The 115,343-nt window shown below is 51.1% G+C and carries 117 protein-coding genes, 1 pseudogene and 1 riboswitch (1 of these 119 running past the window's edge); of the genes and pseudogenes, 112 read left to right on the top strand and 6 right to left on the bottom strand.

What is annotated here, in order from left to right:
* The 8 genes from Q7K71_02755 to Q7K71_02790 all read left to right on the top strand — a co-directional run.
* On the top strand, positions 1-1,482 hold a 1,482-nt coding region (locus tag Q7K71_02755), incomplete at its 5' end, for an alpha/beta fold hydrolase (GenBank protein MDO8675022.1).
* Between the two features lie 13 nt (positions 1,483-1,495).
* Positions 1,496-2,197: a DapH/DapD/GlmU-related protein gene (locus Q7K71_02760; GenBank protein ID MDO8675023.1), complete on the top strand. Its 702-nt coding sequence runs from the start codon at positions 1,496-1,498 to the stop codon at positions 2,195-2,197.
* Between the two features lie 18 nt (positions 2,198-2,215).
* On the top strand, positions 2,216-2,650 hold the full coding sequence (locus Q7K71_02765) for a low affinity iron permease family protein (GenBank protein ID MDO8675024.1): 435 nt from the start codon (positions 2,216-2,218) through the stop codon (positions 2,648-2,650).
* Positions 2,651-2,716: 66 nt separating this feature from the next.
* A complete protein-coding gene (locus Q7K71_02770; protein ID MDO8675025.1) occupies positions 2,717-2,857 on the top strand; it encodes an entericidin A/B family lipoprotein in 141 nt (46 codons plus the stop codon).
* Between the two features lie 12 nt (positions 2,858-2,869).
* Complete coding sequence (locus Q7K71_02775; GenBank protein MDO8675026.1) at positions 2,870-3,214, top strand: DUF883 domain-containing protein; 345 nt, start codon at positions 2,870-2,872, stop codon at positions 3,212-3,214.
* Positions 3,215-3,238: 24 nt separating this feature from the next.
* On the top strand, positions 3,239-3,646 hold the full coding sequence (locus Q7K71_02780; protein MDO8675027.1) for a hypothetical protein: 408 nt from the start codon (positions 3,239-3,241) through the stop codon (positions 3,644-3,646).
* An 83-nt stretch (positions 3,647-3,729) separates the two neighbouring features.
* Positions 3,730-3,993, top strand: coding sequence for a GlsB/YeaQ/YmgE family stress response membrane protein (locus Q7K71_02785; protein MDO8675028.1), 264 nt, complete (start codon positions 3,730-3,732; stop codon positions 3,991-3,993).
* A gap of 36 nt (positions 3,994-4,029) precedes the next feature.
* Positions 4,030-5,082 (top strand): bifunctional methionine sulfoxide reductase B/A protein, encoded by a 1,053-nt coding sequence (locus tag Q7K71_02790; protein MDO8675029.1) that lies wholly within the window; start codon positions 4,030-4,032, stop codon positions 5,080-5,082.
* On the opposite strand, the gene thiF is transcribed toward Q7K71_02790, so the two are convergent.
* The 4 genes from thiF to thiS are packed head-to-tail and all read right to left on the bottom strand — an operon-like array spanning position 5,079 to position 7,679.
* Positions 5,079-5,690, bottom strand: a complete 612-nt coding sequence (gene thiF / locus Q7K71_02795; GenBank protein ID MDO8675030.1) for a sulfur carrier protein ThiS adenylyltransferase ThiF — start codon at positions 5,688-5,690, stop codon at positions 5,079-5,081. The genes Q7K71_02790 and thiF overlap by 4 nt on opposite strands.
* Entirely contained in the window at positions 5,687-6,706 is a 1,020-nt protein-coding gene (gene thiH / locus Q7K71_02800; protein ID MDO8675031.1) for a 2-iminoacetate synthase ThiH, read from the bottom strand. Before thiH ends, thiF begins: the two co-directional genes overlap by 4 nt.
* The gene (locus tag Q7K71_02805) at positions 6,690-7,475 is read right to left on the bottom strand and encodes a thiazole synthase (GenBank protein MDO8675032.1); all 786 of its coding nucleotides are present in this window, start codon (positions 7,473-7,475) and stop codon (positions 6,690-6,692) included. The genes thiH and Q7K71_02805 overlap by 17 nt, the downstream gene beginning before the upstream one ends.
* 3 nt (positions 7,476-7,478) lie before the next feature.
* Positions 7,479-7,679, bottom strand: coding sequence for a sulfur carrier protein ThiS (thiS, locus tag Q7K71_02810; GenBank protein ID MDO8675033.1), 201 nt, complete (start codon positions 7,677-7,679; stop codon positions 7,479-7,481).
* Between the two features lie 286 nt (positions 7,680-7,965).
* On the opposite strand from thiS, the gene Q7K71_02815 reads away from it, so the two are divergent.
* From Q7K71_02815 to Q7K71_03125, 63 genes are all read left to right on the top strand, one after another.
* Complete coding sequence (locus tag Q7K71_02815; GenBank protein ID MDO8675034.1) at positions 7,966-8,397, top strand: S-adenosylmethionine decarboxylase; 432 nt, start codon at positions 7,966-7,968, stop codon at positions 8,395-8,397.
* Positions 8,398-10,872 (top strand): leucine--tRNA ligase, encoded by a 2,475-nt coding sequence (leuS, locus tag Q7K71_02820; protein MDO8675035.1) that lies wholly within the window; start codon positions 8,398-8,400, stop codon positions 10,870-10,872.
* Positions 10,872-12,158 (top strand): endonuclease Q family protein, encoded by a 1,287-nt coding sequence (locus tag Q7K71_02825; protein ID MDO8675036.1) that lies wholly within the window; start codon positions 10,872-10,874, stop codon positions 12,156-12,158. The genes leuS and Q7K71_02825 overlap by 1 nt, the downstream gene beginning before the upstream one ends.
* Before the next feature lie 31 nt (positions 12,159-12,189).
* Positions 12,190-13,716, top strand: a complete 1,527-nt coding sequence (locus tag Q7K71_02830) for an ATP-dependent helicase (protein ID MDO8675037.1) — start codon at positions 12,190-12,192, stop codon at positions 13,714-13,716.
* An 83-nt stretch (positions 13,717-13,799) separates the two neighbouring features.
* On the top strand, positions 13,800-14,135 hold the full coding sequence (locus tag Q7K71_02835) for a helix-hairpin-helix domain-containing protein (GenBank protein MDO8675038.1): 336 nt from the start codon (positions 13,800-13,802) through the stop codon (positions 14,133-14,135).
* Positions 14,132-15,541 carry a ComEC/Rec2 family competence protein gene (locus Q7K71_02840; protein MDO8675039.1) on the top strand — a complete coding sequence of 470 codons (1,410 nt, stop codon included), beginning with the start codon at positions 14,132-14,134 and terminating at the stop codon, positions 15,539-15,541. Before Q7K71_02835 ends, Q7K71_02840 begins: the two co-directional genes overlap by 4 nt.
* Before the next feature lie 57 nt (positions 15,542-15,598).
* A complete protein-coding gene (locus tag Q7K71_02845; protein MDO8675040.1) occupies positions 15,599-15,883 on the top strand; it encodes a BrnT family toxin in 285 nt (94 codons plus the stop codon).
* A complete protein-coding gene (locus tag Q7K71_02850) occupies positions 15,858-16,097 on the top strand; it encodes a CopG family transcriptional regulator (GenBank protein ID MDO8675041.1) in 240 nt (79 codons plus the stop codon). The genes Q7K71_02845 and Q7K71_02850 overlap by 26 nt, the downstream gene beginning before the upstream one ends.
* A gap of 59 nt (positions 16,098-16,156) precedes the next feature.
* Complete coding sequence (locus tag Q7K71_02855; protein MDO8675042.1) at positions 16,157-17,176, top strand: toxin-antitoxin system YwqK family antitoxin; 1,020 nt, start codon at positions 16,157-16,159, stop codon at positions 17,174-17,176.
* Between the two features lie 67 nt (positions 17,177-17,243).
* Positions 17,244-17,978: a hypothetical protein gene (locus tag Q7K71_02860; protein MDO8675043.1), complete on the top strand. Its 735-nt coding sequence runs from the start codon at positions 17,244-17,246 to the stop codon at positions 17,976-17,978.
* Positions 17,975-18,475 carry a nucleotide exchange factor GrpE gene (locus Q7K71_02865; GenBank protein ID MDO8675044.1) on the top strand — a complete coding sequence of 167 codons (501 nt, stop codon included), beginning with the start codon at positions 17,975-17,977 and terminating at the stop codon, positions 18,473-18,475. The genes Q7K71_02860 and Q7K71_02865 overlap by 4 nt, the downstream gene beginning before the upstream one ends.
* Before the next feature lie 46 nt (positions 18,476-18,521).
* Positions 18,522-20,426: a molecular chaperone DnaK gene (gene dnaK, locus Q7K71_02870; GenBank protein ID MDO8675045.1), complete on the top strand. Its 1,905-nt coding sequence runs from the start codon at positions 18,522-18,524 to the stop codon at positions 20,424-20,426.
* Complete coding sequence (dnaJ, locus tag Q7K71_02875; protein MDO8675046.1) at positions 20,426-21,550, top strand: molecular chaperone DnaJ; 1,125 nt, start codon at positions 20,426-20,428, stop codon at positions 21,548-21,550. Before dnaK ends, dnaJ begins: the two co-directional genes overlap by 1 nt.
* Position 21,551: 1 nt before the next feature.
* Positions 21,552-21,857 carry a zinc ribbon domain-containing protein gene (locus Q7K71_02880; protein ID MDO8675047.1) on the top strand — a complete coding sequence of 102 codons (306 nt, stop codon included), beginning with the start codon at positions 21,552-21,554 and terminating at the stop codon, positions 21,855-21,857.
* Positions 21,858-21,929: 72 nt separating this feature from the next.
* Positions 21,930-23,192 (top strand): DUF1015 domain-containing protein, encoded by a 1,263-nt coding sequence (locus Q7K71_02885; GenBank protein ID MDO8675048.1) that lies wholly within the window; start codon positions 21,930-21,932, stop codon positions 23,190-23,192.
* A gap of 6 nt (positions 23,193-23,198) precedes the next feature.
* On the top strand, positions 23,199-24,041 hold the full coding sequence (gene accD / locus Q7K71_02890; GenBank protein MDO8675049.1) for an acetyl-CoA carboxylase, carboxyltransferase subunit beta: 843 nt from the start codon (positions 23,199-23,201) through the stop codon (positions 24,039-24,041).
* A gap of 19 nt (positions 24,042-24,060) precedes the next feature.
* Positions 24,061-25,164 carry a sn-glycerol-3-phosphate ABC transporter ATP-binding protein UgpC gene (gene ugpC, locus Q7K71_02895; protein MDO8675050.1) on the top strand — a complete coding sequence of 368 codons (1,104 nt, stop codon included), beginning with the start codon at positions 24,061-24,063 and terminating at the stop codon, positions 25,162-25,164.
* Positions 25,133-26,428, top strand: coding sequence for a sensor domain-containing diguanylate cyclase (locus tag Q7K71_02900; GenBank protein MDO8675051.1), 1,296 nt, complete (start codon positions 25,133-25,135; stop codon positions 26,426-26,428). The genes ugpC and Q7K71_02900 overlap by 32 nt, the downstream gene beginning before the upstream one ends.
* A 3-nt stretch (positions 26,429-26,431) precedes the next feature.
* On the top strand, positions 26,432-27,469 hold the full coding sequence (locus Q7K71_02905; protein MDO8675052.1) for a GGDEF domain-containing protein: 1,038 nt from the start codon (positions 26,432-26,434) through the stop codon (positions 27,467-27,469).
* 118 nt (positions 27,470-27,587) lie between these two features.
* Positions 27,588-28,520, top strand: coding sequence for an ROK family protein (locus tag Q7K71_02910; GenBank protein ID MDO8675053.1), 933 nt, complete (start codon positions 27,588-27,590; stop codon positions 28,518-28,520).
* The gene (gene lptD, locus Q7K71_02915) at positions 28,513-30,708 is read left to right on the top strand and encodes an LPS assembly protein LptD (GenBank protein MDO8675054.1); all 2,196 of its coding nucleotides are present in this window, start codon (positions 28,513-28,515) and stop codon (positions 30,706-30,708) included. Before Q7K71_02910 ends, lptD begins: the two co-directional genes overlap by 8 nt.
* A gap of 10 nt (positions 30,709-30,718) precedes the next feature.
* Positions 30,719-32,041 carry a UDP-glucose/GDP-mannose dehydrogenase family protein gene (locus Q7K71_02920; GenBank protein ID MDO8675055.1) on the top strand — a complete coding sequence of 441 codons (1,323 nt, stop codon included), beginning with the start codon at positions 30,719-30,721 and terminating at the stop codon, positions 32,039-32,041.
* A complete protein-coding gene (locus Q7K71_02925) occupies positions 32,038-33,327 on the top strand; it encodes a nucleotide sugar dehydrogenase (protein MDO8675056.1) in 1,290 nt (429 codons plus the stop codon). Before Q7K71_02920 ends, Q7K71_02925 begins: the two co-directional genes overlap by 4 nt.
* 13 nt (positions 33,328-33,340) lie before the next feature.
* Complete coding sequence (locus Q7K71_02930; protein MDO8675057.1) at positions 33,341-34,285, top strand: SDR family oxidoreductase; 945 nt, start codon at positions 33,341-33,343, stop codon at positions 34,283-34,285.
* On the top strand, positions 34,275-34,886 hold the full coding sequence (locus Q7K71_02935; GenBank protein MDO8675058.1) for a thiamine pyrophosphate-dependent enzyme: 612 nt from the start codon (positions 34,275-34,277) through the stop codon (positions 34,884-34,886). Before Q7K71_02930 ends, Q7K71_02935 begins: the two co-directional genes overlap by 11 nt.
* 2 nt (positions 34,887-34,888) lie before the next feature.
* Entirely contained in the window at positions 34,889-35,473 is a 585-nt protein-coding gene (locus Q7K71_02940) for a hypothetical protein (protein ID MDO8675059.1), read from the top strand.
* Positions 35,473-36,405: a GDP-L-fucose synthase gene (locus tag Q7K71_02945; GenBank protein ID MDO8675060.1), complete on the top strand. Its 933-nt coding sequence runs from the start codon at positions 35,473-35,475 to the stop codon at positions 36,403-36,405. Before Q7K71_02940 ends, Q7K71_02945 begins: the two co-directional genes overlap by 1 nt.
* Positions 36,402-37,334 (top strand): NAD(P)-dependent oxidoreductase, encoded by a 933-nt coding sequence (locus Q7K71_02950; protein ID MDO8675061.1) that lies wholly within the window; start codon positions 36,402-36,404, stop codon positions 37,332-37,334. The genes Q7K71_02945 and Q7K71_02950 overlap by 4 nt, the downstream gene beginning before the upstream one ends.
* Positions 37,335-37,338: 4 nt before the next feature.
* Entirely contained in the window at positions 37,339-38,856 is a 1,518-nt protein-coding gene (locus Q7K71_02955; protein ID MDO8675062.1) for a cobalamin-dependent protein, read from the top strand.
* On the top strand, positions 38,853-39,851 hold the full coding sequence (locus Q7K71_02960; GenBank protein ID MDO8675063.1) for a kinase: 999 nt from the start codon (positions 38,853-38,855) through the stop codon (positions 39,849-39,851). Before Q7K71_02955 ends, Q7K71_02960 begins: the two co-directional genes overlap by 4 nt.
* Positions 39,852-40,565 carry a sugar phosphate nucleotidyltransferase gene (locus Q7K71_02965; protein ID MDO8675064.1) on the top strand — a complete coding sequence of 238 codons (714 nt, stop codon included), beginning with the start codon at positions 39,852-39,854 and terminating at the stop codon, positions 40,563-40,565.
* Positions 40,566-40,858: 293 nt separating this feature from the next.
* The gene (locus Q7K71_02970) at positions 40,859-41,236 is read left to right on the top strand and encodes a hypothetical protein (GenBank protein ID MDO8675065.1); all 378 of its coding nucleotides are present in this window, start codon (positions 40,859-40,861) and stop codon (positions 41,234-41,236) included.
* 13 nt (positions 41,237-41,249) lie between these two features.
* Positions 41,250-41,687 (top strand): hypothetical protein, encoded by a 438-nt coding sequence (locus Q7K71_02975; protein MDO8675066.1) that lies wholly within the window; start codon positions 41,250-41,252, stop codon positions 41,685-41,687.
* A gap of 116 nt (positions 41,688-41,803) precedes the next feature.
* On the top strand, positions 41,804-42,100 hold the full coding sequence (locus Q7K71_02980) for a toxin (protein ID MDO8675067.1): 297 nt from the start codon (positions 41,804-41,806) through the stop codon (positions 42,098-42,100).
* Positions 42,087-42,341, top strand: coding sequence for an antitoxin (locus tag Q7K71_02985; GenBank protein ID MDO8675068.1), 255 nt, complete (start codon positions 42,087-42,089; stop codon positions 42,339-42,341). Before Q7K71_02980 ends, Q7K71_02985 begins: the two co-directional genes overlap by 14 nt.
* A 185-nt stretch (positions 42,342-42,526) precedes the next feature.
* Entirely contained in the window at positions 42,527-42,823 is a 297-nt protein-coding gene (locus Q7K71_02990) for a hypothetical protein (protein MDO8675069.1), read from the top strand.
* A 13-nt stretch (positions 42,824-42,836) separates the two neighbouring features.
* On the top strand, positions 42,837-44,033 hold the full coding sequence (locus Q7K71_02995; protein MDO8675070.1) for a DegT/DnrJ/EryC1/StrS family aminotransferase: 1,197 nt from the start codon (positions 42,837-42,839) through the stop codon (positions 44,031-44,033).
* Positions 44,034-44,036: 3 nt separating this feature from the next.
* Positions 44,037-45,149 carry a glycosyltransferase family 1 protein gene (locus tag Q7K71_03000; protein ID MDO8675071.1) on the top strand — a complete coding sequence of 371 codons (1,113 nt, stop codon included), beginning with the start codon at positions 44,037-44,039 and terminating at the stop codon, positions 45,147-45,149.
* Complete coding sequence (locus Q7K71_03005; protein ID MDO8675072.1) at positions 45,139-45,741, top strand: hypothetical protein; 603 nt, start codon at positions 45,139-45,141, stop codon at positions 45,739-45,741. Before Q7K71_03000 ends, Q7K71_03005 begins: the two co-directional genes overlap by 11 nt.
* 11 nt (positions 45,742-45,752) lie before the next feature.
* On the top strand, positions 45,753-46,604 hold the full coding sequence (locus Q7K71_03010; protein MDO8675073.1) for a glycosyltransferase family 2 protein: 852 nt from the start codon (positions 45,753-45,755) through the stop codon (positions 46,602-46,604).
* Positions 46,597-48,249 carry a hypothetical protein gene (locus Q7K71_03015; protein MDO8675074.1) on the top strand — a complete coding sequence of 551 codons (1,653 nt, stop codon included), beginning with the start codon at positions 46,597-46,599 and terminating at the stop codon, positions 48,247-48,249. Before Q7K71_03010 ends, Q7K71_03015 begins: the two co-directional genes overlap by 8 nt.
* A complete protein-coding gene (waaF, locus tag Q7K71_03020) occupies positions 48,249-49,292 on the top strand; it encodes a lipopolysaccharide heptosyltransferase II (GenBank protein ID MDO8675075.1) in 1,044 nt (347 codons plus the stop codon). The genes Q7K71_03015 and waaF overlap by 1 nt, the downstream gene beginning before the upstream one ends.
* A 38-nt stretch (positions 49,293-49,330) precedes the next feature.
* Positions 49,331-50,431 carry a DegT/DnrJ/EryC1/StrS family aminotransferase gene (locus tag Q7K71_03025; GenBank protein ID MDO8675076.1) on the top strand — a complete coding sequence of 367 codons (1,101 nt, stop codon included), beginning with the start codon at positions 49,331-49,333 and terminating at the stop codon, positions 50,429-50,431.
* Positions 50,428-51,186 carry a glycosyltransferase family 2 protein gene (locus Q7K71_03030; GenBank protein ID MDO8675077.1) on the top strand — a complete coding sequence of 253 codons (759 nt, stop codon included), beginning with the start codon at positions 50,428-50,430 and terminating at the stop codon, positions 51,184-51,186. Before Q7K71_03025 ends, Q7K71_03030 begins: the two co-directional genes overlap by 4 nt.
* A 36-nt stretch (positions 51,187-51,222) precedes the next feature.
* On the top strand, positions 51,223-51,810 hold the full coding sequence (locus Q7K71_03035) for an HAD-IIIA family hydrolase (GenBank protein MDO8675078.1): 588 nt from the start codon (positions 51,223-51,225) through the stop codon (positions 51,808-51,810).
* Positions 51,764-52,849, top strand: coding sequence for a glycosyltransferase (locus Q7K71_03040; protein MDO8675079.1), 1,086 nt, complete (start codon positions 51,764-51,766; stop codon positions 52,847-52,849). Before Q7K71_03035 ends, Q7K71_03040 begins: the two co-directional genes overlap by 47 nt.
* Positions 52,850-52,918: 69 nt before the next feature.
* Positions 52,919-53,599, top strand: a complete 681-nt coding sequence (locus tag Q7K71_03045; GenBank protein ID MDO8675080.1) for a hypothetical protein — start codon at positions 52,919-52,921, stop codon at positions 53,597-53,599.
* The gene (locus Q7K71_03050) at positions 53,565-54,287 is read left to right on the top strand and encodes a nucleotidyl transferase AbiEii/AbiGii toxin family protein (GenBank protein ID MDO8675081.1); all 723 of its coding nucleotides are present in this window, start codon (positions 53,565-53,567) and stop codon (positions 54,285-54,287) included. Before Q7K71_03045 ends, Q7K71_03050 begins: the two co-directional genes overlap by 35 nt.
* 55 nt (positions 54,288-54,342) lie before the next feature.
* Complete coding sequence (locus Q7K71_03055; GenBank protein ID MDO8675082.1) at positions 54,343-54,567, top strand: metalloregulator ArsR/SmtB family transcription factor; 225 nt, start codon at positions 54,343-54,345, stop codon at positions 54,565-54,567.
* Positions 54,568-54,619: 52 nt separating this feature from the next.
* A complete protein-coding gene (locus Q7K71_03060) occupies positions 54,620-55,966 on the top strand; it encodes a hypothetical protein (protein MDO8675083.1) in 1,347 nt (448 codons plus the stop codon).
* Positions 55,967-55,985: 19 nt separating this feature from the next.
* Positions 55,986-57,176 (top strand): hypothetical protein, encoded by a 1,191-nt coding sequence (locus tag Q7K71_03065; protein MDO8675084.1) that lies wholly within the window; start codon positions 55,986-55,988, stop codon positions 57,174-57,176.
* 192 nt (positions 57,177-57,368) lie between these two features.
* Positions 57,369-57,794 (top strand): single-stranded DNA-binding protein, encoded by a 426-nt coding sequence (gene ssb, locus Q7K71_03070; GenBank protein MDO8675085.1) that lies wholly within the window; start codon positions 57,369-57,371, stop codon positions 57,792-57,794.
* Positions 57,795-57,899: 105 nt separating this feature from the next.
* Positions 57,900-59,702 carry a primosomal protein N' gene (gene priA, locus Q7K71_03075; protein ID MDO8675086.1) on the top strand — a complete coding sequence of 601 codons (1,803 nt, stop codon included), beginning with the start codon at positions 57,900-57,902 and terminating at the stop codon, positions 59,700-59,702.
* The gene (gene fmt, locus Q7K71_03080; GenBank protein ID MDO8675087.1) at positions 59,699-60,631 is read left to right on the top strand and encodes a methionyl-tRNA formyltransferase; all 933 of its coding nucleotides are present in this window, start codon (positions 59,699-59,701) and stop codon (positions 60,629-60,631) included. Before priA ends, fmt begins: the two co-directional genes overlap by 4 nt.
* 40 nt (positions 60,632-60,671) lie before the next feature.
* Positions 60,672-61,661: a galactose-1-phosphate uridylyltransferase gene (locus Q7K71_03085; protein MDO8675088.1), complete on the top strand. Its 990-nt coding sequence runs from the start codon at positions 60,672-60,674 to the stop codon at positions 61,659-61,661.
* Positions 61,661-62,662, top strand: coding sequence for a galactose-1-phosphate uridylyltransferase (gene galT, locus Q7K71_03090; GenBank protein MDO8675089.1), 1,002 nt, complete (start codon positions 61,661-61,663; stop codon positions 62,660-62,662). Before Q7K71_03085 ends, galT begins: the two co-directional genes overlap by 1 nt.
* Positions 62,663-62,843: 181 nt before the next feature.
* Positions 62,844-63,404 (top strand): ORF6N domain-containing protein, encoded by a 561-nt coding sequence (locus tag Q7K71_03095; protein MDO8675090.1) that lies wholly within the window; start codon positions 62,844-62,846, stop codon positions 63,402-63,404.
* 90 nt (positions 63,405-63,494) lie between these two features.
* On the top strand, positions 63,495-64,169 hold the full coding sequence (locus Q7K71_03100; protein MDO8675091.1) for a transposase: 675 nt from the start codon (positions 63,495-63,497) through the stop codon (positions 64,167-64,169).
* Positions 64,170-64,252: 83 nt separating this feature from the next.
* A complete protein-coding gene (gap, locus tag Q7K71_03105) occupies positions 64,253-65,320 on the top strand; it encodes a type I glyceraldehyde-3-phosphate dehydrogenase (GenBank protein ID MDO8675092.1) in 1,068 nt (355 codons plus the stop codon).
* Positions 65,317-67,620: a 5-methyltetrahydropteroyltriglutamate--homocysteine S-methyltransferase gene (gene metE, locus Q7K71_03110; protein MDO8675093.1), complete on the top strand. Its 2,304-nt coding sequence runs from the start codon at positions 65,317-65,319 to the stop codon at positions 67,618-67,620. The genes gap and metE overlap by 4 nt, the downstream gene beginning before the upstream one ends.
* Positions 67,617-67,988, top strand: a complete 372-nt coding sequence (locus tag Q7K71_03115) for a hypothetical protein (protein MDO8675094.1) — start codon at positions 67,617-67,619, stop codon at positions 67,986-67,988. Before metE ends, Q7K71_03115 begins: the two co-directional genes overlap by 4 nt.
* Before the next feature lie 23 nt (positions 67,989-68,011).
* Entirely contained in the window at positions 68,012-68,509 is a 498-nt protein-coding gene (locus tag Q7K71_03120) for a hypothetical protein (protein ID MDO8675095.1), read from the top strand.
* A riboswitch (cobalamin riboswitch) is annotated at positions 68,485-68,624 on the top strand. (Overlaps the previous gene by 25 nt.)
* A 146-nt stretch (positions 68,625-68,770) precedes the next feature.
* The gene (locus Q7K71_03125) at positions 68,771-70,735 is read left to right on the top strand and encodes a TonB-dependent receptor (GenBank protein MDO8675096.1); all 1,965 of its coding nucleotides are present in this window, start codon (positions 68,771-68,773) and stop codon (positions 70,733-70,735) included.
* Here Q7K71_03125 and metF read toward each other — a convergent pair.
* Positions 70,732-71,586: a methylenetetrahydrofolate reductase [NAD(P)H] gene (gene metF, locus Q7K71_03130; GenBank protein MDO8675097.1), complete on the bottom strand. Its 855-nt coding sequence runs from the start codon at positions 71,584-71,586 to the stop codon at positions 70,732-70,734. The genes Q7K71_03125 and metF overlap by 4 nt on opposite strands.
* Before the next feature lie 3 nt (positions 71,587-71,589).
* Positions 71,590-72,324 carry a glycosyltransferase family 2 protein gene (locus Q7K71_03135; GenBank protein ID MDO8675098.1) on the bottom strand — a complete coding sequence of 245 codons (735 nt, stop codon included), beginning with the start codon at positions 72,322-72,324 and terminating at the stop codon, positions 71,590-71,592.
* A 37-nt stretch (positions 72,325-72,361) separates the two neighbouring features.
* Between Q7K71_03135 and Q7K71_03140 the strand changes: the two genes are divergently transcribed.
* The 41 genes and pseudogenes from Q7K71_03140 to Q7K71_03340 form a co-directional block, all read left to right on the top strand.
* Entirely contained in the window at positions 72,362-73,384 is a 1,023-nt protein-coding gene (locus tag Q7K71_03140) for a thiamine pyrophosphate-dependent dehydrogenase E1 component subunit alpha (GenBank protein MDO8675099.1), read from the top strand.
* On the top strand, positions 73,381-74,406 hold the full coding sequence (locus tag Q7K71_03145; protein ID MDO8675100.1) for a transketolase C-terminal domain-containing protein: 1,026 nt from the start codon (positions 73,381-73,383) through the stop codon (positions 74,404-74,406). The genes Q7K71_03140 and Q7K71_03145 overlap by 4 nt, the downstream gene beginning before the upstream one ends.
* A 106-nt stretch (positions 74,407-74,512) precedes the next feature.
* Positions 74,513-75,946, top strand: a complete 1,434-nt coding sequence (locus Q7K71_03150; protein ID MDO8675101.1) for a vitamin B12 dependent-methionine synthase activation domain-containing protein — start codon at positions 74,513-74,515, stop codon at positions 75,944-75,946.
* A 6-nt stretch (positions 75,947-75,952) separates the two neighbouring features.
* A complete protein-coding gene (locus Q7K71_03155) occupies positions 75,953-76,861 on the top strand; it encodes a cobalamin-binding protein (protein MDO8675102.1) in 909 nt (302 codons plus the stop codon).
* 59 nt (positions 76,862-76,920) lie between these two features.
* Positions 76,921-77,889, top strand: coding sequence for a glycosyltransferase family 2 protein (locus tag Q7K71_03160; protein MDO8675103.1), 969 nt, complete (start codon positions 76,921-76,923; stop codon positions 77,887-77,889).
* On the top strand, positions 77,867-78,907 hold the full coding sequence (locus Q7K71_03165) for a radical SAM/SPASM domain-containing protein (protein MDO8675104.1): 1,041 nt from the start codon (positions 77,867-77,869) through the stop codon (positions 78,905-78,907). The genes Q7K71_03160 and Q7K71_03165 overlap by 23 nt, the downstream gene beginning before the upstream one ends.
* A 7-nt stretch (positions 78,908-78,914) precedes the next feature.
* On the top strand, positions 78,915-80,069 hold the full coding sequence (locus Q7K71_03170; protein ID MDO8675105.1) for a hypothetical protein: 1,155 nt from the start codon (positions 78,915-78,917) through the stop codon (positions 80,067-80,069).
* Between the two features lie 82 nt (positions 80,070-80,151).
* Positions 80,152-80,709, top strand: a complete 558-nt coding sequence (locus Q7K71_03175) for a hypothetical protein (GenBank protein MDO8675106.1) — start codon at positions 80,152-80,154, stop codon at positions 80,707-80,709.
* Between the two features lie 12 nt (positions 80,710-80,721).
* Positions 80,722-81,777 carry a UDP-N-acetylglucosamine 4,6-dehydratase (inverting) gene (gene pseB / locus Q7K71_03180; protein ID MDO8675107.1) on the top strand — a complete coding sequence of 352 codons (1,056 nt, stop codon included), beginning with the start codon at positions 80,722-80,724 and terminating at the stop codon, positions 81,775-81,777.
* 28 nt (positions 81,778-81,805) lie between these two features.
* Positions 81,806-82,657: pseudogene (locus Q7K71_03185) on the top strand (SDR family oxidoreductase).
* Positions 82,658-82,738: 81 nt separating this feature from the next.
* A complete protein-coding gene (pseC, locus tag Q7K71_03190; protein MDO8675108.1) occupies positions 82,739-83,950 on the top strand; it encodes a UDP-4-amino-4,6-dideoxy-N-acetyl-beta-L-altrosamine transaminase in 1,212 nt (403 codons plus the stop codon).
* Positions 83,947-84,843, top strand: coding sequence for an aldo/keto reductase (locus tag Q7K71_03195; protein ID MDO8675109.1), 897 nt, complete (start codon positions 83,947-83,949; stop codon positions 84,841-84,843). The genes pseC and Q7K71_03195 overlap by 4 nt, the downstream gene beginning before the upstream one ends.
* A gap of 11 nt (positions 84,844-84,854) precedes the next feature.
* The gene (locus Q7K71_03200; protein MDO8675110.1) at positions 84,855-86,183 is read left to right on the top strand and encodes an aminotransferase class III-fold pyridoxal phosphate-dependent enzyme; all 1,329 of its coding nucleotides are present in this window, start codon (positions 84,855-84,857) and stop codon (positions 86,181-86,183) included.
* Entirely contained in the window at positions 86,183-86,929 is a 747-nt protein-coding gene (locus Q7K71_03205; protein MDO8675111.1) for a glycosyltransferase family protein, read from the top strand. Before Q7K71_03200 ends, Q7K71_03205 begins: the two co-directional genes overlap by 1 nt.
* 1 nt (position 86,930) lies before the next feature.
* Positions 86,931-87,485 (top strand): GNAT family N-acetyltransferase, encoded by a 555-nt coding sequence (locus Q7K71_03210; GenBank protein MDO8675112.1) that lies wholly within the window; start codon positions 86,931-86,933, stop codon positions 87,483-87,485.
* Positions 87,486-87,494: 9 nt separating this feature from the next.
* Positions 87,495-89,570 (top strand): hypothetical protein, encoded by a 2,076-nt coding sequence (locus tag Q7K71_03215; GenBank protein MDO8675113.1) that lies wholly within the window; start codon positions 87,495-87,497, stop codon positions 89,568-89,570.
* A gap of 10 nt (positions 89,571-89,580) precedes the next feature.
* Entirely contained in the window at positions 89,581-90,360 is a 780-nt protein-coding gene (locus Q7K71_03220) for a TIM barrel protein (GenBank protein ID MDO8675114.1), read from the top strand.
* On the top strand, positions 90,357-91,391 hold the full coding sequence (pseI, locus tag Q7K71_03225) for a pseudaminic acid synthase (protein MDO8675115.1): 1,035 nt from the start codon (positions 90,357-90,359) through the stop codon (positions 91,389-91,391). Before Q7K71_03220 ends, pseI begins: the two co-directional genes overlap by 4 nt.
* On the top strand, positions 91,391-91,858 hold the full coding sequence (locus Q7K71_03230) for a GNAT family N-acetyltransferase (GenBank protein ID MDO8675116.1): 468 nt from the start codon (positions 91,391-91,393) through the stop codon (positions 91,856-91,858). Before pseI ends, Q7K71_03230 begins: the two co-directional genes overlap by 1 nt.
* A gap of 116 nt (positions 91,859-91,974) precedes the next feature.
* Positions 91,975-92,604: an SIS domain-containing protein gene (locus Q7K71_03235; GenBank protein MDO8675117.1), complete on the top strand. Its 630-nt coding sequence runs from the start codon at positions 91,975-91,977 to the stop codon at positions 92,602-92,604.
* Positions 92,604-93,599 (top strand): SDR family oxidoreductase, encoded by a 996-nt coding sequence (locus Q7K71_03240; GenBank protein ID MDO8675118.1) that lies wholly within the window; start codon positions 92,604-92,606, stop codon positions 93,597-93,599. The genes Q7K71_03235 and Q7K71_03240 overlap by 1 nt, the downstream gene beginning before the upstream one ends.
* Positions 93,600-93,601: 2 nt before the next feature.
* Complete coding sequence (locus Q7K71_03245) at positions 93,602-95,134, top strand: PfkB family carbohydrate kinase (GenBank protein MDO8675119.1); 1,533 nt, start codon at positions 93,602-93,604, stop codon at positions 95,132-95,134.
* 13 nt (positions 95,135-95,147) lie between these two features.
* Positions 95,148-96,173 carry an NAD-dependent epimerase/dehydratase family protein gene (locus tag Q7K71_03250; protein ID MDO8675120.1) on the top strand — a complete coding sequence of 342 codons (1,026 nt, stop codon included), beginning with the start codon at positions 95,148-95,150 and terminating at the stop codon, positions 96,171-96,173.
* Positions 96,173-97,276, top strand: coding sequence for a DegT/DnrJ/EryC1/StrS family aminotransferase (locus Q7K71_03255; GenBank protein ID MDO8675121.1), 1,104 nt, complete (start codon positions 96,173-96,175; stop codon positions 97,274-97,276). The genes Q7K71_03250 and Q7K71_03255 overlap by 1 nt, the downstream gene beginning before the upstream one ends.
* An 8-nt stretch (positions 97,277-97,284) precedes the next feature.
* Positions 97,285-98,433 (top strand): DegT/DnrJ/EryC1/StrS family aminotransferase, encoded by a 1,149-nt coding sequence (locus Q7K71_03260; protein MDO8675122.1) that lies wholly within the window; start codon positions 97,285-97,287, stop codon positions 98,431-98,433.
* Entirely contained in the window at positions 98,411-99,034 is a 624-nt protein-coding gene (locus Q7K71_03265) for a hypothetical protein (protein ID MDO8675123.1), read from the top strand. The genes Q7K71_03260 and Q7K71_03265 overlap by 23 nt, the downstream gene beginning before the upstream one ends.
* Entirely contained in the window at positions 99,006-100,076 is a 1,071-nt protein-coding gene (locus Q7K71_03270; protein MDO8675124.1) for a phosphotransferase, read from the top strand. The genes Q7K71_03265 and Q7K71_03270 overlap by 29 nt, the downstream gene beginning before the upstream one ends.
* 2 nt (positions 100,077-100,078) lie before the next feature.
* Positions 100,079-100,879: a transketolase gene (locus Q7K71_03275; GenBank protein ID MDO8675125.1), complete on the top strand. Its 801-nt coding sequence runs from the start codon at positions 100,079-100,081 to the stop codon at positions 100,877-100,879.
* Positions 100,879-101,850 (top strand): transketolase C-terminal domain-containing protein, encoded by a 972-nt coding sequence (locus tag Q7K71_03280; GenBank protein ID MDO8675126.1) that lies wholly within the window; start codon positions 100,879-100,881, stop codon positions 101,848-101,850. Before Q7K71_03275 ends, Q7K71_03280 begins: the two co-directional genes overlap by 1 nt.
* An 8-nt stretch (positions 101,851-101,858) precedes the next feature.
* Positions 101,859-102,524, top strand: a complete 666-nt coding sequence (locus tag Q7K71_03285) for a class I SAM-dependent methyltransferase (GenBank protein MDO8675127.1) — start codon at positions 101,859-101,861, stop codon at positions 102,522-102,524.
* Between the two features lie 25 nt (positions 102,525-102,549).
* Positions 102,550-103,635, top strand: a complete 1,086-nt coding sequence (locus tag Q7K71_03290; GenBank protein ID MDO8675128.1) for a zinc-binding dehydrogenase — start codon at positions 102,550-102,552, stop codon at positions 103,633-103,635.
* 18 nt (positions 103,636-103,653) lie between these two features.
* Positions 103,654-104,205 (top strand): WbuC family cupin fold metalloprotein, encoded by a 552-nt coding sequence (locus tag Q7K71_03295; protein MDO8675129.1) that lies wholly within the window; start codon positions 103,654-103,656, stop codon positions 104,203-104,205.
* A complete protein-coding gene (locus tag Q7K71_03300) occupies positions 104,202-105,452 on the top strand; it encodes a class I SAM-dependent methyltransferase (protein MDO8675130.1) in 1,251 nt (416 codons plus the stop codon). Before Q7K71_03295 ends, Q7K71_03300 begins: the two co-directional genes overlap by 4 nt.
* Positions 105,449-106,237, top strand: coding sequence for an SDR family oxidoreductase (locus tag Q7K71_03305; GenBank protein MDO8675131.1), 789 nt, complete (start codon positions 105,449-105,451; stop codon positions 106,235-106,237). The genes Q7K71_03300 and Q7K71_03305 overlap by 4 nt, the downstream gene beginning before the upstream one ends.
* Positions 106,238-106,247: 10 nt before the next feature.
* Positions 106,248-107,873 carry a carbamoyltransferase C-terminal domain-containing protein gene (locus Q7K71_03310; protein MDO8675132.1) on the top strand — a complete coding sequence of 542 codons (1,626 nt, stop codon included), beginning with the start codon at positions 106,248-106,250 and terminating at the stop codon, positions 107,871-107,873.
* A 7-nt stretch (positions 107,874-107,880) separates the two neighbouring features.
* Positions 107,881-109,098, top strand: a complete 1,218-nt coding sequence (locus tag Q7K71_03315) for a TIGR04372 family glycosyltransferase (protein MDO8675133.1) — start codon at positions 107,881-107,883, stop codon at positions 109,096-109,098.
* Positions 109,099-109,175: 77 nt separating this feature from the next.
* The gene (locus Q7K71_03320) at positions 109,176-110,912 is read left to right on the top strand and encodes a radical SAM protein (protein ID MDO8675134.1); all 1,737 of its coding nucleotides are present in this window, start codon (positions 109,176-109,178) and stop codon (positions 110,910-110,912) included.
* A gap of 214 nt (positions 110,913-111,126) precedes the next feature.
* The gene (locus tag Q7K71_03325; GenBank protein MDO8675135.1) at positions 111,127-112,296 is read left to right on the top strand and encodes a methyltransferase domain-containing protein; all 1,170 of its coding nucleotides are present in this window, start codon (positions 111,127-111,129) and stop codon (positions 112,294-112,296) included.
* A 2-nt stretch (positions 112,297-112,298) separates the two neighbouring features.
* Positions 112,299-113,198 carry a sugar nucleotide-binding protein gene (locus Q7K71_03330; protein ID MDO8675136.1) on the top strand — a complete coding sequence of 300 codons (900 nt, stop codon included), beginning with the start codon at positions 112,299-112,301 and terminating at the stop codon, positions 113,196-113,198.
* Positions 113,199-113,242: 44 nt separating this feature from the next.
* The gene (locus Q7K71_03335; protein ID MDO8675137.1) at positions 113,243-114,790 is read left to right on the top strand and encodes a TIGR04372 family glycosyltransferase; all 1,548 of its coding nucleotides are present in this window, start codon (positions 113,243-113,245) and stop codon (positions 114,788-114,790) included.
* A gap of 18 nt (positions 114,791-114,808) precedes the next feature.
* Positions 114,809-115,343, top strand: partial view of an ABC transporter ATP-binding protein gene (locus tag Q7K71_03340; GenBank protein ID MDO8675138.1) — the 5' portion only. The gene runs 1,262 nt beyond the window's last position; the window shows 535 of its 1,797 coding nt (coding positions 1-535); its start codon is at positions 114,809-114,811; the stop codon falls past the right edge of the window.

Consider the following 115,343-nt stretch of genomic DNA (forward strand, 5'->3'; position numbering starts at 1 on the left):
GCCTTAGTGATCGGACATGCGGGGCGGCTGGCGGCAGAGAAGAATTTGGATTTCCTGATAAATTGTATGGTCGAATTATTAAAGAAAGATGCAAGAGCCCATGCCCTGATCGTTGGCAAAGGCCAATCAGAAAAAATGATCAAGGGAGTTTTTAAGCAAGCTGGCCTTGAAAAAAGAGTACATTTAGTCGGGGTCTTACATTATCAGGATTTGGTTGATGCTTATTTTGCCATGGATGTTTTCGCATTTGCCTCATTGAGTGAAACCCAAGGGATCGTTCTTATTGAAGCCATGGCGGCAGGGGTTCCGGTGGTGGCGTTGGATGCGCCGGGAGCACGGGATATTGTCAAAGATTATTCCAACGGCCGATTGCTCAAAGAGATGGATCAAAAAAGTTTTGTTGACGCGCTGTCGTGGGTTATATGCCGTTCTGGCGAAGAATCACAAGTCCTAAAGCAGGCCGCGAGAACGACGGCACAGAAATATACCATTGAGATTTCCGCCAAACACATGTTAGAGATTTATGAAAATGTTAGATCAAAAAAATCTATTTCCGTAGGCAAGAAGAATAATTCGCAGTTTCTTTTTCTGTGGCGCATGAAAGCGGAGTGGGATATTTATAGCAATTATATTAAATCGGCGGTCACGGCAATATTTAAAGGAAATTTTAGCAGAACAGAACCCAAAAAGATCAACGACACGTCCGTCTGCCTCCTTAAGGAAGAGACGCCTCCCCCCGTGAAAGAGGGCGAACCGGATCAATACGTGATGACCGAGGATGGGAAACGCATCGCTTTTTCTCATGTTAAAGGAGGGTTTTCCAAAGTTGTTATTATCGCGCATGGCTTTTACAATAATAAGGATACAGTTTTGTTTAAAAAAATTTCGGACGCATTCAGTAAAGAGTACGATGTGATCGCGTTTGATTTTCGAGGGCATGGCAAGAGCAGCGACGTGTTCACGTGGACAGCGTTTGAACAAAAAGACTTACGGGCAATTGCCGCCTTCGCGAAAGAAAACAAGTATGAGAAAATCGGTGTGATCGGGTTTTCCCTTGGCGCGGCGATCGCGTTGATCGAAGCCAGTTTACATCAGAACATTGATAGCGTGATCGCTGTCAGCTCTCCGGCAGACTTAGGGAGTATCAATTTCCATTTTTGGGAAAAAGATATGTGGGAAGATCTAAAGCTCAATTTTGGGTTCAAGGGGTGGGGGAAGGGCGTCAGGTCGGGCAGTCCATCTTTACAAAAGGTCCGGCCAAGTGATATCGTTGATAAGATATCACCTACGCCGGTTCTTTTCCTTCATGGTGAGAAAGACTGGTTAGTCAAGACCAGGCATAGTCAGTTTTTATTTGCCAAGGCAAAAGGCCCCAAGGCCTTGACGATTATTAAAGATGGCGGCCATGCGGAAAGGATGTTTGATGCTGCGCCTGATCAATTTATGAAAATATGCTTAGACAGATTCAGGGAAACTTTATAAGGGGTCAATAACAATGAGCAAACATGCTAAATTTTATATTTTGCTGACATTAGTTACGGTCCTTTTTACTCTTTTTATGTACAGTATCGGTGTTGTGATCCTGGGCGCAGCCATTTTTCCAGGCGTATATTTTCTTTATCAGATCTGGGCGCATACGGATCAATTGAGCGCGATTTTAAGGATTTTGTATTTTTGTTTTGGATTTGTGGGGGCATATTTTTTATCCGGCGTCATGCTCATGTTGCTCGTCAGTCTTGTCAGGATCATTTTTCGGTTAAAATTAAAAGAAGGAGAATTCGCTGTCGGTTCACCCGAAATATTCAAATGGGTTTTTGTTAATGCATTTTTTATGGTTGTAAAAGTCGTTTTTTTGGATTTAATTTTGCTGACACCGTATTGTGCTTTATTTTATCGATTGATGGGAGCTAAAATTGGCAGTAATGTCCTGATCAATTCAAAAAATGTTGGGGACCTTTCATTGTTAGAGATCGGGGATAACTCGGCCATCGGCGGCAGCGCTACGATCATTGCCCATTCCTTTGAAAAAGGCGGGTTGAAGCTCCAAAAAGTCAAAATCGGAAAAAATGTTATTATTGGATTAAACTCTGTGATCTTTCCTGGAGTAGAGATCGGGGATAATGCTGTGGTCGCCGCAGGAGCGATCGTCCCTAAAAATACACATGTGGCCGCCAACACCACTTTTTTGGGAGCGTAGGGAAGAAAATAATAACATATGGAATATTTCTCGATAGTCGCAAAATGGGTCTCAGAAAAAGCCGCGCAATCATCCGTGAGCTTCGCGGCGTTCCTGATTGTTCTGGTTTGGGGAATAGCCGGACTGCCGCTTCATTTTAACGTGATATGGCATCTCATGATCAGCACGCTCGCCGCGGTGATCTCCATCATCATGCTTTTTATCATTCAAAACAGCCAAAACCGCCACACCATTGCGATCCAGCTGAAACTTGACGAGATCATCCGCGCCACCAAAGGCGCCCACAATGAAATGATGGACATTGAAAAGCTGACGGACGAGGATCTGGCGAGGATACAGAAGAAATATGGCTTACTGGCAGAGAAAACCAAAGAAGATCTGAAAGAAGGCAAGCTCGACACGCATACCCCCGACATCAGCACGCCGATCAAGGTTATACCCCGGTACAATTGATTTTATTTTGCCCTTCCCTAGAATACCATCATGAAGTTAAAAGGATCACATAAAGAGGAGGATTGTATGAAGAATAAATTCTTATTGATCATTGGGACTGTACTTTTAGCGATGTCGGTTTTAGGCTGTAACACGCTTAGCGGTGCCGGCAAAGATGTAGAGAGCGCAGGGAAAAGCATTCAAACAACAGTAGAACATAATAATTAAGGAGAAAGCGCTATGACAACAGAAACCCAAGTCCGAACAAGTAATACGAAGATCAGTGAAGCCCTCGAACTCTTGAATGAGGCGGCCAAAGAAAAAAGAGATGAGTTGAAAGGCCTAATGGCCAATAGGTACTCGCATATTCGGGAGGCGATGACGGCCGGGGTAGAGCACGGAAAAGAGGCCCTTAATCATACCAAAGACCTTGCTCAAGAGGCGATCATTAAAGGTGGAAAAAAAGCAAAAGAAATAGCGGGCGACGTCGATAAACGCGTGCATAAGGACCCGTGGGCCTACATCGCCGGGGCTACCGCAGCGTCTCTTTTATTGGGTTATTTGATGGGATCTAAACGTAAATAATTCTTAATTTATGATGGTGTGATCATGATCATCCGTCGATTGATCGGCCAATTATTTTCTTCTTTTCTTCTCCTGAGCATTGTCAGGAGATGTCAAAGCAGGTCTTCTTTGATGAAGATAAAAGCCGCTCAGGTGTATGTTCTTGCAGTAAAGAAAACACGGTCCTTCTTTTTAGGGGTTTTATTCGTGTCGGCTTGTTTTGTGTTCCTTATCAACGGCCTGTCTTTGATCCAAGCGGCATTTTTTACCTATTCAAGGTGGAGTAATGAAGTGAAATTCATCGTAGCTCTGTTATTAGGTGGTATAGAATTTTTGGGGGCTATAGGTATTTTGATCTATCTGTTTAGAGAAGAAACCTGGAGCAAGTTCTCTGGAATTCACAAGGTGGTCAGTTTAGTCATCGATGAAGAGAGCAGGAACAATAAAACATAAAGCCCCGAGCATTGATATCCTGGTGCATGGATAGCGAGAAGTTAACTTAGGGGCTGTGTCAATTCAATAAGGAGGGTAGAATTATGGAACATAATACTGTAGCATATTGGGCGTGGTTTCTTTTGATCGGCGGGGTGATCGGGTGGTTGGCGGGGCTTATCACCACAGGCCGGGGGTTCGGGATCATCGGAGACGTCGTGATCGGGGTTTTTGGGGCCATGCTTGGCGGATGGATGGCCAGAGCGATCGGACTATATACCGGTAGTGCGATCGGTGCGTTTTTGCTGGCAGTCGTCGGTGCGGTGGTTTTAGTGGGCCTGACGCGTTTCGTCGTAAGGCACGCATAGGCGGCAGATCGGGTTAAGAAAAGAGGGATTGGTCAAGTGCAAAAAAACAGCATAGCGCCGTTGGTATGCGCGGCTTTGTTGTTAACAGGAGGGAACGTCATGGCCCGTGAGACCGTCCGTATTTATGATGCCGCCAGCGGAACATATCAGCAGCTAGAGAAGGTGGAAAAGACGCCGCAGGAATGGAAGAAGATATTGACGCCCGAGCAATACCGCGTGACGCGCGAGCACGGCACCGAGGCCGCCTTTTGCGGATTGCCGACGAAAGACCACAAGAAAGGCATTTACAAATGTGTCGGCTGCGGCACGGACCTGTTCAGGGTGGACAATAAATTTGAGTCCGGCACCGGCTGGCCCAGTTTCTGGCAGCCCGTGGATGAGGCCAATGTCGCCTATGATGAGGATGACACTTTGGGCATGCGCCGCGTTGAAGTGCATTGCGCGCGCTGCAAGGCGCATTTGGGCCACGTGTTTGACGACGGCCCGTTGCCCACGCACAAACGCTATTGCATCAATTCCGCGGCCTTAAAGTTCGTGCCCGCCGACGATGCCCATCTGGAAACAGCGACCTTTGCCGGCGGATGTTTCTGGTGTATGGAGCCGTTTTTGGCGCATTTAAAGGGCGTTAAAAGCGTCACGGCCGGTTATACCGGAGGCCGGACGGAAAACCCGACGTATGAAGAGGTTTCCAGCGGCCGAACAGGGCATGCCGAAGCCGTGGAGGTTGTTTTTGATCCCAAGGTGGTGTCGTACGCGAAACTCCTGCACATTTACTGGCACAACATTGATCCGACAGCGGTCAACAGCCAGTTCGTTGACCACGGCACGCAATACCGCACCGGAATTTTTTATCATAGCGAGGAACAAAGGCGTGCCGCGGAGGGATCCAAGAAAGAATTGGCCGCGTCCAAGCGTTTTGACAAACCCATTGTGACAGAAATTGTCCCGGCATCCGCGTTCTATCCGGCGGAGGAATACCATCAGGACTATTACAAGAAGAACCCCGGACACTACAAAATGTATCACGACAATTCCGGCCGTGATGAGTTCCTTGAAAAGACGTGGGGTAAGGAAAAAGAGACCGATTAACGCTTGAGCCCGAGCGTGAGGTCTAAAACGACTTCAGCCATCATGGCGGCGCAGGCCGTGACGCGGGGGGCCATGGGAGGGTGCCCTTGCGCGGAATCCGTGAAGCGGTCACCGCAAATATACACATTGCCCATCTTTTTGACGGACATCGGTTTCTTTTCGGTCAATCCCGCCATGCCCACTCCGCTGACCACCACGGGACAGCGCGGGGAATAATACTGCACGAACCGGTATTTCCAGTCCGTCGCGTCAAAGGCCTCAACAATAAAATCAAACCCTTTGAAAAATTGTTCGGCGTTATTTTCGTTCCACTGGGTTTTGTGGACGATGATATGCGCGTCGGGATTGATGCCGAGCAGACGTTTTTTGCTCACATCAACCTTGGCCAGGCCGATCTCGTTGGTAAAGTACTGCTGGCGGTTGAGATTGGAGGCGTCAATGAGGTCCTGGTCCACGATCTCCAGATGCTTGAACCCCGAACGCACTAAAATCATCGCGCAATTGCTCCCCAAGCCGCCGGCGCCGCCGATGCCGACTTTTTTGGACTGGATCAGCGCCAATTGTTCCGGTTTCAAATACTTCAAAAGCCCTTGTTCAAAAATGTTCATGCCGCGTTCTCAATACGCCGCCAGTCGGTGAAGACGGGATCGAAGTTCCGTTTTTTGAGCAAGGCCACGACGTCAGCGACCGAGCGGTCGTCCTTGATGTCAAATTGGGGGTCTTGTTCGTCTTTGTCCAGCAGGGAATAGCCACCCACGGCCGTGTTGGACCCGGCAGACATGCGCGTGATGCCCAGTTCCAGCAGATTGTTTCGTAATTGCGGAGCCTCCCGCGTCGAAAGATTGATACCCACGCGTGGAAAAAGGATGCGCGTCAGGCAAATGATCTTGATAAATGCCGTGTCGTCCACGTCACAACGGACGAATTCTTTTTCCTTGATGGTGCGCAGACGCGGGAATGAGATCCCGTATTCCACGCCCGGATAAGATCTTTCCATATTCCGCAAATGTTCATACAGCGCCAGTAAGTCCGGCGCGGTTTCGCTTAAGCCCAGCAAGATGCCCATGGCGATCTGGCGCATGCCGCCCTCGGCCGCCCGCCGGGGCGTGTCGTATCTGAAATCATAATCCTTTTTATATCCCGACAAATGGACGTCGGCATAACGCCTGCGGTCATAGGTTTCCTGATACACGGTGATGCCGTCAACGCCGGCGGCGAACAGTTCTTTGTATTCCTGGGTCTGCATGGGATGGACTTCCAGCGCGATACCCTGGAAGAGATCGCCGGCAATGCGCGCGGCGTCTTTTAAATATTCAATGGGCGTGTGTTTATACGATTCACCGGTGAGCATGAGGATATTGCGTATGCCCTGGCCGTGGATAGGGGCCATTTCCCGGCGCATCTCGTCGGGGGTCAGTTTGATGCGTTTGATCTTGTTGAGCGCGTGGAAACCGCAATACGTGCAATGGCTGGAGCAGTAATTGGACAGGTACAGGGGGGCGTAGAGGCCGATGGTGCGGCCGAAATTTTGACGGGTGATACGGGCGGCTTCGCGGGCCAATTCTTCAACGTTTTCCCGGCGGGTATCGTTGAGGACCTCTTGGATCTTATTGAGCGTTATCATAAAGGAAGCCCGTCAGCGGTGACGAGGCATTGGCAACGGGTCTTTGCCGGGGAAGGCCGCTCAAATAGGCCATGCGTCCGGCTTCAACAGCCAGCGCAAAGGCCCTGGCAAGGACGGCAGGTTGTTCGGCGGTGGCCACCGCCGTGTTGGCCAAAACCGCGGCCGCGCCCATTTCCATGGCTTCGGCGGCCTGCGAGGGCGCGCCGATGCCGGCGTCCACGACAATAGGCAGGTCAATTTCATTGATGAGCACCGCAATAAGCTCCCTGGTCTTAAGCCCTTGATTGCTGCCGATGAAAGAACCAAGGGGCATGACGGTGGCGGCCCCGGCTTTGACCAGGGCGCGCGCGGTGTACAGGTCGGGCAAAATATAGGGAAGGACGACAAAGCCCTCGGCAGCGAGGATCTGTGTGGCTTTGATGGTTTCCTGATTGTCAGGCAAAAGGTATTTGCTGTCGTTGATGACTTCGATCTTCACCCAGTTGCCGCATCCCGAGGCCTTGGCCAGACGCGCGATGCGCACGGCTTCCTGCGCGTTGCGGGCACCCGAAGTGTTGGTCAAAAGCGTTACGTTCTTGGGGATGTGCTCAAGGATATTGTCTTCGTGGCGTTCCAGGTCCACACGGCGCAGGGCGACGGTGACAATTTCCGTGCCCGAAGAAACGATGCTCTCGGTGAGGTCGCTTTTATTCTTGAATTTTCCGGTGCCTAAGAGGAAACGGCTGGTAAATGTTTTGCCGGCGATGACGAGCGGTATGTCATTGAACACGGATCAACCTCCGCCGACGAAGGCGACGAGTTCCAGCCGGTCGCCGTCCCTGACCTTGGTGGCAGATCTTTCGGGGCCGCTGATGATGGTGCCGTTGAGTTCCGCGATGACATGCGCGGGATTTTTGCACAGATCGCGGACAATGTCCTCTAAATGGACACCGTCATTGAGGTGTTTGGGAGAGCCGTTGAGGGTGATATTCATAGGGGTTCATTCTAAACCAAGACGTCTGAAAATGCAAATTTTGCAGAGGGACCAAATATTTTTAATTTTTTCATTGCAGGGCCGTGATTGTTATAAGATATAAACTATTAAGACCCATTAAGACCCCTCGCTTTGCTCGGGGTTAATTCCGGCAAATGACTTACGTTCACTGTGTTCCGTAAGTCATGCCGTCATTAAAAAAACCTTTGAATAAGAAGGTCATTTATAGTATAAATGTCCGTTTGTGGTTAACTTCTAAAAGACCTTAAAAAGGACGGCACAACCGATGAGCAAACTGCAAGACGTGTTTGGTTACGAATTACTTTTGGACCTTTATGGATGCAGGCCCGGCGTCTGCGAAGACCTGACGCTTTGTTATAGTTTCCTCGACGATATCGTCGGTTTTCTGGGGATGGAGAAACAGGGGCCTCCGAGCATTTTCCGCAGTGACGGCGTGCGTTTCCCGGACAAGGCGGGGCTCTCGGGTTGGGTGCCTCTGATCGAAAGCTCCATCGTCATCCACACCCTGACACCCAAGGACTACATCTCCGTGGACATTTATTGTTGCCGCGCCTTTGACCGCAAGAAAGCCGAGGAATTCTGCAAACGCTTTTTCGGCCCCAAAAAGATCGAAACGCAGTTCGTTGAGCGCGGCCTGTCCTATTACCCCGCCTATGGCGGGGCAGGCGCTGAGGCCAAGGTCCTGGCCCACAAGTAATTGCCTTACACCACCAACGACATCAAGCACATTGAAGACAAGTGGCAGAGGTTTTGGGATTCCCATAAAACCTTTCACGCCCAGAGTGACCCATCCAAGCCCAAATATTACGTCCTGGAAATGTTCCCCTATCCATCGGGCAAGATCCACATGGGCCACGTGCGCAATTACACCATCGGCGACGTCATCGCCCGTTACAAGCGCATGCGCGGCTTTAACGTCCTGCACCCCATCGGTTATGACGCTTTCGGTCAGCCCGCCGAGAACGCCGCCATCAAGAACAAAACCGACCCTGCCGAGTGGACCTACCAATGCATCAGCCAGATGCACGATGAATTAAAGAAAATGGGTTTTTCTTACGATTGGGACCGCGAAATTTCCACCTGTGACGCGTCCTATTACCGCTGGAACCAGTGGATATTCCTGAAAATGTTTGAACGCGGCCTCGCGTATAAAAAGGCCTCGCCGGTCAATTGGTGCCCGAGCTGTACCACGACGCTGGCCAATGAAGAGGTGATCGAGAACAAATGCTGGCGGTGCCAGTCCGAGGTCGTGCAAAAAGACCTGGAACAGTGGTATCTGAAGATCACCCATTTTGCCGAAGCTTTGCTGGAGGACTTAAAGAAATTGGATTATTGGCCGTCGAGGGTCGTGGCCATGCAGGACAACTGGATCGGCAAGAGTTTCGGCGTTGAGATCGATTTCAAGGTCAAGGCCCTCAACGAGACCATCGCTGTTTTCACCACCCGTCCCGATACCATTTTCGGCGCCACCTATATCGTGCTGGCCCCTGAACATCCACTGGTGGAAAAATTGATCCAGGGCGCGCCCGAGGAGCGGGCGATCAGGGCATTGATCGGTCAGGTGGCCAAGAAGAGCAAGTCCTTGCGCATGTCTGGCGACGACCGTAAGGAAGGCCTGTTCACGGGCCGTTATGCCGTCAATCCCGTCAACGGCAAGGCCGTTCCTGTCTGGGTGGGGGATTATGTTTTAATGGAATACGGGACCGGCGCCATCATGGCCGTGCCCACGCATGACCAGCGCGATTTTGAATTCGCCCGCCGGCACAAATTGCCCATGACGATCGTGATCCAGGACCCGCAAAACCCGTCGGCAACTCCCGGTGCCATGACAAAAGCGTATGAGGACCAGGGGGTTTTGGTCAATTCGGGGGAATTCAACGGTTTGGGCAATGAGGCGGCCCAACAAAAGATCGCGGAGTGGATGGCATCCAAACGCATGGGCAAGGTCAGCGTGCATTGGCGTTTGCGCGACTGGCTCATTTCACGCCAGCGTTATTGGGGCACGCCCATCCCCATCATTTATTGTGATGCCTGCGGGACTGTCCCTGTCCCCGAAGATCAACTGCCTGTGGAATTGCCGGCCAAGGTCGCGATCACCGGTGAGGGCGGAAGCCCGTTGGGCAAGGTGCAGGAATTCGTCCAGGTGTTCTGCCCCCGGTGTAAAAAAGAGGCCCGCCGGGAAACCGATACCATGGCCACGTTCTTTGATTCCTCGTGGTATTTCCTGCGTTATGTTTCCGCCCGCGATGACCGGCAGGTGTTTGACAAGGCGGAGGCGAAATACTGGATGCCGGTGGACCAGTATGTCGGCGGCATCGAGCACGCCATTCTGCATTTATTGTATTCACGGTTTTTTACAAAATTTTTTAAAGACCTGAACCTCATTGATCTTGACGAGCCATTTGTGCGCCTGTTGACCCAGGGCATGGTGCTCAAAGACGGGGAGGTCATGTCCAAGTCGCGCGGCAACGCCGTTGACCCCGACGAGGTTTTATCCAAATACGGGGCGGACACCTTGCGTTTGTTCATCCTGTTCGCAGCACCCCCCGAAGACCAGCTGGAATACAACAGCGACGGCCTGGAAGGCGCCTGGCGGTTCCTTAACCGCGTGTATCAGATGGTCGAGAAACGTTATCAGAGAACGGACGCTGCCTATGCGTTCAAAGACCTGCCGGATGCACAGCGCGATCTGGAACGTGAGCGCCATCGGACCATCAAGAAAGTGGGGCAGGCGTTGGAGGAGGACTTTAAGTTCAATACCGCCTTAAGCCAGATGATGATCCTGGCCAATGCCATTGACAAACATAAAAGCGCTGCCCTCCAATCCGGCGCCGTGGTGGACCAAAGCATTGAGACCCTGGTGCTTTTATTGGCGCCCATCGCTCCGCACGTGTGCGAAGAGATGTGGCAGATGATGGGAAAGCCGGATGCCACCATCGCCCATGTTCCCTGGCCTTCTTATGATGAGCAAGCCATGGTCCAGAGCGTTGTCACCATGGCCGTCCAGGTCAACGGCAAGGTGCGCGGCCAGTTCACGGTCCACGCCGACGCGTCCGAGGCGGACATCAAGGCCATTGTGCTGGCCGACGCCAACGTGCAAAAATACGTCCAAAACCTGGCCATCAAGAAATTCATTGTCGTTCCCCACAAATTGGTTAGTATAGTGGTGTGATGAGATTTTACGCCGACCTGCACATCCATTCCCATTTTTCCCGCGCCACCAGTAAAAATTTAGACCTTGAACATTTGTACCTCTGGGCCCAACTCAAAGGCATCCACGTTGTCGGCACCGGCGATTGCGTGCATCCGGGCTGGATGAAAGAACTGGAAGAAAAGCTCGAGCCCGCTGAAGAAGGGTTTTTCAAACTTAAGACCAAATTCGCCAAGCCCATGGACGCGCAAGTGCCGCCGGCCTGCCGCGCGGACGTGCGCTTCGCGCTCACCGTCGAGATCTCCAATATTTATAAACGTCTTGATAAGGTCCGTAAAGTCCACAATCTGATCTGGTTTCCCTCGTTTGAGGCCGCCAAAAATGTGCAGGCCAAATTAGGCGCCATCGGGAATATCAAAAGCGACGGCCGGCCTATCTTGGGGCTGGATTCGCGCGACCTTCTGGAGATCGCCCTTGAGGCGGACAAGGACAATATTTTTGTGCCGGCCCACATATGGACGCCGTGGTTCTCGGCCTTGGGTTCCATGGGAGGATTTGACCGGATGGAAGATTGCTTCGCAGACCTGACGGACCACATTTTTGCCGTTGAGACCGGGCTTTCGTCCGACCCCCTGATGAACTGGCGTTTGAAACAACTTGACCCATTCATTCTAGTATCCAACTCCGACGCGCACTCGCCCCCCAAACTCGGGCGCGAAGCCAACATCTTTGATACCGAATTCAGTTATCGCGGCATTCTCAACGCGCTCAAGGACCCAAAGGACAAAGGGCTCGTGGGCACCTTGGAATTCTTTCCGGAAGAAGGCAAATACCATTATGACGGCCATCGCGTTTGTCAGGCGCGTTTGCATCCCAAGGAGACCATTGCCCATAAGGGTTTGTGTCCTGTGTGCAGAAAGCCAGTCACCGTCGGGGTCATGGCGCGTGTGGAAGAATTGGCCGACCGTCCTGAAGGAGAAAAGTCCCCGCGCTGGCGGCCGTATACCAGCTTGATCCCTTTGCCGGAACTCATTGCCGAAGCCAAGGACGTGGGGCCTTCCAGCAAACAGGTGCAGGAAATTTTCATGAACATGCTGGCGAAGTTGGGAAGTGAATTTCATATCCTGATGGATGCTCCCATTGATGTGATCAAAAAGAGCACCGGAGAGATTGTTGCCGAAGGGATTTCCCGCATGCGCCAGGGCAAGGTTAAGATCGCGGCCGGTTATGACGGCGAATTCGGCACGATCAATATCTTTTCCGACAAGGAACGCCAACGCATTGACCGCCAATTAGCCCTCTTTTGATGGTTCGACGCGCTTCGCTTGCTCACCATAAATGAAAAAACCGCAGGACCTCAATAATGCCCAATGGCAGGCTGTCACGCATGACAGCGGGCATCTGCTCATCGTCGCCGGGCCAGGCACCGGCAAAACCCACACCTTGACTTATCGGATCGCCCGTTTGACCGAGCACCTCACCAATGACCAGCGCGTTTTGGCGGTGACCTTCACCAATAAGGCCGCGGATCAGATGCAAGAGCGTCTCAAACAAAAAGGCGCGGACGCCGGAAAATTCTGGGCGGGAACATTTCATCGTTTTTGCGTTCAGCTGTTGCGTCAACACGCCCAGGATACGGATCTGCCCAACAATTTTCAAATTGCCTTGCCCCGGCAGATCGCGGCCCTGACCAAGGACATATGGCCGGGCAAAACCATGGCCCAGCGCCAGGCGGTCTTGGAAAATATTTCATGGATCAAATCCACACGGCTTGTCCTTGATCCCAACGAGGATTTCAAAGCGTATCACCGTTTCTTGCGGGGAAAGGGACTGATTGATTTTGACGATATCTTGCGCGAAGCGTTGATCCTATTGGAAAATAACGACGAGGCCGCCGATGCAACGCGGCGGCAATACCCGTTCGTCTGTGTGGATGAATACCAGGACATCAACATCGTTCAAAACGCTTTACTTAAAATTTTAAGCCGTGACGGCACACTGTTAACCGCTATCGGCGACCCGGACCAAAGCATTTACGGTTTTCGCGGCAGCGAAGTAAAATTGTTCCATCGTTTTGCGGATGATTTTCCCAATGGGACGCGTTTATACTTGAATGAGAATTACCGTTCGGCGCCCAATCTTTTGCAGGCCAGCGGTCAGGTTATTGGACAAGACGGGAAACAGGAAGATTTTCAGCTGGTGGCCAAAATTCACAGCGAGGGCCGTTTGGTCGTGCATGAGGCGGCCACGGACCGGGCCGAGGCCGAATATATCGCCCATGAAATTGAAAAAATGGTCGGCGGTTTGAGTTTATTGTCCGCCTTTGTCCGACGGCACGGGCATGTCCCACGCACGTTCGGGGACATCGCGGTCCTTTACCGGTTAAACGCGCAAAAAATTTGTCTCATTCAGGCGCTGGAACATTTGGGTATCCCATACCAAGCATCCGATGCAGCCAAGCCGCAAGCAGGAGGGGATGACGACGTCCTTTTGCGCGCGGCGGAAGAGACGCTGGACTATAACGTGGAAAAGGTTTCGCTGTTGACCCTGCACGCGGCCAAGGGTTTGGAATTTCCCGTTGTTTTTATCGCCGGATGCGAAGAACATCTTTTGCCTTTGGTCGCGGCGGGTATGGCAGGGGACAGAGAAGAGGAGCGGCGGTTATTTTACGTAGGCATGACGCGCGCCAAGGAGTTTTTGTATCTGACCCGCGCCGAGCGCCGCCAATTGTTCGGCAAAGGGATGTTCAATGGTCCTTCGCCGTTTTTGGCAGACATCGAGGAGGACTTAAAGGCCTATGAGGCCGGCCGCAGGAAAAAGATCAAACCCGCCCTTGCGCCGGACCAGCAGATGAAATTGTTTTGACATAACCCATCGTATTTCTTATACTGCTTTTGTCGTTCCCCGCGGCGCAGTTTCTTCTTAATTCCCCTTTGTGAGCTTCATTCATGTTTGCTTTGACCCCGCAGGAGCGCTCGGTTCTGGCCTGGCTTTTGACCATTGGCCTCGTCGGAACCCTTGTGACCATCGGATTAAAGAAAGACGCGAAGATCATCCGTTGGGTCAACACCGCGCGCCTTGCCCATCACAACACCTCGGTTTCCATCAATACGGCCACGGCTGAAGAACTGGATAAAGTCCCAGGCATCGGCCCTAAGACCGCCGCCAACATCATCGCCGCCCGCGAGGCCGATGGCCCTTTTCGATCCCTTGACGATCTGCGCCGCGTTAAAGGCATCACCAAGAAGAATTTTTCCAGCATCATCGGACATTTGCGCTTATGAAAATGCATCGCCCATGCCTTTGGCTGTCCCTGGCCTTGGCCGCCGGTATCGTCGCGGGTGACCGGACATTTTTGCCTTTCGCGGGGTGGCTGTTCCTGTTCGGCCTGGCCTTAGCCGCATCGTTTATTTTTCAACGGACGGTTATTTTTTATATGGCCGTGTTTTGTTTGGGCGCGGTCCTGATCCAGAACGTTTATCTTTTGCCCGCGGATGATATGGCCCGGCTTTCAATGCGGGAGCGCGCAGATCTTAGATCCGTCGAGGGTGTCGTGGATTCGGATGTGCGCGTTATGATCGGACCGATGAGTTCTAAGCGGGTTTTTGATCTGCAAGTCGAACAGATCAAGGTTGGGGAGACCTGGGTTTCTAAGAAGGGAAAGATACAGGCGCAGGTCTATCAGGACGTCCCCGTGATGTATGGGCAGAGATTACGTTTAGGAGGAGGTTTGCATACGCCTTATTCCGGCAAGCCGGGGGAGAAGTTTTCTTATAGGGACCATTTGCGCCGCCAGGGTATTTTTTGGATCTTAAGCGTCAGCAAAAAGAGCGATGCCCAGATCATCGGCAACGGCTTTGGCAATCCATTTGTCGCTTTGTCGCTCAAGACACGCGGGCACACCAAATCCGTTTTAAATCAATACCTGGCACCCGACGAGGCGGGGGTGATCGCGGCCATGCTGGTCGGGGACCGCGGCCAAATGCCTCGGGACTTGAAGGATGTTTTCGTGCGCACCGGCACGGCCCATATTTTGGCCATCAGCGGCATGAACATGGCCATCATCGCGGGGGTCGTCTTTTTTATTTTGCGTTTATGCCCCATCCCGCGCGCGGCGCAATTGTTGACGACAATAGCACTTTTGTTCATCTACACGTTCGTGAGCGGATGGGCGCCGTCGGTCGTGCGGGCATGTTTGATGTCTTCCGTTTTTTTGGCGGGGTTTGTTTTTGAAGAAGAAGGGGAGCCGTTCAATTCTTTGGGGTTGGCGGCATTGCTTTTGTTGTTGATGGACCCGCGCAACCTCTTTGACATCGGGTTCCAATTGTCCTTTGCCGCGGTCGCGGCCATCTTCCTTTTATACGGGCCCTGCCAGAGCGTCCTGAAATTCTTGCCCGGATGCCTCGCCAAGCCGCTGGCTGTTTCTTTGGCCGCGTGGACCGGCACGGCAGGCCTGTTCTTATATCATTTCGGCACCATCGCCCCGGTCGGTATTCTGGCCAACCTTCCCATCGTTCCGCTGGCTGACATGGTCGTTATTCTGGCGCTGGGGCTTGCCTTTACGGGAACATGTTTGCCGGTTTTTGCCTACGCGTTCGCCGGTTCCCTTAAGGTCGTTTTCAATCTGATGGTCGTTGCGGCCATGGGATTCAGTCAGATCCCGTGGGGGTATTTCGTGTTCCCTGAATAGCCATACAATAGTATGGTATATAGTATTGACAATATGAAAACAGGAGGTATACTTTAAATGGAAAGTAACTTTATTTGGGATCTGGGCAAAGAGGCGGCAAATGTTCAAAAGCATAAAGTCGATTTTAAAACAGCGATGCGTGCTTTTTTGGACCCTCACAGAAAGATATTTTTTGATGAGAAACACAGTTGTCATGAAGACAGGTTCTTTTGCGTTGGTAAGATCATAGGCAGGGTATTGACCGTAAGGTTTATGTATAGAGCAAATAAAATTCGCATTATAGGAGCTGGTTTTTGGCGGAAAGGAGCTAAGTATTATGAAAAAGAAGAAAATAACAGATGAGAATATGCCTATTGGTAAGTTGATCCGGGTGCCTGATTTTTTGCCGCCGCCGGATCAGTTGGTTTTTCCGGATGGAACGATCAAGGTGACATTATCTTTGACCAGGGAAAGTGTTAATTTTTTTAAAAAGAAGGCCAAGCGTCATCACACGAAATACCAGAAGATGATCCGGGAAGTGGTGGACCGTTATGCCAGGCAATTCAATGGGTCCTGATAAGATCATTTTTCTGCTTCGTTATTGACTAAATTTTCTGGGGTGGTTAAATTAAAAACATGCGCATCGTCCTTTTGCTTTTTTTAGCGGTTGTTCAGACAGCCCTGCTTTGGGCGGCAGAGCCCGTCAAGGACGGTTTTTACGACGAGCGCGACGCCAAAGGCGTTCTGGTGCGCACCGTTGAATACCGCTACGGGGCGCCCAACGGCCGCTTCCGCACTTTTTATCCCGATGGCCGCATCGAGGGCGCGGGCGGATACCTCAACGGAAAGTTGAGCGGTATGGCCCAGGGCTATTGGCCCGACGGGACCATGAAGGTCAAATCCTTCTACCGTGACGGCAAACTCCACGGCATATCCACCCTGTATTACAAGAACGGCAGGGTCCAAGCCGAGATCACCTATTTCAACGGCCTGCAGGGAGACCTGACCCGCGAATTTGACGAGGAAGGCCGTCCCGAGTGGGAACGTCATTTCATTAACGGCAAGGAAGAGGGCACGACCAAACAATTCTATCCTGCCAGCGGCGCCCTTTTCAGGGAATACAAATACAAAAACGGGAAGCAGACGGGTTTTGTCCGCGAATATTTTGAGAACGGCCGTCACAAAGGGACGTATGAGACCGTTGATGGCGTGCGTTCGGGGCTGGGTACGGAATATTATGAGACCGGAGAACTTTTACGCAAAGGACCCATGGTCAACGGCCAATTCAACGGGCTGGTGACCATGTATTACCAAAACGGCCAGGTGCGCGGCAAGGCCGAATTCAAGGACGGGGCCATGGATGATCCCAATTGGCGGGAATTTTATGACACCGGCGAATTATGGAATCTGGTGGCGGTGGTCAACGGCAAGAAGCAGGGGCCGGCCAAAGAATTTTACCGCAGCGGCGTCCTGAAAAATGAGGGAACGTTCAAAGACGACTGGCGCAACGGCATATTTAAGGTTTACGGCGAGGACGGCGTGCTCAAGGCCATGGATTTCTACGAGTATGACCGCCTGCTGCGCCATCAGGAGTTCAACAAAGACGGGAAGCTCATTACCGAACAAATTTATTACACCCCCCTGTCCTCCCCTTGACAAAGAGTTTTTTTTTGCTATAATCTTAGCACACAAACATTGAGAGTGCTAATCGGGTAAATACGGTATGTCATCCAAAAAGACTGACTTTCAGGAACGCAAAGAGCGGGTTTTGGGCATCGTGGTCGATGAGTATATCAAGAGCACGACGCCCGTGGGCTCGCATTTTATTGTCCAGCAATACTCTTTGGACCTAAGCCCGGCCACGATCCGCAATATTCTGGCGGAACTGGAGGAAGAGGGGTATTTGTCCCATCCGCATACCTCGGCCGGCCGCGTCCCGACCCAGACAGGGTACCGCTATTACGTGGACCATTTGATGCATCAGATCCAGTTATTGGAGAAGGAAAAGGTCCGCCTGCATCAGGAATACGCGCAGGATTTGAACGAATTGGAAACGGCCCTGGATCATGCTTCACAGGCCATTTCCGAGATCACCCATTGCACCAGCATCATTGCCGTGGATGGGTGGGGACAGAAGATGATCTGCAAGGGGACCAGTTTTGTGGTCAATTACCCCGAAGAGCGGGACCTGGAATCGATCCGCGCCATTTTGAGGACCCTGGAGCAAAAAGAGCAGATATTGAAGCTCATCAACCGCGACTTGGAAAAGAAGGTCTCCATTTATATCGGTCATGAGATGGCGCTTAAGGAAATGGACGGCTGTTCTTTGGCGGTCGCGCGTTTCAGCAATCGCGGGGCCGAAGGCCGCATCGCCGTTTTGGGCCCCACCCGTATGGATTATGAGAGGGTCGTTTCCGCGCTGGATTACGTTTGCGGGCTGATCAACCGGGGCATATGAACGAAGACATTGAACAAGACCCGCAAGAGGTCGCGCCTGAACCTGTCAAGCCACAACCCGTCGACGACGGTTATAAGGACAAATATGTCCGGCTGTTGGCTGAATTTGAGAACGCGCGCAAACGCCAGGAACGCGAGCGTTCCCAGATCATCAAATACGCCCACGAAGAGATCGTGGTTGAACTTTTAGACGTCTTTGATGATCTGGAGCGGGCGCTGGCCGCGGCCAAGGCTAAAGAAGGCGGGGCAGGTGCCGGTGTCGTCAAGGGTTTGGAAATGGTCGCGATGAAATTGCAGGACGTGCTTAAGAAATACGGAGTGGCGCCCATTGAGGCGGTGGGCAAGCCCTTTGACCCGCACATGCACGAACCGCTGATGCATGAGGCGAGCGGCGTGCATCCCGACGGGCATGTGATGGAAGAATTCCAAAAAGGATACACCTTAAGCGGGCGCGTGGTGCGCACCGCCAAGGTCAAGGTAGCGAAAAACAATACGTAGGGGCGGGGACCCCGCCCGTACATGGATATAAAAACAGGAGGGAATTATGGCACGCGTGATCGGTATTGACTTGGGAACATCAAATTCGGCGGCGGCGGTCATGGAGGGCGGGCGTCCCGTCATCATTCCGTCGGCGGAAGGCGCCGGGGTTTCTTCCGGCAAGGCCTTCCCGTCGTTCGTGGCCTTCACCAAGGACGGGCAATTGCTCGTCGGTGAACCAGCCCGGCGTCAGGCGCCGATCAATTCGGAAGGCACCATTTACGCGTCCAAGCGTAAAATGGGCACGGATCATAAATTCAAGGTCTTCGGCAAGGAATACAGCCCCCAGCAGGTCGGGTCTTTTATCCTGCAGAAGATCAAGGCGGACGCCGAGAAATTCTTGGGCGACAAGATCGAGGACGTGGTCATCACGGTGCCCGCGTATTTCAATGACAATCAGCGCCAGGCCACCAAGGACGCGGGCGAGATCGCGGGTTTGAAGGTCCTGCGCATCATCAACGAGCCCACGGCCGCGTGTCTGGCTTATGGCCTGGACAAGGCCGGCAAAGAACAGAAGATCATGGTCTTTGACTTAGGCGGCGGTACGCTCGACGTGACCATCCTTGAAATGGGCTGGGACGAAGGCAACAAGGCCGCCACGTTTGAAGTCCTGGCCACCAGCGGGGACACTCAATTAGGCGGTACGGACATGGACAATGCCCTGATCGAATACATCACAGCGGAATTCAAGAGAGAAAGCGGCGTGGATCTGCGCAACGATAAAATGTCGTTCCAACGCTTGCGCGAGGCCGCGGAAAAAGCCAAGGTGGAACTCTCCAGCACCGTGTCAACGGAAGTCAATTTGCCGTATATCACGGCGGACGCCACCGGCCCCAAACACTTGACCATGAAGATCGAGCGCGCCAAACTGGAAAGCTTGGTGTCCGCGCTGGTGGACCGCTGCCGCGGCCCGGTGCGCCAGGCCATCAAGGACGCGTCGGCGAAGCTCGGCGCGGACGTGAAGGTTGACCGCGTGATCCTGGTCGGCGGCCCCACCCGCATGCCCATCATCCAGCAATTTTTGGAAAAGGAAGTGGGCCAGAAGATCGAGGGCGGCATTGACCCCATGGAATGCGTGGCGTTGGGCGCGGCCGTGCAGGGCGCCATCATCACCGGTGATGCCAAAGAGGTTTTGTTGCTGGATGTCACACCGCTTTCGCTGGGCATTGAAACCATGGGCGGGGTGTTCACCAAGCTTGTGGACCGCAATACGACGATTCCGACGAAAAAAAGCCAGATCTTTTCCACCGCCGAGGACAATCAGGGCGCGGTGACCATCCGCGTTTTGCAGGGCGAGCGGCAAATGGCCAATGACAACGTCGAGTTGGGGCGTTTTGATCTCGTCGGCATTCCGCCGGCGCCGCGCGGCATCCCGCAGATCGAGGTCACTTTTGACATTGATACCAACGGCATCGTGCACGTGACAGCCAAGGACAAGGCCACGGGCAAGGAACAGAAGATCCAGATCACGGCCAAAACCAAGTTGTCCGAAGCCGATATCCAGCGTATGGTCAAAGAGGCCGAAAAATTCGCGGAAGAGGATAGGAAGCGCCGCGAGGAAGCGGAACTGCTCAACCAGGCCAATACCCTGGTCTATGCGACGGAGAAAGCGCTTAAGGATTACGGCGATAAAGTCACTTCTGCCGACAAGGAGAGCGCTGAAAAAGCGCTCAATGCCCTTAAGGATGCTGTCAAGGACAAGAACCCTGACAGGATCAAGTCCGCGACGGAAGAATTGCAAAAAGCCAGCCATAAATTGGCGGAAGAGGCCTATAAAGCCACGGCCGCCCAGCAGGGCGGGGCGCAACCGTCGGGCGGGCCCCAAGGCGATTCCGGCGGCGAAGAGCCACGATCCGATAAGCCCAAGGACGACGTCATTGACGCGGATTTCAAGGCGTCTCCGGATAAATAATGAAGAAGGATTATTACGAGATCCTAGGCGTGCCCAAAAGCGCGCCTTTGGCTGATATCAAAAAGGCCTATCGTTCTTTGGCCCTCAAATATCATCCGGACCGTGTGCCCGAAGCGGAAAAAAAGCAGGCCGAGGAGAAATTCAAGGAAATTTCCGAGGCCTACGGCGTTTTGTCAGACCCGAAGAAGCGCCAGACCTACGACCAGTTCGGCCATTCGGGCATTGACCAGAATTACACGGCCGAAGACATTTTCCGCGGCGCGGATTTCAGCAGTATTTTTGAAGGCGCGGGCTTGGGCGATATTTTAGGCCGCATGTTCGGCGGGGATTTTGATGTCTCCGGAATGGGCGGCGGCCGCGCCTCACGCGGGCCCGATATTCAATACGAGGTTGAGATCACCCTGGCCGAGGCCTATACGGGCATCAAGAGGTCCATCCGCGTTCCCCGCCATGAATTCTGCAAGACCTGCGACGGTTCCGGCGCAAGATCCAAAAGCGCTTTAAAGGCCTGCCCGGCGTGCAAAGGCCGGGGGCAGGTGGTGATGTCCAGCGGATTTTTCCGCATGGCGCAGACCTGCGGCCAATGCCGGGGCACGGGCAAGATCATCACCGAAAAATGCCCGGAGTGTTCCGGCCACGGCCTCACGCGGGTGGTCCGCAATATTGAAGTCAGCATTCCCGCCGGAGTGGACAATGATTCCCAATTGCGGGTGCGCGGGGAAGGTGAGGCCGGCAGCGGCGGCGCGGGCGACCTTTATTTGTATATCCGCGTTTCAGACCATCCGGTTTTTCACCGCCGGGGACCGGAACTGTCCATGGACCTGGCCGTATCATTCGTGAAAGCGGCCCTGGGCGGGGAAGAAACGATCGACGGTTTGAGGGAAAAGGTGGTCATGAAAATTCCCGCCGGCACCCAAAGCGGCAAGGTGTTCCGTTTGAGGGGGCACGGCATGCCTGACGTGCATCATCACGATCACGGGGACCTCTATGTGCGGGTGATGCTCCAGGTGCCTGAAAATCTCAACAGCCGCCAGCGGGAACTTCTGGAAGAATTCGCCAAGATCAGCGGCGATGGCGTGAACAACGGCTCCTTTAAGGATAAATTTAAAAGAGCGTTCAAATAATATGCCCACCTATCAATACGAATGTGAACATTGCCAGCACAGCTTTGAAGCCCTGCAATCCATGGTCGAGCCCAGGTTGAAAAAATGCCCCCAATGCGGCAAGTCTAAACTGGTGCGTTTGATCGGAAGCGGCAGCGGCATGATCTTCAAAGGGTCGGGTTTTTACGCGACCGATCATAAGAAAAAGGCGCCCGCCGGATCGAAAACAGACAAACCCGCCCTTACCTCACCGAAAGACGCTTCTGCCAGCCCCAGTCCCGCCAAAGGCGGGGCCTGCGGCGGTTCCTGCGCCTGCCATCCCAATTAATGCGCAATTTTAAATTTTGGTTCCCCTTTTGGGGCCATTCTGTTATTATTCTCTGTATTTCTATCTCAAATTATGCCAGCCATTAAACCATTCACAGCGGTCTATTACAATCCCCAGAAGGTCGCGAACCTGTCTGACGTGGTTTGCCCGCCCTATGACGTCATTTCCCCCCAACAGCAGGACGACCTGTATGAACAAAGCCCCTACAATTTCATCCGGCTTGAGCTGACCAAGGAAAATCCCAAGGACGAGGAAAAGACCAAATACGGCCGCGCCAAGAAAACGTATGACGAATGGCTGCAAAAAGGCATCCTCATTGAGGACGGGCGGCCGGCGATCTATTTTTATAAGCAGGACTACAAATATCAGGGGCAGAAATACACCCGGATGGGTTTCATCGCGCTCATGCGCATCGCCGAGGATGCCGGCACGAAGATCCTGCCCCATGAGAATACCCATGCCGCGGCCAAGACCGACCGGTTCATGCTCTGGAGCGCGCTCAAGTCCAATTTGAGTTCCATTTTTGTTTGTTTCGCGGACAGGATGAACAGAGTGGAAAAGATCTTTATCAAGGACGTCGCGCCCACCAAACCCCTGATGGAGGCCGTGGATGCCGACAAGGTCAGGCATACCATATGGCGCTTGGACGATCCTGCCGGGGTCAGCCAGATCATGGACGTCCTGGAAGGACAGGACCTGTTCATCGCCGACGGGCATCACCGTTTTGAGGTGGCCAATCAGATCCGCGGCGAGGTCCTGCAGAAAAGGTCCAGCGCGGCGGCCAGGGAGCCCTACAATTACGCGATGACGTATTTTACAAATCTTGATTCCAAAGACCTTCAGATCTTTCCCATCCACCGCGTCATCCGTAAGTTCCCGGAGAACCAGGGGTCCCTGGAACAATATTTCCGCATTGACAAGATCAGGAGCATCAGCGATCTGACCGTGCTTTTGGCGCGCGCCGGACAGAATGAGCACGCCTTCGGCATGGTGGACAAGAACGGCATACGGCTGTTGCGTTTGAAGAACAAAATGCTCATCGACACCATGGTCAAGGAAGGGTCCAGGGATTACCGCAATCTGGACTCCGCCATCCTCAAGGCCTTTGTCCTTGACCCGGCAGGGGTGGCCGGCGAAGATATTGTCTATTCCAAAGACCAGCAGGAAGTCCTGGCCATGGTGGAGGGGGGGCAGGCCGAAGCAGGTTTTATTTTAAATTCTGTGCCCATCGGGCAATTGAAGGCCATCGCGCTCAACGGCGAGAAAATGCCGCCTAAAACGACCTATTTTTATCCCAAGGTTTTATCCGGTTTAACGGTATATAAAATAGAATAAATTTCCATGTCCTTATTCGGCAAATCCAATTACACGTTCATCAAGGTCAAGCGCAAGGACATTCCTTTGGGTGTCTGGACCAAATGCCCGGGGTGCGAGGCGCCGGCGTATTCCAAGGAACTCAAGAACAATTTGAACGTCTGTCCCAAATGCGGATATCATCTGGGGTTGACCGCGGATGAGCGCGTCGGGCATTTGACCGACGAGGGCTCATTTGCCGCGCATGACGAGGGGATGACCTCCGTCGATCCTCTGGATTTCAAAGGCCCCAAGACCTATAAAGAAAAATTGAAGGCGGACCAGGAAGCCACGGGAATGGCGGATGCCGTTATCACCGGCCATTGCCTGATCGAAGGCCGCAAGGCCATGCTGGCGGTTACGGACTCCCGGTTCATCATGGGGTCCATGGGGTCGGTGGTCGGCGAGAAGATCGCCCGCGCCGTCGAATACGCCACCGGCAACGGACTTCCCCTGATCATCGTTTCGGGTTCCGGAGGCGGGGCGCGCATGTACGAAGGGGCGTTGTCGCTCATGCAGATGGCCAAGACCTGTGCTACGCTGGAGCGCCACCGCCGGGCGGGGCTTTTGTATGTTTCCGTTCTGACCAACCCGACGATGGGCGGCATCATGGCCTCGTTCGCCGGGGTGGGCGACGTCATCATCGCCGAGCCCGAGGCGCTGATCGGTTTCGCGGGGCCGCGCGTCGTCGAGCAGACCATACGCCAGAAGCTCCCCGCCGGTTTCCAGCGTTCCGAATTTCTGCTGGCGCACGGGCTGATCGACATGATCGTTGAGCGTCAGGACCTGAAAGGTGTTTTGGCGCGCACCATTGATTATTGCCTGAATTAATAAAGGGGAAGCAAAAACCATGGCCCAAATCCGGCTGGTCAATTTGTGCAAGAATTATAAAAACGGTGTTGCGGCCGTCGATCATATCAGCCTGGAGATCGGGGACAAGGAATTTTTGGTCCTCGTCGGGCCTTCCGGCTGCGGCAAGTCCACCACCTTGCGCATGATCGCGGGGCTGGAGGACATCACCTCCGGCGAGATCTGGATCAATGACCGCATGGTCAATGACGTGCCGGCCAAAGACCGCAACATCGCGATGGTGTTCCAGAATTACGCGCTCTATCCGCACATGTCGGTTTTCGAGAACATGGCGTTCGGGTTGACGCTGCGCGGGTATCCCAAGGCGGAGATCGTCAAACGCGTGCACGAAGCCGCGGAGATCCTGGGGATAGGCCCCTACCTCGAGCGCCGGCCGCGGGAACTTTCCGGCGGCGAACGCCAGCGCGTGGCCCTGGGCAGGGCCATTGTGCGCAAACCCCTTGTGTTCCTGTTCGATGAGCCCTTGAGCAATCTGGACGCCAAGATGCGCGTGCAGATGCGCACCGAGATCCACAAACTGCGCATGCGCCTGCAGACCACCTTCATTTACGTCACCCATGACCAGACGGAAGCCATGACCATGGGGGACCGCATCGTCGTCATGAAACAAGGCCTTGTCCAGCAATGCGCGGATCCCATGAGCATTTACGACAAGCCCGCCAATAAGTTCGTGGCCTCGTTCATCGGCTCTCCGCCCATCAACATGCTGCAGGGCAAGATCGTCAAACGGGACAGGAAATTATTCTTTGATGAGGGCAAATGCCAGGTCAGGATCATGGATGAGATGGCCCCCAGGATGGGCGCGTACGAGGGCAAGGACGTGGTCCTGGGGATCCGCTCGGAAGATATTTACGATAAACTTTTCGCGTCGGAGGCCTCGCCGGAAAATACGGTGCGCGCCATCTGCGAGGTGGTCGAACCGCTGGGGTCGGAGGTCTACCTGTATCTGAATTCGGGCAAGCACAATTTTATTGCCCGCGTCGGCGCCCATGACCGGCCGCAGATCAACCGGGACATGGACCTCGTGTTCGACATGAGCAAGGTGCACTTTTTTGATCGCGAAACCGAAGAAACCATTATTTAATCTGTACGCGTTGGTTGCCGCCAGTTTTCTTTTGCCTCTGGTCGGCTTTTTTGTTTACGCCACGCGCAACCCCGCGGCGTTCTTGTTTTTGGCGCTTGCCCTCGCCGTCAATATTGTCCTTCTGGTCTCCTTCCACCGCCGCCTGCAAAAGAAACAATCGGTCATCGTCCTGCAGAAAGAGGAGTATTTTGAAAAAGCCAATCTGCTCAAAGGCGAACTGGAAAGGGAAGCGCAGACCATTGAATCTTTCCACCGCAAGATCGTCAGTTATTCCCAGCTCAAAGACCTGACCGAAAAACTAAGCCTGTGCCTTAACCTGGAAGAGGCCTCCGGCACCCTTTCGTTTGAGGTGAACAAACTTTTTGGGGACAAGGACGTTACGGTCATTTTGTACCTTTTTCATTCCTCGACGGGAGAATTGGGCATATCCTCCTCGCAAAAGGGGCAGATGCAGGTCAGCCTGAAAGCGAAAAAGGGCGACCTGTTCGACCAGTGGGTGGTCAAGACCCTGAACCCTTTGCTGGTTGAGGATGCCAGGAGCGATTTTCGTTTCGACATCGAAAAGATCATCGGCGAGGATGGCCGGCCCATCCGTTCTTTGATCAGCGCGCCGATGCTGGTGGGGGACAAGACGCTGGGGATATTGCGGGTGGACAGCACCCTGGCGCAGTATTTTACCACCGATGACCTGCGTTTCTTGAGGACCATCGCGGATCTGACCAGTGTGGCCATCGAGAACGCCCAACTGTACCAGAAGATCGAGGAGATGGCCATCCGCGACGGGCTGACCGGGCTCTACCTGCGCCGGCACATGATGGAGCGTTTGAACGAAGAGGTCAGCCGTGAATTGCGCCGGGGCAGGGAGTTGTGTTTTCTTATGATCGACCTCGACCGGTTCAAACAATATAACGACACCTTCGGGCACACCGCCGGCGACATCGTGCTTCGGAGTGTGGCCGGTATTTTGACCGGGCATTTCAGCCGGCCCGGGAACCTGGTGTGCCGTTACGGGGGTGAAGAATTTTGCGTGCTGCTGCCCGACTGTCCCAAGGCCAAGGCCGTTGAACTGGCCGATGAGATCCGGACAAAGATCCAGGAACGCGAGATCGTGCTGCGCCGCCAAAAAACCCATGTCACCGTGTCCGTCGGGGTGGCCTCATTCCCCAGGGACGCGAAAGCCAAGGAAGACCTTATTTATAAGGCCGACGAAGCGCTGTATAAGGCCAAGGAGGGCGGGCGCAACAAAGTTGTTCCCGCGTCGTAACCGATGGTTTATGTCCTGATCATTTTAACGGTCATTTTTGTCGCCGTGGTCTTTTTCTTAGTCAAGGTGATCGTGCTCCAGATGGAGCAGGCCTCTGACCAGGATGTTTTGCGTTCCAAAGAAACGTATCAGAAGATCATCGACCGGCAAGCCAGGGTCCTGGCTGAAAAGGCGCGTCTGGAGCGTGAGGCCGCCCAGATATTCACCCTTTATGAAATGACTAAGGAGATCAACCGACATTTTAACGAGCAGGAGGCCTTCAACATTTTCAAACGCCGGTTGCGGGAGAACATCACCATCGGGGACTGCCAGCTCGTCGACAATTTAGGCGAGGGGAGTGAAGCCCCGCAAGGGGCGCCCGGCGACCAGACGGTCTTTGTCCTTAAAAGCAGGGAGAAAAAACTCGGATTTTTGGTTGCTCAGGGTGTTGCCCCCAAGGACAAGGAGAAATTCGCCATCCTCGCCCACCAGTTCGCGCTGGCCTACCAGCGCATCAAACTCTACAAGGACATCGAGACCCTGGCCATCACCGACGGCCTGACCGCGGTCAGCACGCGCCGGTATTTCCTGGAACGCTTTGATGAGGAGATCAAGCGCGCGCAGGCGCGCAAGATCAAAATGTCCTTCCTCATGCTGGACGTGGACCATTTCAAGACGATCAATGACCGGCACGGCCATCTGACCGGCGATGCGGTGCTCAAGGAGATCGGCGTCATCATCAAGGAAAACATCCGCGAGATCGACATTGCCGGCCGTTACGGCGGGGAGGAATTCTGCGTTGTCCTGCCGGACACCGACCTGGAGGGGGCCAGGGTCGTGGCCGAACGTATCCGCAAGGCCGCTGAAACGCGGATCATCAAGGCCTATGACGCCGTCCTTAGCATCACCGTCAGCATCGGCGTTTCCACCTATCCCTCTGACGGAGATCTCCCTGAGGAACTCATCGACAAGGCCGACTGGTCGCTGTACCGCGCCAAATCCCAGGGCCGCAATTGTGTGGTGGCGTTCGGTATGTATCATCCTCCCGATCCCGCTTCTTGATATTTAGCGGTATTTGTTGAACCAACCTTTCTTTTCGGGTAAAATAATCCCGATTCCAGTCAGCTATTAGTATTATTATATTTTTATTCTTCTTTCCATCTCCTCAATGAAGGATGTCATGAAGAAGTATGTGGTCGGTGTGGATGTCGGCGGCACCAATATAAAGCTTGGTATTGTCCATCCCCGCGGGAAAGTCATTGCCCGAAACTGTTTTGCCACAAGGCCTTTTGCTTCAAGTAAGATCCGTCTGATCAATGCTTTGGCCGGCGCGGTCCTTGATATCATCGTTCGGGCCGGGTTAACAAAAAAAGACATTGCCGGCATCGGTGTCGGCTTGCCCGGCCTCATTGACCATGCCGCGGGTGTGGTGCGTTTTTTGCCCAATATCCCCGGCTGGCGCCATGTGCGTTTGCGCGCCATCCTCGCCCAAAAAACCGGCCTGCCTGTCGTTGTTGACAATGACGTGAAACTCATTACGCTGGCCGAATGGAAATTCGGCGCGGGCAAGGGCGCCGCCAATATGATGTGCATTACGCTCGGCACCGGTGTTGGGGCGGGGCTGATCCTGAACAATGCCCTTTATCGCGGGGAAGGCAATGCCGCCGGAGAGCTAGGCCATGTGCCGCTCAACGAACTTGGGCCTGACTGCAATTGCGGGGGATGGGGATGTTTCGAGACCTATGTCGGCAACCGCCGTCTGACGGCCCGCGCGAACCGGATCATGAACGCCAATGGTATGACCCTGGAGCGCATGTATGCTTTGGCCAAAGCAGGCAACCGCAAAGCCCTGCGGTTCTGGCATGAAACGGCCGAGCATCTGGGCAATGGTTTGACCGGCGCGGTCAACCTTTTGAATCCGCGGCTCATTGTCATCGGCGGTGGGGTTTCCAATAACCATCAATTCCTTTTTCCGACGATCAAGGCGGTGATCCGCCAACGGGCCATGGCGACACAGGCGGCCATGGCGCACATCACGCGGGCACAATTAGGGGACGATGCCGGCATCATCGGCGCGCAGGTTTTGGTCCTGGCCAATCATGAGCATGCGTAAACGACAAATACTGGGATCGCTGGGGACGATGATCGTACTGGGGGCCTTTTTTCCATGCCTGGTCCTGGCCGCAGATCCTTTTGCCGCCCCCGCGAGTGGCGGCACGTCCGGGGACGCAAAATCCGGGGATATGCTCAATTTTAAGCTCAATAAAACCAAATCCGTAGAACTGCAGGCCGACCAGGTGCAGTATTCCGTCGTTGACAGCAAGGCGCAGGCCCGCGGCAATGTCGTTGTCACCGCTGACCAGACCATCCTGACCTGTGATGAATTGGAACTGGACCGCATCCTCAATGTGGGCGTGGCTAAGGGGCATGTGTACATTGATTCGCCCCAGTCGCAGGTGGATGCCGACGAGGGAACGTTTAATTTTAATAACCAGAGCGGGTTTTTCAAGAATGCCCGTATCTACCAGTTCCCCTATCAGATCAAGGGCAAGGTCGTTGACAGGATGTCCCCGGAACATGTCGTCATGAGCAGGGGATATATCACCACCTCCGACCACGACGACCCGTTTTTCCGGATCGCTTCCAGGAAGATCGACGTGTATCCGGGGGACAAAGCCGTTGCCCGCGATGTGAAAGTGTATCTGGGCAAGGTGCCTGTCATGTATTGGCCCAAATATACGCAGGACCTGAAAGACAAGCCGTGGATCACGTTCATGCCGGGTAAGACCAAGGACTTCGGGTTTTTTGTCCTGACGACCATCCGCCAGCGCATCAATGACAATGCCAAATTGACCATTCACGTGGATTACAGGGAGAGAAGGGACCTGGCGTCCGGATTTGATTATCAATACCAGACGCCCCATCATGGCGGCGGTGTCATCAAGACGTATTACATGCTTGAACGTCCCATCACATCCAAACACCTGTGGAAACCGCGCCCTTCTCCGACTCCGGAACACGAGCGGTATAAGGTGGAGTGGCGTCACAAATGGAACCCGGATGACAAAACGGACATTTTAGTGCAATATTTCAGGGTCAGGGACGCCACGTTCCTGAAAGAATATTTTGAACGCCAGTACCGGCAGGATCCCAGCATTGACACGTATTTTTTGCTCACCCGTATCCTGCCCAAGGGGACGCTGACGTTTCGCATCGACGCCAGCCGCGTTAACCGTTTTGCCCGCGGCGTGGAGAGATTGCCTGAGATCAAATATGAGTTGAGCGACACGGAAATAGGAGACACCGGATTTTACGCGCGGACGGCCAACACGTTCTCTAATCTGACCAAGAAGGAAGCTGAACCGGAAAGCCATAAAAAGACCATACGATTTGATACCAACAATCAGATCTCTTATCCGATGAAAATATCTTTTGTTGAGCTCAGGCCTTACGTCGGCCAGCAGAATACTTATTACAGCCGCACGGCCAACCTGGCGCAGCGCAACATCATCCGCGGGCAGTTCCTGACCGGCACGGATGCCAGCACCAAATTCTATCGGACGTGGAACGTCAAAAAGAATGCGTGGGGCATTGAGATCAACGGCCTGCGCCACATCGTGACCCCGACGGCAGCGTATCTTTACAAGCACCGTCCGACATTTTCATCGTCGCATTTGAACGCTTTTGACGCCATTGATTCCCTGGCAAACGCGCATAAGATCGCCCTGGGCCTTGAGAACAAATTGCAGACCAAACGCCAAGGCGTCAGCGTGGATCTGCTGCGCACCCTGGTCAGCAGCGATTTTGCCCTGAAGGAAAATCCATCCAAAGGCGGGTTCGGCCCCGTCAATTCGGACGTTGAGTTCAAACCCGCCGACTGGCTGGAATTCAAGGGCGATGCCTCATATGACCATTACAATGACCGCGCCGACTCTGTGAACCTTGAAACTTATATCAATGGCAAGGACCAATGGAATTTCGGGATCGGCCGCCGGTGGAACCGCGGCGGGGACGACCAGATCACGACCGAATGGAATTACAAGATCAATCCCAAATGGAGATTTAAGGTCTACGACCGTTTTACGGTCAATCACGGGGGCTTAAGAGAAGAGGATTATATTCTGACCCGCGATCTGCACGACTGGGAAGTGAGCCTGGAATATCACCAGGAACACGGCGGCGGGACAGACATTTTACTCTCGTTCACTTTAAAAGCATTCCCGGACATGGGTTTGGACCTGTTCAGTACCGGCTTTAACAGGCGTAAGGCCGGCTCACAACATGAAGCAGAAAGACAATAGGAGCATTTAGATGAACATTGCGATCATCGGTTCGGGATACGTGGGTCTGGTCACGGGCGTGTGCCTGGCGCATATCGGCCATCACGTGATCTGCGTTGACAGTAATCCGGAAAAGATCAAGAAATTGAAAAAAGGCGGGATCCCCATTTACGAGCCGGGCCTTGATGCGATCATGCGCGATTGCGTCAGGAAAAAACGGTTGTCTTTTTCCGGGTCCATCAAGGACGCGGCCAGGAAGGCCACGGTCATCTTCATTGCCGTCGGCACTCCTTCCAAATCCACCGGCGACGCGGACCTGGTCTATGTTGAAAATGTGGCCCGCCAGATCGCCGAGAACATGGATTCTTACCGGCTGATCGTTGAGAAATCCACGGTCCCGGCGGAAACCGGCAACAAGATCCGCCGCACCATTGAGTTGAATTTGCCCAAGAAATTCCGCAAAGGCAGTCAGGTGCTTCTGGATTTTGACGTGGCATCCAATCCGGAGTTCCTCAAAGAGGGTTCGGCCGTGCATGATTTCATGAACCCCGACCGTCTGGTGTTCGGCGTTGAATCCAAAAAAGCCGAGAAGATCCTGCGGGAGATCTATCAACCGTTAAAAACAAAGGTCCTCGTCACCAATATCGCTTCCGCCGAGATGATCAAACACGCGTCCAATTCATTTCTGGCGATGAAGATCTCCTTCATCAACGCGGTCAGCCAGATCTGTACGCGGGTGGGAGCGGACGTCCTCAATGTCGCCGAAGGCATGGGTCTGGACAAGCGCATCGGCCGGGCGTTCCTGGATGCCGGTGTCGGCTACGGCGGCAGCTGCTTCCCTAAGGACGTGGACGCGTTCATTCACCTGGGCGAAAAAAGCGGATATGATTTCCGTCTCTTGAAGGAAGTGCGCCGGGTCAATGAAGAACAGCGCCAGGCCTTTGTCCATCTGGTGGAGGACAAATTGTGGAACTTGAAAGAGAAAACCATCGGCGTGTGGGGGCTGGCATTCAAGCCCAACACCGACGATATGCGCAATGCCGCTTCGGTTGAGATCATCCAGAAACTCCAGCATGAGGGCGCGAAGATCAAGGCCTATGATCCCAAGGCCATGGCCAATGCCGCGCACGTGCTGCGCGGTGTCGCGCTGTGCGCAAGCCCCTACGCGGCTGTGGAGGATTGCGACTGCCTGCTTTTGCTGACGGAGTGGGATGAGTTCAAGGATGTTGACCTTGAGGCCGTGCGGGACGCCATGCGCCAGCCCGTTATTTTTGACGGCCGCAATTTTCTTGACGGGAAGAAACTTAAAAGCTTGGGATTTGACTATTACGGCGTCGGCCGGGGGAAAGCATGATCAAGAAAATTTTGTCTAAGCAAGCCAGGATCGCCATCGTGGGTTTGGGCTATGTCGGTTTGCCTTTGGCCGTGGCTTTCGCGCAAAAAGGCTTCAGGGTCTTTGGCGTAGACACCAGCTCTGCGCGCGTTGAACGCATCCGGAATTTAAAAAGCTATATTGCCGACGTCAGCAATGCCGCGATCGCCGCGGTCATGCGCAAGGGAAAATTGGCCGTGTCCTGTGATTTCACGGTCTTGCGGGAAGCGGATGCTATTTTGATCTGTGTGCCCACGCCGTTAAAACGCAGATACACGCCGGACATTTCTTTCATCCAAAGCGCGGTCAGGGAGGTGGCGCGGTTCCTGAAAAAGGGCGCCCTGGTCGTTTTGGAAAGCACGACCTATCCCGGCACGACGGAAGAATTGATCAAACCTGCTTTGGAGAAAACTGGGTTGAAAGCAGGGAAGGATTTTTATCTGGCATTCTCGCCGGAGCGCGTTGATCCGGGCAATAAAGATTTTCAAGTCACTCAAATTCCCAAAGTTGTGGGCGGCCTGACGGAACAATGCACCCGATTGGCCAGGGCCTTGTATGGCCAGATCATCGCCCGGGTGCATGTGGTGTCTTCCCCCAAAGCCGCGGAGATGACCAAACTCCTGGAAAATTCTTTCCGTATTGTCAATATCAGCTGGATGAATGAAGTGGCACAGATGTGCCATAAATTAAGCATCGACGTGTGGGAAGTTATTGAAGCGGCCAAGACCAAGCCGTTCGGTTTCATGCCTTTTTATCCGGGGCTTGGCGTCGGGGGGCATTGCATTCCCGAAGACCCGTTATATTTGTACTGGAAAGCCCGCCGGTATGGGTTTAATTCCAAGTTCATCCGCCTGGCCGCGGACATCAACACGCACATGCCGGCCTATTGCCTGCACCGGCTGGAGGACTTGTTGAGGGCGCGCAAAAAGAAAATAGCGAACGCGAAAGTCCTGGTCATCGGCGTCACTTACAAAAAAGACGTCAAGGACCTGCGCAAGTCGCCGGCCTTAAAATTCATTGAACTTTTGCGCCACCATCATGTCCGCGCCGATTATCACGATCCTTTGGTGCCTTACGTGAAATTAGGAGGGCTTGATCTGGGGTCAGTATTGCTTGATGCCAAACATCTGAAGAACTATGATGCCGTGGTCATCGCGGTTGACCACAGCAAGGTCAATTATAAACTCATTCAAACTCATGCCCGTTTGATCTTTGATTTGAAGAATGTCTATGAGGGCATTGCGAATAAAAAAATCTTTAAATTGTAGGGGGGCGGGATTAATGGCAAAAAAAACCGTTTTGATCACCGGCGGGGCCGGGTTTCTGGGAAGCCATTTGTGCGATCGGTTCATCACCCGCGGTTTTAAGGTCATTGCCGTGGATAATTTGATCACCGGCGCTCAACGCAATATCGCTCATTTGTCCCGCAACAAAGATTTCAAATTCATCCGGCACGACATTTCCCGTCCCTTGAAAATTTCTGGCGGGGTGCACTATGTTCTGCATTTCGCTTCTCCGGCCTCGCCGGTGGATTACATGAACCATCCCATCGCCACTATGCAAGCCGGCGCCCAGGGCACGCAGAACGCTTTGGACATTGCCCGGGCCAAGAAGGCAACCTTCCTTCTGGCCTCAACTTCCGAAGTGTACGGCGACCCGCTGGTGCATCCGCAAAAAGAAAGTTATTGGGGTAATGTGAACCCCAACGGGCCTCGCAGCGTCTATGACGAGGCCAAGCGTTTTGCCGAGGCGCTGACCCTCGCGTATCACCGCGTCCATCGGGTGAACGTGAAGATCGTGCGGATCTTTAATACATACGGGCCCCGCATGCAGATCAAGGACGGCAGGGTGGTCCCCAACTTCATTGACCAGATCCTGCACCAACAGCCCCTGACCGTGTATGGCAACGGAAAACAAACGCGGTCTTTTTGTTATGTGGATGACCTGGTGGACGGTATCACGAAATTGCTTTTTTCCAAATTGCAGGGGCCGGTCAATATCGGCAGTCCGCGGGAATTCACCATTCTGAAATTCGCGCGGCTGGTGCAAAAGATCTATGACCCGGACGCCCGGATCGTGTTCATGCCTCTGCCTAAGGATGACCCTAAACAGCGCCGGCCTGATATCACGCTGGCCCGCCGGACGTTGGGATGGGAACCGAAGGTGCCCTTGGAAAAAGGGATCCAAATGACCATGGACTGGTTCGCCCGACACTATGATCACTAAAGAAGACATCATCGCCTTTGAGCAGGAGATCGCCGGCATTTTCGCCACCGGTGTCATCCGCGCCCCCGTGCATCTTAGGGCAGGGCGTGAGGACCAGCTGATCTCGATCTTCAAAGAGGAGGAGATCGGTGGTGATGACTATGTTTTTGGGTTTTGGGATTCCCATGAGCTCGCCCTCTTAAAAGGCGTGCCGCGCCAGGAGGTCAAAGACATGATCCTGCGGGGCCGCAGCATCGCGCTGTGTTTCCCGAAATACAAGGTGTTATGCTCAGGGATAGTCGGGTCCCTGATGGGCACAGCCGCGGGCGTGGCGTGGTCTTTAAAAAACCAGAACAGGAAGGGACGGGTGTTTTTGTTTTGCGGGGACATGTCCGCCGAGACCGGCATTTTCCATGAAGCGGTCAAATATGTGCACAATTTTGATCTGCCGGCTAAATTCATTGTTGGTGATAACGGGGTCTCGGTCATGACCGATACCCGCGCTGTTTGGGGCAATCCACAGCCGTGGTTTGCCGGAACCAAATACGAAAAACACATCATCTATTTTAAATATACCAACGGCTATCCGCATTCCGGCCTTGGCAAACTGATCAAATTCTGATTATGACAACCGCCGTCCCGTTAAAGTATTTTGACGAATTGAAACGCACCATGGAATGGCTGGCCCAACAGCCCAAGGTCATGTTCGTGGGCCAGACCGTGGCCGGACCCGGGACATTCATGTTCCAGACCCTGCGGGATTGCCCCAAGGACCGCACGCTGGAAATGCCTATCAATGAGAGCTTCCAAATGCAATTCACCATCGGCATGGCCCTGGCCGGTTATGTCCCGGTCTCTGTTTATCCGCGCCAGAATTTTTTGCTTTTAGCCACCGGGGACATGGCCAATATGCTTGATAAATTGCCCGATATCAGTGAAGGAAAGTGGCCTGTGAAGGTCATCATCCGTGTCGCCACGGGCCCGGATGCTCCGGTGCATCCCGGCCATCAGCACATCGGCAATTACGCGCAAGCCATGCGCAAGTTGTTTCGCTGGATCGAGGTGGTGGAATTGGACAAGGCCGACCAGATATTCCCGGCCTATCAACACGCGCTGGAACGCGCCGACGGAAAATCAACGCTGATCATTGAGCATGGCAATTATTATAACGAAGAATATTACGCCAAGGGGCAAAAGACCAGCCAATGATACAGCGCGTTTCCCGCATTTTCATCGTCGGCCACAATGACAGCGTTGAGAATTCCCTGCGCCGTCATTTTATGTCCCGCGGGTTTAGACATGTTTTTTCCAATACGAAGGACGGGGTGGATGTTTTAAACCAGGCAAAGGTCCAGCGGTTTTTTAAGGACGCCCGCCCGGAATACATATTTTTGGGCTCCGTCCGTTCCGGCGGTATCGCGGCCAATCTCAAATATCCGGCCGAGTTCATTGACGAAAATTGCGCGGCGCAGAACAATGTCATCCACGCGGCCTACGCGCACAAGGCCAAAAAACTTTTGTATTTTTCGGGTTCCTGCGCCTATCCCAAGGACGCCCGTCAGCCCATTAAAGAAAAGGCCTTATTGACCGGTCCTTTGGAGGAAACCAGCGAGCCGTATTCCGTCGCCAAGATCGCGGGGACCGTCATGTGCCGGGCTTACCGCGCCCAATACGGGTTTAACGCGATCGTGGCTGTGCCGGCCACCTTGTATGGCCCGGGCAGTGATACGGACATCGCCACGGCCCATGTCATGGGCGCTTTGATCGCCAAGTTCCATAAAGCCGCGGCCGATGGGGACAAACAGATTGTTGTGTGGGGCACGGGCAAGGTGCGGCGGGAATTCTTGCACGTGGATGATTTCGTGTCCGCGTGCCTGTTTTTGATGGACCGCTACAACGGAGAAGAGCTGATCAATATTGGATGCGGTCATGACGTGTCCATCAGGGAATTGGCGGGTTTATTGAAGAAAATTTCCGGGTTCAAGGGCAAGATCGTTTTTGATGCTTCCAAACCCGACGGCACCATACGCAAACTCATGGACAACCGCCGTATCACAAGATTGGGCTGGAAGTCGAAGGTGGGATTGGAAGAGGGGATCAGAAAAACGTATCAATGGTTTAATGGAAAGGAAACAGCATGAAGATTCTCATCACAGGCGCGGCCGGATATATCGGTTCGGTGTTGACCCCCACGCTGTTGACCCAGGGGCACGAGGTCATTGCCCTGGACAATTTTATGTACAACCAAAGCTCACTTTTGGATTGCTGTCATAACGAAAAGTTGACCATTGTCCGCGGGGACACGCGCGACAAGCCGCTCATGGCGCGGCTCATGAAAGGCGCGGACGCCATTTTTCCGCTGGCGTGTTTGACCGGAGCGCCCCTGTGCGCCAAAGACCCCGACGGGGCCAAGGCCGTTTTGCTGGATGCCATCCAGATGATCCTGGGGATGCGCGGCAAGGGCCAGCGCATTATTTTTCCGACCACCAACAGCGGTTACGGGGTCGGCGAAAAGGGCAAACACTGCACCGAGGAAACCCCTTTAAGGCCGGTGTCTTTGTACGGGAAATTGAAGGTGGATGCGGAAAACGCCATTCTGGACGCGGGCAATGCCATCACCCTGCGTTTGGCCACGGCCTTCGGCATATCCCCGCGCATGCGCCTGGACCTTTTGGTCAATGATTTCACGTACCGCGCGGTGTATGACCGTTTTGTGGTCCTGTTTGAGGCGCATTTTAACCGTAATTACATCCACGTGCGCGACATTTCCAGGGCTTTTGTCCACGGGCTCAATGGCTTTGACAAGATGAAGGACCAACCTTATAATGTGGGACTAAGCGACGCCAATCTGACCAAACTTCAGCTGTGTCAGGAGATCAAGAAATTCGTCCCGGACTTCTATTTTGTCGAGGCCACCATCGGTGAGGACCCGGACAAGCGCGACTATATCGTCAGCAACGCGAAAATAGAGAAGACCGGGTTTAAGCCCGAGGTCACTCTGCAAAAAGGCATTCAGGAACTCATCAAGGGTTATCAGGTCATCAAGCGCAATCAGTACGCCAATATATAGGAACATGATGAAACAACTTGACGTTCTTTTCATCCACCCCAACGCTGCGCATAAGATCTATCAGGACCTGGCCCGGGATTTTTCGGCCATTGAGCCGCCGATCTGGGCGGGGATGCTGGCCAATCATTGCCGCGTCAAAGGGTTTTCCGTCAATATCCTGGACGCCGAAGCCCTGCGTTTGAACGACCAGGAGGCGGCCAAGCGCATCGCGGCGTCCAAGGCGCGGGTGGTGTGTTTTGTGGTCTATGGCCAGCAACCGTCGGCCTCTTCGCAGAATATGGCCGGCGCCGTTGATCTGGCGGATCTGGTCAAGTCCACCGCGCCTGACAGCAAGATCGTTTTCGTCGGCGGGCATATCGCGGCTTTGTCGCGCGATGTCTTGGAAAAGCACCCCAGCATTGATTTTGTCTGCCAGAACGAAGGCGTTTACACGATCTCGGGCCTGCTGCAGACCAATTTGAAGGACGGTTTGGAAAAAGTGTTGGGATTGGGCTATCGCCGCGACGGCACGGTCTGTTTGAATCCGCCCTCGCCCATCGTGGCCAAAGCGGATCTGCCGCGCGATCTTCCGGGTGTGGCGTGGGACCTTCTGCCCATGGACAATTACCGCACCGCGTTATGGCATTCCTATTCCAATGGTTCCAAGCGCCAGCCCTTTGCCTCCATCTATACGTCGCTGGGCTGTCCGATGAAATGCTCCTTTTGCATGATCAATATCATCAACCGCCAGGAGAATGAATTCTCCGATGGGTCCGCGGTGTTCCGTTACTGGGAACCGGAGCATATCATCAAGGATTTTGACTATTTTGCCTCCAAGGGCATCACCAATATCAAGATCGCCGACGAGCTTTTTGTCCTCAACCAGAACCATTTCATGAAGCTCTGTCAGCTCATCATCGCGCGCGGATATAAGTTCAATATCTGGTGCTATTCGCGCGTGGACACGGTCAAGGACCAGTATCTGGAAACATTGAAGAAGGCCGGGGTCAATTGGCTGGCCCTGGGCATCGAAAGCGGCAATGCGCGCGTGCGCCACGATGTCACCAAGGGCCGTTTCGGGGACATTGACATCCGCAATATTGTGGGCAAGATCCGTGAGCACGGCATCAACGTCATCGGCAATTATATTTTCGGTTTGCCGGAAGATGACCTGGAAAGCATGCAGATGACCCTGGACCTGGCCATTGAAATGAACACGGAGGAGGCGAATTTTTATTCCGCCATGGCGTATCCGGGAAGTCCGTTATACGGCATTGCCCGCAAGGAAGGATGGCAATTGCCGCAAACCTATGACGGTTTTTCCCAACACTCCTATACCTGTCAGCCATTGCCGACCAAGCATTTGACCGCGGCCCAGGTTTTGGCGTTTCGGGACGAGGCCTGGATGAAATACCACACCAACCCGAAATTCCTGGAATTGCTCAAGACCAAATTCGGCCAGGTGGCCGTTGACGAGACATTAAGATCCACCCGGATCAAACTCAAACGCAAGATCCTGGAACAAGCCCCGGTTGCCCGATGATCATTTCCCGCACCCCATTTCGCGTTTCCTTTTTCGGCGGCGGCACCGACTATGACGGGTGGTTTCGGGAGAATAAAGGCGCGGTCCTCGCCACCACCATTGATAAATACTGCTACATCTCCTGCCGTTATTTGCCGCCGTTCTTTGACCATAAGTCCCGCATCATCTATTCCAAAATGGAACATGTGCACGGCATCAACGACATTGACCATCCATCGGTGCGGGAAGTCCTGCGTTTTTTAAAGATCACCGAAGGCGTTGAGATCCATCACGACGGCGACCTTCCCGCGCGCACGGGGCTGGGGTCCAGTTCGTCGTTCACCGTCGGACTTTTGAATGCTCTATACGCCCTCAAAGGCGTGATGGTCACCAAGGAACGGCTGGCCGAAGAGGCCATCCACGTTGAGCAGGACATGATCAAGGAGAACGTGGGCTGTCAGGACCAGGTCCTGGCCGCTTACGGCGGTTTTAATCACATTGAGTTCGGCGGCCCCAACCATCTTCTGGTGCGCCAGGTGACGATATCGCCGGAGAAATTGAACGTCCTGCAAAATCATCTGATGCTTTTTTTCACCGGGTTCGCGCGCACCGCTTCCCGCATCGCCCATCACCAGATCAAGAACATCCCCCGCAAGAAGCCGGAGTTGGCGCGCATGTATGAAATGGTCAACGAGGCCGTGGGGATCCTCAACGGCAAAAACCTTGTTCCGTTCGGTCAATTGCTTGATGAAAGCTGGAAACTCAAGCGCACACTATCCGGCAAGATCTCCACGTCGCACATTGACCATCTGTACGCCGCGGCCACGCGCGCCGGCGCTGTCGGCGGCAAACTGCTGGGCGCGGGCGGGGGCGGGTTCGTGCTTTTGTTCGTGGAGCCGCATAAAAAACCCAGGGTCCGCGCGGCGCTCAAAGGCCTGCTGGAAGTTCCCTTCAAATTTGAAGGCCTGGGAAGCCAGATCATTTTCTACCAGCCGGACACGGGAATTGTTAAATAAATGTTCAGCCAGACGGACATTGTCATTCTCGCCGGCGGCTTGGGCAAGCGCCTGCAGGCCCTCACGCAGGGCCGACAGAAAGTCCTCGTTCCGATCAACGGCACGCCGTTTCTTGCGCTATTAATTGATTTTATCGCGGCCCAGGGCGGGCAGCGTTTCATTGTATGCACGGGCCACGGTGCACAGGCCGTTGAGCAGGCGCTGGCCGGCATGTTCCCCAAATTGGACATTGTTTTTTCAAGGGAAGAGGAGCCGCTGGGCACAGGCGGCGCCATCAAGCAGGCGGCCGCTTTGGTACGTTCGCCCCGATTTTTGGCCATGAACGGGGATTGTTTTTGCGTCATTGATTACGGGCAATTGATCGCTCGTCATGTATCGTGCAAAGCCGCGGCCACCATTGCCGTGACGCGCCTTGACGATGCCCGCGAATACGGAACCATTGAGATAGGTCCCGACGGGCGCATTGAAGCGTTTAAAGAAAAACGGCCTGAGGCAGCGCCGGCGCTCATCAATACGGGAACGTATTGCCTGAATAAGGATGTGTTCAATTTGGCCGAGACCCCGCAGAAGTTTTCCATTGAATACGATTTCTTCCCGCGCTTAGTCGGCAAGGGGTTCTGGTCTTTTGAGGTGGCCAACAAGTTCGTTGACATCGGCACCCCCGAGCGCTACCAATGGGCGCAGGAACATTTAAAAGAATTCCGAATTAAGTAGCCACCCACCGTAACCTTAATTCGGCTTTGGAAAATTTTGAGTCGGCTCAGCTTTGTCAATAATCGTCTTTTCCTGACATGTCGGAAATACAACGTCCCGACAAAATCGTCGGGACTGTATTTCCGAATCGGTGCCGTAGACGATAGGGACAAAATGAGCCTTTCAAAATTCCCCAAAGCCTTATAGCGCAAATAAGGGACAGTTCAGGTAGGACCCGTGGGTGTAAAAGAGGTTATTCAGAAACGGTTTAAGAAATTTTACTAAGAGTTATTTCTTATCGAAAGGAAAATACTGTGAAAAGATCGTTTATTTTAATTGTTGTATTATTCTTTTTCTTAAATAGTTGTGCGAGCGTTCAGCCTATTCAAAAAGGTAATTTAACGGCAGGTATGGCAAAAACGAAGATTATAAAAGGCCAGACTATGCAATCGGAGATTTTAGAAGTTTTTGGTGCGCCTAATATTGTTACAAAGAATAAAAGCGGAAATGAAGTGTGGACTTATGATCAGGTATCTGTAGAATCGGCTGCCTCAGAAGTATATGGAACCATTATTATTGCAGGTGGCGTTGGAAATCGAACATCAACTTCTACACGTACATTTACCTTAATGATTGAATTTGGGGATGGTGACATCGTCAAAGATTATAGCTATCGGTCGTCTGCTTTTTAGAGGAAGGTATTATATGAAGAAGGCGGTTTTATTTATATTACTTTTCTTTGTAGTTGGCTGTGCCACAACTCAGCTTAGCAACTCACAGAGAAGAAGTATTGAGGCGAAAGAATTAGAGGGGAGTTTTGATAATGCTTTTAAAGCGACTTTACAGGTGTTACAAGACAAGGGATATGTTATTACTCATACAGACTATAAGGCTGGTGTAATTAAAGGAGAGACTGGTTGGAAGAGAACAAATATGTTTGTTACTGATAAAAAGCAAGAGGCGAGCGTGACTATTGAAGAATGGGTTGAAAATAGAGTGAAAGAAAGAATAACTTTTATGTTAAGAGAAAATGAAGGTCTCGGGCTGGAGAGATCGAGGATAATAGAAGACCAGAAATTTCTACAAGAAATATATGATGAGATTCAAAAAGAAATATTTGTCAGACAAAATTTAAATAAATAATGGCGGTAAGTAATTTGTTAGAGAATTAAATTCCGGGTACCCATCGTAACCCGAATTGATTTCTTTGAGATTGTTGACAAAAGGCACACAATGTATTATACTTGTCTTGAGGCGTTATGAAGGCATTTGATTGGGATGAGGCAAAGAACGAGGACCTGCTTCAGGAACGCAACATATCGTTTGAAGAGATCGTCTGGTGCATTGAGCAGAAGGAAGGCCTGTTAGACGTCATTGATCATCCCAATCAGACAAAGTTCGCGCACCAGAAGCTTTTTATCGTTGCATTGCGCGGGTATGTGTATATCGTGCCTTTTGTCGAGGATGGGCACAAGATCTTCTTAAAGACGATCTATCCAAGCAGGAAATTGACCAGGAAATATCTGGGGAAGGAAGGCGACCATGAAATTGACTAAAGAAGAGCAGGACCTGGTGGCATCGGTCGAGGCGGGTGAATGGAAGTCTGTTAAGAATTTGCTGGGTGAGAAGAGGCGTTATGCCATGATCGCGCGGCATACGCTGCGCAAAGACAAGCGTATCAATATCCGCATTTCCCAACGCGACCTGGAGGGCCTTCAAGTGAAGGCCGTCCGTGAGGGCATTCCTTATCAGACCTTGATCTCCAGCGTCCTTCACAAATATGTCGCCGGCCGTTGACGGCAAAAATACTCCCTGCCTGCCGGCAGGCAGGCGTGTCGCGGAGTAATGACGGTTAGCCAACAAGAAAATAAGGGGATCATGTGAAGACAGATTTTAATAAGACGACATTTGTTTCCGACGGACAAGAGGCGAAGAAGACCGGGTATCGTGTGCTGTGCGGCATGGTGTTCATATAAGGCAAGATGAGAACAATTGAAGCATATAACAAATTTCAGCAGGGAGAACGGGAGATTCGCCAGAAGAAAGGTATTGCCCATAAAGAAGCCAAGAAAAGATTGGGTAAATGGAAAATCTACTCTGTTGGCAAAGAAAAATTTAATTTACTAACCATTCCAGGATATAATCTGGCATCAAAAGTTCTTTCTATGGATGAATATCTAAAATTTGTTCAATTCAATTTGGAGCATGGTTTTGATATGAAGTTTTATAGGAAGCTGAAAAGAAAAATGGCTGTGAATGAGCGCTTTGTGATCAAATGAGAAAGGTGAACAAGTGAAAACATCAGATTTTAATAAAGCGACATTTGTTTCCGATGGTCAAGAGGCTAGGAAGGCGGGGTATAAGGTGCCGTTTGGGACGGTGTCTATTACACCCAAGGCCAAGAAGCTCATTGATGACGCGATTGACCGCCAGTGGTTGACCAAGGGCAAATACGTTAAAGAGTTTGAAGATAAGTTTGCTGCGCTGTTCGGTGTTAAATACGGCGTTGCGGTTTCCAGCGGCACGGATGCCGATGCTTTGGCTTGCGCCACTCTCTATGATTTTGGCGCCAAGCGCGGGGACGAGATCATTATCCCGGCTTTGACCTTTGTGGCCACGGGCAATGCGGTTTTGCAGGCGGGGTTGACGCCGGTCTTCGTTGACATCAAGCGCGAAACCTTGAACATTGACCCGGATAAGATCGAGGCCGCCATCACTAAGAAAACGCGCGCCATCATGCCCGTGCATTTGATGGGCAAGCCCGCGGACATGGACCGGATCATATCTATCGCCAAAAAACACAAATTGTATGTCATTGAGGACGCGGCCGAGGCCCACGGCGCCGAATATAAGGGTCAAAAGATCGGCGCCATCGGCGACATGGCGTGCTTCTCTTTATATGCCGCGCATATCATCACCACCATTGAAGGCGGCATGGTCATCACCAATAATGAAAAAATGGCGGAGGTCTTAAGGTCCTTGCGCAATCACGGCATTGACGGGAAGTTCCGGTTCAAGCGCATCGGGTTTTCTTCCAAGATGAATGAGATCGAGGCCGCGGTGGGATTGGGCAATATTGAGATCTTCCATGATATCCTTGAGAAACGCCGGCGCAATATTTTGTATCTTATCGACAAGTTCAAGAAATTTGATAAGTATTTCATTTACGTCAAGGAAGAGCCGGGCGAAAAACTGGGCCCCCATGCGTTTTCCATCATCGTCAAACCCGGGCAGAATTTCACCAAGGATGAGTTTGTCGCCTCTTTGGAGAAAGAAGGCGTAGATTCCCGCAATCTTTTTTATTCCATCCCGACGCAAACAGACAGTTACGCGTTCATGGGCCATAAGCTCGGCGACTTTCCGGAAGCCGAGTTTTGTTCCGACAACGGCACGCACATCGGCTGTCATCAGGACATTGAGGTTGACCAGCTTGATCACGTCGTTGAGGTTACGGCCAAATTTCTCAAATCAAAGGGACACAACGTTTAGAGCATGCGCATCGCCATCAACTGCCGTTCCATTCTCAAACCCCAAAGGACCGGCATCGGGCGCTACACCCATCATTTGATCAAGGCCCTGGCCCGGGCAGACCATGCCAACGATTATGTTCTTTACGCGCCGCGCGGCATTTTTAACTTCAAACGCGTCAACCCTTCTTCGCCCGCGCCCAATTTCAAAGTCCGGCGTGATTGTTTCTCCCTGGGGCCGGAAAAAGTTTGCGGTCCCGTGGACGTGTATCATTTGCCCAGCCCGGATTTTTTGGGCGCGCTGCGCTGTAAGGTCGTCGTGACCGTCCATGATCTCATTGACAAGGCCTATCCTCAAAGCCATACCCCGCAGACCATTGACTTAAGCGACCGCAAGATGAAGGACGTGGTCGGGCGGGCGGACAAGATCATTTGTTGTTCCCAAACCACCCGTGATGACCTGCACCGGTTCTTTAAGGTGGACGCGGCGCGCACATGCGTTATTTATCAGGGTGTTGACCGCACGGTCTTTTTTCCGTTGGCGCCGGATGAAGAGGAGTATGCCGAGGGCGTCCTTAAAGGTCTGGGGGTAACACAGCCGTTCATCCTTTTTGTCGGGACCATTGAACCGCGCAAGAATTTATCCAATTTGCTGGAGGCCTTTGCCGGGCTTAAGGCCAAAAAGAAATTTTCCGGAAAATTGGTTATCGTCGGGACGAAAGGGTGGATGATGGATCCCCTGGCCGACACGCTCAACCACAAGGGCTTAAGCAATGAAGTGGTTTTCTTGGGTTATGTTACGGACGAACAATTGCGTGTTTTGTATCATAAAACCGAGGTGTTCGTGTTCCCGTCATTGTATGAGGGCTTTGGATTTCCCATCGTTGAGGCCTTTGCCTGCGGGGCCGCGGTGGTGGCCAGCAACACTTCGTCCTGCGCCGAGGTGGCCGGGGATTCCGCCTTGACCGTAGCACCCCAACCGCAGGATATCGCGGCAGGCATTTTACGCGTGATCGAAGACCCCTCCCTGAAAGCGTCTTTGAAGGCCAAAGGCCTTCAACGGGCAGATCAATTTTCTTTTGATGCGACGGCCCGCCGGACGCTGGATGTTTATCAAGAGGTAAACCATGTCCGTTAAGCTCAATCTGGGATGCGGGACCAAAAAGAAGGACGGGTGGGTCAACATTGATTCCGCCGCAGAGTGCCATCCGGACATTCTCCACGACCTGTCCGAACCCCTGCCCTTTGAAGACCAGTCAGCCGAGGAGATATTCGCCGACGCTGTTCTGGAGCATTTTGACAAATACGCCCGGTATTTCATCGTTTATCATTGGACGAGGGTGCTCAAGGTGGGCGGTGTGGTGACGATCGGCGTCCCCAATTTCCAGAAGATCATCCACCGGTACCTGAAGTGGCGATTTGATGATTTCGTGGACACCATTTTCGGCGAGACCATGTGGGAATCGCGCTATTACCTCGGCCATTTCGGCAGTCATAAATGGGGCTATTCCGAAAAAAGTTTGAAGGCCTTCCTTGAGATCTTCGGGATCACCGGCATCACCGTTGAAAAGCAGGGTCTGGTCCTGATGGCCCGGGGACAAAAAACCCGGCATGTTCCTTATCAGGACCTGAAAGATCTTCAGATCTATTCTCCCAATAATGCCTGCGGCACGGGTAAACCGTATATGACCCTGGAAGAAGTGCGAAAGGCCGCGGGGTTTAAAATCTAAGAGGTCAACTGTTGAAAGTCAGCGGTTTCACCATTGTCCGCAACGCGGTCAAATTCCATTATCCGGTCGTTGCCTCCATCACGTCCATTTTGCCCATTTGTGATGAATTCATCGTCAATGTCGGCGATTCCGACGACGGGACATTGGACCTTGTCCGTTCCATCAAAGACCCCAAGATCAAGATCGTACAGACGGTTTGGGACATGACACAAGGGTCGGCCGTGCTCTCCGAGCAAACCAATATCGCTCTTTCGCATTGCGCGGGCGATTGGGCCTTTTATCTTCAGACCGACGAGGTGATCCATGAGGCGGACCTGCCGCGTCTGCGCTCCTGCATGCGCCGGTATTGGCATGACCCGTCCGTGGATACCTTGAGATTCAAATGGCTGCATTTTTACGGCAGTTTCTGGCGTTACCGCATTGATGCCGGCTGGTATCAAAAACAGGACCGCATCATCCGCAATAACGGCACAATAGAGTCCCACGGCGACGCGTTCAGTTTTCAGCGCAAAGACCGGACCCCGTTAAGGCGAAAAAATACAGAATGTCTGCTGTATCATTATGGCTGGGTGCATTCGGGGACGTTGATGGCACACCGCCTGTCCAATGCCGTCGGCATCGGTTATGCCGCCCCTGGCCCCGCCATAGGCGGGGCAGACAGCAGTATTTATGATTACGGCGACCTGGACCGTTTCCCCATTTATTTCGGCACCCATCCCGCGGTCATGCAAGAGGCCATTGAGGCGCATGCTTTAAGCTCTGCGGACTGGCAGACCATCAGGCGCCGCCATCGGTTCAATCCTTTTTTACTGGCCCGCCTGCGGTACAAGACATTCAAACGCGTGAGGCATAAAATTGAATAGATCGGCCGGAAAAGACATTTTTCTCCTGTCCTTTTTGATCATCCTGGCCACGCTCCATCCTTTTTTCTTAAGGACACAGATCAACCTTTTTGAACTGGGGCTTTATTTGCCCGGCATTGACGCCATCATGAAAGGCCTGGTGCCTTTTAAGGATTTCTTTTATTTGCGCGGGCCTTTTGAATTGTATCCGCCGGCTTTTTTGATGCAGGTGTTCGGCGCGCAGACCGCGGTGCTTGCAACATATTTTTACGCCACGACGGTATTATGTTTGATTTTGGGCGTTGTGATCGCCCGGCAGGTCCTGGCCGGCAGGGTTTTTTTATATTTGCTGGCGTCTGTATTAGTAGCGCGTACGTTTCCCCGCGTCGTATTCACCTATTGGGGCGGCATGCGTTATGCCTGGGGGCTGTTGGCTGTCCTTTGCGCTGTCAAATTCTTTAAAACGCGCCAATGGCCCTGGCTGGCCGCGGCCGGTGTCATGACCGCCGTCGGGGGATTGGCCAGCATTGAGATCGGCTTGAGCGCCGGCGCTGCGGTCGCGGCCGTTCTGATCCTCCGGGCCTGTTACGAAAAAGACCTGCCTGCCGGCAGGCAGGACCGCGCTTCGTTGGTCCGGTTCTTTGGGATCTTTTGCGCCGCTGTTTTGGCCGTGGTGCTTCCTTATTTTTGTTATCTTTATGTTCACGGTGGTTTATATCCTTATCTGGACGGCGTTTATCAGGTGGCCACCCGCATGGGGGCCACATTTTTGCAAACCGAGCCGGTGCCGCAAAATCCGCTTGAGGCGCTGGGGGCTTTGCTCAACCCCGTTAACAAAAATTTCCGGCAGATGACCCCGGTTTTTTGTTATCTGGCCGCGGCCGGATATGGGGGATATTTGTGGCAGCGGCGTAAAATAACGCCGGTGGATATGGGTGTGGCGGTCATTGCCGTCTACGCCCTGATGATCTACGTCACCGGGTTCCGCAATTTATGGGCTTCGGTTTTTGAAATGTCCCTGTTGCCGGAAAAGATCGTCCTATTTTTTCTTTTGGAACGGTTATTTTTTTATTTAAAGCAGACCGAAACACGCAAGGCGTTGGCTTGGGTCGTGCTGGGGGCGGTTGCGGTTTCTTCGCTGGGGTATGCGTTGAGCCATGTTAATAAAAGGTTTTATGCTTTCAAATGGCTGGCGCACACCGTATCCGGAAAAAACACATCCTCTGTTCTGCCGTTGGCAAACCAGCCGGTCAGGGCCGTTGCTGTTGAGCGTTTGCGCGGTTTTGTCGTGCCGCAACAGCAGGCCGTGGACGTGGAAGGGGTGGTGAATTTTTTGGTCGCTCATACCCGCAGGGATGAACCGGTCCTGATGTTCCCTGAACTGGGGGCATTGCATTTTTTTGCCGACAGGCCCTGGGCCGGACGTTTTTCCATGCCGACGCTGTCATGGATCAAGGAGGGCTGGCACCGCGAGTTCATGGCGGACCTGGAGAATTTTAAGCCGCGCTATGCCGTGGTCAATAAAAAAGCCCCGGACTATTTTCAGGCCTCGTATTTTTCCGTCGCGGACAACCGGCGGCGTTTTGATGAGGCGATGCAATATATTGAAACTCATTACCGCGATATTACCCAAACCCCGTCCTACAGGATCCTTGAGCGCAGATGATGAACAAGATCTTAATTGTTAATCCGTTCGGCATCGGCGACGTGCTTTTTACAACGCCTGTCATCGCCAATCTGCGCCTGGCCTCTCCCGTCGCGGCCATCGCCTATCTGGCCAATGCCCGCACCGCGCCCGTGCTTCGGGCCGATCCCCGCATCCAGGAGGTTTTTGTTTATGAACGCGACGCATTCAACGCAGCCAAATGGGTTGACTTATGGACGCGTGTGCGGCGCTCAGGATTTGACACCGTTTTTGATTTTTCCATGAATGAAGGCATCGGTTTTTTCCTGATGTCCTGCGGCATTCCCCGGCGCATTGGTTTCAATTACCGCAACCGCGGCCGTTTTTTAACGGACAAGACCCCTTTGGCCGGTTATGAAGACAAACATGTCGTTGACCATTATCTGGACCTTTTACAACGCCGGGGGATCCCCGTTGTTGAACGGACGATCACTTTTCCCATGACCGATGCTGACCGGGACTGGGCCGGCCAATGGCTTACTGCCAACGGTATCGGGCAGGGAAAGCAATGTATCGCGGTTGTGCCCGGGGGAGGGGCTAGCTGGGGGGAAGCGGCCAAATATAAACGCTGGCCCGCGGCAAAATACGCTGATTTAGTGGACAAAATCGTTGAAAAATCATCCTCGGAGATTATACTGATGGGTGATCCGAAAGAAAAAGATCTGTGCGCGGACATTGTCCGTTCCGGACGCCCTGCCCCGCCGGTAGGCGGGGGGCGAGTGCATAATGCCGCCGGGCAAACCACGCTGGGCCAAATGGCGGCTTTGTTGACGAATTGCCGTTTGGCCGTGGTCAATGACGGCGGGCCTTTGCATATCGCGGCCGCCTGCAGGGTCAGGACCGTTTCCATTTTTGGGCCGGTGGATCCGGTGGTGTATGGACCTTATCCCGCCGACGGGCATGTTGTCGTCCGTAAAGGTCTGGCATGCCAGCCCTGTTACCGGCGTTTCCGCATGGCCTCCTGCGGTCACATCAGCTGTTTGAATGATCTATCGGTTGAGGACGTGTTTCGGCATTTATCGTAGAGACGCAGCAATGCTGCGTCTGTACATAGAAAGGTGTTATGAGCGTTCCGTTCGTTGATTTCAAGGAACAAAACCGGATGATCCGCGGGGAAGTGGATGCCGGGTTCATGAAGGTTTTTGAAAAAGGCGATTTTATCCTTGGCGAAGAGGCCCAGACCTTTGAAAAAAGTTTCGCCAAATATTGCGACGCGGCCTACGGGGTCGGGGTCAATTCCGGTACCGACGCCCTTTATCTGGCCTTGTCCGCCCTGGATATCAGGGAAGGGGACGAGGTCATTGTCCCGACGCATACGTTCATTGCCACGGCCCTGTGCGTTTCTTTCGCGGGCGCCAAGGCAGTGTTCGCGGACATTGAACCGGACACGTACAATATTGACCCCAAGTCCTTTGAACGGGCCATCACCCCGCGCACCAAGGCGGTCATTCCCGTGCACATTTATGGCCAGCCGGCGGACATGGATGAGATCACCGCCATTGCCCGCAAACACGGCATCAAGATCGTTGAGGACGCGGCCCAGGCCCATGGTTCCCGTTATAAGGGAAAACGCGCCGGCTCCCTGGGGGACGTGGCGGGCTTCAGTTTTTATCCGACCAAAGGCCTCGGCGCCTGCGGGGACGCGGGCATGATCGTCACCAATGACCGGGCCATTTACGAAAAAGCCCTGATGCTGCGCGACTACGGCCGCAAGGGGCGCTACGAGCATAAGATCAAGGGGCATAATTCGCGGCTGGACACTATCCAGGCCGTGGTCCTTAATGCCAAATTAAAACATCTTGACGCGTGGAACGCCCTGCGTGCCAAAATCGCGGCCCGTTACGCCGAACTTTTAAAACCGCTCAAGGTTGTCACGCCCGTCACCAAAAGCGACCGCACGCACGTTTTTCAGACCTATGCCGTGCGCGTGCCCAACCGCGACAAAGTGGTGGAGCGTATGAATGCCAAAGGGGTGAGCGTGCTGATCCATTATCCCATTCCCCTGCATTTGCAGGAGGCCTACGCGGAACTGGGGCACGTCCAAGGGGATTTTCCCGTGGCTGAAAAGGTGTCTTCCGACATCATGTCCTTGCCCATGTTCCCGCATATGACCGGAGAACAGGTCGAGGCCGTGGTCGCGGCCCTCAAGGAGTCCATGGCGTGAAACTCCCCTTGTCCGTCGTGATCATCACCAAGAACGAAGAACGCAACATGCACGACTGTCTCAAAAGCGTTGTTGATTGGGCGGATGAGATCGTTGTTGTGGATGATGAGAGCACGGACAAGACCGTTGCGATCGCCGGGCAGTATGGGGCAAAAGTTTATCACCGCAAAATGGACAATGAAGGCATTCACCGCAACTGGGCCTATGCCCAGGCAAAGAATGAATGGGTTTTGAGTTTAGACGCCGACGAGATGGTCAGTCCCCAATTGCGCGACGAATTGATCGCGGTCTTGCCGTCCACCCAATTCCACGCCTTTGACATGCCTTTGCGCAATTATATCGGCAAATACTGGGTCAAACATTCCGGCTGGTATCCGGCGGGGAAGTTGCGTCTTTTTATGAAAAGCCGTTTCAAATATGAAGAGGTCGGCGTGCATCCGCGTGTTTTCCTGAAAGGGGACACCGGGCATTTGACCAAGGACATCATCCACAAGGGTTATCCGGACTTTGAGCATTTTTTGGCCTCGCTCAACCGCCAGACAACGCTGGAGGCGGAAAAATGGATAGAGACCGGCCGCAAAATGACATTGGGTGTCGCGGTCTGGCGCGCGGTGGACAGGTTTTTCCGTAGCTTCATCGGCAAGAAAGGGTATAAGGACGGGTTCGTGGGGTTTATGATCGCGTTTTTTGCCATGCTTTACCAGGTGATGAGTTACGCGAAATATTACGAGCGTATCAAGGGAATTAGATCGTAGGGGCCGGGCATGCCCGGCCCGTACAGGGAATATCATATGAAGGTAGTTTTTTTAGATAGAGACGGCGTCATCAATGAATTCCCCGGCAACGGCAGTTACGTGACCAAGGTGAAGGATTTTCATTTTATCCCCGGCGCCCTGGAAGCGATCCGCGGCCTGACGCAAAGCGGGTGCAAGATATTTGTCATTTCCAACCAGGCCGGCGTGGGCAAGGGCGTTTATTCCATGGACAAGCTCAAGCGCATTGACCGGCACATGGTCAAAAATGTGAACAAGGCCGGGGGGACGATCGCCAAAAGTTTTTACTGCACCCACCGTTCCGACGCGGGCTGCGATTGCCGCAAGCCCGGCATAGGCCTGCTGCGCAAGGCGCTTAAAGGCCTGAACAAGACCATTGCCCACGCGCAGGAGGCATTCTTCGTCGGGGACACCGAAGGGGACATCAAGACCGGGCACAATGCCGGATGCAAGACCATTTTCGCGCTCTCCGGCCGGGAAAACCGCCGGTATATGCGCAAATGGGAAGTCAAACCCGACCACATCGTCAAGGACCTTAAGGCCGCCGCCGCCCTCATCCATGATGAACATTCTCGTCATCCACGCAACGGCCGGAGCCGGGCATAAAAAAGCCGCCGAGGCCATTTTCAACGAACTTCAACGAACGCCCCACCATGTCCGCATCGCGGACGCCCTGGATTATACCCATCCATTCTTTAAAAAGTCCTACGTATTTGCCTATGTTTTCTTGGTGACAAAACTTCCGTGGCTGTGGCAATTCTTTTTCGGACTGCTGGACATCCCGGCGCTGTGGCCTTTGGTGCGTTGGGTGCGGCGCGTTTATAATGGGACCAATGCCGGGGCCCTGGAAAAATTTCTAACCACCGAACAGTTTGACGTCATCATCTGCACGCATTTTTTGGCCGCCGAGGTCCTGGCCTATTTGAAACGCGCGGGGCGCATCCGCGCCAGGGTGATCTGTGCGGTCACGGATTTTGACGTGCACCGCATCTGGGTCAATGAAGGCATTGACGTTTATGCCGTGGCCTGCGACTACACCAGGGACAAAATGCTGGCCTTAGGCGTGCCTGCCACGAAAATATCCGTCACCGGCATTCCCATTGACGGGAAATTTTCTGAATCTTACGACATCGGCGCGTTGCAACGGAAATTGGGACTGCGGGAAGGGCTTTTGACCATACTGATCGCCACCGGTTCTTTCGGCATGGGGCCCATCGCCGCGTTGATCGGGCTTTTAAAGGACCATCAACTCATTGTTGTCTGCGGGCACAATAAAATTTTGTTTGAGGATTTAAAGGGCAGGGCCGGCAAGGACACGCATGTGATGGGTTTGGTGGACAATATGCCGGAATTGATGGCTGTTGCCGACGTCCTGGTGACCAAGCCCGGCGGGCTTTCCATTGCCGAGGCCCTGGCTAGAAAGTTGCCGATGATCTTTTTCAGCGCCATCCCGGGCCAGGAAACCGGCAATATCCGCGTGCTTAAGACCTATGGCGTGGGCAGGGGCCAATGTGCTCCCCAAGAGATCGTCCGCATCATTGATGACTGGAGCTCTTCGCCGCGGATCTTGCGGCGCCTGAAAGACGATCTTGCCATCCTTTCCAAACCCAACGCGGCCGCTGATATTGTCCGTCTCATAACCTAAAGGTCAAACGCCATAGATATGGCTATTTAGCAAAGATGGAAAGGACGCACGGGGCCTTTGATATAATTCTTGACATCTTTCCCGTTTTGGTCTATTATTCTAACAATTCACTTATTCTACAATATGGTTAAGAAACTAAATCGTATACAAGTTCAAGAAAAGCTAAAAAACAGCGGCCTCGTGATTTTTACGCCCCGCGAGTTTTATGACGTCTTTGACGTCTCGCCAAAGACGGGGTCGGTTTTCATCTCCCGCAACATCAAGAGTGGGCTGTTCTTAAAGCTGCGTAATAATTATTATATACTCAAAGACAGCCATCCATCTCTTTATACGATTGCCAATAAGCTTTATCAGCCTTCCTATATTTCCCTTGAATCGGCGCTTTCACATTACGGCATTATTCCCGAGGTCGTTTATGCTGTCACCTCGGTTACACCTAAGCCGACCCGCGAATTTAAAACACCCAAAGGAGTCTTTTCCTATCAACGGATTAAAAAAGGAATATTCACCGGGTACAGTCCGGTCACTCTGGAAGGCCATGTGGTTTTATTGGCAGAGCCTGAAAAAGCCCTTGTCGATTATCTCTATTTTGTGGATCTTAAGAAAATATCGCTTAATGACCGCTTGGACCTTAAAAAGATCAACAAAGGAAAGCTCTTGAAGTTTGTCCGGATTTTCAAACGCAAGGGTCTCCTCAAAAAAGTCACGGAAATTTATGCTGAGCAAAGAAAACCTAGAAAAATTTACTAAACTTCAACAGACATCGACCCAGAACGTGGTGCGCGAATATTGTCAGCACCTCTTTTTGTCTTACCTTTATCAAAATCCCGGTTCAGAAAAGTTGCTTTTTAAGGGTGGGACGGCCTTGCGTATTATCCTAAAAAGTCCCCGCTTTTCAGAAGACCTGGATTTTACAGGGGCAGGTATTACTCATAAAGAAATCGAGGAATTATTTACGAATACACTGGCTAATATAGAAAAGACCGGAATGCCCGTCCATGTCACGGAAGCCACAGGAACGACAGGCGGTTATCTGGGAATTGCCATATTCGAGGCATATGACATGAAGATAAACGTTCAGATCGAAGTTTCGTTGAGAAGAGGTAAGGCATTTAAGAAGACAAGGGCCCTGATCACAAGCGGCTACATTCCGGCCTACACTCTTGTACATCTGGATCTGGATGACATTATCCTCGGCAAGCTTGATGCGCTGCTGGACAGACACAAGCCGCGCGATTTTTATGACTATTTCTTTCTTTTGTCCGGTGATTATCCTGCGGCAAGGACTAAAGAAAATTTAAAAAAGGTGCTGAAACTCCTGCAAAAAGAAAACACCAATTTTCAAACAGAGTTAAAGAAGTTTCTTCCCGCAAGCCACACCATGCACCTGCGGGATTTTAAGAAGGTGTTAGAAAAGAAAATTTTGGCGTACCTTTAAGGAAAATTACTCAATTTACGGAGTAGAATGGTGAAAGAAGAGGAGGCTATTTTACATGCACGAAATGGCTTACAAAGTTAAAGCGGATTTTTTGAGAGTTTTGAGTCACCCTATTCGCTTGAGATTAATTGAAGAACTTAAAGCAGGTGAAAAAAGCGTGGGGTATCTTGTCGCTAAATTAAAGATCGGCCAGTCGAATATTTCCCGTCATCTTTTGGCTTTGCGCAATGCCGGAATATTATCTTCCCGACAGGAAAAGACATGTTTATCCTTGACATAAATATGGATTTTATTTTAGTATACATATATTCGAATATAATAAAGGAAGATACTTGCGGAATCTCTTTCGTGGTCTCGGGATCTATTTAGCGTTTTTTCTTTTAACTTCCGTTTCATTTGCCGAGATTTCCCACAAAGAGTTTCTTTCCAGCAATTTCATCAAATCTTTCAAGAATCAAGAATACAAAAAAGCGCTTAAAGAAGCGAATGAACTTCTTAAAACACATCCCAACGATCCACTGATTCTCCGTTACCGTGCTCTCACTTTAGAAAAACTTCACCATCCTGCCGAAGCGATCAGCCTCTATCATGAGATTTTAGCGGCCCACCCTTACGATGAGCCCGCGCGTTTATTTTTAGGATTGGCGTATATTAAGGAAGGAGAAAATCACAAGGCGGCCGCAGAACTACATCAGGTGGTTAAGCATAGCACTCTTGCGGAATACCGGCATTGGGCGCAGGAACAATTAGACCGCCTGCATGCACATGAGGTTTCTCGCGGCAAATCCATCAAAAAGAAAGTTTATGTTGTGGGAAAAACCGGCGTTGTCTATGACAGCAATCCTTTGTTCACTCCCGATGATAAAGGTCTATCCTCGACTGAAAGAAACCCGGCGGCGCTTTATTTGTTTGAACTGAGTGCCGGATACCCTCTGCGGCTGGAAAGAGATGCCCGTGTAGATATTTTGTATATTGGCCAACAGTATTCTCATAGCCATGGCGCCCATCAGGTGGATTTTACTTCCAATGGTTTTGCTCTGGATTCCAAAAAGCGTACCTTTGCCGGAAAACGGCCATTCTTATTAGGCGGCCGTTATGATTTTCGCGCGAATTTTTTAAGAAGTGATCTGTTTTCTATTGTTAATCGATTTTTTGTCAGCGCCGACACTTCCTTTTGGCACAAGACATTGACGCATTTTTTCGCGCGTTTTGCCGTTTCCAATTACGGTCCCGATGGCGCGGATCCTGACCAATCTTCCCGTGACGGCATCCGCGAAGCCATCGGCATGACGCAATATTTTTATACCAAAAGCCGCAAAACTTTTTTCTTTATCAAAGGGGAAGGTGATTTTAACCAAACCCGCGGAGAAAACTTTAACCGTCAAGGCGTCCTGGCAACCGTTGGTTTTCATACGCCGTTTTTGCGCTTGCACAAAACCGATTTGGACGTGTCCAGTTCTTTTAATTGGGGAGTCTATCCTGAGTTTACATCGCTGTCTTCGTTAGACCCGGAAGGGCGGCGCGATACAGGGTGGGATGTTTATGCCGGCGTGACGCGTCATTGGAAGCCAAATCTGGCAACGCGCGTTTTTTATCGTTTTATTAATTCAGCAAATAGTAATGATTTATTGGATCACAGCCGCCATCTCGCGGGTGTAGAGGTGATTTTTTCATTTTGAAAGTTAAAGGGATAAAAATATGTATAACAGGATAATAATTTTCTGTGGAATTTTGTTGTTGATGTCCGGGTTTGCTTCTTTGGCGCCAGGCGCCGACAGGAATGTGCCCATCGATCAGGCAGTGGGCGGCATGGAGCAAGGAAGCCGAATTCAATCACCGGGAAGTTATAGCAATAAAGGCGTCACTTCAAGCAACCAGGGCGGCACGACAGGTTCTATAACCGATCGCCATACAGTTTTTCAGGAATCTGAAAAAGTGACAACGGCAGACCACCAAGGTAAAAATATTTCCGGCGGTGGAAACCACGGGGTCCTTTATCAGGCCGGACGTGAACAAACAAATGATCCCTCAACTGCCGGCACTCCAACGGTACCCTCAGGACAGGCGGGTGTAGAAACTCAAGAAGGTAATGGTGGAATTCTAGTCGGCGGGGAAACGTCTCCAACAGGTCAAGTCGAAACCGGAGAAATCAGTACAGGGATTGAGAGCCCGGAAACCGCGCCCGAAGAATCATCAAGCGATCCAAGCAATCCCATTGTCGGAGTTGATGCCGAGGTAAGTCCTGAGTCCGGAACGGTTGAAGCTGATACAGCAATTGATACCAGCGGTGAACTGGAAGAGAGGCAGATTCTCGATGCCGATCTGACGGGAGAAACAACGGGTTCGGTAGGGGCGGAAGTCGGCAGCGCGACCGACATTACTGCGGCAGATCTCGTTGAAGAATCAGACATAACGACTCAACTGGTTACCGAGACCATAGGGCAACTTGATGTCGGACAAACAAGTGGTTCAGGGACAACAGGCATGGAGGAATCACCGGGCACTTCGGGTGACCCAATTGTTGATCTTGATACCAATATCAATCCGGAGTCAGGCACTACCGATGCCAGTTTTGATTTAGATACCCGTGGTGAACTTGAAGATACGCAAATTTTGGAATTAGATTTGGCAGCAGAGGATGTAACTTCTATTGATACCGATCTGGGAAGCGCCTCAGGACTCACTGAATCAGAAACGGTTGGGAGTTTGGACGTAACGACCGAGACCGTGGAAAGCCTTATTCCCGCTCCTGCGGATTTGGTCGCGGAGATCGACACAACAGGGCAGACGGTCGGAGCAGAAGTAGATACTGGAATAGCGGCTGATGTGGAAGGGATGAGCGAGGGTGAAGATGTCGTCAGCGACCCGGCCGATGGGCTTGGCCTTTAGCCTATGCCAGCACTGTGCTAGTCGAGACCTCTTATAACCTGAAGGTCAGGGGTTCAAAATAATTGACTTTGATTGTTTTTGTTGTAGGATAACATCATATTGATGTTGCACAAGTCCCTATCAAACCTTCGCAGGGCTGAGAGTTTTTCAGCAGGGCGAGGGTTTTTTATTTTATTAACGAAAGGACTACATATGAGTTTAAACAGCGTAAACATCATGGGCAATTTGACGCGGGACCCGGAGATGAAATACATCCCCTCGGGAAAAGCGGTGTGCGGCCTCTCCATCGCCAACAATCGCGTGTACACCAAAAACGGCGAGAAAGTGACCGAAGTTTCCTATTTTGATGTTGATGTGTGGGGCCCTGCGGCGGAGAATTGCTCCAAATATTTGACCAAGGGAAGCGGTATTATTGTGGAAGGCCGCCTGCGGCAAGACCGCTGGGAGAAGGAAGGCAAGACCCAGAGCCGCGTGCGGATCACAGCGAACGCCGTTCATTTTCTGTCCAAGAAGCAAAACAATACCGCGGGGCCGGACCCGGCCGCGTCCCCCGATAGGCCTGCTGAAACCCAAACGGCCGGAGTCACATCTCCGGAAGACATTGCGTGGCAGGAGTAGAGGTGTGAATCCAAGAAAGTAACAGTAGTGGTGAATGCGAGGTTTAGTATTGAGTGATCATAGTTAGAAATTTGGGTTATATATAATTGAATGGCCCCTCATAAAATGATCGCCCAAGTCGTTTTTGACCTGCCCCTGGAAGGGCCGTTCGATTATGCCGTGCCGCCTGAATTTGAGGCAGGCATTGCCGTCGGTCAAAGGGTGTCGGTGGTTTTGGGACACGCGTCCAGCATCGGGTATGTGGCAGGGTTGGCGGACACCAGCGCCATTAAGAATTTAAAACCCATCCGCGCTATTTTGGACGTTTCTCCCGTCATTGATGACCCTTTGCAACAGTTGGCCAGGCGTATGGAGGCCGCGTACGGGTGTTCGTTGGGCCAGGCCATCGGGCTTATGGTGCCGCGCTTGTTACGGGCCGGGCGCAGGATGGAAAAGGTGTGGCCAGGGCATGTTCTGGATCCCCGACAAAAACTTTCGGGAATGACAAGTGGGGATGACAGTTTTTGGATAGATTCCGTCCACAAGACATTGGACCAGAAACGGACGGCTATCGTTCTGGCGCCGGATGTTTTTGCCATGGAGCGGCTGCATCCGTTGCTGCAGACAGCGTTCGTCGGCGTTCCAATTCTTTTCCATCAGCCGCGCACACCTAAAGAAGAACTGGACCAGTGGACAAGAACGCGGTCAGGGGAATTCAGGATCGTCGTGGGAACAAGGTCTGCTGTTTTTACTCCTTTGCTGGACATGGGGTTGGTCGTCATGACCGACGAGGGCGATCCTTCGTACCGCGAAGAACAAACACCTTTTTACGAAGCCCGGGATGTGGCCTTGATGCGCGCGCAAATCGAAGGGGCACAGGTGGTCGCCACAGGGCCGACCCCGTCGGTGGAGATTTGGCATGCCTTGGGCGCCGGGACACCGGCTGCTGCCGCGTCCGGCGCTGAAATACAGATCGTGGACCTCTCCAATTATAAGTATCTGGAGAAAGGAATGATCTCCCTTGTCCTGCGCAGCCGTTTGGAGGAGGCGTTGAACGCAAAAGCTCAAAGCGTTCTGGTCCTCAACCGCCGCGGGCTTTATGCCGTGACCCGATGCATGGAATGCGCCCTGGTCCTGTCCTGTCCGCGTTGTTCATCGGCCATGACCTTCTCACGCGCAGGCAAACAATACGTCTGTCCCCATTGCCCATCGGTCATGCCGCCGGACACGCCTTGCCCCAAATGTCAAAAGCCGAATTGGAGGTCTTTCGGAATGGGTGTTGAGAAAATACAAAGTGAATTGAATATCCTGTTCCCCCAGGCAAAGGTGGTGACCTTTGAGCGGGGGGATTCGGACCTGCCGGACGGGGACATTTTGATCGCCACCCAGGCCGTCCTGCGTTTTAAGGACCGCTTGAAACCGCGCCTCGCGGCCCTGGTGGATATGGACAGCGAATTGAACCGCTTGGACATGCGTTCTTCCTATCGGTCCTGGGCCTTGGCCGTGCATTTAAGGGCCATGGCGCAAAAAACGCTCATCGTGCAGACGCGCAACAGCACACATCATGTGTTAAGGGCTCTGGCCGCGGATGATGCCCGTATTTTTTACGACGAGGAAATACGTTTGAGGAAAGAACTGGGTTTTTCGCCTTTTGCCCATTGGGCGGCCGTGACCGTGCGCGCCAGGCAGGAAAAATCCGCCATGAGTTTTGCGCGGGATGTGTATAATGTTCTCGTTGCTGTTTCAGGGCAGGGGATGCAGATCTTGGAACCAGGGCCCGGCATCCCGGCGAAAATGCGCGGCCAGTACCGCTTTAAGGTTTTGGTGCAAGGCCCGCGCGCCGAAGATATCACGGCTGTTATTAAAGCGGCTTTGGCCAAGGTCAAACGCAGCGGCCGTTTGATCGTGACCGTCGAGGTGGACCCATGAACATTGTTTTTTTTGGCAGCGGTGATTTCGCGGCCACGCATTTGAACCGTTTGCTGGCATCCGGCCATCGTGTCGCCGGATGCGTGACCAAGGTGGATAAACCGCAGGGCCGCGGCCTGCGCATGGTCCTTTCACCGGTCAAAGAGATCGCTTTGGCCAACGGCATTGCGCATCTTGCGCCGGAAACATTCAAAGACCCGTCGGTGATCGAGCGCCTAAAGGCATTCACAGCGGATCTTTTCGTGGTGGTCGCCTATGGCAAGATCCTGACGCCGCAAATTTTGTCTATCCCAAAAATATTTTGCGTGAACGTGCACGGGTCGCTCTTGCCCAAATACCGCGGGGCAGCGCCTATCAACTGGGCCATTGTCAACGGCGAACAGAAAACCGGTGTTACGGTCATGAAAATGACCGTGCCCATGGACGCGGGGGACGTGATCGCCCAGGAAATGATGGACATAGGGCCGCAGATGACGTCTGTTGAATTGCGCGCGGCCATGGCCCGGCGCGGGGCGGAACTTTTAGTCAAAACGCTGGATGCCATCGCGCAGGGAAAACATCAACTGACGCCCCAAGACCACGCGCAGGCGACGTTCGCGCCAAAATTGACAAAAGAGATGGGGAAAATTACCTGGTCGAGGACGGCCGCGGATATTGACCATCAGATCCGCGGCCTTCAGCCCTGGCCCGGGGCGTATGCGTTTCATCATGGAAAAACGGTGAAGATACTGAAAGCAGTGCCAGGCGCGTCATCGGCGCAAAAGGCCCAGCCGGGACAGGTTTTGTCTGTGGACAAAACAGGAATTACCGTCGCGTGCGGGCAAGGAGCGCTCGTTCTTAAGGAAGTCCTTCCCGAGGCCGGCAAACCCATGCCTGCCGCTGCCTTTGCCGCCGGTCACAGGATCGCGGCGGGTACAATTTTAAACTAATTCATCCGGCCGTATTTGGCCTTGTGTTATAATTTGCCCTATGCCTGAATTGCGCAAAGATCCCGTTGTCAGCCGCTGGGTCATCATCGCCACCGAACGCGCCCGCCGTCCGGCGGCTTTTGTGGACCCTGTTGAACATACAACGCCCGCCGACACTTGTCCGTTCTGCAAAGGCGAACAGGCCGAACAGGTTTATGCCTATGACGGGGTGCGCGTGGTCAAAAGCGGCACGCCGTTCTTTAATTCCGCCGCGTCTTTCGCCCCGCGTGTCCACGGCCTTTATGAGGTTTGCCCCAGTTACGGCGCCCACGAGGTCGTGATCGAAACGCCGCAGCATATCGCTAACATGGCGGACCTGCCCGTCGAGCAGATCAAGAACGTTTTTGCCACCTACGCGCTGCGCATGCGTCATCATCAGCAGGATGCGGCCGTCAAATACGTCCTTGCTTATAAGAACTACGGCCTTGCCGCGGGAAGCCGCGACATCGGCCACACCCGTTCGCAGATCATGGCCGTGCCTGTTTTGCCCATCCGCGTTAAAGACAAGATCATCGGCGCCAAACGGTATTTTGATTTTCACGAGCGCTGCCTGTTCGAGGACCTTGTCCAGCAGGAACGCAGGGAGAGGGAACGGGTGGTCCTGGAAACGGACAATTTCATCGCGTTCACGCCGTTTGCCGCGCGTTTTCCCTTTGAGACCTGGATCGTCCCCAAACGTCATCATTGGGATTTTGCCCAGGGGGTCGCAGGCCTCGAGGGAGAACTGGCGATGGTCATGAAGATCCTTTTGTTGAAATTCAAAACGGGCCTTCATGACCCCGCGTATAATTTTGTCATCCATTCCGCGCCTTTTGAAGGCGGGAAGCCGGATTCAGTGAAGTATCCGACGATCTGCGAGGATTACCGCTGGCACATTGAACTGATGCCGCGCTTGACAAGGGTGGCCGGTTTTGAGCGGGGCACGGGTTTTTACATTTGCCCCATCCCGCCGGAAATGGCCGCGAAATTTTTACGTGAGGTGCAGGCCTGATGCCGGAATTGCGCAGAGATCCGATCGCGGGACGCTGGGTGGTCATGGACACCGACCATCCCAAAGGTCCTGGGGATTTTCTCAAGGAGGACAATGCCCCCTGCCGCCAGGCCATTTGTCAATTTTGTCCGGGCAGGGAGCATTTCACCCCGCCGGAAACAGATGCCCTGCGCCCCGAGCACAGCGGCCCCAACACCCCCGGATGGATGGTGCGCACGGTCCCCAATAAATTCCCGGCGCTGACCAATGCCGGCGCGGTGGGAAAACAGGGGCAGGGGATGTTTGACGTGATGAGCGGGGTGGGGGTCCATGAGGTCATCATTGAAACGCCGGACCACGACAAGGGCCTCGCGGACCTTTCGGCGCAGGAAATGTCCTTTGTCATCAGCCAATACCAGAGCCGTTTGCGGGTGCTGGCCAAAGATCCCCGCCATAAATATGTCTGTATTTTTAAGAATTTCGGCGCCTCCGCGGGAGCCACCGTTGAGCATGCGCACAGCCAGGCCATCGCCCTGCCCATGGTGCCCAAGTCCGTTTTGGAGGAGATCAACGGGGCCGAGGGGTATTACGACCGCCGCGGCCGTTGTGTTTTTTGCGATATCATTCATCAGGAATACGAGGACAAGGAACGCATCGTCGGCGAGAACAACGCGTTTTTGGCTTTTTGTCCGTATGCCCCGCGTTATGCCTTTGAGACATGGATCATCCCCAAAAGCCATGGCGCAGATTTCGCGGACATGGACGCTGGGACGGCCGAAGCGCTGGCCGTCCACCTTCTGGACGTGCTGCGGCGCATCCGCAAGACCTTGTCCAACCCTTCTTATAATTTCTATCTGCACACATCCCCGGTCCATTATGCCAGGCCGGACTGTTACCACTGGCATATTGAGATCATCCCCAAACTCACCCGCAGTATCGGCTTTGAGTGGGGGACAGGCCTGCACATCGTCCCCACCGCCCCGCACGACGCTGCTCGTGAATTAAGGGGACACCCACCGTAACCCGAATTAATTAAGGTTACGGTGGATGTTCCAATAATTGACTTATTAAGTCCGCGATGATACAGTAGTGCTGTTAAGCAGTCTTCCGGTTCCCCGCTGGAACGCAGTTTGTACAAACTCCCCGCATAGATGATCGTTGCATCCATTTCTATTCATTTTTAATCTTTTCAAGGGGTATTCCATGCAAAAACGAGGCGTTAAGAAGAACTCTGTAGCGGTTGAGATCATCCAGAGCAAGATCTGCTTGGTTCGTGGGCATAAGGTCATGCTTGATAAAGACCTGGCGGAAATGTACGGCGTGTCTACCAGGCGGTTAAAAGAGCAGGTCCGCAGGAATCTTAAGCGATTTCCGGAGGATTTTATGTTTGAGCTGACTTGGGATGAGGCGATGTTTTCAAGGTCGCAATTTGCGACCTTGAATCAAGGGCGGAATATCAAGTATTTGCCATACGCTTTTACAGAGCAGGGCGTTGCCATGCTGTCCAGCGTGCTGAATAGCGACAGGGCCATCGAGGTCAATATTCAGATCATGCGGGTTTTTGTAAGGTTGAAAGAGTTGATAATGTCCCGTAAAGACCTGGCCCGCAAGATCGTAGACCTGGAGAGGAAATTCGGTGAGCATGACGCAAAGATCATCCACATATTTGATGCGATCCGGCAGTTGATGGCCGTGCCTGACAGGCGGGACGGTTATAAAAGGACAAAAATAGGTTTTATTGTGGACCGCTCTACACCGGCGTGAGAGTAGTTCTGGGGACACCCACCGTAACCCGAACTAATTAAGGTTATGGTGGGTGTCCCCGTAATTGCCAACCATTTACAAGGGGGATTTATGTCCAGAATCGCGCGCATTGAAATCATCGGATATCCTTATCACGTTGTCCAGCGGGGCAATCGCAACCAGAAAGTTTTTATTAAAGGCGGCGATAAAGCCAGGTATCTGCATATTTTAAAAGTTCAGGCGGATCTGTTCGGTGTGGATATTTGGGCGTATTGTTTGATGGACAATCACGTGCATTTGATCGTCATGCCCAAGCAAAAGGGGGCTTTGACGGAATGCATCAGTGAAACGCACCGGTCGTATACGCGCATGGTCAACTTCCGTGAAGATTGGCGGGGCCATTTGTGGCAGGGAAGGTTTAGGAGTTATCCGATGGACGCAAGATATTTATGGGCAGCGGTGCGGTATGTGGAACGCAATCCCGTAAGGGCCGGCATCGTTGATAAAGCCGAAGATTATTCTTGGTCGAGTGCGAAGGCCCATGTTAAGCGACAGAAGGATGAGGTATTAAACCATTTTTATTTATTGGATGAGATCAGAGATTGGGGATCGTATTTATCAGAAGCCGATGAACAGAAAAGTCTGAAATCTTTGGAGACGCATCAGCGAACAGGAAGGCCGTTGGGAGATAAAGCGTTCGTTGATGATCTGGAAATAAGAACCGGTCGAGTCTTGGCTAAGAGAAAACCAGGACCAGCAATTAAGGTTACGGTGGGTGTCCCCTAATCTCCCCTAATCTCTTGACAAAATTTTGCAGTTGGATATTATTGTAAGGTTTCTTAACACCATAAATATCCGGAGGTAACAGCATGGCAGTCAAAGTCGGTATCAACGGGTTTGGGCGCATCGGCCGCATGGTTTTTCAGGCCATTTGCGACCAGGGCCTTTTGGGCAAGACCATTGATGTGGTCGCGGTCGTCGACGTTTCCACGGACGCGGATTATTTCGCCTATCAGATCAAATACGATTCCATCCACGGCCGTTTCAAGCATCCGGTGACCACCGCCAAAAGCGACCCGTCCAAGCCGGAAGCGGACATCATCGTGGTCAACGGCCACAAGATCAAATGTGTTGCGGCCACCAAAAACCCTGCGGAACTGCCCTGGAAGGCCCTGGGCGTTGACATTGTCATTGAATCCACGGGCCTCTTTACCGAAAGCGAAAAAGCCGCCGGCCATTTGCAGGCAGGCGCCAAGAAGGTCATCATTTCCGCCCCGGCCAAGGGCGAGGTCAAGACCATTGTCATGGGCGTCAATGAAGCCGAATACGACGCGGCCAAACATCATATCATTTCCAATGCCTCCTGCACCACCAACTGCCTGGCCCCGCTGGTGCATGTCTTATTAAAGGAAGGGATCGGAATCGAGACCGGGCTGATGACCACCATCCATGCCTACACAGCCACCCAAAAGACCGTGGACGGCCCTTCCAAGAAGGACTGGAGAGGCGGGCGCGCGGCAGCCATCAATACCATTCCCTCAACGACCGGCGCGGCCAAGGCCGTAGGCGAAGTTTTGCCGGCGACCAAGGGCAAATTGACCGGCATGGCGTTCCGCGTTCCGACGGCGGATGTGTCGGTCGTTGACCTGACCTTCCGTTCCGTTAAAGACACGTCCATCGAAGCCATTGACGCGCTCATGAAAAAGGCCTCTGAAACCTATCTCAAGGGTTATCTGGGCTATGCCAACGAGGAAGTGGTCTCAACGGACTTTATCCATGACAGCCGTTCTTCCATTTACGATTCCCTGGCCACCACCCAGAACAATCTCAAAGGTGAAAAGCGTTTCTTCAAGATCGTTTCCTGGTATGACAACGAATGGGGCTATTCCAACCGCGTGGTTGACCTTGTGCGTTACATTACGGGGAGGGGTCTATGAGCGCTGGCCGTATCAAGACCAAGGTCTTGGGTTATCCCCGGATCGGGCAAGACCGTCAGTTGAAAAAAGCCACGGAAAGTTATTGGAAAGGGGAATTGGGCCTTGAGGCCTTAAAAGAGGCCGGGCGCCAGATCCGCCGGGAGAATTGGCTGAAACAAAAAGAGGCGGCGATTGACCTGATCCCCTGCAATGATTTCAGTTTTTACGACCAGGTCCTGGACATGACCTGTTTGCTGGGCAATGTGCCCGAACGTTTTCATTGGGACGGCGGCCCCATTGATCTGGACATGCAATTTTTTATCGCCCGCGGTTTGCGTCCCGCGGCCGCACAGACAGCGCCTGCCAGCGAAATGACCAAATGGTTTGATACCAATTACCATTATATTGTTCCCGAACTTTCATCCGGCACACAGTTCCGTTTGTCTTCGTCCAAGGTTTTTGACGAATTTCAGGAGGCCCTGGACCTGGGCATCAAAACAGTGCCGGTGTTGATCGGGCCGGTGACCTATCTGATGCTGGGCAAACACCATGACAATGACCCGGCATTTGATCCTTTGACGCTGCTGGAGCGTATCCTGCCGGTGTATGAGGAAATTTTGCGCCGCTTATCCAAACAAGGGGCCCAATGGGTGCAGATGGACGAGCCGGTGTTTGCCCTGGATCTGGGCGAAGATCAGCGCCGGGCTTTGAACAGCGCGTATACGCGTCTGGCCAAAATTTCAGGTATCAAGATCATGGTGGCTTCTTATTTCGGCCCGTTGGGCGATCTTTTGGAGACCTTTGTCCATTTGCCTGCGGCCGGTTTTCACGTGGACGCCGTGCGCGCGCCGCAGGAAGTGGAGGCTGTTGCCCGCGGCATCGCAAAAGACAGGACATTGTCCGTCGGTGTTGTGGACGGGCGCAATATTTGGAAGAACGATTTCACCGCCTCACTGCAGGTGTTGAACAAGGCCAAAGCCATCGTAGGGGATGAACGCCTGATCGTCGCCGCATCCTGTTCGCTCATTCATGTTCCTTTGAGTTTAAAGCAGGAAGCGGGTTTGGACGCCGAATTGAAAACCTGGATGGCTTTTGCCGGGGAGAAATTGGATGAACTGGCCGCGTTGTCCGGTCTGCTGCAAGGGACAGCCGGTCAAGGCATTTTAGAGGCCAACCGGTCTGCTTTGTCTTTAAGGCAGAAAAGTGCCCGCATCCATAACGCGGATGTCCTGCGGCGTTCGCGGGCCGTAAGCCCCAAGGACTTAAAGAGAGGGTCGCTTTTTAAACAGCGCCAGAAATTGCAGCGAGCCAAATTGCGCCTGCCGGTTTTTCCGACGACGACCATCGGTTCCTTTCCGCAAACAGCCGGGGTCAGGGCCATGCGCGCCCAGTTCAAAGCGGGCCGCACCGGGATCAAGGAATATGAAGCGTTCCTGGAATCGGAGATCAAAAAGGCGGTTGATTTTCAGCATGAGATCGGCATGGACATGCCGGTGCACGGCGAGTTTGAACGCAACGACATGGTGGAGTATTTCGGCGAACAGCTGGCGGGATTTACGTTCACGTCCAACGGCTGGGTGCAAAGTTACGGCTCGCGCTATGTCAAACCGCCAATCATTTTCGGTGATGTTCACAGGCCCCGGGCCATGACCGTGCGCTGGTCGGCGTTTGCCCAGTCATTGACCGCTAAACCGATGAAGGGGATGTTGACCGGGCCGGTGACCATCATGCAGTGGAGTTTTGTGCGCAATGACCAGCCGCGCAGTGAAACGGCCAGACAGATCGCCCTGGCCATACGCGACGAGGTTTTGGACCTGGAAAAGGCGGGCATTGCCGCCATCCAGATCGATGAGCCGGCTTTGCGCGAAGGCCTGCCGCTGCGCAGGAAGGACTGGCCGGAATATCTGCGCTGGGCCGTGGACGCCTTCCGTTTGTCCTCCGCCGGTGTCAAAGATGACACGCAGATCCATACGCATATGTGTTACGCCCAATTCAATGACATCATCGAGGCCATCGCCGCCCTGGACGCGGACGTCATTTCCGTTGAAACATCGCGGTCCAACATGGAATTGCTCAAGGCCTTTGAGGATTTTCAATATCCCAACGAAATAGGCCCGGGGGTTTACGATATCCATTCCCCCCGCGTTCCGGCCACGGCAGAGATGGTGGACTTGCTCGCCAGGGCCGTGCGTGTTTTACCGTCAGAGAATATTTGGGTCAATCCCGATTGCGGTTTAAAGACCCGCCAGTGGCCGGAAGTCGAGCAGGCCCTGAAGAACATGGTTGCGGCGGCCCGCACCATGAGGGAACGCAAAAGATGACGGCCAATAAGGACAAGAGTTATGTGTGGCACAAACAGTCGTTCGCTCCCGACTGCGCAACGATAGACTGTTCTGTTCATGACCCGTATAAGGATTTTCATAGGGACCCGTCTGGTTTTTACGCGCTCATCCGTCCGGATTTTACAGCGATGAAGATCGAGGTCGCTGTTTGCAACGCAAAGCATGTGATCGTCAAGATTTTTCGCGGTTCGAAAGTGCAGGACCTGTACGAGGGCATTTTCCGGTACGAAAAGAAACACCGGCTGGCGTGGTTTAAGGACAAAGGCCATTGCGCTTATTTAGGGAAGGAATTAAAGAAAGCGGAACTGGCTTTGGCGTTGGGTCAAAATAACTATTTCCAAGAATGACCCGGTCTGCTATAATAAAAAATATGTTGGCATTCTTACTTGTCTTTTTGGGGGTTGCTTCGCGTTTGGCCGTGCATACGCCGCAGTTCACTGCCATTTTGGCGGTGGCCATGTTCGGCGGCATGTATTTATCGCGCCGTCAGGCCCTGATCGTTCCCGTCGCGCTGATGATCATCACCGACGCGGTCCTTGGATTTCACGACACCATGGTTTTTACGTGGGGGGGCATGCTGGCCATCAGCGCCATCGGCGTGTGGCTGAAAGACCATAAAAGTTTTGGTACGGTCTTTGCCGGCAGTATTTTATCCGCGGTGGTATTTTTCATCGTGACGAATTTCGGCGCGTGGCTCTCGCCGCTGTATCCGCATACTTGGGCGGGCCTGCGCGAATGTTACATTTTGGCCATCCCGTTCTTTAGAAGTACACTGGCTTCAACAGTGGCGTACAGTATGGTGTTGTACGCCGGTTATGAGTGGGCTTTCAAACGCAGTCAGGGCACAGCCCTGGCGCGGCTGTTCTAGAAAATAGCATACCTGTCAGGGAAATCCCGTGCGAACCGGGAACAGTCCCGCTGCGGTGATTTCGCCCATGAGGGGCGGACTAGTCCGAACACTTGACGGTATTTAAAGCGATTACCCGCGAGAGACGGGGGTAAGAGCGCCATATATTGAGTTGGTCACAGGGAGACCCTCGATCGTTTTGTTACGGTCGAGGGTTATTTTATTGTAGGGGCGGGGAACCCCGCCCCTACGTAAGGAGATGATATGTATTGGATGGTTTGTATGTTGTGTTTATTGTTTTCCACCAACGCTTACGCTGATATGGTTGATCTGGATAAGATCGTCGTCATCTCCAGCCGCCTGGCCCAAAATGATTACAAATTGTCTTCTGACGTCACAGTCATTGACCAAGACACGATCGAAGCGTCCAACGCCAGCACGGTCGCCCAGATCCTGTCACAACAATTGGGCGTCAATATTTATGATAACGGGACCGTCAAGACAGCCACTATTGATATCCGGGGATTCGGCGATACGGCCAGCCGCAATGTGCTGGTGCTGGTCAATGACCGCAAGGTGAACCCGGTGGATATTTCCGGGCCGGACTTGCTGCAGATCCCTTTGGATTCCGTCCAGCGCATTGAGATCGTCCGGGGTTTTGGGACCGTCCTCTATGGAGACAATGCTGTCGGCGGGGTGGTCAACATCATTACGAAAGAGGGTCAAGGAAAATTATCCGGTAAGATCAGCGGCACCTATGGCAGCTATGACAGCAGAGGCACCAGCGCCGAAGTTTCCGGCAGTACCAAACATATATCGTATTATGCCTATTCGGATTATGATGACCAGCACGGGTACCGCCAGAACAGCGATGTGTTGAGTAAGAATTTTCAGACACGTTTAAGTTCCAAGGTTTCAGATTGGTTTAAAATCGGGGTGGATGCGACATGGCATCAGGACGCGTATGGCCTTCCCGGAGGGCTTAGCGGCGCCCAACTGGAACAATACGGCCGGCGCGGCACCCGGAATCCTTCCGACAAGGCGTCCACCAAAGATCGGTCCGTCCAGACCACGTTTGATATAAGCCCCTTGAATGAAGATCTGGGCCATTTGGTCATGGATGTTTCCTACCGCGACCGGGACACCTATGCGGACTTTCAAAGCCAGGGCACAGACACCAAGCGCGACAGCAATACAACCGGCATCACCGGAAAATATATTTTTGACAAGACGATCTTTGACCATGAGGTGAACCTGGTCACCGGATTTGATCATTACAATACGGACCAGGACATCCTGGGCGGCGGTTTTAGTTCCGATGACATCACCATTTCCAAAAGGGAATACGGGGCCTATATATCCAGTGAGTTTGAAATAGGGAACCACGTATTTTTGACGGGTGGTACCCGGTATCAAAAAGCATACTATACGTTCAATCAAAAGAACGCGCCGCAAAGTTATCAGAAACAAGCGCCGGACAAACAGGCCTCCATGGTCGGTTTAAAATACGAATATGCCAAGGGTTCCAATATGTTTGCCAATATGCAGCAGAGTTTTCGTTTTTTGGCGACCGATGAATGGTATAGCACGTTCACGGGATTGAACACCGGCCTTAAACAACAGACCGGTACACAGTATGAAGCCGGGATCAAGCATAACTTTAAAGACGCGGTGACCGTTCATGTGACGCCGTACATCACAAAGTTAAGGAACGAGATCTTTGTAGATCCGACGGCCGGAGGGGGTTTTGGCGACAACAGCAATTATGACCGCACCTTGCGGCGCGGCATTGAAATAGGCCAGACCACCGATGTGTTGAAATTCCTGCCGGAGCTGGCGCATGTCAACACGATCGGCTTGTCCACCAGCTATAATTATCAAGACGCGGAATTTGACGGCGGGGCCTTTGACGGCCACCGGATCCCCATGGTGGCCAAAAACCAGGCCAATGCGGTGTTGACGTTAGGGATGTTTGACCATTACAGCGCGTCCCTGATCGGCACCTATGTGGGATCGAGATTTGCCATCAATGATACGAATAATACCACGCCTGCGCTCAAACAGTATTTTACATTAGACGGCAAATTGACCTGCAACCGTGACCCGCTGGAGATCTTTTTTGCGGTGAACAATATTTTTGAACAGAAGTATTTTTCCACCGCCGTGAAATCCACCAATTCCAATAATAAGGATTTCTTTCCGGCGCCGGAACGCAGTTTCACGGTGGGGATGAGCGTAAAGTTTTAGCGAGAGATCTCTTTGAGAATAATGTCCGTGGGGGACAGTTTGTTAAGGGTATAAAAATGCAGGCCGGGGGCCCCGCCCTTCAGGAGTTCCCGGCATTGCGCGACGGTAAATTCGATCCCCGCTTCCAAAGTTTTCTGAGGGTCGTCCGCGAGGGGCTTAAAAATTTTATGGACCTGAGCCGGGATGGAAGCTCCGCAAAGTAAGCAAAATCTCACCAAAGCCTGATAATCCGTAATAGGTAAAATTCCGGGAATAACGGGTTTGTTGACCCCTAACTTTTTTAGACGCGCGATATAATCAAAATAGTCCTGATTATTAAAAAAAAGTTGGGTGATGACATAATCCGCCCCCGCATCGATCTTAGTTTTGAGATGTTGCGCGTCCATTTCGCGATTGAGGGCTAATATATGCCCCTCGGGAAACCCCGCCACGCCGATCGTGAAATGATTGCCGAAATGCTTGCGGATAAAAGCGACCAGGTCACTGCTGTAGCGGAAATTGTCCGGCCCCGCCTTCCAGTCCGGGTTTTCTTTGGGGGGGTCCCCGCGCAAAGCCAGCACGCGGCTGATCCCGCGGCGCTTCATGTCTTGCAATATGGCCTTGATCTCGTCTCTGGTATGCAGGACACAGGTCAAATGCGCCACCGCGGCCACACCATGGGTTTTTTGGATATGCTCAACGATATCCAGCGTCTTGTCCCGGCTCCCGCCGCCGGCACCGTAGGTGCAGGAGATAAAATCGGGCTTAAGGGCGCACAATTGCGCGATGGTCGCCAGCAGTTTTTCGTATCCCTCCGGCGTTTTGGGAGGGAAGAGCTCAAAAGAGATCATGGATGCCCGTTGGTTGGTCATTTTTTACCGGTATACGCCCTGCAAGATATTCCATTTTATTTTTAACAGCCCGGCCAGTGAGGTGAAGACGTTCCTCATGGGCCGCACGGCGGAGTCATGGTGATGGTTCCAAGTCACGGGTATTTCACCGATGCGCAAATCATGGATGAGCGCGATCGCAATGAGATCCGTATCAAACGCCCAGTTCAAGATCTGTTGTTTTTTAAAAATAATGTCCGCTGCCTTCCGGTTGAACATCTTAAAACCGCAGGTAAAGTCCTTGATCTTTTTTCCGACACACCAGCGGGACAAAACGATAAAGCCCTTGCCCAAAAATCGTCTGTGCCAGGGTTGTTTGACCGTATGATCACCGGGCCTGGATTTGCGGTCCCCGATGATCATATCGTAGTCATCCTGACGCATGGCTTCAAGGAATTTGTCCATGGCATCCAGCGACGTGGACAGGTCCGCGTCCATGAACAACCTGTATCGGCCCGCGGCATGGAGCATCCCGTGGCGGACCGCAAAACCTTTGCCGCGGTTTTTTTCATAAGAAAGGACCTTGATACGGCTGCCGGCGCATTCCTGCATCCTGGATAAAGTGCTATCGACGGAGCCGTCATTGACGAGGATGATCTCATAGTTCAAACGCATGGCATCGCATTTTTGTTCAACCGCGCGGGTGTTGTCCCGGACCCTTTTTTCTTCATTGAAGGCGGGGATAATGACCGAAAGGAAAATATCGTTGGCGTTGAACATGACAGATATATGCTACCTTGGTATTTTTTAGGTTGCAATGCCAAATGATATCTTTTATGATACGCACATGAAGAACAAGCCCACCAGTTACGGGCGGATGCCCGGCATTCCCGACGGGAAAGATTTGAAAAGAAAACTTCTTCGCGGAATGCTCCGTTTGCGGCTGATCGAGGAGAGGTTGTCGGCCATTTACCATCAGGCAGATGAGATCAAGACGCCCATGCACCTTTACACGGGGCAGGAGGCCGTTGCCGTGGGAGTTTGTGCCGCTTTGAGACCAAGCGATACGGTTTCTCCCTATCATCGTTCGCACGGCTGGTATATCGCCAAGGGCGGGGATCTCAACGCGATGATGGCGGAGTTGATGGGCAAAGAAGCCGGGTGTTCCGGGGGCTGGGGGGGATCCATGCATCTTTTGGATACGGCGGCCGGAGTGATGGGTTCATCGTCCATTCTCGCAGCGACGGTCCCTCATGCCGTAGGCGCGGCATTGGCATTTCAGATGAAAGGCGAAGACAGGGTTGCGGTTGCCCCGGCCGGAGATGCGGCGATCGAGGAAGGCGTTTTTCATGAGAGCTTGAACTGGGCTTCCTTCAAAAAACTTCCTGTTATTTTTGTTTGCGAAAATAATCTTTATTCCACGACGACGCCTCTGAGCGCCCGTCAGCCCCGCGTCGATATCTATAAGCGTGCCGAGGCCTATGGCATGCCGGGTCATCGTTGCGACGGTAATGATGTGGGGGGTGTTTACGCCAAAGCCGTAGAGGCCGTTCATCGGGCAAGACGCAAAGAAGGACCGAGTTTGATCGAAGTCATGACTTATCGCTGGCGTGAACATGTGGGACCTCATTATGATTGGGACGCCGGTTACCGGACAAAACAAGAGGTAGAGGAGTGGATGGAACATTGCCCTATCCGTGCATTGGCTGCGGAATTCCCGGCGCAGGAAGTGCAGCTCTTGAGAGATGAATTTGAAAAAGAAATTGACGAGTCCCTTGCTTTTGCCCGCCAAGCGGCATTCCCCCGCAAGGAAACGATCAAGGAAAGTATCAGGGTATGAAATATTCTGAAAGCATACGGGACGCGCAAGCCGTGATGATGCGTCAGGACAAGCGGGTTTTTGTTTGCGGGTTAGGCGTTCCCGCCCCCGGAGAGGTGTTCGGCTCGACCAGGGGGCTGAAAGAAGAATTCGGGGACCAGCGTGTTTTTGACACCCCCGCGTCCGAGAACGGGACGTTAGGGGTACTGCTGGGAGCTTCCCTTCAGGGGATGCGTCCGATCATGGTCAATCAAAGGGTTGATTTCTTTTTGTTGGCCCTTGATCAGCTGATCAATCATGCTTCTAAATGGAAGTATATGTTCGCCGGCCGGCAGGAAATGTCCGTTTTGATCCGGCTTATTGTGGGGCGGGGATGGGGGCAAGGGCCGCAACATTCACAAAGCATGCATGCTTTGTTCGCGCATATCCCCGGCCTTAAAGTCGCGGCACCGGCCACACCTTATGATGCCAAAGGCATGATCATTTCAGCCCTGCAGGAAGGCGGTCCGGTCGTGATGATCGAACACCGCCGGCTTTATGATGAAGCCCAAGATGTTCCTGAGGGTGTTTATCGTGTTGCTTTTGGTCAGGCCCGTGTGGCCCTTGAGGGCAAGGACGTGACCCTGGTCGCTTCATCCCATATGGTCTCTGAAGCCAAGAAAGCGGTCCGTCTGCTTGGCCTCAAGGGGATTTCAGCGGAATTGATCGATCTGCGGAGCTTAAGGCCATTGGATGTTCAGACCGTGTATTCTTCAGTTAAAAAAACAGGCCATTTGGTCCTTGTGGAGGGGGATTGGAAACCATGCAGCGTTTCCGGCGAGATCATCGCTTCATTAGCGGAAAAAGACCCGGGGATCTTTAAGTCAGCGCCCCTGCGGGTCATGTGGCCTGATATGCCCGCACCGACGAGCGCGCCCCTGGAGGAAGCATTTTATCCTTCTGTTAAGGATATAGGGGACGCTTGTTTCAAAGTTTTAGGCAGACCCGGCTCAGTGTCTGAAGAGGAAAGCCAGGAAAAAGTCAAGTTTAGCGGGCCATTTTAGCGGCTTTTTCGGATCGGGTAAAATGTTTTTGCCCCAAGTGATCAAAAGCGCCAGGGTCATGAAAAAGTCTGCGGCTTATTCGACGCCAGGGGCGGGAACCATTGTGATGGCCACTGTCAAAGGGGATGTCCATGATATCGGTAAGGACATCGTCGGTGCAGTACTGGCTTGTCATGGTTTTAAAATTATTGATCTGGGCGTCATGGTCCCTTGCGAGAAAATCCTGCAAGAAGCTAAACAAAATAATGCGGACATGATCGGCCTTTCCGGGCTCATTACCCCATCCCTGGATGAAATGGTGCATGTGGCTTCTGAATTGCAGCGTCAGGGCTTTTCCTTGCCTCTTTTGATCGGAGGAGCAACCACTTCGCCCGCGCATACAGCTGTTAAAATTGAGCCCGTTTATAAAAACGGGTTGGTCATCCATGGTCAAGATGCTTCCGGTTGCGCGGCTGTTTGCCGATCACTGATGGATCCCGAATTAAAACAAGATCTGATCAACAAAGTCCGCAAAGAATTTGAAGAATTGCGTCAGGAACATTTAAGCCGCCGGTCGAGCCAATCCTTTGTTCCCATTAAAAAAGCCCGTGAAAAAGCTTTTATGACTGATTGGGAACAAGCCGGCATTACCAAGCCTTCATTTTTAGGCATTAAAGTTTTCCAGAATTTTGACCTGACCCTCATCCGTAAACGCATCGACTGGTCACCGTTTTTTATTACCTGGGAACTTAAAGGGAAATTTCCACAGATCCTCAAAGATCCAGTCTTGAATGCTGAAGCCAGCCGTGTTTATCATGATGCCAACGCTCTTTTGGATGAGATTATTAATAAAAAACTTCTTAAGGCTAACGCGGTTGTAGGTTTTTTTCCTGCTAATTCTGTTGGAGACGATATCGAATTGTATAGCGATGACGATCGTCAGAATGTGGCTGCTATTTTCTATAATCTGCGCCAGCAGATCATTGTCTGGGAAGATCATCCGCTTTTATCCCATGCGGATTACGTGGCTCCAAGATCATCCGGGGTCAAAGACTATATCGGCGCTTTCGCGGTGAGTACCGGCATTGGTTTAGACGAGTTGGTCAAAAATTTTAAAGCCGACCACGATGATTACAAATGCATCATGGCCAAAGCTGTGGCTGACCGTTTGGCAGAGGCATTTGCAGAATTGATGCACGAGAAAGTGCGCAAAGAGCTTTGGGGTTATGCTCCGCAGGAGGATTTGACCGATGAACAAATTATTTTAGGTCATTATCGGGGTATTCGCCCGGCGCCGGGGTATCCGGCCTACCCCGACCATACAGAAAAAGCGACATTATTTAAAATTTTAGATGCTACTAAGAATACCGGCATTAACTTAACGGAGACTTTTGCCATGTTCCCCACTGCAGCCGTCAGTGGCCTCTATTTTGCTCATCCACAATCAAAATATTTTGCCATCAACACAATAGACCAGGACCAGATCACCGACTACGCCAAACGTAAGAAAATATCCGTACAAGAAGCTGAAAAATGGCTAGGGTCGAATTTGAGATACTAGGTTCTTATGAGAATCGTTTCTTTAATTGCCAGCAGCACGGAGATTGTCTGTGCCTTAGGTTTTGAAGGCTCCCTGGTTGGGCGTTCACATGAATGTGATTACCCGCTGGACGTCCGGCAGCTGCCCGCCTGTTCCGAGCCTAAATTTAATATCCATGGGACCAGCCGTGAGATCGATGAGCGTGTTAAGACGATTGTCCGTGAATCTCTTTCCGTTTATCGTGTTGATACCGAGAGGCTTAAAGCTTTAAAACCGGATGTTATTATCACGCAGGACCATTGTGAGGTCTGCGCGGTGAGCCTTAAAGATGTACAAGAGGCAGTGTGTGATTGGGTTGGAGACGAAGTTAAAATAGTTACTTTGCGGCCCAATGCCCTGCTTGATGTGTGGCAGGGAATAAGACAGGTTGCGGATGCCTTGGGTCAGCCCAATCAGGCGGAAAAGCTTATCAGACACTGTCAAGAGCGCATGTCAGATATTGCGCGGAAAACGAAAAGTTTGCCTCAACACCCATCGGTGGCATGTATCGAATGGATTGAGCCATTGATGTGCGCGGGTAATTGGGTGCCGGAATTGGTGGAGATGGCAGGTGGAAAGGACCTTTTTGGAAAACCGGGAGAGCATTCCCCGTGGATGAGCTGGGAACAATTGCACCAAGCCGATCCTGAGGTGATTATAGTAATGCCTTGCGGTTGGGATATTGAACGTATTCGCCAAGAAATGCCTATTTTAATGAAAAATCCCGGGTGGCATCAATTAAAAGCCGTCCGGCAAAACAAAGTCTATTTGACGGATGGTAACCAGTATTTTAACCGTCCGGGCCCCCGATTGGTTGAATCATTAGAAATTCTCGCCGAAATAATGCATCCTAAAGTGTTTCAATTTGGCCATGAAGGAGTCGGCTGGCAGCGTTAAAAGCATTTTGGCGAAAAAATTTGTATTTTTGTAAGAAATGTTGTAGGATAACCCCCCATATGCAAGCGCCGATCTTATCCATTATTTTTTCTTTTCGCAATGAGGAGCATGTTCTTCAGGAATTAATTTCACGCGTCAGGGCCGTATTGACCAAAGAAAAAGAACATAACGCCATTGCCGGATGGGAATTAATTTTTGTCAATGATGCTTCCAATGACAGGTCTTTAGAGGTCCTTTTGCGGCATGCCCAGAACACGAAAGACATTAAAATAATCACCATGTCGAGGGTTTTTGGAGTTGCTCCCTGTGTCATGGCGGGTTTGGCCCAAGCCCAAGGGGACGCGGCCATATATATGGATGCTGATCTGCAGGATCCTCCGGAATTGATCCCGGAAATGCTTAAAGCCATGCGCGAACAAAACGCCGATGTGGTGCATACCGTGCGCCGTTCGCGTCAGGGAGAAAGCGCCTTTAAACTGTTCATTACAAAGATCGGCTACCGTATCCTCAATCGCTATTCAACAGTGCCCATCCCCCAGGAAGCGGGAGATTTCAAACTGCTTTCCCGGCGGGTCATTGACCATTTGCTGCTGCTCAAAGAGATCAATCCGTTCATGCGCGGGCTTGTGGCATGGGTCGGGTTTAAACAGGTTTTCATTGCCTATGACCGCCAGGCGCGGTTCGCGGGAAAAAGCAAATTTTTTGTGCTCGGGAAAAAGGTGATCTCCAATTTTTTAAACTCCGCCATCATCAATTTTTCTTCCGTGCCTTTGAAGATCGCTTCTTATTGCGGTTTATCTGCTATTTTAGTAAGTATCCTGTTTGCCATGAATGCTTTGATCCAAAATATCAATGGCGCGGCGATCCCCGGGTGGACGGCCCTGATGCTGGTCATTATTTTTATCGGAGGGGTGCAGTTGTTTTGTATCGGCATGATCGGCCTGTATTTAAATGCTGTCCACGAACAAAGTAAAATGCGGCCTAATTATATCATCGAGTCGACCTATGGGATCAACCCCCGCGCGTAACAGTTATCACCGCCTTAAGGCCAAACTTTTCCTGACAGGGATGCTCAGCGGAAAGATCACTGTCCGCAAACTTTGGAATGTGCTCCTGTGCACCGCGGCCTATTTATTAAAAACAAAAAGATCAGCAAGCTCTCCTTTTATCCTTAGCCTTGAACTATGGAATGAATGCAACGCGGGCTGTCTTTTCTGCCGTGATAAAAAAGGGACCATTTACAACCTCAATCCCAACAACCCCACCTTAGGCAGTATCTCAAAAGGGAAAATGCCGGCTGAAATGGCCATGGACATCATCGACCAGGTCAAAAAAGATGTTTTGATCGCGGTGCTTTACACCAACGGCGAGCCGTTGCTGTATAAAGACCTTGGAAAAGTGATCCGGTTTGCCACCGAACGCAAGGTGATGACCATGATCTCAACGAACGGCTTGTTGTTCACCGAACAGAACGCCCGAGAGATATTGGCGGCGGGACTGGACTTTATCAAGATCCAGTTGGGAGGGTTCACCCAGGACATTTACAGCATTCAGATCCGTTACGGCGAGGTTGAGAAACTTAAAGAAAATATCCGCATGGTGGCGCGCATCAAAAAAGAATTGAATACGCCCGCTTTGATCATGATCGATTGGATTACCTATAATTATAATCGCCACCAGATCCCCTTGATCCGTCAATTCTGTCAGGAATTGGGCGTGATGTTGAGTTTCCGTCAGGGAAATCCCCGGGGAGGATTGGAAGGCAAAGAAACAGCCCTTCCGACCACGACACTTCCCATTTCTTGCGACTGGTTATGGAAAGCCATGCAGGTCAATTTCAACGGGGACATGCTGCAATGCTGTGAAGGGGTGGTCTGGAGTAATCTGAAACCATACGCCACCTACAAAGCCGGCGACAGGAATGTCCGTGAAATTTGGAACGGCCCCGCCGCCATAGCCACCCGTGAGTTGATGGCGACCAAAGGGCGTAAATCCATGCCCATCTGCAGTCAATGCCAACGTTCAGGCGTGGCATTTAAATGGTGAGGGATCAATGCGTTTGATACGGATTTGGACTGGAATTTTATTTGTATTGTTGGCGGCCCTTGGATTGTGGATCGCTTCCCAGAGGCCCTTATGGAACGATGAGTATTACTCTTTAATCTATATTACCTTGGGGCAGTCCTACAAAGCGATCCTCATAGGACTTCACGAAGGCGGTAATTCTCCGTTATCTTTTGTTTTACAAAAGGCGCAATGCGACCTGTTTTCTTATCATCTCCCGCAGGAATGGGTCAAAGGGCATTGGGAAGGGACCTATGTCTTTGATCAGTTCTTTTTAAGGATACAATCAGTTGTTTTCATGTCAGCGGCCTTGAGCGCGGTATTTTATTATTTTGGACGGCGTCATTCCTGGGGCATGGGCCTCTACGCGTTAGCCGTGACCATGACATCTTTCTTGTTTTGGATCCATTGGACAGAAGCCCGGCCGTACGCGGAGTGGTTTGCTCTGAGCCTGTTCCAGATCTTATTTTTATTGAATATTTTAGAAGGCCCGGCCGATCAAAATAAAAAGAGCTGGTACGGTCTTGTTTTCATTCATTGGCTTTTGGCTTTGACGTCGATCATCAGTGCCGTTCAAATTACGGCGGCCGGCGCGGTATTATGGATGTTCCGTCGTCCACGGCTCCTTTGGTATGTTCCCCTGGTCCTGCTCCCTCTGGGGATATGCGGATTTTATTACATTCATTCGCCGCAATACCTCTCTTACTTTGTTGATGGTCCGGTGGCCTTAATTAATGCTAATATCTCCAAGGATCGATTATTTTTTATTTTTATGTCCGCCCTTGTTCTTATTGTTCAATGCCGGGGGAAGGATTGGAAGGCGCATTTGGAAATTAAATATTTAGCTTTTTTTCTTTTGATGCTGGGGGGCTTCGGGCTCCTGCTTTTGAAATTGAAGTATGGTCAAGGAGAAGGACAGAAAATTTTGCAAATTTCTAACCGTTATTTTTTGTCATTGACCCCAGCGGGGATCGTGGGGACCGTGCTTTTGTCGGAATATTTGATACGCGCCTTTCCGTCAAGGGTATGGAGAGCGGCGGCGATCGTGATTTTGGCCGGCTTTTTAGTTTTCCGTGCATACAGAACGATCCAACTGGTTCCCAACCAGATCTTACCTACCGGTCTAGAATTCATTAAGAGCTAAAGGTCATCGATAACTATCTCTTGACAGGGGAAAGAGAGAGTTTATAATTGGGATGTTCAATAATTGAACTTCCTAACCGACTATGCCTAAAGAACTTTTAAACGAACGCGAATTTGAATTGGTGAATATCGTGGGGGCGCAATTAGGCGTTAACCAGCGTGATATTTCCCGCCAATTGAGGGTTTCCTTAGGAATGACAAACATGCTTTTGCATCGTTTGATCGCCAAAGGGTATATCCGCATCCATCAGCTGAATAAGCGCAAAATACAATACCTTTTGACCCCCAAGGGGTTTTCCGAGAAATTGCGCAAATCCATCAGATATACCATTAAAACCCTCAATTCCATTGAAACCATTAAGGATCATTTAAAAACAATTTTTAAGGAATCGTACCAAGAAGGAGAAAGAAACTTCAATATTCTTGGCCATTCTGATCTGGCCTTGTTGGCGGAAATGGCTATCAAGGAAGTTTCCAAGGGAGATCACACCATCGTATTTATTCAAACACTTCAGGAAGCCAATAAAGATGCGTTGGCCTGTATTTGTAAGGAAGGGTATGAAGACCTACCTCTCCAGGGACCAAAAATGATGAATTTGATCACAGAGTTAGCTCAACGGGAAACAAGATTCATTCATTAACAAAGGATGGTTATGGATACGACTATTTTAGACAACAAAAGTATTTTGATCACCGGGGGAACAGGATCATTCGGTAAGAAAATGGTCCAGATCGTTTTAAAACAATTCCGTCCCAAGCGATTGGTCGTTTTTTCCAGGGATGAATTAAAACAATTTGAAATGGCGCAAAAATGGAAACCATCCGAGCATCCTTGCCTGGAATATGTGCTGGGGGACGTGCGCGACGGCAACCGTTTATGCCGGGTTTTTGAAGGCATTGATTATGTGGTCCACGCGGCGGCGCTCAAGCAGGTCCCCGCGGCCGAGCGCAATCCCGATGAATATATTAAAACCAATGTCATGGGGGCGATGAACATCATTGAAGCGGCATTGCATTGCCATGTCAAGAAAGTGATCGCCCTGTCAACGGACAAGGCGTGCAACCCCATCAACCTTTACGGGGCGACAAAATTATGTTCCGACAAACTGTTCGTGGCTGAAAACAACGCGGTCCTTCCGTCGAGAACGCAATTTTCAGTCGTGCGTTACGGCAATGTCGTCGGTTCCAGGGGTTCCGTCATCCCATTTTTCAGGGAACGCGCCAAAACAGGGGTCTTGCCCATCACTGATGATCGCATGACGCGTTTTTGGATCACCCTGGATCAGGCCGTTTATCTGGTGCTGATGTCCCTGCAAAGGTCCACGGGGGGAGAAATTTTTGTCCCTCGTATTCCGTCCATGAAGATCACTGACCTGGCCACGGCGATCGCCCCGGACTGCAAACAAGAAGTCATTGGCATCCGCCCCGGAGAAAAGATCCATGAAACATTGATCAGCGAGGATGAGGCCAGGTCTGCCATTGAATTTCAGGATTGTTTTGTGGTCCAATACAATGCCGACCAACGGGACATTCTTTTGGCCCAGGCAGGAAAACATAAAGGGAAGGCCTGTCCGGAAGGATTCACTTATCGTTCGGATTCCAATACCGAATGGATGACGGTCAACGAATTGAAAGAAATGATTGAGCGCATTGCGGACGATTATGCCATTGAAAAGTCGCGTTTTTCCATGACGGGCGTTTCCCAATAGGTGTAAGGATATGGCAAAACAACAAAGAATGATCATCACAGGCGTCAGCGGCCTTTTGGGCAATAATCTCGCCCTTTGCCTGAAGGATGATTACACCATTTTAGGATTGTTCCATCAGCATCCCTGCGCCATTGAAGGCAATAGGCTTGAGCGGGTAGATTTAACGGACCCGGACCGGGTTAGAACTGTCGTCAGGGAGTTTCAACCAGATGTTATTATCCATTGCGCGGCCCTTTCGGATATCGAATATTGCGAAAGTCATCAGGATCTGGCCACCAAGGCCAATGTTCTGGCAACACGCCATCTCATCGAAGCCATTGACCAGACCCCCTGCCAATTTATTTTTATCTCAACAGATTCTATTTATGATGAGACCAAGGGTCCTTTGATCAATGAACAGGGAGCGGTCAATCCTTCCAATCATTATTCATGGACAAAGATCGAAGCGGAAAAAGAGGCCTTAAAGCATAAAAATACTCTTATTCTAAGGACCAATATTTTTGGCTGGAATATCCAGGAAAAATTCAGTTTAGGCGAGTGGATCATCCACGAACTTTCGCATCAGACCAAGATCAAGGGGTTCAGCGACGCTGAATTTTCATCCATTTATACTTTTGAACTGGCAAAGCTCATTGACCGCGCCATCCAAAAAAAGATCCGGGGGGTTTACAATGCCGCCAGCCGCACGCATTTGTCAAAATACCAATTTGCCCGCGCGATCGCCCGGCGCTTTCAACTGGATGAGACATTGATCGAGCCGATCCCTATCGGTGATTTTGCTTTTAAAGCCAAACGCCGGAAGTTCATGGCTTTGGACACAGGCAAAATACAGCGGGCTTTGAATGTTCCGTGTCCGACCATTGAAGAATGCATAGAGAAGTTCTATCAGGATCATCAAAAAGGAGTGCCTGCCAGGATCAAACAAGGCCGGCAGGGGAGCGTTTATCCGCAACTTGATTTTATTCCTTATGGGCGTCAGTGCATTGAAGATGATGATATCCGGGCGGTGACGGATGTTTTAAAATCAGGGTATCTGACGCAAGGGCCCAAGATCGCGGAATTTGAAGAGGCATTGAAAGCAAAGACCGGCGCTTCATTTGCCGTTGCCGTCAATTCCGGAACGTCTGCTTTACACATCGGCTGTCTGGCGGCCGGTATTCATGCCGGCGATGAGGTGATCACCTCGCCCAATTCGTTTGTGGCGTCCGCCAATTGCATCGTTTATTGCGCAGGCACGCCGGTTTTTGCCGATATTGATCCCAAGACCTATAATATTTCCCCCCTGGCGCTCGAGCAGAAAATGACAAGGGCCACCAGGGCCGTCATCCCTGTTCATTTTGCCGGCCAAAGCTGTGATATGCAGGCGATCCATGATATTGTCCGGCAAAAACAGAAGGAATACGGCCACAAAATTTATATCATTGAAGACGCTTCCCATGCGTTGGGGTCCTCTTATAAGGCCAAGAAAGTCGGGTCCGGCGCGTATTCGGACATGACGGTCTTGAGTTTTCATCCGGTCAAACACATCACCACGGCCGAAGGGGGCGCTGTCCTGACCAATGACGAGAAATTATGCCATTCCTTAAGACGGTTTCGTTCCCATGGGATCACCAATGATCCCCTGGAATTGGTCAATGAGGATGAGGCCTTTGAGCCCTCTCACGAGGGGGAACGGATCAAGCGGCCCTGGTACTATGAGCAGCAGGATTTAGGGTTCAATTACCGGATCACGGACATTCAGTGCGCTTTAGGCATTTCCCAGATCAAGAAATTGGACCGTTTTATAAAGCGCAGAAAAGAGATCGTCGGGCGTTACAATGCCGCTTTTGAAGGGCTTGATCATGTCACGACACCCTTTGAAGCCGATTTTTGTCAAAGCAATTTTCATCTCTATGTTTTGCTGTTTGATTTTGGGAAATTGGGGATGTCCCGCGCGCATTTGATGCTTGAGTTGCGCAAAAAGGGCATTCAAACGCAGGTGCATTACATTCCCATCCCCACGCAGCCCTATTATCAAAAGAAATTCGGATACCGACGGGGTCAGTATCCCCATGCGGAGAATTATTATCAGCGCTGTTTATCGATCCCTCTTTTCGCCGCGATGAAGGACGAGGAGGTCGGGAAGGTCATTGAAGCCATTCGTAGTTTAAAACCGGTCCCCGTCCACCCATGACATTATTTTCGCGTATAGGACTTGGGACGGCACAGTTTGGCCAGGATTACGGGATCGCCAATAAAGGCGGGAAGATCCCCCGGGAAGTGGTTTTTGATATTCTCAAGTCAGCGGCGGACCGCGGCATTCTTCTTTTAGACACGGCCTGTGCCTATGGAGACAGTGAAGCTGTTATCGGAGAATTTATCAAGAAGGGTCCATCCCCGTTTCGGGTGGTGTCAAAATTTTCCCTGGATCCTTACAAAGAAGGAGGATTAAAGCAGCTTTTACGGCAATCTCTGGCAAAAATGAACACCGCCGGCGTTTATGGATATTTGGCCCACCGTTTGACGGATGTTTTGAATGATGAGCGCCTTTGGGCGGATATGCTGGAGGTCAAAAGGCAAGGCCTTGTTCAAAAGATCGGGGTTTCCGTCTATTCACCGCGTGAACTGGAAGAACTGGACAAGCGCGATATCAAATTTGACCTCGTTCAATTTCCTTACAGTATTTTTGACCGGCGATTTGAAAAATGCATGCACGGATTGAAACAAAAGAATATTGAAATTCACGCGCGGTCCGTCTTTTTGCAAGGCCTTGCATTTATGAAGGCCGATCAACTGCCGGGGCATCTCAAAGAAGCGGGGGTCCCGTTGAGGGGACTTGCGGAACTTTCGCTCAAGCACGGCATTTCCGTTCAATCGCTGTGTTTAAATTTTGCTTTATTAAATCCTCATATTGATCGGGTCATCATGGGGGTGGGCGGCTTACGGCATTTTGAAGAAAATTTGAAAGGCCTTGAGGATTTTGATAAGGTCCGCGGTATTTATGATCAACTGCAGGGATTGAGCATCGGCAATGAAGATATTCTTCTGCCTAACCGTTGGCCGTTAGCAATGCCGAGCAGGCGATAGGGAATATTCTTATGTTAAAGACAGAAAAAATAAATAAGGGTGCGGCATTGTGGAAAAAAGCAAAAACGTTTATTCCGGGCGGCAATCAACTGCTTTCCAAACGCTCGGAGATGTTTTTGCCTGACCAGTGGCCGGCGTATTACAAGAAAGCCAGGGGCTGTGAGATTTGGGACCTTGATGACCGTCACTATTACGATATGAGCATCATGGGCATTGGGAGCTCTCCTTTGGGCTACGCCCATGAGGAAGTCAACGCGGCGGTGCACCAGGCGATCGATGAAGGGAATATGACGACCTTGAATTGCCCCCAGGAGGTTGAGCTTGCCCAAAAGCTGGTGGATCTGCATGCCTGGGCGGATATGGCGCGTTTTGCCCGTACCGGAGGGGAGGCCTGCGCCATTGCGGTGCGCATTGCCCGCGCCTTTACTCAAAAAGACAGGATCGCTTTTTGCGGTTATCATGGCTGGCATGATTGGTATCTGGCGGCTAATCTATCAGACGCAAAGAATCTGGACCAACTCCTTTTGCCGGGCCTTAGTCCGGTCGGAGTTCCCCAACACTTAAAGGGCAGCGCCATCCCTTTTTATTATGGAGATGCGCAAGCGTTTAAGGAATTGGTCCAACAGCATAAAGCTGATCTGGGCGTTGTGATCATGGAGGTTGCCAGACACTCCCAGCCGGATATTGATTTCTTGCGTACGATCCGTGAAATGACCCGGGACATGGGGATCGTGCTGATCTACGACGAGATCTCCTCCGGATTCCGGTTGAATACCGGAGGGCTCCACCTGTTGTATGACCTTCAGCCGGACATGGCTGTTTTAGGAAAGGCCTTGGGCAATGGACATCCCATTTCCGCGATCTTGGGAAGAGAAAAAGTCATGCAGGCCGCTCAAGAGACATTCATCAGCAGTACTTATTGGACGGAACGCACGGGCTATGCCGCAGCCCTTGAGGTGTTAAAGATCTATGAACGGGACGCTGTGCCCCAGCAATTGATCAAACAAGGAAATAAGATCCGATTGGGTTTGGAAGGCCTATTCAAGAAACATCAATTGAATATTGAGATTGAGGGACTCGCATCAAACCCCATTTTTATGATTAAAGAAAAAGACGGACTTCTGATCAAGTCCGTGTATACGCAAGAAATGTTAAAACGCAGCTTTTTAGCTTCTTCCGTTATCTATGTATCCATAGCGCATACGGACAAGATCATTGATCTATTCTTGGCGAATGCTGATGAAGTTTTTGGATGCATATCTGCCGCGATCAAAGAGGGTCAATTGGCGTCATTATTGAAGGGGCCTGTTTGTCACAGTGGATTTAAAAGGTTAAATTAATGGTCTTAGCGATCGTGCAGGCAAGAATGTCAGCATCACGGTTACCGGGCAAGGTCATGAAGAAAATCTTGGGCAAACCGATCATCGGGTATTTGTTGGACCGGCTTAAAGCATCCAAACGCATTGACAAAATTATTTTGGCCACATCTACCAATCAAGAAAACGATGAACTTGTGTCTTATGTTCAAGGCTTGGGATTTGATGTATGGCGGGGGAGCGAAGAAGATGTGTTAGGACGCTTCTTTTTTTCCGCTAAGAAATACGCGGCTGATACGGTTGTCCGTATAACGGGAGATTGCCCGCTGATAGACACGCGGATCTGTGACCAATTGATAGATGAATTTACCAAACATCAGGTTGATTATGCTTTTCTGGCACCTAGTTTTGCCGAAGGCCTGGATTGTGAAGTTCTGAAAGCAACGGCTTTAGAAAAATGCCACCAACATGCCAAATTAGCTTCAGAACGCGAACATGTGACGCCCTATATCAAGAACCATCAGGACCAGTTTAAGTTATTTTGCATGGATAACCGCGAAGATCATAGCGGTTATCGCGTTGTCGTGGATGAACCGGAAGATCTTGCCATGTTAGAGATCTTATTCAATGATTTCTACAAAAAGATACATCCGCAGGGCAGTTTTGATGAAATTAAAGCATACCTGGACCAGCATCCTGAATTGGTCCGGATGAATTCTCATGTGGTCCGTAATGAGGGATTTATCAGATCGCTTCAGAAGGAAAGGTGAAATGAAAAAGGGAGTCCATCTTAAAACAAAACGCTTGGACCTTAAGACCTTGCGTGTCAGGCATATTTCGGATCAATACGTCAATGGTTTAAATGATGGACAGGTGAATAAATTTTTATTGGCCCCCAGGCAGAAGAAGCAAACAAGAAAAACGGTCAGGGATTATGTTGAGGCCAATCTCAATTCACCATCGGGCCTTCTATTCGGATTATTTCATAAGACCACAGGGGATCTGATAGGCACTTTGCGCGTTCATGACATCTCCTATTTTCACTATTCTTGTTGTTTAGGGATCTGTTTATTTGACAGGTCCTATTGGGGCAAAGGTTACGCGCAAGAGGCCTTAAAAGAGGCCGTTCGTTTCGCGTTTAAAGAATTGAGGATGCATTACATTGAAGCGGGCATTTACCAGGGGAATAGGGCATCAGTACAATTGTTCAAAAAATGCGGATTCCGGAAAGTCGCGACCCATAGGGATAAGTACCGGTATGACGCGTCTTTTAGACCAGTGTTTATTTTTGGCAAGACAAATCCAGATTTTAAGCTTCGGTCATGAGGGATTTTTGTGTACTTTATTGAAAAATTAACAGTTTATTCGTGGTTGTTTTCTGTTCTTCCCGAGATCCAGCGGCGATCCAAGGCGGATAAAGATCAGGGGAATACGCTTTTATATTATGTGGATGCGTCTTGCCAGGGGCTATGGTTGTCCCGATCGATGGCGGCTTTTCTTAAAATTGAGATCAAGCGGCTGGATTTCACTTTTTTTGACGCTAAAGACAAAAATGGCGATTTTCTTTGGTGGACAGTCATGTTTGAGGATCTTGCGGATCTGCAGAAATATATGTTCCGGTATCCGGCCTTACAGGAGATCATCCAGAAGAATAAGGCGGATGAGCACCTAAGGTTTTTTCTGATGAGACGTATTTTGTATTTTGATTCAAGCCTGTTTATCTTGATGCACATTCTCCTGGTGCTCCGGGTCGCTTCTTTAAAGCGGAAAAAAGAGGAAAGGATCAACGTGTTCCTTTTTTCCTCCCAAAGGCCGTGGCTGTCCCAGGTCAAGAAATGGGCGGAGGCCCGGAATGTCAATATTATTCCCATGCGCCGGGGGCGCGGTTTTAGCGTCAAAGAGATCATGGCAGGCCCCGGTTTTATCAAACATTCCATCAAACAAGTCCTGTTCGCCTGGATGGGCACGCAAAAGGCCCTTGGAATGGCGGGTCAGGGCGATCAGAGGCATAGTCAGGACCTGTCACCCAAGATAGCCGTTGAATTTTATGGACATCTTAATCTTGATTCCCCGCAATTGAGCTCGGACCTATTTTTCTGTCAACAGGCAAGCACCTTGAATAAAGATATCCTGATCTATTTTCAGCATCCGGTGTTCCCGGTCTCGGATCAAGCGTGGGATGAGATCAAGGCGCATGGGATGTCAGCGGTTGTTATGAATCCCAGGGCAACCACCACCTCCCGGGTCCCTTTATTCAATTATGTCGGTCAGTTGAGAGAAGAAGACCGCTCCAGGGGGGCAGCCGATGACAAGGGTAAGGATGATATCAGAAGAGATCTGTCCCGACAGGTCGCAGAATATTATAAACAGAAGGATTATTGGTCCAATTTCTTTGCGCGGCACAACATCAAAATGCATGTGTCGTGGTATAAGATCGAATCCAAATATTTTCCGATGGCGGATGCTTTGAATGGCTTGGGAGGGGTATCTGTTATTTATCAAAGGTCTTTTGAAAGCGATTCAAATCCATGGATGGTGACGAAAGCGGACGTTGTTTTTGGTTTTTCCAAGTTTGGGGCGCATTTGGGAAAAGACACGGATTCTGTGATCCCTTATTATGTTGTCACGGGCTATTTGGGAGACCACCGGTATCCAATTCTCAAAAAAGAAGCAAGCGTGATACGCCATGATCTGCAGCGTCATGGGGCCAATAGGATATTGGCCTATTTTGATGAAAGTTCCGTAGATGATCCGCGATGGAATATAGGGCATCAGGTGACGCAGGAGAATTACGCGTTCTTGCTCAAGAAAATCTTGGACACACCATCGCTCGGATTGATATTTAAGCCAAAGATATATTCAAATTTACGCAAAAGATTGGGGGAGGATATTGCCGATCTTTTGGATCGCGCCCAAGAGACGGGGAGATGTTATATATTTAAAGAAGTCGCGTTTCATCTGGGATCGCACCCTCCCGCGATAGCGGCATTGGCATCAGATATCGCCATTCATGGCCATCTTTGCGCGGCAACAGCGGGCGTTGAATCAGCTTTGACGGGAACACCGACGCTGATGCTGGACAGGGAAGGTTGTTCCAAGAGCCCGGTCTATCAGTTAGGAGAAGGCCGGGTTGTTTTTAAAAATTGGGATGATCTCTGGAAAGCATGCCTTGATCACTGGGGCCATTCAGACGGGAGGCCCGGTTTTGGCGATTGGTCGCCGATGTTGGATGAGCTGGACCCATTCCGCGATGGCCGGGCGGCCCAACGGATGGGCAGCTATCTTGAATGGATCTCCCAAGGGTTAAAAGCAAAGATCCCCCGCGAAATGATTCTGGCGGATGCCGCCCAGCGATACGCCAAGATCTGGGGGCAGGACAAGGTATTGGCCATCAATCATGGCAGGTTATAAAGAAGGTTAAATGATGCCGGTCCATATCGGAATAAAAGTTTGGGCGCAAAACACCGCTTATATCCCGCACATTCAAAAATTGGGCCAACAGGGCCATTGTGATTTTGTGGAGATCTATGTCGGTGTCAAGGCAGAACAAGAAGAGGCCAGGTGTTGGCAGGATTTAGACCTGCCCATACGCTTGCACGCGCCCCACAGCTATGGCGGGTTTAATCCCGCGGACAGTGAGGGGATGGAGTTCAAACAAGAGGCCTTGCGTCGCCTTGAGAAGTTCCGGCGGCTTTTAGGGCCTGCCAGCATTATTTTTCATCCGGGGATCATAGGCCCTTTGCAGGAAAGCATCAGGCAATATAAATTATTTAAACAGCAATTCCCGAAAATATTTAAAGCGGCGTTCATTGAGAATAAGCCGTCCATAGGTCCCAAGCAAGAATCTTGCCGGGGAGATAGCGTTGAAGAAATACGGCCATTGATGCAGGCCATCGGTTTTGGCTTTTGCCTGGACTTTGGCCACGCGGCTTGTCATGCCGCGTGGGCCAAGAAAGATTGGCGTCAGGTCGTTGAGGATTTTATGCAATTACGCCCGCAATTATTTCACATTTCCGACGGAGACATCCATTCTCCCGTAGACAAACACCGTCATTTGGGGGCCGGCAGTTTTCCATTAAAGCAGATGCTGGATTTTTTACCCAAGGATGCGTTCTTAACGCTGGAAACTCCTCATGATCATGAGGACAACCTGGACGATTTTTCCAAAGACGCGGATTTTATCAGGGGTCTATTAAAATGATGATCCAGGGCAGGCGGATAGGGGCGGGGCAGCCCTGTTATGTCATTGCCGAATTATCCGCGAACCACGGCGGAAGCCTTGAGCGCGCTTTGCGCATCGTTCGCGCGGCTAAAGAGGCAGGCGCGGATGCCATCAAGCTGCAGACATACACGGCAGACACAATGACCCTTGATGTGGACAATGAGTATTTTCGCATCAAAGACGGGTTATGGGGTGGTAAGAATTTATATCAATTGTATCAGAAGGCCTCGACGCCATGGGAATGGCACAAGACATTAAAAGAAGAAGCAGATAAGCTGCAGATGCATTGCTTCTCCACCCCTTTTGACGAAACAGCGGTGGATTTTCTGGAGTCATTGGGGGTTGCGGCATACAAGATCGCTTCTTTTGAATTGGTGGATGACCTTTTATTGATCAAGGTGGCCCATACCCGAAAACCTGTCATTATGTCCACGGGCATGGCCACGTTAGAAGAGATCCGGCATGCCCTGCAGGTGCTCCATGACAACGGAACAAAGGAAATAGCATTGCTCAAATGCGTCAGCGCCTATCCCGCACCCGCACAGGAGATGCATTTGCGCACAATGTCCGATATGCGCGCACGTTTTAAGTGTCCGGTGGGTTTATCAGACCATACGTTAGGCCCGACGGTGGCCATTGCTGCCGTTGCCGTGGGCGCCGAATTATTGGAGAAACACATCAAATTAAACCAGGAAGACGATACGCCTGACGCCGTATTTTCCATGACCCCTGAGGCCTTTGGAGATATGGTCCAGGCCTTGCGTTTGACCGAGTCCGCTTTAGGGGAAGTGCGCTATCAGAAGACGCAGCAAGAAGGCAATTCAGTGGTTTTTCGCCGTTCCATTTTTGTTTCCAGAGACATTAAAAAGGGCGAAGTATTCACATCGGAAAATATTAAAGTCATACGCCCGGGACAGGGCTTAAGTCCGAAGTATTATGCGCAATTGCTGGGCAGGAAGGCCAAACAAGATATTTCCCGGGGAACGCCGTTATCGAGGGCTATGATGTGATGGAGCTTTCATTTCGAGACGCGGTGTGGGAAGATGCAGAATTTCTTTTGTCATTGCGCAATGATCCTTCAGTTTGGCCCCACTGTATTCAAGCACGTCCTGTTGGCCGGAGGGAGCATCTGGAGTGGTTTAAAGACGTATTGCGGCGGGATGATGTAAGAATTTTTATTTTGTTTCAGGACCGTATTTCCATTGGGCAGGTGCGGTATGATCTTAAGCAGGAGGGGGCTTATGTCAGCATTTCCCTTTGCGCAGATCACCAAGGGCAGGGGTTTGGCGTCCAGGCGCTTAAGTTGACGGGTCAAAAGATCTTTTCTCTAGCCAATGTGACGGCTTTAAAAGCCCTTATTAAAGAAAATAATAAGGGATCCTTGCGGTGTTTTAAAAATGCAGGCTTCTGCCGTATAGACAGAGAAAGAAATGGGAACGAATATTTTATGATCATGGAGCTTCGCAAAGCCAGTTAACCCTTCGAAGCATTAATTCTTGACAGGACTACTAATTCTCTTATAATTATGTTCAATAATTGAACTTTAAAACCTTAACTCCTTATGCCTAAAGAAGTTTTAAACAAGCTTGAATTATGTCGGAGGTGATCATGAACACCCTGGAAGAGATATTTAAGGAAAGCGGCCTGCGGGCCGATTATTTCAGAAAATATGGTGATTATGTCCAAAAATTGATCTCCGAGATCGATGTTGAGTCACTCAAAAGGGCGGTTGACTGCTTTTTGGAAGCCAGAAAGAATGACAAAACCATTTATTTTGCCGGTAACGGGGGAAGCGCTGCCACCGCCTCTCATTTTGCTCAGGACTTAAGCGAGGTCGGCCGCAAGATCCGGGGCAAAGGTTTCAGGGCCCAAAGCATCAATGACAATTCTTCTGCCCTGACAGCCATCAGCAATGATTATGGCTATGAAGACGTGTTCTCACTGCAGATCCAATACAGTTTTAATGCCGGCGATGTTCTGGTGGTCATCTCCGCCAGCGGCAATAGCCCCAATGTGGTCAAGGCCGTAGAACTGGCGAAGGAAAGAGGAGGAAGGACCGTGGCCCTGGTGGGGTTTGATGGCGGCCGCTTGGCCCAGATCTGCGATCACGCGGTCCATATTAAGAGCAAAAAAGGGGAATACGGCCCGGTTGAGGATGTTCATTTGATCTTAAACCATATGATCGTTTCTTACCTGATGATGGAGTTGAAGAAAGAAAGCTGATGAAAGAAAAGAAAATTTTAGTGACGGGTGGGGCGGGTTTTATCGGGAGCCATCTGGTTGACCGGCTGGTGGAAGAAGGCCATTCGGTCACGGTCATTGACAATTTTTCCACGGGCCGCCCCGGCAACCTCGCCCATCAAAAGAACAATGTCCGGATCATTGAAGCCGATATCACCGATTTTGACGCCATTTTTCCTTATTTTAGGGAGCAGGAGATCGTCTTTCATTTGGCCGCTTTAGCCGACATTGTGCCTTCCATTGTCAAGCCCCGTGGATATTACGTGTCGAATGTTTTGGGGACCATGAATGTCGCCGAGGCCGCGCGCCTGGCCAAGGTCCAGAAACTCGTTTATTCCGCCTCGTCCTCCTGTTACGGCATTCCTTCCCGGGAGTTTTACCCGACCCCGGAAGGCGCTCCCATCCATCCCCAATATCCTTATGCATTGACGAAATATTTAGGGGAGCAGACCCTCCTGCATTGGGCAGGGGTGTATGGCTTGCCGGTTGTTTCCTTACGGTTGTTCAATGTGTATGGGCCGCGCTCCAGGACTTCAGGGACTTATGGCGCTGTGTTCGGGGTTTTTTTGGCTCAAAAACTTGATGGCAAACCTTATACCGTTGTCGGCGATGGGGATCAGACGCGCGATTTTATTTTTGTCACGGATGTGGCCCGCGCCATGGCGACCGCCGCCTTTTCACCGGTCAAAAATGAAATTTTTAACGTAGGGGCCGGAAATCCCCAGAGCGTTAATACCCTGGTTTCTTTGCTCGGCGGAGAAAAAATCCACATCCCCAAACGCCCCGGCGAACCGGATTGCACCTGGGCGGATATCCGCAAGATCAAATCTGCTCTTTCCTGGGAGCCGAAAGTATCTTTTGCTCAAGGCGTGCAGGAGATCCTCAAAGACATTGATTACTGGAAAGACGCGCCGGTATGGACGCCCGCCACGATCGAGAAAGCCACAGAGGACTGGTTTAAATATCTGGTCAAGTAAATATGGACCTCAAAATTCTAAAAAAAATACAATCACCCGCCAAGCTGGCCAAGATCGTTGAAGACCTTAAGAAAAAAGGAAAGAAGGTGGTGCTTTGCCATGGCGTGTTCGATATCATCCATTTAGGGCATATACGCCATTTTAATCAGGCCAAGGAGCAGGGGGATGTTTTGATCACCACTCTGACCCAAGACAAATATGTCAAACGCGGGCCCGGCCGTCCGTATTTTACCGGCCGCTTGCGCGCCGAGACGCTGGCGTCTCTGGCCATGACGGACTATGTGTCCATCGTGGATGCCCCCACCGCGACGGATTTTATCCGCAAGGTGCGTCCCGATGTTTATGCCAAAGGCCCCGACTACAAGGCCAAGGACAAGGATGTGACCGGCAAGATCTTTGAAGAGGAAGAAGCTATCAAGGCCGTGGGCGGAAGGCTGTTTCTCACCGACGATATCACCTTCAGTTCCTCAAAGCTCATCAATGATTATCTGGATGCCTATCCTCCACGGACCGTGAAATACCTTAAGGCCATCAACAAGCGCTATAACATTGATTACATCGTCGGATCATTGGAGGCTTTAAAGAAATTAAAAGTGCTGGTGGTCGGTGACACCATCATGGATGAATATCATTACTGTTCGCCTCTAGGTAAGTCTTCCAAAGAACATTTGGTGGTCAACCGCTATGAATCCAGGGAAATGTTCGCCGGCGGTGCTCTGGCGACGGCGAATAATGCGGCGAGCGTCTGCGGACAGGTGGATTTGGTGACGATCCTGGGCGCCAAGAGATCTTACAAGGATTTTATCGGATCGCATTTAAGCCCCAACGTCAAGCCAACTTTTTTCACCCGTCCGGATACCGGCACAATTGTCAAAAGAAGGTATGTTAACAAGATCCAGAACCGCAAGCTATTCGAGATCTGTTTTATCGATGATTCCGATATCGCCGGCCGGGAAGAAGAAAAGGTCCTCAAGCATCTCAATAAGGTGATCAAAAATTATGATCTGGTCATCATTTCCGATTATGGGCATGGATTTCTCACCAAGCGGATCCGCGACTTGATCTGTGTCAAGGCCAAGTATTTGGCCCTGAATGTTCAGACCAACAGCGCCAATATCGGGTTTAATCTGATCACCAAATACCGTCGGGCCAACTGCGTATGCGTGGATGAATTGGAATTACGCTATGCCACTCACGACCGGGTCAGCGATCTGAGGACCCATGCCAAAAAGGTTTACCAGCAGATGCATTGCGAACACATCATCGCGACCCGCGGATCTTCCGGGTCCCTGTGTTATTCCAAGAAAAAAGGTTTTCATGAAACGCCGGCTTTTTCCAGCCGCGTGGTCGATGCCATCGGCGCGGGAGATGCTTTTTTCGCGTTCATCGCACCCTGTTTTGCGGCACGCTTGCCCCAGGAAGTCGTTTCTTTTATCGGGAACGCCGTCGGATCCTTGGCGGTCCAGATCGTTTGTAACCGTGAACCGGTCAATGCGATCGACCTTATTAAATTCATCACAAGATTATTAAAATAAGAAAGGGTATTTTATGGGCAAAGTGAACACTGTTCTGGTGACCGGCGGGGCGGGATATGTCGGCGCGATCCTTATCCCGAAGTTATTGGAGAAAGGTTACCGGGTCAAAGTCCTGGATCTCTACACTTACGGAACGGATGTTTTCGACGGGATTAAGGATAAATCACGCTTAGAAGAGATCAAGGGCGACATTTGCGATACAGATTTGCTTAAGAAAAGTTTGGTTGGCGTTGAAGCCGTCATCCATTTGGCCTGTATTTCCAATGACCCGACCTTTGAATTGAATCCCGCGTTAAGCCGCAAGGTGAATTACGATGCCTTTGAACCCCTGGTGCGGACAGCCAAAGAAAGCGGGGTGCGCCGGTTTGTTTATGCTTCGACCTGCAGTGTTTACGGTGTCAGCGACGCCGAGAATGTTACCGAAGATCATCCGCTTTTGCCCGTCACTGATTACAACAAGTATAAAGGATTATGTGAGCCCATTCTCTGGAAATACCGATCGCCGGGATTTACGGCCACGACCATCCGGCCGGCCACGGTTTGCGGGTATTCTCCCCGGCAGAGGTTTGACCTGACCGTCAATATTTTGACCAATCACGCGTATAACAACAATCATATCATCGTTTTTGGCGGTCAGCAGGAGCGTCCGAATCTGCACATTGAAGACATGACGGACCTGTATTGTTTACTTTTGGAATTGCCGGATGAAAAGATCGCGGGCAAAACCTACAACGCCGGTTATCAGAACCGTTCGGTCGCTGATATCGCCGAGATCGTTCGCCGGGTCATGGCTGAGGAATTGCCGGAGCGCCCCCCGATCACTGTGGAAACGCGGCCGTCCGACGACATCCGTTCCTACCGTATTTCTTCGGAAAAGATCAAACGCGAATTGAATTTTGTCCCCAAGCACACCATTGAAGATGCCGTGCGGGATCTCATCAGGGCCTTTAAAGCCGGGAAGTTCCAGGACCCCTTGAATAATATCCGGTATTTCAATATTAAGACGCTCAAATCGACGGAGCCCCAATGCGCTGTTTGATGAATATCCCTTATGTGGATTTGGCCGAACAGCACGCTCCCCTCAAAGAGAAATTGCTGGAAGCGGTCAGCAGGGTCTTGGATCACGGGAAGTTTGTTTTAGGCGAAGAGGTGGCCGAATTTGAACGGCGTTTTGCAAAATTGTGTGGCGTGCAATATGCAGCGGCGCTCAATTCCGGGACAGATGCGCTTATTCTGGCTTTGCGGACGCTGGGGGTCACAGCCGGGGATGAGGTCATCACCGTTTCCAATTCTTTTGTGTCCTCGACGAGCTGTATTGTTTGCGCGGGAGCCAAGCCGGTTTTTGTGGATGTGGGAGAAGATTATCTGATGGATCCGGCTTTGATCGAAAAATCCATCACGCCGCGGACCAAAGCGATCTTACCGGTGCATTGGACCGGCCGCCCGGCGGACATGAAAGCGGTCATGGCCATCGCGAAGAAACATAACCTGCCCGTGATCGAGGATTGCGCGCAGGCCGTGAGCGCCGAACTCAACGGACAAAAGGTGGGCTCTTTTGGCGATGCCGGGTGTTTCAGTCTTCACCCTCTGAAAACCCTCAACGCCTGCGGTGATGGGGGTATTTTGACAACCAACGATCAAGAGACGTATGACAAGATCCTGGCCTTGCGTGATAACGGATTTTACCGGCGCCATGAATGCATTTACTGGAGCAATAATTCCCGGCTTGACACCATTCACGCGGCCATGCTTTTGGTGAAACTGGATCATCTGGAAGACTGGACAGAGGCCCGCCGCGCCAACGCGCATTTTTATCAAAAACATTTGGCCGGTTTATCGGCGGTTCAGGCGCCCATTGCAGAAGAAAATATGCGCGCGGTTTACCACACCTTTATCATCCAGGCGGACCGCCGGGATGAACTTCAGGCCTTTTTAGCGGATAAGGGAGTGGGGACCAAGGTGCATTACGCGGTGCCGATCCATCTTCAGCGGGCTGCCAAGGAGTTGAAATACAAAAAGGGCAGCTTGCCGGTGACCGAAGGGCAGGCCGAGCGGGTTTTAAGTCTGCCGGTTTCCCAGTCGCTTCAGCCGGACATGCTCGAGTATGTCGTTAACGCCGTTAAAGATTTTTATAAACGATAAGGATCATTATGAACGTACCGTATTCTTACTTGGATGAACAATTCGCGCAGATCGATGACTATCTGGAGGATGTCCGTAAGCTTGTTCAAAGTGGAGATTTTACCCTCGGCAAACCCGTGACGGAATTCGAAGAGCGATTTGCTGAATTATGCAACCTCCCGCACGCGATCGGTGTCGGTTCCGGAACGGATGCGCTCATTCTTTCTTTAAAGATCATTGGCGTTGGGCCGGGAGATGAGGTCATTACGACCCCTAATACCTTTATTTCGACGGTTGGCGCGATCGTCATGGTGGGCGCCAAGCCGGTCTTTGTCGATAATAACGATGAATACACGATCGACGTGGACAAGATCGAGCAGGCGATCACCCAAAAAACCAAAGCACTTTTGCCGGTTCATTTGACCGGATGTCCGGCGGACATGCCGCGGATCATGGCCATCGCCAAGAAACATAAGCTGTTGGTCGTCGAAGACGCGGCCCAGGCGATCCTGGCTAAGATCGACGGTAAACATGTGGGCTTCTGGGGAGAAACCGCCTGTTTTAGTTTGCATCCTTTGAAAAATTTGAATGTTTGGGGCGATGGCGGCGTGATCGTGACCCGTTGTGCAGAATTGGATCGAAAATTAAAACTTTTTCGCAACCACGGCATGACCACCCGTGATGAGATCGAGATGTTTGCGCACAATTCCCGTCTGGATTCACTTCAGGCGGTGATCGGCAATCGTTTGATCAACGAGGTTGAGGACATCACCCAAAAGCGCATTGCCAATGCCCGGCAGTATGACGAGGCGTTCAAGGACCTGAAAGAATCCATCACGGTCCCCAAGCGCCGGCCCAATGTTCAACAGGTTTATCACACTTATGTGCTGCGCGTCAAAGATCGCGATGTGCTTTTGGAGCATCTGATCAAGCGTGGCATTAAGGCCAAGGTCCATTATCCGATCCCGGTCCATTTGCAAAAAGCAGCCGCGTATCTTGGATATAAGAAAGGCGATTTCCCGGTGTGCGAAGCGGATGCCAAGAGGATCCTCAGCCTGCCGGTCCATCAGTATCTGAGCCCTGAGCAAATGGCCTATGTGATCGATGCTGTGCGGGACTTTTATCGCAAGGGCGCCCCGGGGAGCGCGAAAGAAGATGCATTTTATTCTCGGCGTTGATTTTGACAACACGCTGGTGAATTACGACGATGTTTTTTTGAAAACAGCCCGGCAGATGGGATTGATCGAGAACGGCGCCGTCCGGCATAAAAAGAATATACGGGATGCGGTCCGTCAGCTGCCCGATGGAGAAACCAAATGGCAGCAAGTCCAGGCGCACGTGTATGGTAAGGCGATGGATGAAGCTGTTCTGATCAGCGGTGTCGGAAGATTTTTAAAGGCCTGCCGGTCTGCCGGTCTGCCGGTGTACATTGTCAGCCATAAAACCCGATTTGCCGCGCAAGATACCGACAGGATCGATTTGCGGCAAGCAGCCTTGGATTGGATGAAGCAAAAAGGGTTTTTTGATTTCCAGGGCTTTGGATTCTCGACCGATCAGGTTTTTTTTGAATCGACGCGCCAGGATAAGGTTGGGCGGATCAAACAATTGAACTGCACGCATTTTATTGATGACCTGGAGGAAACATTTTTAGAAAAGTCGTTTCCTGAACAAACCGCCAGGATCCTTTATTCCTCACAGGGGGAAGGTCCTCGCGGGGATATGAAGGTCCTGCATGACTGGAAAGAGATCTATGACCACTTCTTTAGTAATGGAAGATAGCCGGACCATTGCGCAAGTCGAGGATCTGGCCGCGAAAATGCTCAAACGCGTTGGTGTACGCGCGAAGCGTTTGGATCGCGGGAGAAACAGCCAAGTTTTCGTTCTGGAATCCGGTGGAGAAACCCCAAGGCACGTCGTGAAATTTTATTTTCGTCATCCGGCCGACCCGCGGGACCGCCTGGAAACCGAGTTTACCAGCTTTTCGTTTTTATGGGGACAGGGCATCGCCAGCATCCCGCGTCCCGTTGCCGTCAATCGGGAAGGATCCTGCGCGATCTATGAATTGATCGAAGGCGATAAGATTTTACCGGCAGATATCACGACGGAAGACATCAAATACGCCGTGAATTTTCTGGCAGATCTAAAGAGGCTGAACAATACCGCGCGTTCTTCCCCTATCGCGCCTGCCTCCGACGCGTGTTTTTCGATCTCAGCGATTGTTGCGGGCATTGAAAGGCGATTGGACCGGCTGACAAAGATCAGGCCCAAAGGGCAGGAGTATGAGGAGTTGGGGTCTTTTTTACGGGAAGATTTCAAACCGTTTCTGGGCATTTTAACCCAGTGGGCCAAAGAACAATGTTCCAGGAAACGCATTTTTTTTGATTCTGAAGTTTCTTGGGAAGAAAGGACTTTAAGTCCGTCGGATTTCGGGTTTCACAATGCCATTCGCGCGCGGGATCAACGCATTGTTTTTCTGGATTTTGAATATTTCGGCTGGGATGATCCCTCGAAGATGGTCGTTGATTTTTTATTGCATCCCGCAATGAGTTTGAGTGAATCGATGAAAAAATGTTTTGCGCGGGGAATGCTTGATGTTTTTAAGGAAAATGAAAGGTTGATCGACAGGATCAGGGTGGTTTATCCGTTACATGGCTTAAAATGGTGCGCGATACTGCTCAATGAATTTATTCCAAACGATTTTTCCCGCCGGTCTTTTGCCGCGGGGAATCCATTGGACCCAAGCCAGGTGCGAAGACAACAATTGTTAAAGGCCAAGGGCCTGTACCGAACGATCAAAGAAACCTACCAACAGAACATATGAAACTGGACCAACGATCGAAATATTTACGCTGTAGGATCATTGAAACGCTCAACGCCACCCGCCGCGGGCACGTCGGCGCGGCGTTGTCTTTAGTGGAAATTTTAAGAGCGCTTTATGACGATGTGCTCCGTTATGATGTCAAAAATCCCAAATGGGAAGAGCGCGACCGCTGTATTTTAAGCAAAGGCCATGGATGCCTGGCTTTGTATGTGGTTCTGCAGGACAAAGGATTTTTTCCGGAAGAAGAACTGTGGAGGTTTTGCGAGGCCGACGGGCTTTTGGGCGGGCATCCTGAGGTCAAAGTGCCCGGAGTGGAGGCCTCGACCGGAAGCCTGGGGCACGGATTACCGATCGGGATCGGTTTTGCTTTGAACGCCAGGCACGAGAAGGCCAGTCATCGCATTTTTGTGATCCTGGGTGACGGCGAATGCAATGAAGGATCGGTCTGGGAAGCGGCCCTTTGCGCCGGCAAACATAAATTGAGCAATTTAACGGTCATTGTTGATTACAACCAATATCAATCTTACGGCCCGATGCGCGAGGTCCAGAATTTGGAACCATTTGCCAAGAAGTGGGAGGCGTTTGGTTTTGCTGTCAAGGAAGTGAATGGTCATGATGTTGCGGCGTTACGCGATGCGTTTTCCGCTTTGCCGCCCGACAACGAAAAGCCGACGGCGATCATCTGCCACACGCTCAAGGGCAAGGGCATGAAATGCACGGAAGGCAATTTGAAATGGCATCACAAAAGCGGGATCAAGGACGAAGAGATCCGCCAGCTTTTAGACGAAGCGGAGGCATACTGATGCGTAAGATGTGTCTGGATGTGGTCCATGAGCTTGCGCGCCGGGACAAGCGCGTTTTTTTTATTGGATCAGATCTCGGGATCGGCACCCTGCAGAAATTCAAAGAGGAAATGCCGGAGCGTTTTTTTATGGAAGGTATCAGCGAAGCCAACCTGATCGGCATGGCCGCGGGGCTGGCCATGGAAGGGAAAATCCCCTACGTCAATACGATCGCGACCTTCATCACCCGACGGTGTTTCGAGCAAGTCGTCGTTGACCTGGGGTTACATAATCTGAATGTGCGCTTGCTGGGAAATGGCGGCGGGCTGGTGTATGCGCCCTTAGGCCCTACTCATGAGGCCATTGAAGATATCGCGATCATGCGCGCGATCCCGAACATGACGGTGATCGCGCCCGCGGATGCCAATGAAATGCGCCGGGCCATGCTGCAATCTCTCGATCACAAAGGCCCGATGTATATCCGGATCGCCAAGGGCGGAGATCCCATTGTGACCACCGACAATATTCCTTTTAAGATCGGCAAGGCTTTGGTCATGCGTCACGGCCTGGACGCCCTCATCATCACAACCGGGATCACGTTAAATAACGGATTGGAAGCCGCCGGCCGCCTGGAACAGGAAGGGATAAAAGCCAGTGTTGTGCATGTGCCGACCATTAAGCCGCTCGATCACGAGGCCATTTTGCGTCATGCCAAAGAGGTTCCGGTGATCGTGACCATCGAGGAACACAGCATTCTGGGCGGACTGGGCGGGGCGGTAGCTGAAATTGTGAGCGAAGCGAACTTCCCGACCCCCAAAAAGTTTAAGCGTTTGGGCATCCCGGATGTGTTCGCTGAGCAGTACGGTTCACAAGCGGGCTTGATGAAAGGCTTCGGTATCACCACAGACAATATCGTAGTCACCATAAGGAATTTATCAAAGACAAAAGCACCATCGGGAAAGCTAATTGAACCGCAACTCATAAAGGAGTAGAACCAGACATGGGAACATTCGTTGAGATCTTCACACCGCTGCATAAAAAAACCGCGAGAAAATACATCGATCGCATGGTGGATGATAAGGTCCATTGCATGATCAAAGCCAAAGAATATGAGGCGGATTATTGGGACGGCAATCGCCGCTACGGTTATGGCGGCTACAAATATGATGGACGATGGAAGCCCGTCGCCGAAAGCCTTATTCAGCATTACAATCTTAAAAGCAATGTCAAAATTTTGGATGTCGGCTGCGGCAAGGCCCATCTTCTGTACGAATTAAAACAACTTTTGCCCAATGCCGAACTGCATGGGTTTGATGTTTCCCGGCATGGCATCGCCGATGCCCCGGAGCCGATCCGTAAATCCCTGACCCTCCGCAAGGCACAGGATGTTCCTTATCCCTGGCCGGATCAATATTTTGATCTGGTCATTGCTTTAGGAAGCCTCCATAACCTGCGCGTGCCCGAGTTGGCGGTGGCGGTCCCCGAGATCGAGCGCGTCGGTAAAAATAAATTCATCATGGTGGAAAGTTACCGCAATGAACAGGAGTTGTTCAATATGGAGTGCTGGGCGCTGACAGCCGAGGCCTTTTTTGACAACAAGGCCTGGATATGGCTGCTTGAACATTTTGGGTACACCGGAGATTACGAATTTATTTATTTTGAATAAACCATTTTTAGGAATAGAGAAAATTATGGAACAAGCACAAATGACATTAGAAAACACAAGCCTTCCTGTTAAAACGATGAAGGCCGCGATCTTAACCGAGTTGAACAAGCCCTTGGTTGTTGCCCAAATAGAGCTTCCTAAAACGCTCGCTTTTGGACAGGTCCTGGTCCGTGTCCATTACAGCGGGATCTGTGGAGCACAGTTTAATGAAATTCAAGGGGCCAAAGGCCCGGATAAATTTTTGCCGCATCTTTTGGGACATGAAGGTTCGGCGACCGTCCTGGCCGTTGGAGAGGGCGTTGTGCGCGTTAAACCCGACGACCACGTCGTCATGCATTGGCGTCAAAGTGACGGGATCCAATCCCCGACGCCGACTTATCATTGGAACGGACAAAAGGTCAATTCCGGCTGGGTGACGACCTTTAATGATCATGCCGTTGTTTCAGAGAACAGGCTGACGGTCATACCGAATGATTTTGACATGAAGATCGCCCCTTTGTTTGGCTGTGCCGTCACAACAGCCATGGGGGTCATTAACAATGATGCCCATGTTAAGATCGGTCAATCGGTCGTCGTTTTTGGAGTTGGAGGGGTTGGTTTAAATATTATCCAATCCGCGCAAATGGTTTCAGCTAATCCCATCATCGCCGTTGACCTTTTTGATAAGAAATTAGACATGGCCAAACGTTTCGGGGCCACCCATGGGTTCAATTCAAAGGACAATAAAGATCATCTGGCCCAGATCCGAAAGATCGTTGGTGAAAAGGGGGCGGATGTCGTTATTGATACGACGGGCAGCGCGCGGGTGATCGAAACAGCGTATGAACTGACCCATCCGGACGGCAAAACGATCCTGGTCGGCGTTCCGCGCAAAGGGGACAATATTTCCATCTATTCTTTGCCGCTGCATTTTAAGAAAGTTTTAAAAGGATCGCATGGCGGAAGCGCACAGCCCAATCTGGAGATCCCGCGTTATATCGATCTCATGAAAAAGGGCAAGATGACGCTCGAGGGCATCATCACGCATGAGTTTAAGTTGGAACAGATCAACGAAGCGCTGAATACCATCCGAAGAGGCGAAACCGGACGCGTTGTCATTGCGATGGATTAAAGGGAAAAAGATGATCTTATGAATACCCCCGTCAATATAAGGATAGAAGGCGAAGGGATTTTTTTTGCAAAAGGCCCCATTGTGAGCATCGGGGACAGTGAGATCAATTTTCTCAAAGAAGCAGCGTTACGCAACAGCCGCAAAAGCGCCAGATTGTGTATGCATAAAGACATCGCGGATGATGTTCATGAGATGTTCATTTTACATTCAAAAGAGACCTATGTTCGGCCTCACAAGCATCCAGGCAAAGACCTGTCCTATCATATTATTGAGGGCATTGCCGACATGGTTTTGTTTGACGAGCAAGGGGAAATCACCGATGTCATTCCCATGGGCGAATATGGGACCGGGCGCAAATTTTATTATCGCCTTAATGAGGCGGCTTACTATGCTCCATTTGTGCGTTCGGATCTTTTATTATTCCATGAGACCATCAAGGGTCCATTTCAGCGCTCCGGCACCATTTATGCCCCATGGGCCGCTGAGGGAGATGACCCGGCTGAGGTCGATCAATTTCAGCAGGGATTAGCATCAAGGATCAGCAAATTCAGAAAGCCAGGCATGTCATGAAGAACACGACACAGGCCGTCTACAGAAGAACGGATTGCCGGCTCTGCGGGAAAACCAGCCCGGAGACCGTTTTGTCCCTTGAGCCGATACCCATTGCCGGTGATTATGTTTCCCGGCAAGAGTTGGACATGGCCCAGGACAGATACACCATGGATCTTGCCTTATGCCGTCACTGTGGGAACGTATTCTTGCTGGACGTCGTCGACCCGGAGATTTTATACAAAAATTTTAAATACACCTCATCAAGCTCTCCGGATTTAGGCGGGCATTTTAGAGGATACGCCGAGTATGTCTTGAAGAATTTTCCCATGCCCCAAGGGGCTTTTATTGTTGATGTCGGCAGCAATGACGGCCTGTTCCTTAGAGAATTTCAAAAGAGGGGATTGCGGGTCTTGGGCGTCGATCCGGCGAGGGACATTGCCAGAAAAGCGACGGAATCGGGGATCGAGACCCTGGGCGCGTATTACGATATTGAACTTGCCCGGCAGACCAGGAATGAACGCGCAGCGGCCAATATCATTACCGCCAACATGGTCATGGCCAACGTCGACAATATGGCCATTTTTATTCAGAGTATCCGTGAATTATTGGCCGATGACGGCATTTTTATATTTGAAACGGGTTATCTGCTCAAGTTGGTTGAAAATATGGTTTTTGATAATATTTATCATGAACATTTGTCTTATTTTTCAGTTAAAGCGCTGGATCTGTTTTTCAAAAATAATGGGATGGAATTGCTGGACATCAATGTTGTGGCCACTAAGGGCGGGTCCTTGCGCGGCGTGGTGCAGCTGCAGGGCGGGCCCCGCAAAAGGCTGGCCTCCGTGGATAAAATGATACGGTTGGAAAAAGAGTTCGGCTTGGACCGCCCAGAAATCTTTTCAAACCTGAAAAGGCGGATCGACGCCGAGAAAGAGAAATTGTTGACCCTGATCGGGGACCTAAAGAGGAACAATAAGAAAATCGCGGGGTATGGGGCGTCCCATAGCGTGACGACATTCCTTTATTATTTCGGCCTCGGAGATCAATTGGAATGTTTATTTGATGACAATGCGGCGAAATTCAACACGTTCAGCCCGGGCCACCATATTCCCATCCTGTCATCCGAGGAAATTGATCAGCGAAAGTCCGATCATATTATTATCTTGGCCTGGCGTTTTCATGAAATGATCGTCAACAAACACCGCTTGTACTTGGAAAAAGGAGGGCATTTTATTGTGCCCTTGCCTCAAATGAGAGTTATATGAAGAAAGAACATGTGCTTGTCATCGGCGGGAGCAAGGGCATAGGCCGGACGGTCGTGCAAACGATGGCCCAAAGGGGTTATCTGGTGTCTGTGATCAGCAGAAAACAGCCACAAGAAAAGACCGAAAAAGTCCATTATTGGGACGCGGACATAACGAAGCCCGGCCGTTTCCTAAAAGTTTTCAATGAGATCATCCGCCGGCAGGGCCAATTGAATCATCTTGTTTTTTGTCAGCAGTTTAGGGGCGTCGGCGATGATTGGGCCGGGCAGATCGAGACGAGTTTGACCGCGGTCAAGCACGTGATCGAATCAGCCGTCGATCATTTTGAGAATGTCAAAGGAAGAAACACGATCATTGTGGTCACCTCCATCGCCGGCCGCCTGATCGCGGCCGAGCAGCCCGTGGGATACCACGTGGCCAAAGCGGGCCTGGAGCAAATGACGCGTTACTATGCCCTGGCCCTGGGAGCTAAAGGGATCAGGGTCAATGCCATTGCGCCCAACATGGTCCTTAAGGAAGAAAACAAAGATTTTTATCTTAGAAACAAAAAAATTTACGACCTTTATAGAAAAATATCGCCGTTGGGAAGAATGGTGGCTTCTGATGACGTGGCCCACACGGTAGCGTTTTTCTGTAGTTCCCAGTCGGCCGGAATCACCGGGCAAATTCTGGTCATTGATGGGGGCGTCTCATTGCAAGAACACGCGGCCCTGGCGCGCGCGTTGATGTCTTTGGACGGCACACAGATCACACAAAAGAACCGTCAACAAAAGAAATTTTCTTAGGAGATCGATCATGAATGTTTTGGGGATCCACTGTGCGTTCTCTCATTTGAACCATGATCCAAGCGCGGCCTTGATCTGCGATGGGAAGTTAATAGCCTTGGGTGAAGAAGAGCGCTTTACAAGGATCAAAGGGGCCAGAGGATTACTCCCTTTTTTCAGCATCCGGTTCTGCCTGAAACAGGCCGGATTAAAGATGGAAGATATTGATCTGGTTGTTTCGACCGGAGAAACGATCAAGGAACAATTGGACAATAATGTGAAGTTGTTTTTCAAGCATTATTTCGGAGTGGTCCCGCCCATTCAATACATTAACCATCAGTTCTCTCACCTGGCTTCCGCCTTTTTTTATTCTGGATTCGATCGGTCCATGTGCATCTCTTATGACGGCCGGGGAGATGATTTGAGCGGAATGCTTGCGGTGGGTTCTTCCAAGGGGATCAAAGTATTGGAAAAGATGCCGATCAAGGATTCCGTGGGGCTTTTTTATTGCGCCGTAACTCAATTTTTGGGGTTTCGGCAAGCCCAAGATGAATACAAGGTGATGGGGCTGGCTTCCTTTGGAAAAGAAGGGGAAGATATCAGTTCTCTCGTGAGAATTTCCGATGATGGTTATTCTGTCCGTCAGGAGAATTTTGGCCACCCGTTCCCGATCAGAACTTTGGACGAGCCGATCTATAATGAAAACCTTATTCGCGCGCTGGGAACCCCCCGCCGTTTCGGTGAGCCCATCACGGACAGGCATAGAAATCTTGCTTTTGCCGTTCAAAGATCCTTGGAAGAATGCGTCGTGCGCCTTGTTAAACGGCTGCATGCCAAGACAGGATTGGATTCCTTATGCATTGCCGGCGGAGTTGGATTGAATTGCTCGGCTAACCGGATCATTCATCAATTGCCGTTTATCAAGCGGTTATTCGTGCAGCCGGCCGCTTCGGACAGGGGGTTATGTTTAGGCAATGCCTTGGTAGGCGCTTATGAAAATGGCGAGAAGATAGAATTGCCGGGACATGTGTTTTTTGGCCCTAGCTATACCAATGGGCAATTGTTAAGCGCCCTTAAGTTAACGGGGCAGGACTATATTGAGCTTCCGGACCCGGGGACAAAGGCCGCGGAAATGTTGGCTGAAGGTAAGATCATCGGATGGTTTCAGGGCCGGTCTGAATTTGGTCCGCGGGCGTTGGGTAACCGTTCTATTTTGGCTGATCCCCGCTCGATCAAGATGAAAGATGAGATCAATGCCCGAATTAAGTTTCGCGAAGAGTTTCGTCCTTTCGCGCCGGCGGTGCTGGAGGAGCGGGCTTCGGAGGTCTTCGAGATGGATCAACCATCCCCCTACATGACGGTTACTTTTACGGTGCGCCCCCACTGGGTAGAGAAGCTGCAGGCCGTCACCCATGTCGACAAGACGGCCAGGGTACAGACGGTGAGTAAGGAAACGAACCCGTTATTCCACGGTTTGATCGCGGCTTTTGGCCGCTTGACCGGAGTTCCCGTGGTATTAAATACCAGCTTTAACGCCCGGGGAGAGCCCATTGTGGAGACTCCATTGGATGCCCTGGCGACTTTTTCATCCGTCGGGATGGATGCTCTTTTTCTGGGGCCATACCTGATCACGAAGCCAAAACCACCCAGGCGGTAGAAAAAAAATGAAAGATATCGGTCAGGGGCCAATAAGGAAGTTATATCAGTGTCTTTTGGTCCCTCCGGCTGTCCTGATCGCCATAGGTATACGGATATTGCGGCCATTGATCGTTGTGCGATGGGGAAGGATCGACATCGCAAGGATAGGCGGAATATACCGGGCGGATTGGTACCTGTCTTTGTATCATGGCCGCATGTGCAGGGATAAATACTTTGATATTTTTTACTTCGATTGGTCCGGGGTCGTCGGCAACAGCCAATGGTGGGCGATGTGGAAGCGAGTTTTGCGTATTTTTCCATTCGGAGGATTGGCAAAACTCGTCGGGAGGATATCATGCATATTGCCAGGGGATAAGCTTTACATTGTTCCGGTGATGGATGCCACTCCATCAACGATCAGCGAGCATCAAGATATTCTTAAGCGCATCCTTGAACATAAAGAACCTAATGTTGCTTTTACTCCGCAAGAAGAGCATTTTGGCCATCAAGAGATTCGGGGGTTAGGCATACCAGAAAAGGCCCCCTTTGTCTGTTTTCATGCCCGCGACGCGGCATATCTGGACGCCGTATATCCTGATAGAAGTTGGGGTTATCACGATTATAGAGATTCCAATATTTTTAATTATCTTCCTGCGGTCGAAGGACTTGCCCGGCGAGGTTACCATGCGGTTAGAATGGGCAGCACGGTGAAGGACAGGTTGCCCGCGTCGAACGCGGCCATTATCGATTACGCCGCCAATGGAAGCCGAACAGATTTTTTGGATGTTTATTTAGGAGCTAAGTGTCATTCTTTTTTATGCTCCGATACCGGGATGTCTATTATCCCGGAGGCCTTTAAGCGTCCTGTTGTTTACGTGAATTGGGTCCCGATCCAGCGGATATCGATCTGGGTTTCAAACGGGATATTCATCTTCAAAAAATTCTACTCTGTGAGCAAAAAGCGTTGCTTAACGTTTAGTGAAATAATTCAGTCCGGCCTGGGGAACTGTTGGGATGGCAGAGATTTTGAAAAGAATGAAATAGAATTAAGAGAGAATAGCCCGGAAGAGATCATGGCGCCGGTCTTTGAAATGGAGGATCGTCTTAAGGGCAAGTGGAAGGCTGGGCCTGAAGACGAAGAGCTGCAGAGGCGTTTTTGGGCATGTTTAGGGTGGGATAATCTAAATCCTAACGTAAGGATCGGGGCCGAATTTTTGCGTCAAAATCAGGATCTCTTGAACTGATTTTATTACTTGCCTTACTCGGAAATATGCAATAAACTATAATTTGGTAATCCTTTAATCCTCTCAGGGAGGTCGGTATGAAGATTTTAGTTGTCGTCCCCAAGTATGAACCAGATATTGAAAAAACAGGAGCGCCGTATTTCTTACCATTAGGGCTCATGTATGTTTCATCCTATTTGAAACAAAAGGGTTTTGATGTCCAGAATTTGAATCTTAACCATTATACAGATAATAAATTGCGGACGGTCCTTCAAGAGCAACCGTTCGACGCGATTTGTACGGGAGGTTTGTTTACGGAAATCAAACCTATTATGACCGTGATCCAGACAACGCGTGATGTGCGGCCCCATGCAAAAATAATTCTGGGAGGCGCTTTGGCCAGCGGGGACCCTGAATTTGCTTTGGAAAAAGTTGGCCCGGATTTTTTGGTATTAGGAGAGGGAGAGGCAACGTTGGCGCATCTTCTGGGTACCCTTAGAGATGGTTTGGATTTAAAAGAGGTTAAGGGGATCGCCTATTTGAAAGATGGCACTATGTTCAAAACGTGCGGCCGGGAACTGATCTCGGATCTGGATAGTCACCCCTGGCCTGATTATGAAGGTTTTGAATACAGGCATCACCTTGATCATCATTATGAAAAGGATTCATGTTTTGAAACGGTGATGGATCCTGCAAAACGGCGTATCGCCAACATCATTACGAGTAGAAATTGTGTGGCCAAATGCACTTTTTGCTATCGGTTGATGACGGGCGGCCATCGGGTTCGCACCATTGAGAACGTTATGAAAGAAGTCAAGTTTTTGATGGATGAATACGGTGTTAATGAAATCAATTTGATCGACGAGATGTTTGCCAATGACAAACAACGTATTTACGATTTTTGTGAAGGGATCAAACCGCTCAATGTCCGTTGGCAATGCCAGTTGAGATGCGGCGTTATTGATGAAAATGTGTTAGCGGCAATGAAAGACGCCGGTTGTCGTTATATCAGTTATGGATTTGAAAGCGCCAGTAAAGAGGTTTTAAAAAGTATGAAAAAAGGGCTTCACCCGACACAAATTGACAATGTTATCCGTTGGACATTAAAAGCAGGCATCACGATCCAAGGGAATTACATATTCGGGGACCCGGCCGAGACTTTAGGGACGATGGAAGAGACCCTTCGTTTCAGGCGGAGATTCCCGGCGCTTAATTTGGGGATGTTTATGATCATCCCCTATCCCGGGACAGTCCTTTACCACGATTTAAAGGCAAAGGGAAGGTTTGAAAACCTGTATGATTTTTACATTAACCCAAGTTCGGTGTTTCAGGGCAGACCCTTGAATATGACTAAATTGTCCGAAGACGATTTTGATTATATGTGTAAGAAGGTTTGGCATGAGGGAATTGTCTCGGTTGCTTATACAAAGATCCTCGGATCCAAACATCTTGATAAAATGACTTCATTGGTCAGTTATAAATGTCCCCATTGCTTAGAAATGCATAAAGACATACCGATAACATTTTCTGGCAATGATGCGGAAACCCGTTTCTGTAAAAAATGTCTTCAGAGAGTGCATATAAAGAAATCATCCGTGTATTTTGATCTATATGCCAAACTTCGCGAGTTTTATCACTACGCCATAGTCACCCCGGTCCTTATTCATCCAAAAGTTTATAAGACATGTAATCCTTTAATCAATCTTTTTAAAGGAACCGGAAAGATCGGGAAATTGATCAAACTATGCTTAAAGACAAGCAGACCTAAGGTGGTCCCTAAATTTCAAACTACGGCTTTAGAATTGCAAGGAGAGCTGGTGGCGTCTAAGGCATGATCCTGATGTGATTCCTTTTGGCGCCAAACGGACTTGACCCCACCCCACCAATTAAAGCCATTTGCATGTAGAGTTTCCTAATAAGGGTAAACTAACCCAACAAGGAGGCTTTGCATGGCAACGCTACACCCCCGAAAACAGATCATTGAAGTCTTAAAAGAGGCCGAAACCGGGGCCAAAACTGCGGAGATTTTCCGCAAACACGGCGTTTCATATGAATACTCAATCTGAGAAACCTTACGTTGATTTTTATAAGAAATACAAAATTTCGCCTGTTGCGCAGGATATTTCTGATGTAAGGAAACATTTTGAAAGAAGAGAGTTTTTATACAGACGTTTGGGTATTGTGGGTTCGTTCATTAAGGATCGATCGATCATAGAATTTGGGCCAGGCAGCGGTCACAACGCCCTTTATACATATAGCTTACAGCCTTCGCAATACGTCCTTGTTGACGGAAATCCGAAAGGTTTAAAAGATTGTGAGGACCTTTTCGGGAAGTATTTTCCGGACCAGAAATACCATGAACTGGTGGCGAGCTTAATTGAAGAATATAAAAATGACCAATTATTTGATCTGGTATTATGCGAAGGATTATTGGCGGGCCAAAAAGATCCACAGCAAAGTTTAAGGTCCGTTGCCAAGTTCACCAAACCCGGGGGAGTTTGCATCATTACGACCCATGATTGTGTCGGCTTTCTCACAGACCTGCTGCGCGGTTTGATCGGCGGGATCGTTATGAAAGAAGAGATGTCTTTTGAGGAAAAGGCCGGGATATTATCGGCGACTTTTGAAGGACACTTTGCCCATTTGAAGGGAATGAGCCGGTCATCCAAAGATTGGGTGGTGGACAGCATTATGAATAAAGCACTTTGGGGGAATAAAGAAACGGACATGCTCTCCATAGAACGTGCGATCAGGACGCTGGACGCCTCATTTGATGTGTACGGGGTATCTCCCTATTTTTTTGTTGACTGGCGCTGGTATAAAGATGTTTATGGGGAAAAAAGGGATCTTAATAAAGTGGCCATCGATTGTTATCGCAAGAACCTGCACAATTTACTGGATTGCCGCGACCAGTGGGGGCCGCGGCCTGCCGAAGAGAACACGGATCTTTTAAATGTCTGTCTGGAAATACGGCGTTTGATCGCATGTTTTGCCCATGAAAAAAACAGATCGCATATTGAGGGCATTTCTCAAAATGTCCATGCGCTGGAGGCGATGGTCAGGAGGTTTTCCAAGGTCACGGCGGACGCCTTGTCTGATTTTAATTCCGCGCTCAAAAAGTATCCTTCCATAACCCCGAAAACCGATTGGAAAAGTTTTTCTTCCTGGTGGGGGAGAGGATCGCAATATTTGAGTTTTATCCGTAATAAAAACGAATAGATATGGTCCCCAAAACAGCCATCATCGGAGCATCAGGATTTATCGGAAAGGCCCTTTTATCTCTCCATCGCGAGACGCATCCGGACTGTGTCGGAACGGCTTTGAACCGATTGAAGGGAGATTTGAAACATCTGGACCTGCTTTCCTGCGACATTGCTTCCTTAAAACTTGCTGAGTCCGGGCATCAGGATGCGATCATTACGGCAGGGATAGCACGGATCCATGTCCCCCAGAAAGAAAAAGAATATACAAAAAAAGTCACCCAAGGGACGTTAAAGATCATTCAACAGCTTGTGGATGAAGGGATCAAGCCCATATACATTTCCAGTGAATGTGTTTTTGATGGACGCACGGGAAACTACGACGATGACGCGCCGGTGAACCCGATCAACGGATATGGACAACAGAAGGCGGAAATAGAACAAGGCATCCGGGAAATTTCTAAAGGCAGGTATCTGATCGCCCGGTTCAGCAAGGTTTTTACCATTGAAAAGAAAGATGGATCTATTTTTGATGAAATGGCGGCCGCGTTGACATCAGGCGGCACAATACGCGCGGCATACGATCAAATTTTTTCACCGACGCTTTTGTCTGATGCCATCAACGCCCTGAAAATATTACAAACGAAGAACGCGACAGGGATTTTTAACATCAGCACGACCGAAGTGTGGTCACGGTATGATCTAGCTTTAATAATGGCCGATCATTTAGGGGTCGGCCATGAAAAAGTTGAGAAAATATCCCTGGATGATCTTAAGGAGGTCATCAATAATGAAGTTTTTAATCGTCCCAAGAATACGAGTATGAATGTCATGAAATTGATCAGGGAAACAAAGAGCACGTTTACGCCGATCTCCCAATGCATGGAGATCATAGCGAAAAATTGGACAACCCCATGTTGATCTCTTTCCTTCGGCGTCAGATGCTCCACATGAAAGAGGGGGGCATGCGCGTTTTTGGTCAAAAGGTAAGAAATTTATTTAAGTTCTTATATATGAGCCTCTTGGCCCCGGCGGCTGTTTGCCTAAAAATTGATTGGCCTGAGGCCTATTATTTTGTTTTGCTTCGTATGTATAAGCAACATAAAGACATTTGTTTAAATCCTGCCTGTGACAGCAATTTAAGCAAGCGTATTAAATTAAAAAGAAAGATCGTTTATTGTATTAAAAAATACATCGCGCATGAACCGAGTTTGACTGATCTTTCCGTTTTTATATCAGCGAGCACCCTCCTGATCAATTTTTGTTATACCGGTCAAGAATTCGTAAGATCCATGGGTATTTTACGGAATACTGAAAAAATGAGACGCCGGATATTGAAAGATCACCAATTGGATGAGCTTGGTTTTGAATTTATTCCCAGGGCTTTTGCCACAGGGAGCATCGGCGCCTGGGAGATCCTCGGGGTCCATATAAAAATGGGGATCCTTGGATTGAAGACCCCTAAAAAATTGGTGTTATTGCTTGATCCTGAAAGTCGTGTTAATAATCCCTGTTATTTAAAATACTGGCGCCAGTATATCACTGTTATCTCTGATCCATTATTGATTCAGGCGCTTTCTCCTTTGGAAAAATGCATGACCGTTCCGATCAATTATTATATGTCGTTCCAAGGAAGGGTCATGTTGAGCCCGCAAGCCCTTGGATTCGTGCGAAAACAATGGAATGAAGAAAAGCGTCCGGCTCTTCTCAAGCTTTCCGATGATGATTTTGTGAAAGGATGGAAGCGCTTAAGCTCTTTAGGCGTCCCGAACCACGCATGGTTTGTCTGTCTTCATGTGAGAGAATCAGGATGGAATGACAATAGCCACGCGGGGAACTTTCGCAATGCGGATATTAAGACCTATGTGCCGGCCATAAAGGCCATTGTTGATGCCGGGGGGTGGGTGGTCCGTATGGGAGACCTCGGAATGACCCCATTGCCGCCGATGGACCATGTGATCGATTATGCCCATAGTGATGCGAAAAGCGATTGGATGGACATTTTCTTGTGTTCGCAATGCCGTTTCCTTGTAGGAACATCTTCGGGAGTGCATACAATATCTTTAGTTTTCGGCGTACCTGTTGTCATGACAAACTGTTTGCCGGCCGCGGCGATGTACCAGTTCACTGTGAATGACCTGTTTATCCCAAGGCTTTGTCTGTCTAAAGATGACGATCATTATCTAAGTTTCCGTGAATTGATGTGTCCTCCTGTCAGCATGGGTGCCGAGCAGTATGTTTATGACAGGCTTAATCTTAAAGTCATGGAAAATACACCGGAAGAGATCAAGGATATCGTGATGGAAATGTTGATGAGGGAAAGCGGCACTATTCAATATAGTCAAGAAGATGGATCTCTGCAGGAGCAGTTCAGGTCTTTGTCAGCCCGTTGCGGTGCATTATACGGAGATGACGATATTGTTGTCCATGCCAGGATGGGGCGGGATTTTTTGCGAAAATATGCCGGGCTTTTACCCGTTGGTATGATGGAAGAATGCCGGAATAAAGGATAAGATATTCAAGAGGGATCGATGAAAAATTTAAGGAAGATCTGGTTTTTATTGACGCTGGATAACCCCAGGAAGCTGTATATCACGGTGATCGCGATCGTCGTCATGTCATTATTCGATATGATGGGGGTTGCGTCCATATTCCCGTTTTTGAGCGTCATGTCAGACCCCGAGATCATTCACAAGAGCCATAAGATCGCATGGGCATACGATCGGTTCGGGTTTACAAGTATAAACTCCTTCCTCATCGCCTTGGGCACGGCCTCTTTTGTCATCCTGATCGTCAGCAATGTCCTGCGCGCGGTCACCATGAAGTCCCTGATCCGGTTCACCTGGATGAAGCATCAAAGCATTGCCAAACGATTATTGGCCCAATACCTGTATGAGCCGTATGCTTTTTTTCTCAATCGCAACAGCTCTGAACTGACCGCTTATCTGATGTCGGAGGTGGCCCGTGTCGTCACCGGAACGCTGATCCCCTGCATGCAGATATTCGCGAGGTTTTTGCTGATCATCTTTATCCTTGGGCTTTTGTTCCTGGTGAACCCCCTGGTGG

It is taken from the genome of Candidatus Omnitrophota bacterium (assembly GCA_030650275.1).
GTDB lineage: Bacteria > Omnitrophota > Gorgyraeia > Zapsychrales > Fredricksoniimonadaceae > JACPXN01.

Bases quoted from the DNA above. Each gene is read 5' to 3' on its own strand.
- Q7K71_02760 (MDO8675023.1), top strand. From the start codon at position 1,496: ATGAGCAAACATGCTAAATTTTATATTTTGCTGACATTAGTTACGGTC.
- Q7K71_02765 (MDO8675024.1), top strand. From the start codon at position 2,216: ATGGAATATTTCTCGATAGTCGCAAAATGGGTCTCAGAAAAAGCCGCG.
- Q7K71_02770 (MDO8675025.1), top strand. From the start codon at position 2,717: ATGAAGAATAAATTCTTATTGATCATTGGGACTGTACTTTTAGCGATG.
- Q7K71_02775 (MDO8675026.1), top strand. From the start codon at position 2,870: ATGACAACAGAAACCCAAGTCCGAACAAGTAATACGAAGATCAGTGAA.
- Q7K71_02780 (MDO8675027.1), top strand. From the start codon at position 3,239: ATGATCATCCGTCGATTGATCGGCCAATTATTTTCTTCTTTTCTTCTC.
- Q7K71_02785 (MDO8675028.1), top strand. From the start codon at position 3,730: ATGGAACATAATACTGTAGCATATTGGGCGTGGTTTCTTTTGATCGGC.
- thiF (MDO8675030.1), bottom strand. From the start codon at position 5,690: ATGAACATTTTTGAACAAGGGCTTTTGAAGTATTTGAAACCGGAACAA.
- thiH (MDO8675031.1), bottom strand. From the start codon at position 6,706: ATGATAACGCTCAATAAGATCCAAGAGGTCCTCAACGATACCCGCCGG.
- thiS (MDO8675033.1), bottom strand. From the start codon at position 7,679: ATGAATATCACCCTCAACGGCTCTCCCAAACACCTCAATGACGGTGTC.
- Q7K71_02815 (MDO8675034.1), top strand. From the start codon at position 7,966: ATGAGCAAACTGCAAGACGTGTTTGGTTACGAATTACTTTTGGACCTT.
- Q7K71_02825 (MDO8675036.1), top strand. From the start codon at position 10,872: ATGAGATTTTACGCCGACCTGCACATCCATTCCCATTTTTCCCGCGCC.
- Q7K71_02830 (MDO8675037.1), top strand. From the start codon at position 12,190: ATGAAAAAACCGCAGGACCTCAATAATGCCCAATGGCAGGCTGTCACG.
- Q7K71_02835 (MDO8675038.1), top strand. From the start codon at position 13,800: ATGTTTGCTTTGACCCCGCAGGAGCGCTCGGTTCTGGCCTGGCTTTTG.
- Q7K71_02840 (MDO8675039.1), top strand. From the start codon at position 14,132: ATGAAAATGCATCGCCCATGCCTTTGGCTGTCCCTGGCCTTGGCCGCC.
- Q7K71_02845 (MDO8675040.1), top strand. From the start codon at position 15,599: ATGGAAAGTAACTTTATTTGGGATCTGGGCAAAGAGGCGGCAAATGTT.
- Q7K71_02850 (MDO8675041.1), top strand. From the start codon at position 15,858: ATGAAAAAGAAGAAAATAACAGATGAGAATATGCCTATTGGTAAGTTG.
- Q7K71_02855 (MDO8675042.1), top strand. From the start codon at position 16,157: ATGCGCATCGTCCTTTTGCTTTTTTTAGCGGTTGTTCAGACAGCCCTG.
- Q7K71_02860 (MDO8675043.1), top strand. From the start codon at position 17,244: ATGTCATCCAAAAAGACTGACTTTCAGGAACGCAAAGAGCGGGTTTTG.
- Q7K71_02865 (MDO8675044.1), top strand. From the start codon at position 17,975: ATGAACGAAGACATTGAACAAGACCCGCAAGAGGTCGCGCCTGAACCT.
- dnaK (MDO8675045.1), top strand. From the start codon at position 18,522: ATGGCACGCGTGATCGGTATTGACTTGGGAACATCAAATTCGGCGGCG.
- dnaJ (MDO8675046.1), top strand. From the start codon at position 20,426: ATGAAGAAGGATTATTACGAGATCCTAGGCGTGCCCAAAAGCGCGCCT.
- Q7K71_02880 (MDO8675047.1), top strand. From the start codon at position 21,552: ATGCCCACCTATCAATACGAATGTGAACATTGCCAGCACAGCTTTGAA.
- Q7K71_02885 (MDO8675048.1), top strand. From the start codon at position 21,930: ATGCCAGCCATTAAACCATTCACAGCGGTCTATTACAATCCCCAGAAG.
- accD (MDO8675049.1), top strand. From the start codon at position 23,199: ATGTCCTTATTCGGCAAATCCAATTACACGTTCATCAAGGTCAAGCGC.
- ugpC (MDO8675050.1), top strand. From the start codon at position 24,061: ATGGCCCAAATCCGGCTGGTCAATTTGTGCAAGAATTATAAAAACGGT.
- Q7K71_02905 (MDO8675052.1), top strand. From the start codon at position 26,432: ATGGTTTATGTCCTGATCATTTTAACGGTCATTTTTGTCGCCGTGGTC.
- Q7K71_02910 (MDO8675053.1), top strand. From the start codon at position 27,588: ATGAAGAAGTATGTGGTCGGTGTGGATGTCGGCGGCACCAATATAAAG.
- lptD (MDO8675054.1), top strand. From the start codon at position 28,513: ATGCGTAAACGACAAATACTGGGATCGCTGGGGACGATGATCGTACTG.
- Q7K71_02920 (MDO8675055.1), top strand. From the start codon at position 30,719: ATGAACATTGCGATCATCGGTTCGGGATACGTGGGTCTGGTCACGGGC.
- Q7K71_02925 (MDO8675056.1), top strand. From the start codon at position 32,038: ATGATCAAGAAAATTTTGTCTAAGCAAGCCAGGATCGCCATCGTGGGT.
- Q7K71_02930 (MDO8675057.1), top strand. From the start codon at position 33,341: ATGGCAAAAAAAACCGTTTTGATCACCGGCGGGGCCGGGTTTCTGGGA.
- Q7K71_02935 (MDO8675058.1), top strand. From the start codon at position 34,275: ATGATCACTAAAGAAGACATCATCGCCTTTGAGCAGGAGATCGCCGGC.
- Q7K71_02940 (MDO8675059.1), top strand. From the start codon at position 34,889: ATGACAACCGCCGTCCCGTTAAAGTATTTTGACGAATTGAAACGCACC.
- Q7K71_02950 (MDO8675061.1), top strand. From the start codon at position 36,402: ATGAAGATTCTCATCACAGGCGCGGCCGGATATATCGGTTCGGTGTTG.
- Q7K71_02955 (MDO8675062.1), top strand. From the start codon at position 37,339: ATGATGAAACAACTTGACGTTCTTTTCATCCACCCCAACGCTGCGCAT.
- Q7K71_02960 (MDO8675063.1), top strand. From the start codon at position 38,853: ATGATCATTTCCCGCACCCCATTTCGCGTTTCCTTTTTCGGCGGCGGC.
- Q7K71_02965 (MDO8675064.1), top strand. From the start codon at position 39,852: ATGTTCAGCCAGACGGACATTGTCATTCTCGCCGGCGGCTTGGGCAAG.
- Q7K71_02975 (MDO8675066.1), top strand. From the start codon at position 41,250: ATGAAGAAGGCGGTTTTATTTATATTACTTTTCTTTGTAGTTGGCTGT.
- Q7K71_02980 (MDO8675067.1), top strand. From the start codon at position 41,804: ATGAAGGCATTTGATTGGGATGAGGCAAAGAACGAGGACCTGCTTCAG.
- Q7K71_02985 (MDO8675068.1), top strand. From the start codon at position 42,087: ATGAAATTGACTAAAGAAGAGCAGGACCTGGTGGCATCGGTCGAGGCG.
- Q7K71_02990 (MDO8675069.1), top strand. From the start codon at position 42,527: ATGAGAACAATTGAAGCATATAACAAATTTCAGCAGGGAGAACGGGAG.
- Q7K71_03000 (MDO8675071.1), top strand. From the start codon at position 44,037: ATGCGCATCGCCATCAACTGCCGTTCCATTCTCAAACCCCAAAGGACC.
- Q7K71_03005 (MDO8675072.1), top strand. From the start codon at position 45,139: ATGTCCGTTAAGCTCAATCTGGGATGCGGGACCAAAAAGAAGGACGGG.
- waaF (MDO8675075.1), top strand. From the start codon at position 48,249: ATGAACAAGATCTTAATTGTTAATCCGTTCGGCATCGGCGACGTGCTT.
- Q7K71_03025 (MDO8675076.1), top strand. From the start codon at position 49,331: ATGAGCGTTCCGTTCGTTGATTTCAAGGAACAAAACCGGATGATCCGC.
- Q7K71_03035 (MDO8675078.1), top strand. From the start codon at position 51,223: ATGAAGGTAGTTTTTTTAGATAGAGACGGCGTCATCAATGAATTCCCC.
- Q7K71_03040 (MDO8675079.1), top strand. From the start codon at position 51,764: ATGATGAACATTCTCGTCATCCACGCAACGGCCGGAGCCGGGCATAAA.
- Q7K71_03050 (MDO8675081.1), top strand. From the start codon at position 53,565: ATGCTGAGCAAAGAAAACCTAGAAAAATTTACTAAACTTCAACAGACA.
- Q7K71_03055 (MDO8675082.1), top strand. From the start codon at position 54,343: ATGCACGAAATGGCTTACAAAGTTAAAGCGGATTTTTTGAGAGTTTTG.
- Q7K71_03065 (MDO8675084.1), top strand. From the start codon at position 55,986: ATGTATAACAGGATAATAATTTTCTGTGGAATTTTGTTGTTGATGTCC.
- ssb (MDO8675085.1), top strand. From the start codon at position 57,369: ATGAGTTTAAACAGCGTAAACATCATGGGCAATTTGACGCGGGACCCG.
- priA (MDO8675086.1), top strand. From the start codon at position 57,900: ATGATCGCCCAAGTCGTTTTTGACCTGCCCCTGGAAGGGCCGTTCGAT.
- fmt (MDO8675087.1), top strand. From the start codon at position 59,699: ATGAACATTGTTTTTTTTGGCAGCGGTGATTTCGCGGCCACGCATTTG.
- Q7K71_03085 (MDO8675088.1), top strand. From the start codon at position 60,672: ATGCCTGAATTGCGCAAAGATCCCGTTGTCAGCCGCTGGGTCATCATC.
- galT (MDO8675089.1), top strand. From the start codon at position 61,661: ATGCCGGAATTGCGCAGAGATCCGATCGCGGGACGCTGGGTGGTCATG.
- Q7K71_03095 (MDO8675090.1), top strand. From the start codon at position 62,844: ATGCAAAAACGAGGCGTTAAGAAGAACTCTGTAGCGGTTGAGATCATC.
- Q7K71_03100 (MDO8675091.1), top strand. From the start codon at position 63,495: ATGTCCAGAATCGCGCGCATTGAAATCATCGGATATCCTTATCACGTT.
- gap (MDO8675092.1), top strand. From the start codon at position 64,253: ATGGCAGTCAAAGTCGGTATCAACGGGTTTGGGCGCATCGGCCGCATG.
- metE (MDO8675093.1), top strand. From the start codon at position 65,317: ATGAGCGCTGGCCGTATCAAGACCAAGGTCTTGGGTTATCCCCGGATC.
- Q7K71_03115 (MDO8675094.1), top strand. From the start codon at position 67,617: ATGACGGCCAATAAGGACAAGAGTTATGTGTGGCACAAACAGTCGTTC.
- Q7K71_03120 (MDO8675095.1), top strand. From the start codon at position 68,012: ATGTTGGCATTCTTACTTGTCTTTTTGGGGGTTGCTTCGCGTTTGGCC.
- Q7K71_03125 (MDO8675096.1), top strand. From the start codon at position 68,771: ATGTTGTGTTTATTGTTTTCCACCAACGCTTACGCTGATATGGTTGAT.
- metF (MDO8675097.1), bottom strand. From the start codon at position 71,586: ATGACCAACCAACGGGCATCCATGATCTCTTTTGAGCTCTTCCCTCCC.
- Q7K71_03135 (MDO8675098.1), bottom strand. From the start codon at position 72,324: ATGTTCAACGCCAACGATATTTTCCTTTCGGTCATTATCCCCGCCTTC.
- Q7K71_03140 (MDO8675099.1), top strand. From the start codon at position 72,362: ATGCCAAATGATATCTTTTATGATACGCACATGAAGAACAAGCCCACC.
- Q7K71_03145 (MDO8675100.1), top strand. From the start codon at position 73,381: ATGAAATATTCTGAAAGCATACGGGACGCGCAAGCCGTGATGATGCGT.
- Q7K71_03150 (MDO8675101.1), top strand. From the start codon at position 74,513: ATGGCCACTGTCAAAGGGGATGTCCATGATATCGGTAAGGACATCGTC.
- Q7K71_03155 (MDO8675102.1), top strand. From the start codon at position 75,953: ATGAGAATCGTTTCTTTAATTGCCAGCAGCACGGAGATTGTCTGTGCC.
- Q7K71_03160 (MDO8675103.1), top strand. From the start codon at position 76,921: ATGCAAGCGCCGATCTTATCCATTATTTTTTCTTTTCGCAATGAGGAG.
- Q7K71_03165 (MDO8675104.1), top strand. From the start codon at position 77,867: ATGGGATCAACCCCCGCGCGTAACAGTTATCACCGCCTTAAGGCCAAA.
- Q7K71_03170 (MDO8675105.1), top strand. From the start codon at position 78,915: ATGCGTTTGATACGGATTTGGACTGGAATTTTATTTGTATTGTTGGCG.
- Q7K71_03175 (MDO8675106.1), top strand. From the start codon at position 80,152: ATGCCTAAAGAACTTTTAAACGAACGCGAATTTGAATTGGTGAATATC.
- pseB (MDO8675107.1), top strand. From the start codon at position 80,722: ATGGATACGACTATTTTAGACAACAAAAGTATTTTGATCACCGGGGGA.
- Q7K71_03195 (MDO8675109.1), top strand. From the start codon at position 83,947: ATGACATTATTTTCGCGTATAGGACTTGGGACGGCACAGTTTGGCCAG.
- Q7K71_03200 (MDO8675110.1), top strand. From the start codon at position 84,855: ATGTTAAAGACAGAAAAAATAAATAAGGGTGCGGCATTGTGGAAAAAA.
- Q7K71_03205 (MDO8675111.1), top strand. From the start codon at position 86,183: ATGGTCTTAGCGATCGTGCAGGCAAGAATGTCAGCATCACGGTTACCG.
- Q7K71_03210 (MDO8675112.1), top strand. From the start codon at position 86,931: ATGAAAAAGGGAGTCCATCTTAAAACAAAACGCTTGGACCTTAAGACC.
- Q7K71_03220 (MDO8675114.1), top strand. From the start codon at position 89,581: ATGATGCCGGTCCATATCGGAATAAAAGTTTGGGCGCAAAACACCGCT.
- pseI (MDO8675115.1), top strand. From the start codon at position 90,357: ATGATGATCCAGGGCAGGCGGATAGGGGCGGGGCAGCCCTGTTATGTC.
- Q7K71_03230 (MDO8675116.1), top strand. From the start codon at position 91,391: ATGGAGCTTTCATTTCGAGACGCGGTGTGGGAAGATGCAGAATTTCTT.
- Q7K71_03235 (MDO8675117.1), top strand. From the start codon at position 91,975: ATGTCGGAGGTGATCATGAACACCCTGGAAGAGATATTTAAGGAAAGC.
- Q7K71_03240 (MDO8675118.1), top strand. From the start codon at position 92,604: ATGAAAGAAAAGAAAATTTTAGTGACGGGTGGGGCGGGTTTTATCGGG.
- Q7K71_03245 (MDO8675119.1), top strand. From the start codon at position 93,602: ATGGACCTCAAAATTCTAAAAAAAATACAATCACCCGCCAAGCTGGCC.
- Q7K71_03250 (MDO8675120.1), top strand. From the start codon at position 95,148: ATGGGCAAAGTGAACACTGTTCTGGTGACCGGCGGGGCGGGATATGTC.
- Q7K71_03255 (MDO8675121.1), top strand. From the start codon at position 96,173: ATGAATATCCCTTATGTGGATTTGGCCGAACAGCACGCTCCCCTCAAA.
- Q7K71_03260 (MDO8675122.1), top strand. From the start codon at position 97,285: ATGAACGTACCGTATTCTTACTTGGATGAACAATTCGCGCAGATCGAT.
- Q7K71_03265 (MDO8675123.1), top strand. From the start codon at position 98,411: ATGCATTTTATTCTCGGCGTTGATTTTGACAACACGCTGGTGAATTAC.
- Q7K71_03270 (MDO8675124.1), top strand. From the start codon at position 99,006: ATGACCACTTCTTTAGTAATGGAAGATAGCCGGACCATTGCGCAAGTC.
- Q7K71_03280 (MDO8675126.1), top strand. From the start codon at position 100,879: ATGCGTAAGATGTGTCTGGATGTGGTCCATGAGCTTGCGCGCCGGGAC.
- Q7K71_03285 (MDO8675127.1), top strand. From the start codon at position 101,859: ATGGGAACATTCGTTGAGATCTTCACACCGCTGCATAAAAAAACCGCG.
- Q7K71_03290 (MDO8675128.1), top strand. From the start codon at position 102,550: ATGGAACAAGCACAAATGACATTAGAAAACACAAGCCTTCCTGTTAAA.
- Q7K71_03295 (MDO8675129.1), top strand. From the start codon at position 103,654: ATGAATACCCCCGTCAATATAAGGATAGAAGGCGAAGGGATTTTTTTT.
- Q7K71_03300 (MDO8675130.1), top strand. From the start codon at position 104,202: ATGAAGAACACGACACAGGCCGTCTACAGAAGAACGGATTGCCGGCTC.
- Q7K71_03305 (MDO8675131.1), top strand. From the start codon at position 105,449: ATGAAGAAAGAACATGTGCTTGTCATCGGCGGGAGCAAGGGCATAGGC.
- Q7K71_03310 (MDO8675132.1), top strand. From the start codon at position 106,248: ATGAATGTTTTGGGGATCCACTGTGCGTTCTCTCATTTGAACCATGAT.
- Q7K71_03315 (MDO8675133.1), top strand. From the start codon at position 107,881: ATGAAAGATATCGGTCAGGGGCCAATAAGGAAGTTATATCAGTGTCTT.
- Q7K71_03320 (MDO8675134.1), top strand. From the start codon at position 109,176: ATGAAGATTTTAGTTGTCGTCCCCAAGTATGAACCAGATATTGAAAAA.
- Q7K71_03325 (MDO8675135.1), top strand. From the start codon at position 111,127: ATGAATACTCAATCTGAGAAACCTTACGTTGATTTTTATAAGAAATAC.
- Q7K71_03330 (MDO8675136.1), top strand. From the start codon at position 112,299: ATGGTCCCCAAAACAGCCATCATCGGAGCATCAGGATTTATCGGAAAG.
- Q7K71_03335 (MDO8675137.1), top strand. From the start codon at position 113,243: ATGCGCGTTTTTGGTCAAAAGGTAAGAAATTTATTTAAGTTCTTATAT.